This is a genomic window from Citricoccus sp. NPDC055426, assembly GCF_040677445.1.
GTDB lineage: Bacteria > Actinomycetota > Actinomycetes > Actinomycetales > Micrococcaceae > Citricoccus.
Genome location: NZ_JBFARZ010000003.1, coordinates 301,714 through 414,088, shown reverse-complemented (window position 1 = coordinate 414,088; position 112,375 = coordinate 301,714). Strand labels below are relative to the sequence as shown.

The window sequence follows — 112,375 nt, the reverse complement described above, 5'->3', positions numbered from 1 at the left end:
TCCACGAAAAGTGGGTCGGTTTGGGAGATGACATCCGCAGTCGGTGCGTTCGATTCGCTCTCCTGGGCGTATCTGACCGTGAGGTCACCTGTGACACCGCGAAGGACCTCCACCTCGATGTCTGGATAGACCTCGTTGAAGCCTGCGACGACGGCATCATTGCGTTCAGGCGAATTGCCCGAATACCAGTAGACGATTCCGCCGGCCTCACCGGACGAGTTGGCATCGCTGCCAGTAGAGCAAGCCGACAGCGCGCCTACCAGCGAAAGCGCAACTGCAGTAGTGGTGAAAGTTCTGAACGCTGTCCTCATCATGTCCTCACAGCTCTAGTTGTCCTTCTCGGTAGTCCCCAGCTGTTCGCGAGCGGAGAATCCCAAGCTAGCAGATGATATGATCAGTATCACATATTACGGTGGTACTGGATTAGGCCATGCGATTTAGCATCCGCCGCCAGGCAGGAAAACTTGCCACTCACTGAGGAGTCACAGATGAAACGATCACTACAGAGTGCGGTGCTAGTCGCTGTCGCGATTGGCCTCGCCGGGACGATGTCGGCTTGTTCGCCGGGAAATGCGAGCGGGCCGGTTGCGGAAGGCGCCTCAGGCACAGTCGTCTGGTACAGCTCGCACAATCCCACTCAGAACGAAGCCGTGGTCACTGCCTTCCAAGAAGCGAACCCGGATATCCACGTTGAGGTTCTTCGTTTGGTCACCGGCGAGTTGGCCACCAGGTATGGCCAGGAGCGAGCGTCTGGTCAGGCGAGCGCCGACCTCGTGACACTTTCAGATCCGGTATTCGTGGAGAGCGGCGCCGATGAGGGCTGGTGGGACACGGACGTCCCGACGGCTGAAGGCTGGCCAGAAGATCAGTATGCCGATGGGGTGGCGACCATCGGATATCTGCCACTCCTCTTGGGCTACAACACGGACTCGTTGGGTTCAGCGGAGGCGCCGCAGGAGTGGAAAGACCTGACCGATCCGAAGTATCGAGGACGCTTGATCATGCCGGATGTGCGCAATGACCCTGCGTATCTCTCACTGATGCAACTCTGGACGCAGGAGTACGGCGACGATTTCTTGAGCGGGATCGCCGCTCAGGACCCACAATTCGTGTCCAGCGTCGTGCCCGGAAACGAGTCACTGGGGGCCGGAAGCGGCGACGTGTTGGCACCGAACGCTGTCCCCTCGGCAACGACGATGATCGACGCGGGTGCACCCATCGAGCTCCTTCAGCCGGAGCCGACGACGGGCATCGAGTACTACACCATGATCACCTCGAACGCCGAGAATCCCGCGGCTGCTGCGACGCTCTACGAATTCCTGACTTCAAAGGAGGGGCAGCAGGCATACAACGGGGCCGTGGGGGCATCCCCTCGGGAGGACGTTGAGGGCACGGCGTCGTTGCCTGAGGACTACGTCCAACTCCGGGATCTTCTTCCTGCGGCCAATGACAGACGAGACGAAATCGTCGGGTTGCTCGGAATCCAGTAACCGGACGTGCTCACCCAGCGAAACGCACTGACACCGCGAAAGTAGGAACGATGACAAGCGAAACGATTTCCACCCCTCGGACCTTGTTTACCAATCTCACCATCAACGGCGCATCCGTTCCGGGCGAGGGAGAAGTCATCCGGGTCGTGAACCCGGCGACGGGGGAACCGATCGGCGAGGTGGCGGGCGCTACCGAAGCGCAGACTGAGTCCGCCATTGCCGCAGCGAGGGAGGCCTTCGACGACGGACGGTGGTCTGGTCTTCCTCCTGCAACGCGTGCCACTGCCATCGGCAAGCTTGCGGACTTGCTCGAACAGAGCGACGCTCTACTCGATGTGCTGGTCTCAGAGGTCGGCACGCCGATCTCGACGGCCCGTATGATTCAAATCGGCCAGCCGGTGGCCACCTTGCGCTACTACTCGGAGTTGGCGGGGAGCGACTTCTCGGAAGCGTTGGATCCCGCCCCCTTGCTGGACGGGATCAGCATCGTGGACCACGTTCCCGTCGGTGTGGTCGCTGCGATCTCCGCATACAATTTCCCGCTGACTCTGGCAATGTGGAAGCTCGGACCCGCGCTTGCCGCTGGCTGCAGCGTGGTATTGGTGTCGTCGCCGAAGACGCCGCTTGCCACGCTGGAGTTTGGTCGACTCATCGCTGAAGCAGGGATCCCCGACGGCGTCATCAACGTTCTGGCTGGGGGAGCGGAGGTCAGCACATTGCTGACTACGCACCCGTCGATTGACAAGGTCGGCTTCACCGGGTCTGCGACCGTGGGCCGGCTCGTCATGGGACAGGCTGCGACATCGCTCAAGGACGTCGTCCTCGAGCTCGGGGGCAAGTCACCCGCAATCATTCTTCCAGGAACCCATCTGGAAGACGTCGTGGCTCCACTGATTCAGCGCACGAGCCGTAACACCGGGCAGGCCTGCGCTGCTCCGACGCGCTACCTCGTGCACGAAAATGACTTCGCAGAGTTCGAACGACTGGCGAAGGAGTCTGTCGCCGAGATCACCATCGGAGACCCATTCGACGAAGACACCTTGGTGGGCCCTCTGATCCGTGACGAGCATCGAGCCAACGTCGCGGGCATGGTCGACCGGGCGATCGCATCGGGCGGTCGACTCCTTGCACAAGGGGACCTTCCCGAGGGAGGGGTGGGGTACTTCTTCCCCGTCACGATTCTGGCCGATCTGGCCCAAGACGCAGAGATCGTGCAGGAGGAGGTCTTTGGCCCGGTTGCCGTGGTGTCCAGCTACCGAACCGTCGACGAAGCCGTCGAGTTGGCCAATGACAGTCAGTACGGCCTACAGGGATACGTCTTCGGTGCGGACGTCGTCGAGGCGACCGCTGTGGGCCGACGCCTGCGCGTCGGGACTGTCGTGATCAATGGAGGCGGTGGCGGCGCTCGAGTCGATGCCCCCTTCGGAGGGTTCAAGCAAAGCGGTGTCGGTCGCGAGCTGGGCCGTTGGGGACTCGAAGCGTATTTCGAGCCCCGGCACGTCCAAATCGCCACGCGCGCCCCTCGCAAAGCCAATTGATCCACGAACAAAGGAATGGGCATGACCACTGCCGCCAGAATTGTTGTCCAAGAGAACGTCGGTGAACCGTTCGAGATCGTTGACGTTGAGCTACCGGACCCCTCGGGACACGAGGTCCTTGTCAGAATCAAGAGCACCGGAGTCTGCCAGAGTCAGATCTTCTGGTCCACCCAGCCGCATGCCGAACCGATGCTCTTCGGGCACGAAGCGCTCGGGGTCGTCGACAGTGTCGGCGCGAACGTCACTTGGGTGACGCCTGGTCAGGCAGTTCTGGTGACCTGGATCCCGAGGGATGACGAGCGTGTGCCCGAAATCGGAACCGTTGTTCTGCCAGATGGCCGAACGGCAACCGCGCCCAACATCTACACCTGGGGGACCCACGTGATCGTCGACGAACTGTACGTAGTCGCGGTCAACGACTCGGCTGACCGCGACGTTTCGGCGGTCGTCGCATGCGCCGTCTTGACCGGCGCCGGTGCGGTGAAGCGGACAGCGGCCATCGAATCCGGCAGCACGGTGGCGGTGATCGGCCTCGGTGGAGTTGGGCTTTCAGCTGTCGTGGCGGCAAGAGAAGTGGGCGCCAGCCAGGTGATCGCCGTTGACTTGAGCGACGAGAAGCTTGAATTCGCAGAACGATTCGGCGCGACGACCGGGATCAACGGACGGACCGAGGACGTCGTGGCACGCATCCTGGAACTCACCGGGGGCGTCGACTATGTCATCGATTGCGTCACCAACGACCATACTGTCGAGCAGGGTCTGAGCTCGCTGCGCAAGGGCAAGGTGGGCGTGAATCGCGGAGGGTCTCACGTGCTCGTGGGCATTCCGGAGAAGCCGCTCACCATCAGCACGCGGCCAATGCTGCTGGGCGAATTCGATCTCATCGGGACCCTCGGTGGCTCCAGCCTCCAGGCGGACGTGCATGAATATCTCGACTGGGCAGCGGGTGGCACGCTCGATCTCGAAACCATGATCACGAATCGGTACACGTTCGAGGACGTCGTCGAAGCGATGGACGATCTCAACTCGGGCAAGGTGCTCGGCCGGTCCATTCTCGTCCTGGACGACTGAACTCTTCATTGAAACGGAAACGCGACGGCTCCCACGAAGTGTTCGTGGGAGCCGTCGCGTTGTTTGGTGTGGCTTTAGCCGTAAGAGATGACTGATCGGATGACTTTGCCTTCAGCCATGGCATCGAGACCCTCATTGACCTCGTCCAGGCCGATGACGTTCGAGACCATCGCTCCGAGGTCGATATCGCCCCGTTCGGCGAAATCGATAATGCGCTGAAACTCGACAGGCACTTGGGAGGAGCCATAGAGGCTGCCATAGAGCCGCTTCTCCTCGAGGATCATCTCGTGGATGGGAAGCGTGACCTGGGCCGCCTTGATGCCGACGGCCACGACAATGCCGCGACGGCGGACCATTTCGTAGCCCTTGACCACGTTCTCGGCGAAACCGGTGACCTCCAGTGCGAAATCGGCGCCGCGACCTGCGGTGAGGGCCTTGACCTCCGCGACCGTGTCGACGCTGTCTGCGACGAGGACCGTATGAGTTGCGCCGTTCTTGATCGCGTAGTCGAGTTTGCTCTGTACCGTGTCGATGGCGATGATCATGCTTGCACCGGCTATGCGAGCACCTTGAATGGCCGATTGTCCGACTCCGCCGCAGCCGATGACTGCGACTGTGGATCCGGTTCTGATGCCCGCGGTGTTGACCGCCGCGCCGAAGCCAGTGGTGACTCCGCAACCGACAAGTGCGAGTTGCTCGAACGGTAGGTCTGACTCGACTTTCACGACGTACTGGCGGGGGACGTTCGCCGCCTCGCCGAAAGTCCCCAGGTCCGCATCAAGCATGGTGCCATCGGCGCGCCGGTACCTCTTCTGCCGCAGGATCGTCCGTGCGGGACCACCTCCCCATTCGCATTGAGGGTTCTGTCCGCGCAGGCAGTAGAAACAATTGCCGCACGACGAGCGGAACGACATGATGACCTTGTCGCCGACCTTGAGGTCGTCAATTCCGGAGCCGACCGCCTCGACGACGCCGGCACCTTCGTGACCGAGTAGGTGCGGGGGGATATCGAGATTCCTGGACTTGTGCAGGTCTGTGCCGCAGATGCCACTGGCCTTGTAGCGCACGAGGACATTGCCGGGCCCTGGTGTCTCATCCATCTCAAGCTCTTCGACGGTCAGGGGCTTGTCCTTCGCCTCGAAGACCGCTCCACGTATTTTCACGTTCTAGTACCTCCGTGAGTAGTTAAATGAGTGAGACGCTGCCCACTGTTCGTCACTCCGTATTACGAGACTACCATGATACTGTTTAGTGATTGTGAGTTCCGTCGCAGTTGATCAAGTAGCGAACCAAGGGAGGCGTTCCGCGTGGCATGGAGCCGAAGAGGGAATCTGAAGTTGAGAATGTTGGCTGGAGTCGCAGTCTCGGCAGGGCTGATCGCATCCATCGCTGGATGCGCGTCCGGCGGTGCTGAAGGGGAGGGGCCCTCGGGCACTGTCGTCTGGTACAGCTCCAAGGCTCCCGATTACAACGATGCGCTGATCGAGGCATTCAATGAGCAGTATCCGGATGTCAACGTCGAGGTCATGCGAGCCATTACCGGCGACATCACGGTCCGGTACTCTTCCGAGCGATCGGCTGGCGCGGCCACTGCGGATGTCGTCACCCAGAGCGATTCGGCCTTCCTTGCCGAGGGACAGGACCAGGGCTGGTGGAAGACGGATTCCGAGATTGACGAGGGGTATCCGGAAGAGGCCTATGACGATGGCGTATTGGTGGCTTCCTACCACGAGATGATGCTTGGTCACAGCACGCAGGCGTTCCCGGAAAGCCTCGGTTCTTGGGAAGACCTCCTGAAGCCGGAGTTGAAGGGCCGGCTTGTTCTGGTCGATCCGCGCGGTGAGCCGGGGTACCTCGCGTGGTATCAGGTTCTGGCCGAGGAGTACGGCGAGGACTTCCTGTCCGACTTGGCAGCCCAGGAACCGCGTTTCGTGACGAGCGCGGTGCCTGGGGGCGAGACGGTGAGTTCCGGCGGAGCCGACGTGTTGGCGCCAGTGGCGCTGTCTTCCATCAATGCCCTGATGGAATCCGGTGCGCCGCTGGCGATCGAGCCGTTCGCTCCCAGTACGACCATCGAGGTCTATACGGTGGTGAGCAACGAGGCACAGAATCCTGAGGGCTCGGCCGCGTTCTTCGAGTTCCTGTCCTCGAAGGAGGGGCAGGAAGCCTTCAACGGCGAGGTGACTTCGTCAGCTCGAACGGACGTCGAAGGGCCTCCGGCGCTGTCCGAGGGCCTTGTTCCGCTGGGCGATGTTCTGCCGAGGGCGCAGGAAAACCGTGACGAGATCGTCGGCACCTTGGGCCTCGAGTAGACACTCCTCGGTGCTGGTGGAGTGAGATGGCCCAGTAAGCCGGAGCGGACCGCAATGGCGGGCGTCCGCAGGGTCGGCCCACCCGCAACGCGCGCGGGCCGACCCTGCGGAGGTCAGGAGTCCTGGCGGAGGTTGTTCCCGGCCGTCTCGCCGCCGTCGATCGCGATGGAGGCGCCCGAGACGAACCGCGACTCATCCGAGGCCAGGTAGAGCACCAGCGAGCTGATCTCCTCGACCTGCGCCGCCCTCCCGGCCGGCACCTGCCCGAAGCCGCGCTTGAGCCCGGCGGTCAGCGGCGTCTCCACGGAGCCGGGGTGGATGGAGTTCACCCGGAGCCCATCGGGGCCGAAGTCCAGGGCGGAGGTCTTCGTCAGCCCCTGCACGCCCCACTTCGCCGCCGAGTACGCCGCGCGGTTCTTGAACCCGACCAGCCCGGCGATCGAGGAGACGTTGATGATCGAGGAGCTCTGCTGCTTCCGCAGTTCCGGCACGGCCGCCTTCATCCCCAGGAACGTGCCGGTCAGGTCGATGTCCAAGGTCCGCGTCCAGTCCTCCACAGAGGCCTCCTCCACGGTGCCGGGCGTGTAGATGCCCGCGTTGTTGACCAGCACATCCAGCTTCCCGAACTCCCGTACCGTCTGCCCGACGGCGGCCGTCCAGGCCTCGAGGTCCGTCACGTTGAGCGGGGTGAAGGCGGCGGCCGCACGGCCTTCGGCCGTGTTGATCTCCTCCGCCAGGGCGGCGCCGGTCTCCTCCTGCAGGTCACCGATCATGACGCAGGCCCCCGCGGCGGCGAGGGCGCGGGCGTGGGAGGCGCCCATGCCCTGGGCGGCTCCGGAGATCAGGGCGACCTTGCCGGCGGCGCGGCCGGCTGGTGGGGTGGAATTCTCGTTCATGGCCGTCACGCTAGGACCTCGGCCGACCGGACGGATCCACCTGTTCCGTTGAACGGTATGATCGGCGTCACTCTCATAGACGTCTCGAAAGGCAGTCCCGTGGCCAACTCGCCCTCCGGGGAATCCGTGATCCACCGCGTGGTGCGCATCCTCTCCGCCTTCGGTGACGATGCCCCGGCACTGCACCTGCGGGAGCTCGCGCGGACGGTCGGGCTGCCGGTCTCCACGGTGCACCGACTGGTGGCCGAGTTGGAGCTCGAGGGGTTGCTGGTGCGAGACGACTCCGGCCGGCTGCGCCACGGCCACCGGATGTGGGAGATGGCCTCGCGGGGATCACGGGCCTCGTCTCTGCGGGAGGCCGCCCTGCCGCCCATGGAGGACCTGCTCAACCACACCGGCAACCATGTCTCCCTCGGCGTCCTGGAGGGCACCGACGTGCTCTACCTGGAGCGGCTCGCCGCAGACGACGCCACCATCAACATCACCAAGATCGCCGGCCGGTTGCCGGTCCACGGCTGCTCGGCCGGACTCGTGTTCATGGCCTACGCGCCGGAGGAGCAGCAGGAGTTGTTCCTGCGCCGGCGGCTGGAGCAGCTCACCCCGGACACCATTACGGACTCGGAGCAGTTGCGCGGGGTCCTCGCCGACATCCGCCGCAACGGCTACGTCTCCATGGCGGGCATCATTGTGGAGGAGTCCAGCGGGATCTCGGTGCCGATCCTGGTGGAGGACCAGCGCGCCGTGGGGGCGCTCACCGTGATCGTGCCTCGCGGCGAGGAGCATCTGGCCGTCACCATCCCGCAGCTGCAGTTCGCCGCCCGGGCCATCACCCGCCGTCTCGGCTACGAGCCATCCGCCCGCGGCATGCAGCGTCGCAGCGAGCCCCGCCCCCGCTGATCCTCCGCCGCCTGCTTTGAGTCGAGTTCGGGTGGGTGTTGGGCCCCAACACCCACGCGAACTCAACTCTCCCGCTGGAACTGCGCACCCCCGTGATGATCGGCGTGATGACGGCCTCGGCGATGATGGAGGCCGAGGAGGAGTAACCACCGGGCACCGGCCTCACTACGCTGGACCCATGGACAACCACCCCGAGGTGCGCGCGGCCCCCATGCCCCGCCGCATCCTCGCGGCCCTCGCCCTCGCGGGCACCGCGATCAGTCTCTCCGGCTGCACGCCGGCTCCGGCCCCATCGCAGTCACCGAGCGGGGCCGGGGCCGGCTCGGAGGGGACGGCCGGCTCCGGTGCGCCGCCTACGGAACCGGACGCGGCCGGCGTCGTGGTGGTGTCCTCGGGGCTGGAGGCGCCATGGTCCGTGGCCTTCCACGGCGAGGTGCCGCTGGTCAGCGAGCGGGACTGTGCCCGCATCCTCGAGCTCGACGAGGCCGGCGCCGCTCGGGAGATCATCACCGTTCAGGACGCCGCGCCACGGGGCGAGGGCGGTCTGCTGGGGATCGCCGTCCACGATGACCACCTCTACGCCTACCTCACCGCCGAGGGCGAGAACCGGATCGACCGGATTCCCCTGAGCGGCGAACCCGGCGCCCTGGCCCTCGGGGAGCCGGAGACGATCCTGGCGGGGATTCCGGCCGCCGGCAACCACAACGGGGGTCGGATCGCCTTCGGTCCGGACGGGATGCTCTACGCCACCACCGGTGATGCCGGCCGGGCTGAGAACGCTCAGGACCTCGACTTGCTAGCCGGGAAGATCCTGCGGCTGACGCCGGAAGGAGGGGTGCCTGCGGGCAACCCCTTCGAGGGCTCCCCGGTCTACAGCTACGGGCACCGCAACCCTCAGGGCCTGGCCTGGGATGAGAACGGCACGCTGTACGCCAGCGAGTTCGGGCAGAACACCTGGGACGAGCTCAACATCATCGAGGCCGGCGCCAACTACGGCTGGCCTGAGGTGGAGGGCATCGCCGGGCAGGAGGGTTTCGTGGATCCGGTGCAGCAGTGGGCGCCGGCCGAGGCGAGTCCCAGCGGGATCGCGGTTCTCGGAGGTGCCGTGTACATCGCCAACCTGCGCGGCGAGGTGCTGCGCCAGGTTCCCCTGGGCTCGCTCGGCGAGTCCACCGAGCACTGGGCCGGCGAGTACGGGCGCCTGCGCGACGCCACCGAGGCCCCCGATGGCTCACTGTGGGTGCTGACAAACAACACCGACGGCCGCGGCGATCCCGGCCCCGAGGACGATCGGATCCTCCGCCTGGAACCCGGGTCCTGAGCCCTGTGCAGCCACCGCAGCCTGCACCCGCGGGCTGGCCCCGCGGGCTTTCCGCGAAGGCCCGGTGGCTAGAGCCATCCTCTGGCCGTCAGCCAGGAAGCGCACAGCGCGGTCCAGCTCTCCGGCTCGCCCGCTCCGACGGCCAGCCCGAGCCCGTGCTCCCCTTCGGGGAACACATGCAGGGCATGGGACACCGCCTGGTCCGCCAGAGCCTGAGCCAGGAGATAGGAGTGCCGCACGGACACCGAGGGATCGTCGGCGGTATGCCAGAGGAAGAACGGCGGGGCCTCCGGGGTGACCAGCTGTTCCAGAGACGTGGCCGCGATCTCCACCGCGCCGGGTGCCTCCCCCAGCAGCTCGCGCCGGGAGCCTGAATGGGCATCGATCTCCATCGACACCAGCGGATAGCAGAGGATGGCAGCGTCCACGCGGTCGGGCCCCGTGCCCGTCAGGGCGGCCTGGCCGGCCACATGACCGCCCGCCGAGAACCCCATCAGGGCCACGCGCCGGGCCCCGCTGGCACGGATCCGGGCCACCTCGGCCCGGACCGCGTCCACCGGACCAGGGTGCCGGGTGTGGATCGGATACCGGAAGACGCTGGCGGACAGCCCGAGCTGGCGAAGCCAGGCGACGGCCGGGCCGCCGTCGTTCTCCGCGTAGCCGACATAGCCACCTCCCGGACACACGATGACATGGTCCGGATGCGTGGGGGTCGGAGGTTCTGTCGGCAGGGGGGATGGGCTGGAGGCCGAGGAGGACTGCGGTGTGTTCACGAGCACATTCTCTCAGGAAGTGCGCCGACTGGGCCTGGGGTCAGGCCGTGAACGTGGAGGCGTCGATCACGAAGCGGTAGCGCACGTCCGAGGCCAGCACCCGCTCCCAGGCCTCGTTGATCTGGTTGGCGCCGATGACCTCGACCTCCGCTGCGATGCCGTGCACGGCGCAGAAGTCCAGCATCTCCTGGGTCTCGGCGATCCCACCGATCATGGAGCCGGCGTAGGAGCGCCGCCCGCCCAGCAGGGAGCCGACGTTCAGGCTCATCGGCTCGGCCGGGGCGCCCACGTTCACCAGGGCCCCGTTGACGGCCAGCAGGCCCAGGAACGCGTCTACGTCCACCGGGCGCTGACCGTGTTGATGATCAGGTCCAGGCTCCGGGACAGGGTCTTGAAGGTCTCCGGGTCGCTCGTGGCGTAGTAGTGGTCCGCGCCGAGGCGCTCGCCGTCCTCCTGCTTGCGCAGGGATTGGGAGAGCACGGTGACCTCGGCGCCCATGGCGTGGGCGATCTTCACGGCCATGTGCCCCAGCCCGCCGAAGCCGACCACGCCGACGCGCTTGCCCGGCCCGGCGCCCCAGCGCTTGAGCGGGGAGTAGGTGGTGATCCCGGCGCACAGCAGCGGGGCGGAGGACTCGAAGGGGATGGCCTCGGGGATGCGCAGCACGAAGTCGGCATCCACCACGATCCCGGTGGCGTAGCCGCCCTGGGTGATCGTGCCGTCCCGGTCCTTGGCGCCATAGGTGCCCACGGCGCCGTTCAGGCAGTACTGCTCGTCCCCGTTGGCGCAGTTGGTGCAGTCGCCGCAGGAGTTCACCAGGCAGCCGACGCCGGCCCGGTCGCCCACCCGGTGGGTGGTCACCTCGGAGCCGACCTCCGCCACGATCCCGGCGATCTCATGGCCGACGGTCAGCGGGTAGGGCTGCGGGCCCCAGTCGCCGCGGATGGTGTGGATGTCCGAGTGGCAGATGCCGGACCAGTGGATGTCGATCCGCACGTCATGCGGGCCGACGGGGCGCCGCTCGATGGTCCCGGGGGTCATCGGGTCGGTAGCGTTCGCGGCGATGTAGGCGGGAACAGCAGTCATCAGAGTCCTTTGCACTGTCGGTACGGATGGACGTGGCCGCAACGGGGATCGCCCGCCGCTGCCACCGGACCAGTCAACCATCCCGTCTGGCGGATGCCGTGACGGGGCATCATGGACAGCAGCACCCCGACCGAGCCCGACCACCGGCAAGGAGCCCCATGAAGACCGTTCCCCTCGGCACCACCGAGACCCGAGTGCCCAACGTGATCGCCGGAATGATGCGGATCGCGGACAAGACCGACGAGCAGATCCGTGCGCTCTACACCGCCGCCCGAGAGGCCGGGATCGACTTCTTCGACCACGCCGACCTCTACGGCTTCAACCACCCCGGCGGCTACCACCACTGCGAACGCCGCTTCGCCGAGGCGCTGAACCTCGGCGGCGCCGAGCGGGAACAGATCACGCTGCAGACCAAGACCGGGATCGTGGACGGGGAGACCTGGCACTACGACTCCTCCTACGAGCACATCATGTCCTCGGTGGAGCAGTCCCTGCGGGCTCTGCGCACGGACTACCTCGACGTGTTGCTGCTGCACCGCCCGGACGCCCTCGTGGAGCCCGAGGAGGTGGCCCGCGCCTTCGACGCGCTCGAGGCCGCCGGAACGGTCCGGGCCTTCGGCGCCTCCAACCACACGCCGCGGCAGATCGAGCTGCTGAAGAGCGCCGTCCGCCAGCCGCTGGTGGCCAACCAGGTCCAGCTCTCGCTCACGCACTCCACGATCGTGGCCCAGGGGATCGCCTCGAACATGGCGGGCCAGGACGATGCGCTGGTGCGGGACGGCGGTGGCCTGGTGGACTACTGCCGGGCCCACGGCATCACGCTCCAGGCCTACTCGACCATCCAGTCTGGTGACGGCTCGGGGGTGTTTCTGGGCTCCCCGGACCACCCGGAACTCAACGCCGAGCTGGACCGGCTGGCCGCCAGGTACGGGGTCCCCCCCATCGCGATCGCCACCGCGTGGATCACCCGCCACCCCGCCGGCATGCAGGTGGTCCTCGGCACCACGACCCCGCAGCGGGTCACGGACGCCGCCGCCGGCTCCGACCTCCGGCTCACCCGGGCCGAGTGGTACGGGCTGATCCAGGCCGCCGGGCACCACGTGCCCTAATTTTGGCGCGAGGAGTCCGTCCCGTCCTGGCGCAGAGCACCGGTCCCTTCGTCGGCCCCGCCCCGGGCCTCGATCAGGCGGCCGTAGCCGTCCTGGTAGGTCGGGTGCACCAGGGTGTCCAGCAGATCCAGCAACAGGGTGCCGTCCAGGACCGTGCCCGTGGCCTCCTCCGGCTCCAGCGGCGGTGGTGGTGACATCCCGAGCCGCTCTGCGATGAAGGTGACCACCTCGCCCAGCGGTGCGGGGGACTGGTCCACCGCGTGAAGCAGGCCGGGCGGTTGCTCCGCCAGGAGCAGGGCGTGCAGGGTGCGGACCAGGTCGTCCTCGTGGATGCGGTTGGTGCGGCGGGCGTACTGCACCGGGGTGCTCTGGCGGACCTTGCGCAGCAGCATCTCCCGTCCCGGGCCGTAGATCCCGGCCGGGCGGAGGATGTGCGCGCCGAGGAGATCCGCGGCCAGCCGCTCGCCCTCGAGCAGGACCTCGGCCCGCGGACCCGCCGGGGCCGGTTCGTCCCGCTCGGTGAGGGGCCGGCCGCCGGTGTGGCCGCCCAGGACGCGCGTGGAGGAGACGAGTACCACGCGGTCTGGAACATGCGGCAGCGCCGCGGCGAGGTTCCGCAGGGCGGCGAGGTAGCCGTCGTCGTGCCCCTGCCCGGGGCCGGGCGTCGGACCGGAGACCGGACCGCCGGGAGGCAAGGTGATGACCATGGCGTCCACGGCCGGCAGCTCTGCTCGCACGGGCTCGTGCAGGTCCACGGCCAGCGCGGTGAAAGGCGCAGGCAACCCGGCCGGCTGCCGACGCAGGGCGAACACCTGCCCGCCGTCTGCGGCCAGCCGCTGACCGAGCCGGGTGCCCAGCGCGCCGCAGCCCACGAGCAGGGTGCGTTCCGGGATGTCTCGCCAAGAGGTGGTCATCCCGACATCCTATTCGTGCTCCCCGCCCCCCGGACCCGGCGTCCTGATGAAAGGATGAAAGCGTTCGATTCAATGGAGCGTCCGTGAAAACCATCACCTACACGGCCCCGAAGCTGCTGCGCACCTGGGCGGACACGGCTGTGCTCAGCCAGCCGCTGAAGCGCACGAACGGTTCGGCGTTGATGACCCGGATGGTGGCCTCCGCATTGGAGGCCAGGGTGCGGGTATGGACCATCACCCCGGTGGAGGACCTGGTGACCAACGACGACGGCGCGGTCACCGGAGCGGTCATCGGCGGGGCGCGCGGGTCGAGCTCAGGCACGGCTCGGTGTGGTGCCGGCCGGAGACAGTATTAAAAGACCTGGTCTGCAACAAACAGTGGACGAGGAGCTGGTGTACGCCTGGACCGTGGGCGATGAGAAGCTCATGCGCAAGTACGGCATCGGCCACGATCGACCGGTTCAACCGCGACGCCCCGCTGACCTCCAGATTGAATGATTCGGTACTCACCCAGATGACCGCCCGGCAGCCGACGAGCCGGTTGGGCATCCCCGAGGAGGTCGCCGAGTTCATCTGCTTCCTGGCCTCCGATGCCGCCAGCTTCGTCACCGGCGCCGCATGGTCCGTGGATGGCGGGTACGAGGCACAGTAATTCGGCCCGTTCTTAGCTCCTGTTACGGTTCGATCATTCGGGATGCGCTCGCTATTGGTATCCCGCAATTCGATGCCGATAACGAGAAAGGTCGTTCCAGTGGATCCGGTCGGCGACGGCGCGCTTTCGGAAATGCCTGTGGGGATCTACGAGACCTTGCTGACCGATGAGTTGGCCAGCCGGCTGAACGATTCTGAGAGCATGCGGTACGAGACGGCTGACGTTGATGACGGGGAGGAACCGCACCAGCTAACGACCCACCTCACCGGAGTCATCAGGCACGCCTTGGAATCGAAAAAGGGTGCTTCTGATCGCGTAGAGCTGGCTCGAAAACTCATCGCAGTCCTGGGCGATGATTACCTCGCTTCGGCTCCTCAGGCTGAGACGGCCCTGGCGACTCTGACCGAAATCCGTGCTTCGGGTGGACCAGTTTCTGTCCCTTTCCACCGTCCGGAATCGCCACTTTCTGCAGCGGCGCTCCTGACCAACTCGTCCCACGAACCGAGCTTGGGCGCTGAGCTGCGTGCCGAGCTGGACTCCGCCGACCGGGTGGATCTGCTCTGCGCCTTCGTCAAGTGGCATGGCTTGCGCGTCTTGGAAGAACAGCTCGCAGAGCTGAAGCGCCGCCAGGTGCCATTCCGGGTCATCACCACGACCTATGTCGGCGCCACCGAGCGTCGTGCGCTTGACCGTATCGTGCGGGACTTCGGTGGCGAGGTCCACATCAGCTATGAGACGACGTCGACCCGACTCCATGCGAAAGCGTGGATGTTCCACCGCAACAGCGGATTCAGCACGGCCTACGTGGGTTCGTCGAACCTCTCCAAGTCTGCGTTGCTTGATGGCTTGGAATGGAACGTCCGGCTGTCGTCCGTAACTACGCCCGAGCTGATCAGAAAGTTCGAGGCGACCTTCGAGAGCTACTGGCAGGATCCAGCCTTCGAACCGTATGACCCAGAAACGGACGCTGCACGGCTGGACCGGGAAATCAGCAACGGGTCGTTTAGCAGTGAAGGCAAGCCCGTCGATCTGTCTGGCCTCGACGTGCGCCCGTATCCGCACCAGACACTCATCCTTGAGGACCTACAGGCCGAGCGGACAGTCCACGGTCGGCATCGGAATCTAGTTGTTGCCGCTACGGGCACCGGCAAGACCGTGGTGGCTGGCTTGGACTACAGAAACCTCGTCACCGAGCACAAGAAGGATCTGCGGCTGCTGTTTGTCGCCCATCGCAAAGAGATTCTCGAACAGGCCATGAGCACCTATCGAAACATTCTGGGTGACGGGTCTTTCGGTGAACTTTTCGTCGACGGCCAACGTCCGATCCGGTGGAACCACGTCTTCGCAAGCGTCCAGTCACTGGCTTCAATGGGTCTCGACTCGATCGGACCAGACCACTTCGATGTTGTCGTGATCGATGAGTTCCATCATGCCGAAGCGGCGACGTATCGACGGATCTTGGAACACTTCCAGCCCGCGGAGTTGCTGGGCCTTACTGCGACACCGGAGCGGTCCGACGGCGTCAACGTCAAGGCATTCTTCGACAACCGGATCGCGTCAGAGTTGAGGCTGTGGGACGCACTAGACTCCGACATCCTGGTCCCATTCCACTACTTCGGGGTGGCCGATGAAGTGGACGTGTCCGGCATCTCTTGGCGTGCGGGAAAGTACGACATCGGGGAGCTGGAGAACCTCTATACCGGCAACGAGGCCCGCGCCAGACTGGTCGCCAAACAACTGGTGGACAAGTCTTCTTCTCTCGACGACGTCAAAGCCTTAGGTTTCTGCGTTTCGGTCAGACATGCCCAGTTCATGGCCGAACGGTTCAACATCGCAAACATCCCGTCAGCTGTCGTTACTGGGGAGACGCCACGTGAGGCACGCCGTGCGTCCCTCGAAGCCTTACGCAGTGGTGCGATCAAGTGCATCTTCACCGTCGATGTCTTTAATGAAGGTCTGGACATTCCCCAGGTGAACACCGTCCTGTTCCTGCGTCCGACCCAGAGCGCGACGATCTTCCTACAACAACTCGGACGTGGGCTGCGCAGATCCTTTGGCAAGGACGTCCTGACCGTCCTGGACTTCATCGGCATGCAGCGCAAGGAGTTCAGGTTCGACCAGAAGCTCCGCGCCCTCACTGGATCCGGGCGCAAGCGACTGATCGACGACGTTGAGAACGACTTCCCATTTCTCCCGGCCGGCTCCCAGATCGTTTTGGATGCCGTGGCCAAGGACGTTGTGATCAACAACGTCAAGGGCCAGATCGCCATGAACGCGAATCAGCTGGCCCAGGACATCCGAGAGCACGCAGGTGAGCGGTCCATCTGGGAGTTCCGCCTGAATCAGTACTTGGATGAGGCAGGCCGGAGCCTGTCTGATGTGTACCGGGCAGGAAAGAGCGGGCGCTCGTGGACGACCCTGAAGATGCGCGCTGACCGTGCCGAGCCCAAGGCTGAATGGCCGCCAGTCGAGCTACATCAAGTCCTTCGTGCATCATCGCTGATCCATGTTGACGACCAGGAGCGTGCCGAGACGTACTTGCGCTTGCTACAAGAAGACGTTGCGATGGATTCTCTGACTGTTCGGGAACGTCAGTTCGCCGAGATGCTCTACTTCACAGCGATCTACGAGAAGGGCCGGTTCGAATCCCTTGACGACGCTTATCGTTGGGTTCGGACGCAGTCAAAGTTCGTCCGGGAGGTTCAGGAGGTTTTTGAACACACCCTCTCGGCGACGCGAACGAACCCCAGTGAGACGGCCCTAGGTCGTGCGACTCCGCTTCTTGCTCATGCGCACTACCGGCGCGAGGAAATCCTGCCAGCGCTCGGGATCCGTACTTTCGAAAAGTCACCTGACATGGCCCACGTGTCCGGAGTCGCATGGTCTGAAGAATTTTCGACGGACGCGCTGCTCATCAACCTGAAGAAGTCAGAGCGCGACTTCTCGCCCACCACGATGTACCGCGACTACGCTATCAGCCGCGACCTGTTCCACTGGGAAAGCCAGAACAGCACCCGGGCATCGTCAGTCGCGGGCAGTCGCTACGTGACCAAGCTGACGAATGGTACGAACACGATGCTGTTCGTTCGTGAGGCCCCCAACAATGAGATCGGCACTGCGCCATTCGTCTGCCTCGGAACTGCGGATCTGGACTCGTGGCAAGGCGAGCGCCCAATGCAGATAACTTGGAAACTGCACCGCGACATGCCAGTCGAGGTACTCCGAACCGCCGGTGCGGTCGCCTGACCATGGGGACGGAATCGGCGGCAAAGGCATTGGCAGGGGGAAGCAAGTCAAGATCGAGACGGGAGCGACTGAACCGCTTTGGTTGCTGGGATCAGTCAACCTTGATGTGCCGAGGACGCCGACGCGCCCACCACAATTCCCGCGCCGTTCCTGTGCTGGTCACCGCATGATCCGTTCCGTCTCTTAGGTTTCTCGGTATCCCCGCCACGCCACGTGGCCCACCACACCTGGAGCGTCCATCATGCGTCTATCCCTCCCCGCCACCGGCGCCCTTGCCGCCGCAGCCCTCGCCCTGACCGGGTCGATCGCTGGCGTTTCTGCACCCGCCGCCCAACCGGCGAAGGAGGCGCCCGGCGTCGAGGCCCAGCAGCGGACCGGAGGGAACCAGAAGCTGACCCCGGAAGCGGAGCTGTTCCAGGCCACCACCCGGTCCACTGCGTGGGAGCTGGTGGAGAAGCTGTCCCTGGACTTCGAGACCTACCACCCGCAGGGCATGACCGTGGTGGGGGAGCGGATCTACCTCTCCAGCGTGGAGATCATCGAACCCACGGTGAAGTACGAGGAGCCGGTCGACGGCATGGACCGGACGGCCGGCGTCGGGAAGGGGCACGTCTTCGTACTGACCCGTGAGGGCGAGCTGATCAAGGACATCGAGCTGGGGGAGGGGGACGTGTACCACCCGGGCGGCGTGGACTTCGATGGCGAGAAGCTCTGGGTCCCGGTGGCCGAGTACCGTCCGGACAGCGCCTCGATCGTTTACACCATCGACCCCGAGACCCTTGAGGTCACCGAGCAGTTCCGGCACGACGACCACATCGGCGGCGTGGTCCGCGATCAGCAGACCGGCCAGATCCACGGGGTCAGCTGGGGCTCGCGCGACTTCTTCGCCTGGAACCAGCACGGGAAGCTCAAGGACGAGACCCTGAACCCGAGCCACTTCTTCGACTACCAGGACTGCGACTACTCCGGCGGCCGGACCCAGCTCTGTTACGGCATCACGAACCTCAGCAACGACGCCGGCCAGTCATTCGAGCTCGGCGGCATCGCCCTGACCGACCTGCGCACCCACGAGATCCTCCACGAGGTGCCCGTCCCCATGGTCTCCACGGCCGGCCACACGATCACCCGCAACCCAGCCGCACTCGAGGCCGAAGGCGATGTCCTGCGGCTCTTCGCCGCCCCGGACGACGGCGAAGAGGTCGCCGGGACCGAGCTGTTTGTCTACGAGGCGGCGCCCCTGAGTCTCTGGCCTTGAACGCCCGGCCCCGGCACCCACGGTGCCGGGGCCGTTCTCGCCTCCGGCAGGTGCGAGCTTCTGACCGCCCGTCTGGCCCGTAATGACGAGCCCGTGGCCGGCAGGAGGAAGGCAAGGTGACCCGCTGTTCGATGGCGACATGGCAGGAAGCGTTGCACTTGGTGACCTGCCCTACACTGGCCCGTGGACACGGGGTGCGCCGGCTGGCGCTGAGATAACACCCGTGGAACCTGATCTAGCTCGTACTAGCGAAGGGATGTCCGCGTGACTTCTTCTTGCCCTACCCAGCATTCCTCTGTTCCCCGCGTGCTCTCGATCGCCGGGACCGATCCGAGCGGAGGTGCCGGCACCGCCGCGGACCTCAAGTCGATCACGGCGGCCGGCGGCTACGGCATGAGCGTGGTGACCACCCTCGTCGCCCAGAACACCCACGGCGTGCGGGACCTCCACGTCCCACCCACCGACTTCCTCACCGCACAACTCAACGCCGTCAGCGATGACGTCACCCTGGATGCCGTGAAGACCGGCATGCTCGGCACCGTGGACATCATCGCCACCGTCACCGCCTGGCTGGACGAGAACCCACCGAACTTCCTCGTGGTGGACCCCGTCATGGTCGCCACCAGCGGGCACCGCCTCCTGCAGCCCGAGGCCGAGCAGGCCATGGTCTCCTTCTGCCGCCGCGCCACCGTGGTCACCCCGAACATCGATGAGCTTGCCGTCCTCACCGGCCAGCCCCGCGCGGCCACCGAGGACCAGGCCCTCGAGCAGGCCGCCGCCTGGTCGGCCGAGACCGGCGTGGCCGTCGTAGTCAAGACCGGCCACCTGGACGGCACCCGGGTCACCAACACTTGGGTCGGCCCGGACGGCACCCGTATCCCTGCGCCCTCCACCCGCGTGGACACCACCAGCACCCACGGGACCGGCTGCTCCCTGTCCTCCGCCCTGGCCACCCGCCTCGGCCGCGGGGACACCCCGGAGGCCGCCTTGACCTGGGCCACCGGGTGGCTGCACGAGGCCATTCTCCACGGTGCCGCCCTGCAGGTCGGCTCCGGGCACGGGCCTGTGGACCACGCCCACCGGTCCCGCCGGTTGCAGGCCGCCGGCTCGGCCAACCCCTGGTTGAGGCACGACGCCGTCCCCGCAGTTCTCGAGGCACCGCAGGACCTGGGTGCCCCGAGGGATCCCCGGGCCCAACGGAACCGGACGCTCATGACCGAGGCGCCGGCCGCCGTCGCGCAGGCCGTGGCTGCCACCGTTGCGCCCGCCGGCCCCTGGACCGCCGCGCTGTGGGAGGCCGGCGCGGAGACCACGGCTGCCATCGGCGCCTCGGCCTTCGTCCGCGCCCTGGTGGACGGCAGCCTGTCCGAGGCCGACTTCACGTTCTACCTGGCCCAGGACGCGCTCTACCTGAACCGCTACGCCCGCTCCCTGGCCGCCCTCGCCGCGCGCTCCTCCAGCACCGAGTCGCAACTGTTCTGGTCCCAGGCCTCCACCGGCGCCATCACCGAGGAGGCCGAACTGCATAGGTCGTGGATGGCCACTCGGCCCGAGGCCGCCCGCACCGCCGCCAGCCCGGTGACCAGCGTCTACACCGACTTCCTGCTCGCCACCACGCTTGGCGAGGACCGGGCCGTGGGGGCGGCTGCGGTGCTGCCGTGTTTCTGGCTCTACGCACAAGTAGGCGGCGGGATCCCGGACATCCCGGCGGGCCATCCCTATGCCGCCTGGCTGGACACCTACCGGGACCCCGGCTTCGTCACCGCGGTGCAGGGCGCCCTGGAGCAGGTGGAGCTCGAACTCGCCGACGCCAGTCCATCCGTGCGGGCCGCCGCAGCGCGGGCCTACTTGACCGCCTGTCGGCACGAGCTCGAGTTCTTCGAACAGGCCACGCGGCTCGAGCCGGAGGCGCCAACACCGGCACAGGCCTCACAGCACGCAGCCTCCGTGGCGGCCCTGGCCGGAGCAACCCGATGACCGCCGCCGCCCAGGGACTCTCAAACGGCCTCACCCCACAACGGTCCCCACAACATCCCCCGCAGCAGTCCGGCGTCGCGGCAATGCCGCCCGAAGGCAAGGCCGCCCTGCGCGCCGGAGTGGTGGGCAACTGGATCGACAACATCCACGTCTTCCTGCCCGTGACCGCCCTGGCACCGGCCATGCTCGTGCTCGCCGGCCCGGCCGCCACCGCGTCCACGGGGGCGCTGATCATCGTGGCGATGCTCTTCGGCCGGCCGGTCGGCGGGATCGTGTTCGGGCGGATCTCCGACCGTCTGGGGCGCACCCGCACCACCCGCATCGCGATCGCCGGGACCGCCGTCTGCGCGCTGGCCATCGCCGCCATGCCCACCCACGAGTTGCTCGGTGCCGGGACGGTGGCATTGATCCTGGCGTTGCGGTTCCTCGGCGGCATCTTCGTGGCCGGCGAGTACTCCGCTGCCATCCCGCTGGCCATGGAATGGTCCACCGGGAAGCGCCGCGGTCTCATGAGCGGGCTGATCCTGTCGATGGCCCCGTGGGCGCAGGCCACCATCGCGTTCTCGGTGGCCGGACTGCTCGCGCTGATCGGCCCGGAGCACTACGCCGCCTGGGGCTGGCGCCTGCTGTTCGTCCTCGGTGCGGCCCTCTCCCTCGGCATGTTCGTGTACTACCGTCGCCAGGTGGCCGACGCCCCCGTGTTCCACCGCTCCCGGGACGCCGCAGCCAACTCCTCCGCCGCCCCCAACGCGACCAGCACCTCCGGCGAGCCGGCCGCGGCAGGCGGGCGGCCGGCGTCGGGCCTGGGATCGCTGCTCACCGGCCGGTGGGCGAAGGCCTTCTGGCAGGTCTTCCTGCTCATGACCGGGCTCTGGCTACTGACCTACAGCACGGTGCTGCTGCTGACCGAGCGCCTGAGCACGGACTCGGCGCTGGATCCGGCGGCCGTCCCGGTGGTCATCGGCCTGGCCTCGGTGGCCCAGGCGATCGTGATGGCCGTGGCCGGTCACCTCTCCACGTTCACCGGCCGGCGCCGGCTGTTCGTGCTTTGGGGCCTGGTGGCGGCCCTGGCCGGGCCGGTGGTGTGGTGGCTCGCCGTCACCACCTCCGCCTTCCTGCTGGCCGCCGTGTTCGCCGCGGTGCTGCAGGTCATCACGGTCTCCGCCTACGGGCCGGTGTCGGCCTACCTCTCCGAGCGCTTCCCCACCGAGGTCCGCTCCACCGGCTACGGCATGGGCTACAGCCTGTCCCTGGTGGTGCCGGCGCTCTACCCGTTCTACCTGCCGTTGATCGAACCGGCGCTGGGCCGTCACGGCTCGGTCATGGTGCTCGTCGGCCTCGGGGGGCTGCTGCTGGCCCTCGGCGGCGCGCTCGGGCCCCGGCTCGCCCCGAGGGACCTGGTGGATGATCTGGACGCCGTGGCCGCGGGGGTGGTCCGGTGACCGGCCCGGCACCCGGGCGCGCGCAGAGCGATCCGGACCTGGCCGCCGTCGCGCCGGTGATCCGTGCGGCGCGCGAGCGTGCGCCGTTGGTGCACTGCCTCACCGCCACCGTCTCCATGGGGATCGTGGCGGACGGGCTGCTCGCCGCCGGCGCCCGCCCCATGATGACCGAGACCCTGGCCGAGGCCCCCGTGGTGACCACCGTGGCCGACGCGCTCGCGGTCAACCTCGGCACCCTGAGCACGGACGCGATGGACGGGATCCCCGCCACCGTGGCCGCCGCCGTGCGCGACGGCCGCCCCTGGGTGCTCGACCCCACCGCGATCGGTCTGGCCCCCGTGCGCACGCCCCTGGCCCGGCGGTTGCTGGACTCTCATCCGGAGGTGGTGCGGGGCAATGCTTCGGAGGTGCTCGCGCTCGTGGGAGCCGGCGCTGGCGGGCGTGGGGCGGACTCGGTGGCTGCGCCGGCGGCGGCCGAGGCCGCGGCCCGTGAGGTGGCGCGCAGGACCGGGGGAGCCGTCGCCGTCTCGGGGGCAACGGACCTGGTGCTCGACGCCGGCCGGCAGGCTTTGGTCGCGCGCGGCACCTCGCTCTTGACCCGGGTCACCGGCACGGGGTGCCTGCTCGGGGCGCTGACCGCGGCGTGCTGCGCGGTGGAGGTGGATCCATTCCGTGCGGCGCTGGCCGCGACCACGTGGCTGGACCTGGCCGGGGAGCTCGCCGCGGAGCGGGCCGCGGGGCCGGGGAGCTTCCGGGTGGAGCTCCTGGACGCGTTGGACGCCGTGGGGCAGATGGTGGAGAACGGGTTGGGGCAGTGAACGCCGGTGCTCGTCAGTCGGGGCCGCTGGACCTGCGCTGCTACCTCGTGACCTCTGGGACCGGGCGGCGCACCGTGGAGGTGGCGGCCGCCGCGGCGGGAGCCGGGGCCGGCGTCGTGCAGGTGCGGGCCAAGGGCGCGACCGCGACCGAGCTGCTCGAGCTGACGTGTGCCGTGGCCGAGGCCGTGCGCGCCGCGAACCCGACCGCGCGGGTGCTGGTGGATGACCGGGCCGACGTGGCTTGGGCGGCGCGGTCGCGGGGCGCCGCGGTGCATGGGGTACACCTGGGGCAGGACGACCTGCCCGTGGCGGACGCGCGGGAACTGCTGGGGCCGGACGCGATCATCGGGCTGACCACCGGCACCCTGGAGTTGGTCCGCGCGGCGGAGGAGCTGCGCGGGGCGCTCGACTACATCGGCGCCGGGCCGTTCCGGCTGACCCCGACGAAGGATTCCGGGCGGCCACCGCTGGGGGTGTCTGGTTACGGTCCGCTGGTGGCGGCGACGAGGCTGCCGGTCGTCGCGATCGGGGACGTCACCGTCGCGGATGCCGCCGCGCTCGCGGGGACGGGCGTGGCCGGCGTCGTGATGGTCCGGGCGCTGATGGAGGCGGCGGATCCGGGGGCTGTGGTGCGGGAGGTCCTGACGGGGTTCTCGGGTCCTTGAGTTCAGAGTCGTCATCATGATTCGACGGCCAGCATCCAACCCCGCGTTTTGAGGGCAGAAGTTGCAGGTAGTTCTGCCCCAGCCCAGCCCAGCCCAGCACAGATCAGTCAGAGGCAGCGCCCACCGGTTATCACGTCCCCGGGCGGAGCTACCTTCGGGGGACCGCGTTCGGATCGGACCGACCGGACCCTCGCCGAGCCACACCGAAGGAAGGCCCTCCATGACCGTCCCACCAGAACTCCCGGACCACGCCACCCTGATGGGGATGCGGCGGGAGGGACGAACACTGTTGGAGATCGCCGACGCCCTCGACGTGACCCCCTCCGAGGTCTGGCGCCAGCTGACCGACGGTGCGCAGGGCGCGCAGCAGGACACGCAGGCCTCCGCCGGGAGCGCTGCCGGAGATCCTCGCTCCGTCGAGGAGATGACCGGGTGGGACATCGACGCCCGTCACCGGAACACCGGGGCCATGCGGAGGTTGATGACGTTCAACCGGATGCAGCAATGCCTTGAGGTGAAGGAGTCGCACCGCCGGGATCTGCTGGACTGGGTCCAGGGGATGAACGGTGTCGGCGTGGTCCTCGACTACCATCCCGAGGCCTCGCCGAACGATGCCTGCCGGACCGGTGGGTTCTACTTCCGCAGGAGGGAGGCGGGGGACGAGTACTTCTTCCGCCGGCATGGTTAGGCGCCTTGCGGTCTCGATACACTCCACCCATGTCTCCGCAGACCTTCATCCCTGCCGACTTCGATCCGCCGGTCCTGCTGGTCACTGACCGATTCCGCCTGGAACCGCTGGGCCCGCAGCACAATGAGGCCGACCTGGCGGCGTGGATGTCCAGCGTGGAGCACATCCGGTCCACGCCCGGATACCCGGACGGCAACTGGCCGCCACCGGAGGGGTATCCGCTGGAGCGGAACCTCGAGGACCTGAACCGGCACGCCGCCGACTTCGAGGCCCGCAGGGGATTCACCTTCACGGTGCTGAGCCCCGGCGAAGGGGACGTGATCGGCTGCGTCTACCTCTACCCGCCCGAGAAGGAGGGGTACGACGTCACCGTCCAGTCCTGGGTGCGGGCCAGCCACGCCGGCCTGGACGGTCCCCTGGCCGACGCGCTCGTGGAGTGGATCGCCGAGGACTGGCCCTGGGAGCGGCTGGACCGCTGCGGGCGGTGAGGACGGCCGCAGCGGCACTCCGCTGCTGCTGGAGCTAGGCCGGCTGGGATGCCTCCACGCTGGCCCGGCGGCGATACAGGGGGCAGACCGGGATGGCGTAGCGGCACAGCAGCGCGCCGACCACGGCGGCTGAGCCCACCACGCCCACGATCGGTCCGGCAGGCGACGGCAGTTCCTGGACGAGCACGAAGACGCCCATCGCCAGGACGAAGAACCCGAAGCCCTCACGCAGCGCGTTCTCGGGGATGATCCCGGTGAGCTTCGCGCCGATCAGCGAACCGGCGATCGCGGCGGCGGTCACCCCGGCCACGAGCCCCCAGTCCAACTGGACGCTCGTCAGGTAGCCACCCAGCCCGGCGAAGGACTTCATGGAGATGACCACCAGGGAGGTCCCGACGGCGGCCGGCATGGACAGTCCGCCCAGCAGCACCAGCGCGGGCACCACCAGGAACCCACCGCCGGCACCCACGAGACCGGTCACCAGGCCCACGACGAGCCCCTCGATGACGACCTTGACGACGGGCAGCCTCGTGGCCTCATCCGCACCGGCGGCGACCGAGTCCTTGCGGCCGCGGATCATGGCTGCCGCGGTGGCGACCATCATCAGCGCGAAGGCGATCATCAGGAGGGTGCCCGGGACGTGCCCGCCGAGCAGGCCGCCGCCGAAAGCGCCGGCCATGCTGGCACCACCGAAGACCAGGCCGGTGCGCCATTTCACCCGGGCCCTGCGGGCGTGGGAGACGACACTGACGATCGAGGTGGTGCCCACCACGAACAGCGAGGCGGCGATCGCCTCCCGGGCAGGCAGACCCGCCACGTAGGTCAGGATCGGGACGGTGAGGATCGACCCCCCGCCGCCCAGCAGGCCGAGGGAGACCCCGATCAGCACCGAGAGCGCGAGGGTGACGATGAGCGTGGCCGTCACGGCAGTTGTTGGATCGCGGACCGGGAGGTGGGCTCGGATGCGGTCTTGTTCCACGGCATCCTCGACAGGACATTGCCCATGGCGCACGTGTTGGTGGCGGCGGAGAACGTCAGTCCGGCGCCGATGGCGCCGGCCACCACGCTGACCTTGGGGGAGATGAGCCTGCCGCCCAGCATCCCGGCCAGCACGAGGGAACCTGCGGCCATGCGGACCTGGCGCTCCAGGGACCAGCGCCCGGCGCCGCGGACGACGTCACCGCCGGCAGCCTCGAAGGCCGGCACACCGCCAGTGAGGACCATCGCGTTCTCCAGGCCGGCGGTGTTCAGCCGCGTGCGGGCCTGTCCTGCGCGGACACCGGACTGGCAGACCAGCACCACGTGGCGGTCCAGGCGCTCGGCCACCTCATCGGCGTGCTCCGACAGCAGCGGCAACGGGACGTTGTAGGAGCCTTTGATGTGCATGCCCTCGAACTCCGCGGCGGAGCGGACGTCCAGCACGATCAGGTCATCGTGGCCCTCCATCCGCTCGCGCAGGGTGTGGGGGTCGATGTCGGTCAGGGCGGGGGCCGTGAGGGTCAAGGGGAATCCCTTCCGTTCGGTGGATATGTCTCCACGAGTCTGACAGATACCCCCACGGGTATGCAACACACCCCCGGGGGTATAGAATGGCGGTCGACGCCGATTCCCCTGACCCCTAAGGAAATCCCATGGAACTCAATCCCACCGAACTCAAGCCCACCATCAACCGCCTCAAACGAGCCCAGGGGCAGCTGGCCGCGGTGACGCGGATGCTGGAGGAGGGGCGGGACTGCAAGGACGTGGTCACCCAACTCGCCGCCGTCTCCAAGGCGCTGGACCGGGCCGGCTTCGCCATCATTGCCACCGGCCTGGAGCAGTGCCTGACCAAGGAGGACGGCTCTATGGACAAGGCTGACATGGAGAAGCTTTTCCTCTCCCTGGCCTGACCCTCCGAGTCCCCGGATCGACGCCAAGGGCGCCCCGCGACAGCGGGGCGCCCTTTCTCTGTTTTGTCACCGTCTGGTCATCGCGCTGACCCGCGAGGGGTCAGGCGGTCGCCGGCTCCTGAGTCTCCGCGGAGGTCTCCGGCTGGACGCCGTTACGTCCGGCCCACGCCGACCAGGAGTTGTAGCTGCCGTCGAGCTCCACGACCTCATGCCCGGCCCGGCGCAGGGTGCTGGCGGCCACCGAGTTGCGCACCCCGGACTGGCAGTAGGTCACGATGGTTCCCTCGGCGGGTAGCTGGTCCTGGTGCCACAGGACGCGGCCGGCGTTCAACTGGCGCGAGCCGGGGATGTGGCCGTCGGTGTGCTCGGTCTTGTTGCGCACGTCCAGGATCAGCGCGGCGTCGAAGTCCTCGAGCTGCTCCGGCTGGATGACCCGGGGTGTGGTGGTCGGCAGGCCCTCGAGGCCTGTGACGTAGCCCTTGACCTGGTCGATGCCCACGCGCACCAGGTGGTCCCAGAACTCCTGGGCCTGCTCCTGATCCTGCGCCAGCAGCACCAGCGGGCGGTCATCCGCCTCCGGGTCGTAGGCCCAGCCGCCGTAGGTGGCCATCTTGTCCTGGTTGGGGATGCTGATCGAACCGGTCACGGTCCCGGCATGGACCTCGTCCACCGGGCGGGTATCCACGAAGGTGATCCGATCCTGCTCCAGGTCGCGGGCGACGTCCTCGAGGGACAGCTCCTGAAGTGGCGCGCGATCACCCATCACGGCCGGGCCATCGCGGTTCTCGCGCTTCATGCGGCCGAAATAGGCATGGGCGTCCGGCTGGCCCTCCAGCAGTTCGTCGATGAACCCCTGTTCGTCGTCCTCGGCGAGATACTTGCCCCACCAGGAGTACAGGCGCTCGTAGCCGACGGTGGAGGATGGGATGGCACCCAGGGCCTTGCCGCAGGCCGAGCCCGCGCCGTGGGCCGGGTGCACCTGGACGTGATCCGGCAGTGTCAGGAACCTCTCCTTCAGGCTGCGGAACAGGTCCTTTGCGCCGTCGAAGCGCGTGTCAACCCCTCCGGCGGCCTCGTCCAGCAGGTCCGGGCGGCCCAGGTCCCCGGCGAAGACGAAGTCGCCGGTGAGCATGTACCCCGGCGCGTCGCTGAAGGCCCCGTCGGTGACCAGGAAGGACAGGTGCTCGGGCGTGTGGCCCGGGGTGTGCACCGCCTGGATGGTGATGTTGCCGACCGGGATGGACTCGCCGTCGTTCAACAGGTTGGCCTCGAACCCGTAGGACCAGTCCGGGCCGCCCTCGCCGGAGACGTAGAGCTCGGCGCCGGTCTTCGCGGCCAGCTCGCGCGTGCCGGAGAGGTAGTCGGCATGGATATGGGTCTCGGTGACCACCGTGATGGTCATGCCGTGCTTGGCGGCGAGCTCCAGGTAAGGGGTGAGGTCGCGGCGGGCATCCACTACGACAGCCGTCCCGTTGGCCTGGCAGCCGATGAAGTAGCTGGCCTGGGCGAGGTCCTCGTCATAGATCCGTTCAAGCAGCATAGGGTCTCCTCCGATGGGTTCAAGATACCCCCACGGGTATCTGTTGCTGGCTCGACCCTAATACGACGGGGGGTATCACGCAAGGTCATGTACGATGGTCGACAAATACCCCCATGGGTATAGAGCAATGGAGTCGGAGGGTCGATGTCGGCCACTGCGGACCATGAGACCGAACCATCAAGGAGTGCAAAATGTGCCAGGCGGCAACGTGCAGGAAATGCGGCAAGACCACCTGGGCCGGCTGCGGCAACCATGTGGACCAGGTGATGCGGAACGTCCCGGTGGCCAATCGGTGCTCGTGCGATCAGAAGGCCTCTGCCGGAGTGGGTGGCGGCGCATCGTCGGACACCGGCTCCGGCTGGCTGGGCCGACTCTTCGGACGCTGAGTCTCCCGTGGCGGACGCCAGACCTCCTGCCTATGCCTGTTCCCTGAGGCGCTCCACCTGCCGTTGCAACGTCCGGTTGCGGGCCTCGAGCTCCAGGACCAGGCGGATGCCGGCCAGATTCAGGCCCTCGGACAGTAGTTCGCCGATGCGGCGGAGCACGGTGACGTCCCGGGTGCTGTAGAGGCGGGTGCCGCCGGCCGTGCGGTCCGGTTCCAGTAGGCCGCGACTCTCGTATTGGCGGAGGTTCTGCTGCCCCATGCCCACCATTTTCGCTGTCACCGAGATGCTGTAGACGCCCTCGCTGTCCTTCTGTGCCGCCACTCCGACCCTCCTCGGTCCGTCCATGAATTCACCCTCGAACCGCCCTTGCGCGATCTGCGTTCCTGGGTTATATAAATATGTGCCAGCCAGTTGAGATCTTCCCCACTGGCCAGCATAGGTGAAACCGACCATCTGTGAGGAGTGAGCAATCATGCTGATGCGTACCGATCCCTTCCGCGACCTTGACCGACTCGCCGAGCAGGTGCTGGGCACCCGGTCCCGGCCGGCGGCCATGCCCCTGGAGGCCTGGCGCGACGGAGACCAGTTCATCATCGCGTTCGACTTGCCCGGCGTCGAGGCGGACTCGATCGACCTCGGCATCGAGGGTAACGCGCTGACCGTCCGGGCCGAGCGGAAGCAGCAGGCCCCCGAGGGTGCGGAGATGCTGGCGGCCGAGCAGCCGAGGGGCCTCTTCAGTCGCCAGGTCATCCTCGGTGAGCGGCTGGACACCAGCGCGATCTCGGCGGGTTACGAGGCGGGCGTCCTGACCGTGCGGATCCCCGTTGCGGAGCACGCCAAGCCACGGCGCATCCAGGTGGAGTCCACCGGCGAGCAGAAGCAGCTCGTGGAGTCCGCCGCCTAGGGACATCGAGTGCCCAGTGTCATCGAGGCGGGGCTCCGGATGCCGTTCCGGGGCCCCGCCCGGGCCTCAGCCCCGAGTTCCCGGGAGTCTGGGTGCCCGTGACCGTGACGAGGTACCGGAGTCGAGGAGACCGGCATGAGTTCATGGCGACCGTACAACCATTCCCTGTTGCCCGCCTTCCACGAGCGGTTCGAGGAACGCTGGGGTGAGGGCACCGCCCCGTTCCTCGATCCCGAGGTGCTGGAGCCACCGATGCCCCGCGCGCAGTGGATCAACGCCGACACCGGTGCTGCCGTGGCGGTGGTGCCGATGTGGGCGGACGATTCCGAGCACCGGTCCTTCGGGGTGTTCTACCTGCCCCCGAACGGGGACATCTGGATCCTGCATCCCGGCGTGACGCAGTACACCGAGCCCGCGAGCGGGGTGGACAGGGAGCGGGTGACGTTGCGCAACCAAGCGTTCACCAAAGCCGTCCGCCACGCGGAGGAGTTCATCTTCGGCCTGCGGATCTGAGCGGGCCCGACCTGCTGGCCGCCGAGCAGGCCGTCACCGCGGCGCTCGCCGCCCTGGGGTCGTGAGCACGACGTGCCGATCGCCGCGGCGCGGGAGGCGATCGGGCCGGCGTCGTAGGGGTGGATGCACTGCGCCGGTGCCCGACCATGGACTCCACGTCAGGTGCCGGTGAACAATGAAACCGTGCCTCTCCGAAGGAGACGTGGTCGAGACCCGCTGGGGCGACCACAACGGCGGGGCATCCAACCCCTATCTTCCAAAGCACGTGATGACGATGATCACCGACCACGACGCCTACATCGCCGCGGCGCCGGAGGCCTTCCGGCCCTCGCTGGAGCGGTTGCGCTCGATCCTGGCCCGCACCCTGCCGGACGCCGAGGAGATGGTGGCCTACAACATGCCCGGATTCGCGATCGGGTCGACAGTCGTGGCGAGCTATGCGGCGTTCAGCAGGCAGTGCGGGTTGTATGTCCTCGCCAGCGCGATAGCCGACCATGCCGAGGGGATCGCGGCGGCCGGCCTCAAGGCCACCAAGACCGGCGTCACCTTCACGCCGCGCAGGCCGATCCCGGATGACCTCGTTGAACGGTTGGTGCGGTCATCGCGGCAGGACGCCGGGGCCTGACGGCTCAGGCTCCGTCAGGCTGAAGAGCAGCACAGGGCATCAACATCTAGTTGACAACGGTTTGTTGGTGATGGGACTGTAGGGACCATGGCGCCCGCCCTCCCCGACGAGTTCGCCGAACCGAACGACGCCGACGCCACGCGCCGACGGCTGCTGGATTCCGGTGCCGACGAGCTCCCGCGGTTCCCGTGGCAGCACGCCAAGGCCCCGGTCGATGACCAGACCCTGCTCCGCTATGCGCTGTGGCGCGCGAACGCCTCGGTCGGTGAGGCCGACCACGAGGAACTGCGAGCAGCCCTGCGACTGGTGGAGTCGGCGCGGTCCGACCTCGACGCCCTGGAGGCCGGGTTGCTGCTCGTCGCCCGAGCGGAAGGTCTGACCTGGCCGGACATCGGCCGGCAGCTCGGGGTGGGATCGCCCCAGGCTGCCCAGCAGCGGTTCCAGCGGGTTTCCAGCCGCGCAGAGACTCGTGGCGATGACGATCCGGGCCGGGCGACGGTGCGGCAGGCATGAGCACACCCCCTACCCCGGCCGGCGTGCCCGGCCTTCCCGGCGACACCGGCCCCTCCAGCCCAGAGCTCATCGTCCTCCACGCCGTCCGCCTGGCCGGCTTTGCCGACACGGCTGCCGTCACCGAACGCTCCGTCCTGGACGCGAGCACCATCGAGAGGCACCTCATCGAGCTCGCCCGCGGGGGCCTCGTGGACCGCATGTCCTTCGGCGGAACGGGAGGCTGGATCCTCACGGACGCCGGCACGGGACGGGTCACCGCCCTCTTGGCCGAGGAGCGCGCCAGTGCCGGTGCCCACGCCGTCCTGAAGTCGACGGCCGCCGGCTTCGAGGACCTCAACGGCCGCCTCGTCCGCACCCTGACGCAGTGGCAGCTCGGCACTCCGACGGACCGGGCGGAGCTGCGCGAGGACACCTTGGCCGAGCTCACCGACCTGGCCGACTCCCTGGAGAGCCTCCTCGCCGACCTCATCATCCGGCTGCCACGGTTCGCCCGCTACCCGCGCCAGTTCACCGCCGCCGCGCGGAAGGCGCGCGCGGGCCAGGAGGAGTGGGTGGCCGGCGTCGGGCTCCTGTCCTGCCACACCGTCTGGGCCGAACTCCACCAGGACCTGCTCTCCAGCCTCGGCCGCCGCCGCGGTCACCCGGGCAGCTCGGGCCCGGGTGCGGACGGGAGGTGACCGGGGCCGGCCGAACGCTCTACCTCGTGCGCCACGGGGAGGCCGACGCACTGGGCCAGCTGACCGAGACCGGCCGCGAGCAGTCCCGGCTGATCGGCCGGCGGCTCGCGCGGGTGCCCTTGGACGCGGTCTGGCATTCCCCGCTGCCCCGGGCCGCCGCCAGTGCGTCGATCCTCGCCGGCGAGCTGGGCGCGCAGCCGCCGCGCGTCCTGGTGGATGCGGCGCCCGAGCTCGTGGATCACGTCCCCCATGTTCCGACGCCGGAGGAGCTGTCCCCCTCTGGGACCGGTTTTTTCGACGGCTACGGCCGCGCCGAGGCCCAGGCCGGTCGCCGGTCGGCGGAGGTGCTCGTGGAGCGGTTCGGCCGGGCGAACGCACGGCACCAACGCCCCACGCACGAGGTGCTCGTCACCCACGCCTACCCCAGCGCCTGGCTGGTGCGGGAGGCCCTCGGCGCGCCGCCGGCCCGGTGGCTGTCCCTGGCCGGGATCGCCAACGCCGCCCTGACCGTGATCGAGCACCACGCCGGCGAACCCTCGGGCGTGGTGATGCTCAACGATCTCTCTCACCTGCCCGAGCAGTTGCGGTGGACGGGTTTCGCCGGCGGGCGGCGGCCGTGAGCGCGGTGGACCTCGCCGCGGCCGCGGACGCCGGTGAGTACGGCGGCAAGGCCGCGCCCCTGGCCGCGTTGATCCGCGCCGGGTTCGCCGTGCCGGCCGGCTTCGTCATCCCGGCGTCCACCTACCGGCAGGCGGCGGACACGCTCGGTCTGGACGGCCTCACAGACCCCGCAGAGGCACGACGCCGGCTCCTCACCTCCACGCTGCCCGCTGCAGTTCGCACGGTGGTCCGGGAGGGACTGGGGGAGCTGTTCTCCGGTGGAGTGAAGGGCGCCGTGGCCGTGCGATCCTCCGCGGTGGGCGAGGACGGCGCCGTGGCCTCGGGGGCCGGACAGCACGAGAGTGTCCTGGGCGTGCGGGGTGAGCAGGAGGTGCGCCGGGCGGTCCTGCGGTGCTGGGCCTCCCTGTGGTCAGAGCGGGCTGTGGCCTACCGGTCGCGCGGTGGCGGCGGTGCAGGTGTTGGCGCTGCTGCCGGTGACTCGACGGGCGGGATGGCCGTGCTGGTCCAACGCTTCGTGGCGGCCGAGGTCTCCGGGGTGATGTTCACCGGAGGCGACGCTGAGGCTCCCACGGCGACTCCGGTGCCGACCCTGATCGAGGCGGCCCCGGGCGCGGGCGAGGCCGTGGTGTCCGGGCGGATCACTCCCGAGTCCTGGCGGGTGGACGTCTCGGGCATTCTCGAGCACCGGGCCGGGGTGGAGGGCGAGCGGTGCCTGACCGACGCCCAGGTGCTGCACCTGCATGCCTTCGGACAGCAGGTGTCCACGGTGCTGGGCGGGCCCCGCGACATCGAATGGTCCATCGCCGCCGGTGAGGTCTGGATCCTCCAGGCCCGGCCCGTCACGGCACCGGTGCAGGACCCCGGGAGGGGGCCGGCCGGCGTCGGGCAGGGGTTGAGGGGGGTGCCGGCCAGCGGCAGGAGGGCCACCGGCCGGGCCCGCGTGGTGCGCGCCCCCGGTGATTTCCGCTCCTTCCGACCCGGCGACGTGCTGGTGTGCCGCGAGATGGACCCGGCCTGGACGCCGCTGTTCACGGTTGCCGCTGCGGTCGTGACCGAGACCGGCGGGGTACTTTCCCACGCGGCCATCGTGGCGCGCGAGGTCGGGATCCCCGCCGTGCTCGCGGTGCCGGACGCCTGCGGGGTGCTGGCCGACGGGCCGGAGGTCACGGTGGACGGGGACCGCGGGGCCGTCGCACGACGGATGGAGGACCCGGGTCAAAGGTCCGGCCTGTGACCTCTCATCCGGCCGGGCGGGGCGCCTCCCGCCATGGCTCTGGCTGTGGCCGTGGCAGTGTCGGAGAGGGAAGTCCGCCTACCGCCGCAGGATCTTGCGGGCCAGGAGGTTGCCCATGGCCTGGATCAGCTGGACCACGATCACGATGATCACGAGGGCGGCCCAGGTGACGACCGGGTCGAACTGGCGGTAGCCGTAGGCGACGGCGTAGTTGCCCAGGCCTTCGCCGCCGATGATGCCGGCCACGGCGGACATGTCGATCAGGGCGATGACCGCGAAGGTGTAGCCCAGGATCAGGGGGCCGAAGGCCTCGGGCAGGATCACGGTACGGATGATGCGCCAGGGGCCGGCGCCCATGGCCCGGGCGGCCTCGATCACGCCGGGGTCCACGGCCATCAGGTTCTGCTCCACCAGCCGCGCGATGAAGAAGGTGGCGGCGATCGAGATGCCGAACACCACGGCGTCCGAGCCGATGCCGGTGCCCACTACCTGCCGCGCCAACGGTTGGATGGCGGCGATGAAGATGATGAACGGCACGGGGCGGAACGTGTTGACGATGACGTTCAGGACCCAGAAGATGACCGGTTGCTGCATGATCCCGCCCTTGCGGGTCACGTATAGCGCGGTGCCCACGATGGTCCCGGCGATCCCGCCGAAGACCAGCGAGAGCACCACGATCCACATCATGATGCCGGTCTGCTCCAGCAGTGTCGGCATCAGGTCCACGACCTGCTCGGTGATGCTCATGCGGCCACCTCCTGCACCGTGACGCCCTCGCCGATGGAGGCCAGCGCCGTCTGGACGGCCGCATCCTCACCGCGCACGGCGATGGTCAGCAGCCCGTAGACGCGGCCCTGGATCGAGTCCACGCCGCCATAGACCAGGTTGAAGTCGACGCCGGCCCGGGCCAGCGCGCCGAACACGCGCGCCTCGGAGGCGCCGGAGTCCGTGAACGAAATCGTGAAGAAGCGTCCCTCGTGCTTCGCACGCAACTCCGTGAGCTCGTCACCGGAGGGCAGGTTCCGCACCACGGTGCGCACGAATCGCTGCGCCGTGGCGGTCTGCGGACTCGTGAAGACGTCGTAGGTCTGCCCGGACTCCACCACGCGGCCGCGCTCCATCACGGCCACCTTGGTGGCGATCCGCGCGATGACCTCCATCTCGTGCGTGATGACCACGATCGTCACGCCGAGCTCCCGGTTGACCTTGGCCAACAGGTCCAGGACCTCGTCCGTGGTCTCCGGGTCCAGGGCCGAGGTGGCCTCGTCTGCCAGCAGGATCTCCGGGTTCGCGGCCAGCGCCCGGGCGATACCCACGCGCTGCTGCTGCCCACCGGAGAGCTGCTCAGGATAGTTGTCCGCCTTGTCCGCGAGCCCCACGAAGTCCAGCAGCTCCAGGGCGCGTGCCCTGCGCTTCGCCTTGTCCCAGCCGGCCACCTCGAGGGGGTACTCCACATTGCGGCGCACCGAGCGTGAGTTCAGCAGGTTGAACCGCTGGAAGATCATCCCGATGCCGGTGCGCAGTTCGCGCTGCCGGGCGGCGGAGAGTCGGGTGATGTCCGTGCCGTCGATCTCGATGGACCCGGCCGACGCCGGCTCCAGCGCGTTCACGAGGCGCACCAGGGTCGACTTGCCGGCACCGGAGTACCCGATGATGCCGAACACGTCACCGCGTTCGATCTCGAGGGAGACGCTGTCGACGGCGACCACCGGCTCCCCGCCGCGCTTGGCGGGCGGGTACTGCTTGGTGACGTCTCGCAGGGCGATGTGGGGCATGCGGGGTGGGTGTCCTTCCGTCGGCGCCGACCGGCGGCCGACCGCGCGTGGTGCGCGGCCGGCGTCGTGCCTTATTCTCCGGTGCTGCGAATGGCCTCTTCGGTGTCTGACAAGGAGGTCTGCAGCTCCTCCAGGGTGGTGTCCACGAACACGGCGGTGCCGCCGGCGGACTCCTGGACCCCGGCCTGGACGTCCTCGTTGCTCTGGTAGATCTCCACCATCTTTGCCAGCACCTCGCTGTCCGCGTTCTCCTGGGTGGTGGCGAAGATGTTGATGTACGGGAAGGAGGCCGGATCGGCCGGGTCGTCCTCGAACAGCACGTCCTCGGCGCTCAGGCCGGCGTTGTTGAGGAAGTCGTTGTTGATGACGGCCCCGTCCACGTCCGGCAGGGAGTTCGGGATGGCGGCGGCGTCCAGGGCGGAGACGGTGACCTTGGATTCCTCCTCGATCACGTCCTCCAAGGTGGAGGCCGCGTTGCCGCCGTCCTGCAGGGTGATCAGGCCGGCCGCCTGCAGCACCAGCAGACCGCGGGCCTGGTTCACGGTGTCGTTGGGGACGATCACCTGGCCGCCATCCGGGATCTGCTCCAGGGAGTCATGCTTGGTGGAGTACAGGCCCAGCGGGTAGATGACCGTGGCACCGATGACCTGCAGGTCATCCTCCGCTGCCACGTTGTAGTCCGCCAGGTACTGGATGTGCTGGAACTGGTTGACGTCCAGCTCGCCCTCGGACAGGGCCGGGTTCGGCTGCGTGTATTCGGTGAAGTCCACGATGTCCAGGGCGATGCCCTCGGCCTCCACGGCTTCCTCGTAGGTGGTCCAGTAGGGCTCGGAGGCGCCCACCACCCCGAGCTGGACCGGGTTGTCCTCGCTGCCCAGTTCGGCGTCCGACCCGCCGCCGCCGCAGGCGGACAGGGCCAGCGCGCCGGCGAGGGCCAGGGCGGAGAGGGAGAGTGCGCGGGTACGGATCATGGGTGGGGCTCCTGTTGTCAAGGGGGTGGTGACCGGTTAAGCGTAGTTTTACGCGCGCTCATGCCGTCATACGCCGACATACAGGATAGTTCACGCGGCTGGGAGGCCAGGGCCACGGCGATCCTGCCCGGCCACAGTGATGATCACTGTGGCCGGGCAGGATGGGTGTGGGCGGGCAACCGGTCCGTGACCACTCAGCCCTGGTCCACCACCAATTCCTGGTAGCGGTAGAGCAGGGTGGCGGACTCGGCGCGGGTGATGTGCTGGCCCGGCCGGTAGGAGCCGTCGCTGTAGCCCACGGAGATGCCCTCCGATGCCATCCAGGTGATCGCCTGGTAGTGGGAGTCGGTGGTCTCGACGTCCGAGAACTCGGTGTCCTCCGGACCCTGGTGCTCCGGGTCCACGGCGCGGTAGAGGAAGGTGGCGAACTCCCCGCGCGTCACGGGCCGCTTGGGCTTGAACTCCCCGTCCGCGTAACCGTGGGTGATCTCTGCCCTGGCGGCCCAGCTGATGGGTTCGAAGAACGTCGAGTCCTCGGGGACATCCGGGAACGGGGCGTCAGTGGGCTCCATGAACGACGGGTCCAGGTAGCGGTACAGGAAGGCCAGCGACTCCCCGCGGGAGATGTCCCGGTCCTTGCCGAAGGAACCGTCCGCGTAGCCCTGCGTGATGCCCTGCAGCTGCAGCCATCGGACCGGTGCGTAGTACCGCGAGCCGGGCTCGTTGTCCGTGAAGTCGGCCGGGGGCTGCTCGGTCCGGGCGGTCACGCACTCGAAGGAGGCCGCGTCGTCCGCGGAGCCGGATCCCCGGTACTCGGGCCAGGCCGGGTACTGGCACATCGGCCGGGTCCGGTCGGTGTCCGCGTTGGCGTCGAACGCCGTCAGCGTCCCCGGCGCCTCGCCGTCCTCGACCCATGAGGTGAGCACCCCGAGGCCGTCCCAGGTGGCGTTGAACGGGCCGAAGCCGTGACCCAGGCCCGGCACCTTGTAGTAGCGGGCGCTGTCCGCCAACTCGTCGCCGAGCTGTTCAAGCTGCTGCTCCCAGTAGGCGTCCGAGTTGTGGGGACTGATGAAGTCGTCGGCGGTGCCGTGCGTCATCAGCAGCTTGCCGCCGCGCTCGAAGAAGGGCTCGAGGCTGACATCGGAGACGTCCGTGATGGCGGCGAGCTCCTGGATCCGGTCCTCCCACTCGGTGGGGTCGAACTCCATGGCGTCATAGTCCGGGTCCTGCGTGATGAGGTACTTCACGTTGGTGGCGCCCACGCTGTAGAGCAGGCCTTCGGAACCGGAGAGGGGGTTGGAGGGCTGGGGCTCAGCTCCGAAGGTGGAGCGCTCCCAGAGGGCGCCCTCCAGGATCGGCCACGGCCCGAACTCCGTCTGCCCCGCGATCTCGACGCCGGGGGAGTAGGACGAGGCGATGGTGTCGATGGCCGCCAGTTGTGCAGGCGCCAGGCAGGCGTCCTCCTCGACGGCGCCGGCCTCGCAGCCCAGCAGCTCGGCGACCTTCTCGAGGGTCAGCACGTCGTTGCAGCCGGAGACGTTGGAGATGACCCCGTCCACCACGCCGTCCAGCTCCACGGTGTCGCATACCTCGTAGACGGTGTCCGTCAGCAACTTGGTGTCCGCGGGGCTGAGCCAGGCGGCGCCGTCCTCGGCGTAGACGGCCTTTCCGGCGTTGAGCGAGGCCAGGTGCAGCATCATGACGTTGTAGGCCGGGTAGTTGGCCACCACGCCCTCGTAGTCGTCCGGGTACCGGGCCGCGGCGTCCAGGGCCTCGTGCCCGCCCTGCGAGCCGCCGATGAAGTAGGCGTGGTCCGGGGCCTGCCCGTAGTGGGTCTCGGCGAGGACCTCGGAGACGTCGTGGGCCTTCTTGATGGACCACAGCCCGTAGTCCTTGAGGGACTCCTCGTTCAGCGCGAAGGTGGCGTCGAAGCCGGCGCTGGACTCGTGACCGCCGTCCGAGCCGAGGGTCACGTACCCCTGCGCCAGCGGCGTCGCGAGGTCGTGCGGCTGCAGGTTGTGGCGGCCGGTGCCGGTGATCAGGGTCCCGTTGAACGCGCCACCGCCGTACTGCAGCGAATCGCCGTTCCACTCCGCCGGGAGGTTCACCTGGAACGTCACCCCCGGCGCCTCCGGGTCCACCGGCAGGGTCTTGCCGATGACCTTGCAGTACGAGCCGTCGGTCTCATCCGTGACCTGTTCGGCGGTGCTGACCACGGCGCCGGAGGTCGGCACCCCGATCTTCCCCGCGCCGATCTCCAGACCGGCCAGGTCGGCGCAGTCCGTCCCCGTGAGTCCGCCGGCCGTTGCCGTGAGGACGGCGGGCCCGACGCCGGCCACTCCGGGCGTCTGCCCCGGCCCGGCTGCCTGGGCCGGTCCCGTGAGCCCCGCCGTCAGCAGTGATGCCGCCGCGAGTGTGCCGGCCCATCGGAGGGCGGCCTTCGTGAATCCTGACATGCTGAATCCTCCCGAGGTGCGGGATCCAGCGCTGACGTCCGGCGGTGCTGTGGGTGGTGCCCCGCCCTCGGCTGGCTGCAGAGCCCAACGAGTGATGCGCGGTCAGCAGCTGAGAGTTGAACCGGGTGTGGGGTGGACCAGGGTGGTGGGTGCCGACCGTCTACCGCCATATCTTTGAGCGGGCGTGATCGAAGTGTCAAGGGTCACAGCGCGTCCAGGCAGCGCGCCCCGGCGGTCCCTACCGACGTCCCTCGCCCCGCACCGGGATCACCGCGGCGATCCCGGCCGCCACCAGGGCCGCGCCGGCCCCGCACAGCAACGCCACCAGGAAACCGGTGTGCGTGGGCACCGGCACGCCGCCCACCTGCTGGGTCATCGCCCCGAGCAGGGCACCGATGACGGCGGCAGAGGTGGTGGTGCCGAGGGAGCGCATCAGCGCGTTGAGGCCGTTGGCGGAGGCCTTCTCCGTGGCCGGCACCGCGCTCATGATGAGGGCGGGCATGGCCCCGTAGGCGAAGCCGATGCCGCAGCCGACCACGGCCACCGCACCGCACAGCAGCACCAGGGTCCACAGGATCATGGTGCCGTCGGCCGGCCCCGGGGCACGGTTTCCGAGGGTGGCCAGCACCAGGGCGGTGGCCCCGTAGCCGGCGGCGATGACCGCGCCGGCCAGCGTCAGAGTCGTCTTCGGGCCCCGGCGGTAGCTGATCCGGGCACCCATGCCGGAGACTGCCATCATCCCCAGGCCCATCGGCGCCATCCACAGCCCCATCTGGATCATGGTCTGACCGAGCCCATGGCCGAGGTCTACGGGCAGCTGCATGACCTGCGGGATGATCAGGTTCATCGCGTACATCGTGAAACCGAAGAGGATCGTGGTGAGGTTGGTCAGCAGCACGACGGGCCGGATGCTGGTCCGCAGGTCCACCAGCGGCGCCGGACGGCGCCACTCGTAGGCGCCCCAGGCCACCAGCACTGCGGCGGCCGCCCAAAGGCTGCTCACGGTCAGGACACTGCCCCACCCCCATTCGGCGCCCTTCGAGATGCCCAGCAGCAGGGCCGTCAGCCCGATGGCCAGCCCGATGGTGCCGACCACGTCGAAGCCGGCCGGTTTCCGGGCCCTGCCGGCCTTCCCGCCCGAATCGGCCCGGCCCGCTGTCTCGACCCGGGCTGCGGGGCGGAGCGCGGGGATGACCACCACGATGGCGACGGCCGTGGCCACGGCGATGGCCGCCGTCGCCCAGAAGAGCACGCGCCAACTGGCGAACTGGGCGATCGCCGCCGCCATCGGGATGCCCAGGGCGCCGCCGATGCCCATGGACGAGCTCATCAGGGCGATGGCCGAGCCGGCCTTCTTCGGGGGCAGCACGTCGTGGATCAGGGAGATGCCCAGCGGGATCATGCCGGTGCCCAGGCCCTGGAGGCCGCGGCCGAGGATCATCACCGGAACGTCCGTGGCGAGGGCGCAGACCACGGAGCCGAGGATGAACGGGGAGACGGCCACCAGCATCATCCGCTTCTTGCCGTACAGGTCGGCCAGCCGGCCCATCACGGGCGTGCTCACCGCACCGACGAGCAGCGTCACGGTGATGACCCAGGAGGCCGTGGCCACGTCCGTGCCGAAGATGACGGGCAGCTCCCCGAGGATCGGGACCACCAGCGTCTGCGCCAGGGACACCACGATGCCCGTCGCGGCGAGGACGGCCACGAGCAGCCGGGGGCTCACGGTCGGGGCGGCCGCCGCCGGTGCGGCAGCGGCCGGTGAGGCGGCCGGGGGCGGCGAGGCGGGGGCAGTGCTGGACTGCGACTCTGAGGGTGGCACCTGTGCATGCTACCCAGCGGTGCCCGGCCCGGGGACCGGACGTTCCTGGCCCGGATGCGTTGTGCGGGCAGAAGTTGTGGTGCGAGCCGGGGCTCGTCAGGCCGTGGACCAGACAGCCAGCTCGTTGCCGCCCGGGTCCGTGAAGTGGAACCGCCGGCCACCGGGGAAGTCGTAGGGCTCGCGGGTGACCCGCCCACCGGCCGAGCGCACCGCGGCGACGGTGGCCTCGAGGTCCTCGGAATAGAGGATCACCAGCGGCGTGCCGGATCCCGCCGTGGCGTGCGGGGTGAGACCGCCGGCCTCACCGTCTCCGTCCGGGGAGCGGATCCCGGCGTAGTCCGGGCCGTAGTCGTTGAAGGACCAGCCGAACGCCTCGCGGTAGAAGGCCGTGGACGTCTCCAGGTCCGGCGCGGCGAGCTCGACGTAGTCGATCGCGTGGTGTGTGGGTGCCATGGGGGAATGGTAGGGGCGGCCGGGCGCCGGGGCGAGGGGCCGGCGTCGGGCCGGATGACCGTGCCGTGCGCCACAATGGGGCCATGACGACGGATGATCCCCGCTTGCCCGAACCCTTTGAACTCCACGTCCCCGAGCCCGAGCTGGAGGACCTGGCCTTGCGGTTGTCCCGGGCGCGGCTGCCGGATCCGGCGCCGGGTGAGCCGTGGGCCCACGGGACCGACGTCGGCTGGCTGGCCGAGCTGCTCGGGTACTGGCGGGAGGGCTTCGACTGGCGGGCGCAGGAGGCCGCCCTGAACGCCTTCCCGCAGTTCCGCAGCGAGCTGCACGGCATTCCCCTGCACTTCCTGCACGTGCCCGGGAAGGGACCCGAGCCGATGCCGCTGCTGCTCAGCCACGGCTGGCCGGGCTCGGTGTTCGAATTCCTGGACCTCATCCCGCGGCTGACCGACCCCGCGCGGTTCGGCGGGGACCCGGCGGACGCGTTCACCGTGGTGGCGCCCTCCCTGCCCGGCTACGGGCTGTCCTTCCGCCCCGGGCAGGACCGGCTGGCCGTCCCCGAGATCGCCGACCTCTTCGCCGAGCTGATGACCCAGGTGCTGGGCTACGAGCGGTTCGCCGCGCAGGGCGGCGACTGGGGTGCGCACATCTCCACGAGTCTGGGGGTGCGGCACCCGGAGAAGCTGGCCGGCGTGCACGTGAACTTCATGGCGATCTCCCCGGGGGCGGTTCCCGTGGAGGGTGCCACCGCCGAGGAGCTGGACTACCGGGAGGCGTCCACCCAGTGGCGTTCCCTCGAGGGCGCCTACGGCCAGATCCAGGGCACCAAGCCGCAGACGCTCGCGGCCGCCCTGATGGACAGCCCGGCGGGCCTCGCCGCGTGGATCGGGGAGAAGTTCCACGCCTGGACGGACCACGGCGGGGACGTCTTCGAGGCCGTGGACCGGGACCGGATGCTGGCGAACATCAGCCTGTACTGGTTCACCGGGGCCATCGCCTCCTCCTTCCGCCCCTACTACGACCAGGTGCACGGGATCGGGCCGCTGGACGGCGGGGCCACCGTGGATGTGCCCACCGGCTACGCGGCCTTCCCCGCGGAGATCCGGCTGCCGCCGCGCTCGCTGGTGGAACGCTTCTACCCGGACATCCGCCGCTGGAGTGAGATGCCGCGGGGCGGGCACTTCGCGGCCCTCGAGCAGCCCGAGGCGCTGGCGCGGGAGATCACGGAGTTCTGCCGCGGCCTGCGCTGACGGCACCCTCGTGCGTTTTCAGGGCGATCCCACGGGTGGGATCGCCCTGAAAGTGATGGGGTCAGGCGTGCCGGCTGGGCAGTGACTCGGCGATGGTCCTGGCGGCCAGGTGCAGCTGGGGAACCCGCCGGGTCAGGTCCGCGGCCGTGACGGTGCTGATCGGGGCGCTGAGGGCGATGGACTCGGAAGCCGCCCATCCCTTCGGGGTGGGGATGGGCACCGCAACGGACACGACGCCGATTTCGCGCTCGTCGGACGAGAGTGAGTAGCCGTCCCCGCCGAGGGTCAGCCGCTCTTTGAGCCGGTCCAGAGTCAGGTCCCCAGCCTCATGGCGCAGGGTGACCGAGGCCGCGAGAACGCTGGCCAGTTCGCCGTCTGGCAGGTCCCTGATCAGCGCCTTGCCGCCGGCGCCGACGGTCAGGGGGAGACGCCGACCCTGGGGTAACTCATAGCCGAGCTCGGCGGAGCCGATGGACCGCTCGATCAGGACGCGTTCGAACCCCAGTCGGCTGTACAGCGACGCCGTTACCTCGGTGTCAGCCGCCAGACGCTGCAGGACGGGCCTGCAGACTCGCGGCAGGGGATCCGTCTCCAGATAGGAACGAGCCGCCGGCAAGGCGCCCGGGCCCACGCTGTAGGACTTGTCGGACTGGTTGACCAGGCCGGATCCGCACAGCACCCGCAGGATGCGCAACGCGGTGGGAGAACTCATGCCGCAGTCCTCGGCTATCACCTTCAGCCGACGGGGCCCGTCGTAGCGCTGAAGCTGCTCCAACACCTGGATGGCGCGGGACAGCGACCGCATCGGATTCGATGCTGCGGAATCGGCCATGGAGTTCCTCCTCTGGATCACTTTCATCCTACTCAACGACTTTGATGGTGCCCGTCGTGGCGTGGGCTGTCGCCGGCGACGCAGACCCATTTCGCGGCATGTACTTGACGTTTGTGATCCACCTCATGCAGACTCCACTCTGAACAAAAGACTTCCATGCATTGGAAGAAGATTGCATAGTACGCAATATGGACCGTCTAAGGGGCACTGCATGACCATCGACAACCACCCTCGGGTCGCACCGGAACTGCTCGACCGGTTCCGTCGGCTGCCCGCCGCCAACGTCGGCGATGCCATGGGGCGACTGAACGTGGCCAGCTCGGCCATCCGTCCGGCGTGGCCCGGCGCCCGCATCGCCGCCCCGGCCTTCACCGTGGCGGTGCCGGCCGGGGACAACCTGGGCATCCAGGAGGCCCTGAAGGCAGCCCTTCCCGGGGACGTGATCGTGGTCGGCGCCGCCGGGTACACAGATCGTGCCCTCCTCGGCGAGCTGATCGGCGAGCGCGCCATCAACGCCGGCCTGGCCGGGTTCGTGGTGGACGGCGCAGTCAGGGACGCGGAAGACCTCGGGCAGATCGGGATGCCGGTCTTCTCCCGCGGGATCACGCCGGCCGGTCCCTATCACCACGGCCCCTACCGGATGTCCGTGCCGGTCGCCTGCGGCGGCGTGGCCGTCAGCCCCGGGGACATCGTGGTGGCTGACTCCGACGGAGTCGTCTTCGTCCCCGCCGCCGAGGCGGAACAGATTGCGGAGGCCGCCGAAGCGGTCTTCGTCGATGAGGCCGGGCGCCGCGAGCGCATCCTGGCCCAGCGCACCACCGAGAACTGAGGAAACCACCCATGAAGATCGCCATTATCGGCCTCGGTGAGGCCGGCACCATCTATGGATCCGCCCTTGCGGACTTCGGGCATGACGTGACGGGATTCGACCCTGTCATCACGAAGGTCCCGCAGGGCATCCGCCTGTCGTCGAGTGGTGCGGAGGCCGCTGCCGACGCAGACGCCGTACTCGTGTTGACCGGTGCACGCGGTGCCGCTGCCGTCGCCGAGGAGGTGCTTCCGGCCCTGCCGGACCATGCCGTCTACGCGGACCTGACGTCCGCATCCCCGTCCCTGAAGCGTGATCTCGGTGGCAGGGCCGGTGCAGTACGGTTCACAGATGTCGCCATCCTGGGTGCGGTCGTGGCCAAACGGGAATCCACGCCGCTGATGGCCAGCGGCAAGGGGGCGGAGGCGTTCGCCGAACTGCTCTCGCCGATCGGCGCCCCGGTGGAGGTGGTCCCCGGCGGGCCGGGCGCGGCCATGGAACACAAGCTGGTCAGGAGTGTCTTCATGAAGGGGCTGGCATCGGTGGTCATCGAGGCCGTGCAGGCCGGCCGGGCTGCCGGGCTCGAGCCGTGGATCCGTGAACAGATCGCCCGCCAGCTGGCTGGCGACGGCCAGGCCACGATCGACCGGTTCCTGAGCGGCACCGTCAAGCATGCCACCCGTCGTTCGCAGGAGATGCGTGACGTGGCCGCCTTCTTGGAGACACTGGGGGTACCCCACGAGATGACCGAGGCCTCGGCTCTCTCCATGGAGGAGATCCTGCGCCGCGGCGAGCGTGCAGAGGGAGCCGGGTCATGATCGGTATCTGGGCACTGCTCGTCTATCTGGCGGTGATCATCGTGATGGTCACCGCGCTCAAGCGCAATGTCGGTGAGGCGATGATCGTCGGCTTCGTGGTGGCGGTGGCCTTCAACGGGACGCAGGCGCTGGCCCATGGCTGGACGGCGCTCTACGATGCCCTGACTGATGAGATCGTCTATGCCACGGTTCTCTTCGTGCTCATGGGTTATCTGTTGGAGCGAGTCGGTGTCATGGAACGGATGATCAACCTTCTGGACTCGGTCCTCGGCGGCATCAAGGGCGGCCCGGCCTACGTCTCCACCGTCGCCTCCGCCGGATTGGGGTCGATCGTGCACAATCAGGCCGCCATCGCCGCCACCGTGGGTTCCGTGACCATCCCCTGGATGGACCGCTCCAAGATCGACCGCACCACCTCGGCCGCCATCGTGGCAGGAAATGCCGGCATGGGGATCACCTTCCCCTTCAGCGCCTCCATGTTCGTCCTGGTCGGCTCAGGCGCGGTCGGCTTCACACTGGAGATCGAGGAACTGTTCATCCCGCTGCTCATCGGCGGGCTCTGGTGTGTGCTCCACCGCCTGATCGTGACGGCCATCCAGGTCCATCGCAGCGGGGCCGTGGCCACCGACCGGGCGAACCGGGCGAAGTTCGGCGAGGCCTTCCGGAAGGGGTGGGCGACACTGTTGCTGTTCCCCGCCGTGGCCCTGCCGATGGTGATCACCAGCGGCCCGGTCAAGACCGCGATCAGTGGCTATGTGGACGTGGAGGACATCACCGACCAGGTGAGCGTGATCTTCTGGCTGCCCATCGTCCTGATCGTCGTCGGGTCGGTGCTCGGCCGGAAGAACCTGCCCCGCGGCCTGCGGCAGTGGCGGGACTTCCTGGTGGACGCGACTCCACGACTCGGGATCGTCGGCATCACGGTGCTCTTCGCCTTCGCCGGTGCCAATGCCCTGGCCACCACGGGACTGCCCGAGCAGCTCGCCGGGGTCCTGGAGGGCATGGACCTGCCCGTCTGGCTGCTGGCCCTGGTCATCGGCCTGATCGTCATCGCCGTGGCCGCGCCATTGTCTTCCACAGCCACCATGGCGGCCGTCGGCACGGTGTCCGTCGCGGCACTCGTGGCGGCCGGGGTCCCGGCGACGACGGCGGCCACCGCAGTCCTCATCTTCTCCTCCTGTGAGGCGGCGGTACCGCCAGGCGGCGCACCGCTGTATGTTTCGACCGGCATCGCCGGCGTCAACCCGCTCTACACCTTCCCGAAGATGCTCGTCTACTACGCGCTGCCGCTGCTGGCCATCGGCGTGCTGGTGGCCTCGGGCTTCCTGCCCATCTAGGAATCGACATGACCATCAAACGCGTAATGAATCCGATCTTCGTGGTTTCCATCTCCGTGGCAGTCCTGGGTGGGCTGCTGCTGGTCGCCTCGCAGGCCCTGGGCATGATCACCGGTCAGGTGGCGCTGCTCGAGGTGTTCAACGGCTGGTTCAAGACGGTGCTGTGCATCGCCGCCTCCATCGCCTCCATCGCCGTGTACTTCACCCTGTACGCGCGGCCCGGATCCGATACCGGCACTGACGCTGGCGGACAAGGTTCCGGGGAGGCCCGATGACCAGCCGGCACGCGGATCCCCACGTGACGGGCTGGCCCACCCGTGCCGAACTCCTCCAGCGATCCGATGGCGGGGAACCGGGCACCTCGTGGGGCATCTTCCCCGACCCGTGGCGAGGTGCGCCGTCCTTCGCCGATGCGCCGGAGAACGTCCTGGCGGCCACCCGGGTGGTCCGCCGGGGCGAGGCCTTCGGGCTGGACTACCCCGCGGACGCCTTCGTCCCGGGAATGTCCCGCACGCGAGGGGCACCTGAACACACGATCTTTGCCAACCACCCGGCCCACCGGGACGACTACCTCGACGGGTTCTACCTCCAGGGGTCCTCCCAGATTGACGGGTTGCGGCATCGACGGTCCGACGACGTGGGCTTCTACGCCGGTGTCCCGGACGAACGGGTGAGGGCCGGCACTCCAGACCTCGGGGTCCAGGTCTGGGCCGAGACCCCGATCGTGACGCGTGGGATCCTGCTCGACCTGCAGGGGGTCCGGGCCGCCCAAGGTCGGGACATCGATCACCCGGGCGGCGAACAGCTGCCCTTCGCGTTGATCGAACAGGCACTGGCCGCCCAGGACGTCACGCTGCGGACCGGTGACGCCGTCATGCTGCACACCGGTTGGGCTGAATGGTTCCTGGGACTGTCCGCGGACGGCAAACACCGGCAGCAGGAAAGCCGTCGCGCCACCGGCATGGCCCAGTCCGCCGAGTTCGTCGATTGGGCCTGGGACAGCGGCGTGAGCCTGGTGGCCGCTGACAACTTCGCGGTCGAATGCCTGCCGGTGGCGAACTCCTCGCCGTTCACCGGCAGCGCTCCGAATGACAAGGGCATGATGCACCAGGAGTTGTTGGCCAAGCTGGGCATCCCGCTGGGTGAACTGTGGCAGCTCGGGCCCATTGCCGCGCGGATGCGGGAGCACGCCCAGTGGGAGTGCCTCCTGACGGTGAAGCCCCTCAACGTGGTGGGGGCCACCGGATCACCGGCCAACGCCACGGCAATCCTGTAGGAGCCCCTCGGAAGCTGTCCCGGACAGCCCTGCCAGCATCACAGCGATCCCGCCGCGCCACAGCAATTTTCACTGTGGCGCGGCAGGATCGTTGAGGTTCAGGGGCGGTGGCCGCGGCCTGCGCTGACGGCACCCTGGTGCGTTTTCAGGGCGATCCCACGGGTGGGATCGCCCTGAAAGTGATGGGGGTCAGGCGTTGACGTCGACGACGGTGCGCCCGCGGGTGCGGCCGGCCAGGATCTGCTCGGCGTAGGGGATGGTGTCCTCCAGGCCGATCGTGGTGGTCATGGCGTCGAGCTGGTCGAGGTCCAGCTCCTGCGCCAGCGCGGTCCAGGCCCGCTCGCGCAGGGGCCGGGGGGCGTAGACGGAGTTCGCGCCGGTCAGGGTGACCCCGCGCAGGATGAAGGGGGTGACGGTGGTGGGCAGGTCCATGCCCTGGGCCAGCCCGCACGCGGAGACGGTGCCGCCGTACTGTACCTGCGCCAGGACGTTGGCCAGGGTGGTGCTGCCGGCCACGTCGATCGCCCCGGCCCACCGCTCGGACTGCAGCGGCTTGCCGAGTTCCTCGGAGAGCTCGTGGCGGTCGAGCAGTTCCGCCGCACCGAGCCCGCGCAGGTAGTCGCCCTCCTCCTCGACGCGTCCGGTGGAGGCCACCACCCGGTAGCCGCGTCCGGCCAGCAGGGACACCGCCACGGAGCCCACCCCGCCGGCGGCGCCGGTCACCAGCACGTCCCCGGACTCGGGGGTCACGCCGGCATCGGCGAGCTGCAGCACGGAGATCATGGCCGTGAACCCGGCGGTGCCGAGGGCGGCTGCGCGTTTCGGGCTGAGGGCCTCGGGCAGCCTGACGAGCGCCGCCGGGCTGACCTTCGCCCGGGTGGCGAAGCCGCCGTTCAGGGACTCGCCGATGCCGTCCCCGTTCAACACCACGGTGTCCCCGGCTGCCCAGTCCGGGTCCTCGGAGGCGGTGACGGTACCGACGATGTCGATGCCCGGGATGATGGGCCAGGACTGCAGGATCCCGCGCCCGCCGCCGGTGATGGCCATGCCGTCCTTGTAGTTGTAGCTGGAGTACAGCACGTCCAGCTCCACGGTGCCGGCCTGGCCGACGCCCACCAGCATCTCGTCCTCCGCCAGCTCCTTGACCTGTGCCTCGGCACCCTGGGACTCCACGATCACTGCGCGCATGCGTCCTCCTTCGTCTGATGTCTTCGTCGGGTTCGGATGAGTGTTGTCGCCACGGCCCACGCTACGGGCCTGCCGCCCGCTCCGCACCCCTGGCGACCTCCACGAACTCGGCCGCCACGCCGCCGTCGGGCAACCGGTCCCGCCAGACCGCCTGGAGGGTCCGGCCGAGCCGCCGCCCGCGCGTCGGGACCTCGATCAGCTGGCCGGCGCGCAGGTAGCCCGCGACCGCGAGCCGGGACAGCACCGCCGGCCCGATGCCCTCCACCACCGCCTGGCAGATGGCGGAGTTGCTGTTGAGCTCCACCAACGGGGCGGGGCGGTGGTCGTCCACGAGCCGGTCGAGGAAGGCGCGCGTGCCCGAGCCCTCCTCCCGCTCCACCAGCGCCGTGACGGCGAGTTCGGCCGGTTCCAACGGCTCGTGACGCCGCGCCCACGGGTGTCCGGGCCCGGCCACCACCACGAGCTGGTCCGTGAACACCGTGAGGTGCTGCAGGCCCGCGGGCAGGTCGGGCGTCTCCACGAAGCCCAGCGCCACATCCCCGCCGGCCACCGCCTCGATCACCTGCGCCGAGTTCATCACCGTCAGCCGCGTGGCCACGCCCGGCCGCCGCGCGCGGAAGGCCCCGATCCACCCCGGCAGCAGGTGCTCCGCAATGGTCATGCTCGAGCCGATCGCCAGCTCCTGGTGCCCGCGGTGCGCCAGCGCGTCCGCACCGGCCGCCAGCCGGTCCACCGCCTCCAGCGCCTCGCGCGCCCACTCGACGGTCAGCACGCCCTCCGGTGTCAGCGTGGACCCCCGCGTGGAGCGGCGCAGCAGTGTGTAGCCGAGCCGCCGCTCGAGCGTGGCCAGGGACCGCGAGGCGTTCGACTGCGCGATCCCCGCCGCCCGCGCCGAGGCGCTCAGACTTCCGTGGTCGGCGGTGCCGACGAGCAACCGCAGCATGGTCAGATTCAGCCAAGAGTCGATCGGCGGCAGGGGAGAGGCGGCGGAAGGCATATCAGCATCATATGACCGCGATGGTCTACCAGGGGCTACTGCCGGCCGGCGGGAGCTGGAATCGTCGTGGGGTGACTTCTCCCCAGACCGCCGGCGGCGCCCGGCCTGGCGCGCTCCCGCCCGGTGACGCGCCGGGAGCCCGCCCGCCGCAGGGTGGACTACGCGACCGGGTCTTCCCGGCCTTCCCGACGACGGCCCTGCCCGGTCTGGCGGTCTGCTTCGGTGCCGCGGTGCTCGCCTGGGGCGCCGGGATGCTGCTGCCGGGCGTGAGCCCGCTGCTCGTGGCGATCCTCGCCGGGGCGCTGTGGCGGAACCTGGCCCCCGTGCCGGCACGGCTCGCCCCGGGCGTGGCGCTCTCCGGCAGGAGGCTGCTGCGCGTGGGCATCGTGCTGCTCGGCCTGCAGGTCTCCCTGGGCGCGGTGCTGGACCTCGGTGCGGGGGTGCTGGCCGTGGTGGCGCTCTCGGTGACGGTGACCTTCCTGGCCACCCTGTGGCTGGGGCGCCTGCTGAAGGTCTCGATGGCGCTGCGGATGCTGATCGCCGCCGGGTTCTCCATCTGCGGAGCGTCCGCGGTGGCCGGTGCCGACGGGGTGGTGAAGGCCCGGCAGCAGGAGGTGGCCACGGCCATCACGCTGGTGGTGCTGTTCGGCACCCTGATGATCCCGCTCGTGCCCTTCCTCGGTGGACTGCTGGGCCTGCCGGAGGAGACGCTGGGGATCTGGATCGGGGCCTCCACTCACGAGGTCGCCCAGGTGGTGGCCGCCGGCGGGGCCGTGGGCGGCGGGGCGCTCGCGGTGGCGGTGACCGTCAAGCTGGCCCGGGTGCTCACGCTGGCGCCGATCATGGCCGGGCTCTCGATCTACCTGCGGCGGCGTGAGGGCCGTCGAGAGGGTACGGACGAGGGCGGGACGAGGCAGGTGCGGCGACCACCCCTGGTCCCGCTGTTCGTGCTGGGGTTCATCGCGATGATGGCCCTGCGGACCACGGGCCTGCTGCCCGAGCCCGTGCTGGCCGGCACCCAGATCCTGCAGACCCTGCTGCTCTCGGCGGCGATGTTCGCCCTCGGGCTCGGCGTGCACGTCAGGAGCCTGCTGCGGGTGGGCTTCCGGCCGGTGCTGCTCGGGGCGGCGTCCACCGTCGTCATCCTGGCGACCTCGCTGGGAGGGATCGCGGTGCTGGGGCTGTAGGGGCCGGCGTCGTGCCCCCGCCCGTGTCCCCGTGGCGTGGCGGTCAGTAGTTCTGCGGCGGGTCCGAGGCGGGGAAGGAGGCCTGGCCCCAGTCATCCGCCCGGGCGTCGTCCGAGTCGTGCTGGACCTGCGCCTTCGTGGCGTCGGCGACCAGCCTGTTGGCCACCTCGGCGTCGTTCGTGGTCACCGTCTTCGTGACCGTGATGGTCTCCGAGGTGGTTCCCGGGGTGTTCTTCGGATCGCTCATGGCAACTCCTCTCGAGTGCTTCGATACTGCTTCCATCATGGTCCCGGCGGGCGCTCAGTGCACGGGTTGCCCGCCGCCGCTGGGGGTCGAGGTGCCGCACCGGGGTAACGGGCCGGCGTCGGGATTCTAGTCCCGGTGCTGCACCGGAAGCCGGTCTCGGTGGTAGGTGATGTCCGTGTAGCCGTGCGGGGCGGGCTGGCCGTCCTCGCCGAGGGAGACGAAGACGATCCGCTCGATGGTCAGGATGACCTGGCGGGTGATCATGTTGCGGACCTCGGCGCGCATGGTCAGCGAGGTGCGCCCGAAGTGGGTGGCCTTCAGGCCCATCTCGATCATGTCCCCCTGGCGGGCCGAGGAGACGAAGTTGATCTCCGAGATCAGCTTGGTCACGCTGCGGTGGTTGCCGAGCTGGATGATGGCGTAGATGGCGGCCTGCTCGTCGATCCAGCGCAGCAGCGAGCCGCCGAACAGGGTGCCGTTGGCGTTGAGGTCCTCGGGTTTGACCCACTTGCGGGTGTGGAAGCTGACGCCGTCCCCGGCCGGGTCGACGGTCCCGTCCGGGCCTACGGTGGGCAGGGCTGCGGTGCGGTCCGCGGGCTGTTCGGTGGTCATGGATCGAGACTAGTCCCGAGTGTGACAGCTGGCACTCGACATACCTATGGGCATAGGTATATGGTGTGGAGTGAACCACTTGTGGTGCGGATCACCGTCCGGAGTAGCTGTCGGCGAGCCGCTGCCGTACAGAATCGTGTCAGCTACTAGTCAGTATCCCCGGCAGTACACCCCCAGAAAGGAACGTTTCGATGACCGAAACCGTTGCAAACACCAAGTCGCTGCAGGACGTGCTGGATGCGTCCGGCAACGTGGTCGACCACCTGCGCAACTCCCAGATCGGCGCCTACATCTACCCCGTGGTGGCCCCGGAGTTCTCCAACTGGCGCTCTGAGCAGCGCGCCTGGCGTGACTCCGCCGTGCTGTTCGACCAGTCGCACCACATGGACAACCTGATCCTGCGTGGCCCGGATGCCATCAAGTTGATCTCGGACACCGCCATCAACTCCGTGGCCAAGTTCCCCGTGAACAAGGCCAAGCAGTACGTTCCGACCACCCCGGCCGGCCACGTCATCGGCGACGGCATCCTCTTCCGCCAGGAAGAGGAGGAGTACGTGTACGTGGGCCGCGCCCCCGTCACCAACTGGATGCTCTTCCAGGCCCAGCGCGGTGACTACAAGAACCTCGAGATCGTCGAGGACCGCCGCTCCCCGTCCCGCCCCATGGGCAAGCCGGTGCACCGCGAGTACTACCGCTTCCAGATCCAGGGCCCGCGCGCCTGGGAGATCATCGAGAAGCTGCACGGCGGCAAGCTGGAGCAGCTGGGCTTCTTCAACATGTCCTGGATGAACATCGACGGCACCCAGGTCCGCACCCTGCGTCACGGCATGTCCGGCGCCCCCGGTCTGGAGATCTGGGGCCCCTACGCCGACTACGACCGCATCCGCGACGTCATCCTGGCCGCCGGTGCCGAGTTCGGCATGCTCGCTGTGGGCTCCCGTGCTTACCCCTCCAACACCCTGGAGTCCGGCTGGATCCCGTCCCCGCTGCCGGCGATCTACACCGGTGACGGCATGATGGCCGAGTACCGCCAGTGGCTGGGCGCCGATTCCTACGAGGCCAACAACGCCGTGGCCGGTTCCTTCGTCTCCGACAACATCGAGGACTACTACCTCAACCCCTGGGAGCTGGGCTACGGCAACTTCGTGAAGTTCGACCACGACTTCATCGGCCGTGAGGCCCTGGAGAAGATCGATCCGGCCGCCCAGCGCAAGAAGGTCACCCTGGCCTGGGATCCGGAGGACATCAAGCGCATCCAGTCCTCGCTGTACGACACGGAGGGCACCCCCTTCAAGTACTTCGACCTGCCGCTGGCCAACTACGGCTCCTCCAACTACGACGCCGTGGTGGACGCCGACGGCAACGTGGTCGGCATGTCCATGTTCACCGGCTACTCCGCCAATGAGAAGCGCGCGCTGTCCCTGGCCACCATCAACGCGGACGTCCCCGAGGGCGCCGAGCTGAAGGTCATCTGGGGCGAGCCGGACGGTGGCACGAAGAAGACCACCGTGGAGCCGCACGTCCAGACCGAGGTCTCCGCCACGGTCTCCCCGGTGCCGTTCTCCGCGGTCGCCCGCGAGTCCTACCAGGGCGGCTGGCGCACCGGCTACAAGGGCTGATCACCCGGTAGCTCCGGTTCCCGGCCCCGCCGGGGTAAACCCTGAAGCACGACGTCGGCGCCCCACCTTTCCGAGGTGGGGCGCCGACGTCGTTGTGGTGGGGTATGCCGATCCTCCGGGCCCCGCCCTCGGGCTGGGCCCGGGGGAGTGGATCAGGCCGGGACGGCGGAGAGCTGGCCGTCGACCATCTCGACCACGCGGTCGCAGTGCTCCAGGACGTCATGGTCATGGGTGACCATCACGCCGGCGATCCCGCGCTCGTGGCACTGGCGGGCCAGCAGCGCCACGATGTCCTGACTGCGGCGGCGGTCCAGCGACGCCGTCGGCTCGTCCACCAGCAGCAGCCCGGGCTCGTTGACCAGGGCGCGGGCGATGCCCACCCGCTGGCGCTCGCCGCCGGAGAGCTGGCCGGGGCGGTGGCCGGCCCGGTGGCCCATGTCCACCGCGGCCAGCAGTGGCGCCGGGTCGAAGGAACGTGACCGTCCACGGTGATGGGCGATCCGGTGTGCCAGGCGCAGCTGGTCGGCGGCGTTCAGGGCCGGGACGAGGTTGCCGGACTGGAAGACGAAGCCCAGGTTGCGGCGCCGGAAGGCGGCCAGCCGCCCCTGTCCACGCAGCCCGGACAGATCCTGGCCCAGCACCTCCACCGTCCCGGAGGTGGGCGCTGCCAGGGCGCCGGCCACGGCCAGCAGGGAGGACTTGCCGGCACCCGAGGGGCCGATCACGGCCAGGAACTCGCCGGGGGCCACGCTGAGCGTGACGTGGTCGAGGGCGCGGATCTCCTCGCCGCCGTCGCCGAGCTCCAGGGTGACGTCCCGCAGGTCTAGGCCGAGGGGCCCGGGGTGGACTGCGCCCGCGCGGTTCGACGCGGCATCGAGGTGGTGGGCGGTGGCGCTCATCGGTTGCCTCCCAGGGCAGTGATCGGTTCGATACGGGTCACTCGCAGCACGGCCACGGCAGCGCCGACCAGTCCCAGCAGGATGGTCAGGGCCGAGGCGACGGCGATGGGCTGGGCCTCGAGGGCGAAGGGCATGCCATCGGGCATCAGCGAGCCGAGCCCGAGGCCGGCCGCGACGCCGAGGGCGGTGAAGGAGACCAGCAGGATGGAGGCCTGGGCCAGGCCATCGCGCAGCAGGTACCCGGCCGAGGCGCCCATGGCCCGCAGCACGGCCAGCTCGTGGCTGCGCTGGATGGTCCAGACGGTGAAGAAGGCACCGACCACCAGGGCGCCGATGGCGTACAGGAAGACCTGGATCATGCTCAGGGTCATGGTCTCGGCCTGGTAGCCGGGGGAGGCGTTGAAGGACTCCTCCAGGGCCATGGTGGTGGTGGTGGCCTCCGCGTCCCCAGCGGCGAACGCCTCCGGGTCCCCGGCGGTCAGGGCCGAGCCCTCGGCGCCCTGCAGGGCGATGACCGAGGCCTGGTCGAAGTCCAGGGCGGCCAGCTGCTCCTGGGTGGGGGCGGCGCCGTCCGGGGCCTGGCCGGCGGCGATCAGCTGCCAGGTGGCCAGCGGCAGGTAGGCGATGTTCACGTGGCCGAACGTGGCCTGGCCGTCGGTGAAGCCGACGACCTCCAACTCCGTGTTGATCCGGTCCAAGGTGATCACGGTGCCCAGCTCGATGCCCTCACCCTGCAGGCTCTGGGAGACGACGAGGCCTGCGGCTCCGTCCAACGCCTCGCCCTCCGCCGGTTCGGGAGCCAGGAAACCCTGCGGATCCACGCCGAACAGGGTCAGGTCCACCTGCTCGCCCCGGTCGGTGACGGCGTTCATGATGGAGGAGCCCATGAGCTCCGCTTCCGCCACGTCAGGCTGGTCCTGCCAGGCGGCGAGCTGGTCCGCGTCCACGACGGACCGGGAGAAGGCGTTGTCGGTCTTGGTGCCCTCATCGAAGGCGAAGGCCGAGACGGGAAGGGACTTCAGGCCGGAGACGCCGTCATTGACCAGTCCGGAGGATAAGCCGGACAACAAGACCATGAGGATGGCGATGAGGCCGATCACCAGGCCCATCAGGCTGAAGCGCCCGCGGGCGAAGGTGAGTTCACGCAGTGCGAGGAACATGGGAGAGTGGATCTTTCGGTCAAGTATTCGACAGGGTGTCGAGAAGATTTCGACAGCGTGTCATGAAAGCGGTTCCGATCGCAACTTCACGGAACCTGGACTCGGGTGCCGACGTGACCGCTCCGCCCGTCTTTCAGGCGGTGGTTCCCCTGCCGCCGTGCTCGCGCACCATTGGGCCCAGGACGGTCTCCAGGTGCCGCAGGGCCGCTGCGAGATCCTGACCGGATTCCAGCAGCAGTGTGGCGCCGTGGACCACGGCGTTGACCAGTTCGGCCACCGCTGCCGGGGATTCCACCTGGAGGCGTTCCAGCGTCTGCACGAGGGGTTCCTGGACCTCCCGGTGCATGCGCGTGGCCTGTTCGTCGAGTTCCTCGCCCGGGGCCAGGGCGGCCAGGGCGCTGCCCACCGCGTGGGCCCCCTCGGCCACGAGTGAGACATTCGCCACGGCATAGGCCATGAGTCGATCCGCCTCGGTGGGGGCCTGCTCCATGGCCGTGGAGATGCGCCGGGTCCAGCGCGGGTAGACGTCCCGGACCATGGCCTGGAGCAATTCCTGCTTGGACGCGAAGTACTGGTAGATGCTGGTGCGGGCCAGTCCGGCGCGCTGGGCGACCTGGGACAGGCTGGGGGCCTCGCCGGTCTCGGTCAGCAACTCGTGGGCGGCATCCAGCAGGGCGCGCTCCCGGGCGGCGCGATGCTCCGCGAGGGTGGACTTGCTGATGCGTGGCATGAGACCACAGCCTACTCCGGAGCCAGTAGGAGGCGCCTGCCGCCAGCCCGGCTGCGGAGAATTGTCCCGACAGCCTGTCGGGATCACATAGACTGGCTGACCATGGACTTTCTGCACTCCGCTGCTCTCTTCCTGCACATCCTCGGCGCCTCCGCCCTCGCGGGCGGTTGGTTGGCCACCTTCCGCCGGCCCACGGTCTCCTCGTGGCAGCACGCGGGGGCGTGGGTGCAGCTGGTCTCCGGCGTGCTGCTGGTCGGTCTGCTGGAGATGGATGACAGCGCCGGCCCGGTCAACCACGTCAAGATCGCCGTCAAGCTCGTGATCCTCATCGGGATCCTGGTGGCGGCCATCCTGGGTCGCCGCCGCGTCCGCCGTGACGAGCCCGTCCCCACCGGCATCGCCCATGCCGTGGGCGGACTCACCCTGGTCAACATCGCCCTCGCCGTCTTCTGGTGAGCGAAGGCGGACGGGGCCCGGGCAGGCCTAGCCGGACTGGGGCCCCACCATCCGCCCACCGCTGTTGAGCTGTAGCGCGCACTGCACCTGGCGGTCGCCCTCGGACCAGGACCCCTCGGACGGGGTGTACATGGTGTAGCCGAACTCGGACTCCTCCGGCGTGGCTCCGGTGAAGGCCAGGAACTGCTGCCGGCACCCCGCATCGGCCAGCTCGTGCACCGTGTCAGTCCCCGGCCAGGCCGGCTCGTCCAGCTGGAACAGCGCGTACATCTGGAGATCGTGGGCCACCTCGCAGGGCACCACAGCCACCTCGTAGAGCCCGTCCTCCTCTGGACGGTCGTAGCATTGGCCGGGGGAGAGCTGGAAGATGCTGGTGTTCTCTGCCGGTACCGCCGGCGTGGGCGTCGAGGCCCCCACCGTCTCCTCTCCGGTTCCAGGACCGCCGCAGGCGGTGAGGATCAGCGCGAGGCTGAGGGCCGCCGTCGTGATCCGTGCCGGTCGGCGGGCAGAAGAAAAGGCGGCGCGCATGCCCCTCATCCTAAGAGGTGCCTACGCGCCGCCTTCCCCTGCCGGAGTGATCAGTGCTTGGCCTGGAAGTTCTGGATCCACTCGGCCGTGGCCTTCATGCCGCCGAAGGTGTAAAAGTGCAGCTTGACGTCGCCGTGGGCCTCGGTCAGGCCGGCGTCGAGGTCGTTGATCATCTTGTCCGGACCGGCGGTGCCGAGCAGGTTGGTGATCGAGAAGCCGTACTTCTTGGCGATGCCGGCCGAGGTGGAGACGCCGAAGCGGGAGGCGAAGGTCAGCAGGCGCTTGATGCCGGCCGGGCCGGGGACGCCGATGCGGATCGGCAGGTCGATGCCGCGGCGGCGGACCTCCTCGATCCAGGTGAAGACCGGGTCCACGTCGAAGCCGAACTGCGTCAGGATGGTGCCGTTCAGGCCCTGCTCCTTGAGCGAGGCGGCCTTGCCCTCGAGGGCCTCCCACAGCTGGGCGTCGGTGATGTCCGGGTGGCCCTCCGGGTAGCCGGCGATCGAGACGTCGGTGATGCCGTAGTCCTTGAGCAGACCGGTACGGATCATGTCCAGCGAGGAGGCGTAGGGGCCCATCGGCTCGGAGGGGTCCCCGCCCACGGCGAAGGCGTGCGTGGTGCCCACGGTGTCCCGCACCGCGGTCAGGTACTCCTCGAGCTCGGCCTGCGAGGAGATGCGGCGGGCGGAGATGTGCGGGACGGGCGTGTAGCCGAGCTCCTTGGCGGCGCTGGAGGCCTTGATGCGCATCCCGAGGTCCTCGTTGCCCAGGAACGTGACGTTGATGCGGGTGCCGGCCGGGATGAACGCGGCGGCGTCGCGCAGGTCGTTGATGTCCTTGTCCTTGCCGGTCATCTCCAGCGAGGGCTCGGTGATGACGGAGGGGCGTCCGGTGTTCGGGGTGATCATGGTGGTCCTTCGGAAGGCGGGTGCCGGCGGGGAGTCAGGCGCCCGACGCCGGCCGGGCTGGCTTGGCCGCTGCGTGACCGGGCCGTGGTGGTCCCGGTCACGCTGCGTTGAGCCGAGCCTAATATAACTATGCCCATAGGTATAGAGCCCCTCGGCGCAAAGACTCTTCTATGTCTGTTAAACCGCGATCGGGGTCGGGGTTGAGGCGTTGAGGATTCGGTAGACGCGGCGGGCCAGGTAGCGTTTGACGCAGCGGCGGATCTCCTTCTTGGTCTTGTCCTGGCCGGCTCGTTTCTCCACGTAGGCCCGGGTTTCTGGGTCGTGGGTCATCCGGGAGAGCGAGGCCATGTGCAGGGCGCTGTTCAGGGCCCGGTCACCGCCGCGGTTCAGCCGGTGTCTGACCGTGTTCCCGGAAGAGGCTGGGATGGGGTTCACCCCGGCCAGAGACGCGAACGCCGCCTCGCTACGCACTCGGCCGTGGTGGGACCAGGAAGCCAGGCACTGGGCGGCGGTGATGGCCTGGAAGCCCTTCTCGGCCAGCAGGGGTGCGGCTTCGCTGGCCTTGACCAGCTCGTCGATGCGCCGCTCGTTGTCTTTGAGTTGGCCGTCCAGATCCAGGATGTGCCGAGCCAGACGGACCGCCTCGGCGCGGGCGATGGCCAGGGAGAGTTCTTCCTGGCGTTCGCGCCACCGGCTCACCTCGGAGATCTGGGTGCCGGTGAGGGACTTGCGGGCGTCGATCCCGAGGTCGTTGCTGCGGGCCAGGGCGTTGAGGGCGTTGACCGCTCGGGTGCGGTCCTTGGTCATCGCCTCCCGTGCGGTGATCAGGATCCGCACGCCCTGGCGGAGCCCGTCCCCGGTGCGGGGCCGACGCAGCTTGTGCTCCGGTAGGGGCAGGGTGGCGGCGGCGATCTGGTGGACATCGAGCGCATCGGACTTGCCGACCCCGTGGCGGTTCTTGGCGTCCATGCGGGGGGCCTCGGCCACCGGGTAGCCGTGGCCGGCCACCACACCGGCCAGGATTGCCCCGTAGGAGCCGGTGCCCTCGATCACCCACAGGGTGTCGGCATCGGCCTCGGTATGTCGGGCGACCCAGGTGAGAGCCCGGTTGATCCCCGCCGCCGTGGTGGGGAAGGCGCGGGTGGCCAGTAGGGCCCCGGTGGCTGGGGCCAGGATGGCGTAGACGTGTTTGCGGGCGTGGGTGTCGACGCCCACGACAAATGGGCGTGAATGCGCGACGATGGACATGGCGGTCATGACACCTTTCCGACGTGATGGATCTGTGTGCGGCCGTCACCGGCCGGTACCAGTCCGGGGTAGGAATCACATCGGAACAGCACTGTGACGAGTCACGCTCCCGAATACGGGGATGGACAAACTTCTGATCAAGCTACCGAGGTGGGCCGGACGGGTACCGGCCGTTCAACCCGAAGTCAGGACAGATCTTTGCCAAGGCAACCCAACGGTGCCAGTGACGACGAGAGTCACGAAACAACGAGTCGACGGCCGGTACCCAGCCTGCCAGCCAGTCCCAGACCAGCCACAACCAGACTCACAGTGACATCGCCCCCACCGTTGTGACTTGGATTCGTCACTCTGTGCCCGCCGGGATCGGGAGGCGAGGCCCGTGCGGAAGTCCCCGGCCGGCGTCGTGCGTTGGATTCAGGATCCGGCGTTGCGGGCGGCGTTGGGGGCCATCCAGCCCATGCGGAAGGAGACGAGCCGGAAGGTGAAGACGGCCAGCATCACCAGGGCCGCAGTCAGCCAGTTGAAGACGTCCAGGGTCCACAGCAGCGAGCTCAGCCCCGCGCCGAACAGGGCGGGCACGGCGTAGAGGCCGTGCCGGTTGAAGATCTCCGGGACCTCGTTGGCGACCACGTCCCGCAGCAGACCGCCGACCACCCCGGTGGCCATGCCCAGCAGGATGGCCATGATCGGCTCGATCCCGGCCGCCAGTGCGGTGCGGGTGCCGGTGACGCAGAACAGGGCCAGGCCGGCGGCGTCGAAGACGAGCAGCGTGCGGCGCAGCCGGCCCTGGGTGACGAGGCGGAAGTACACCAGCCCCGCAGCCAGCGCCGGGGGGATCAGGTACAGCGGGTTGGCGAAGGCGTTGGGGACGTCCTCGTTGATGATGAGGTCCCGCACCACGCCACCGCCCAGCCCGGCCAGGAACGCGAGGAAGAGGGAGCCGACCAGGTCGAACTGCCGCCTGGCGGCCAGCAGGGACCCCGAGACGGCGAAGAAGAAGACACCGAGCAGGTCCAGCACCAACAGGAGCGTCTCAAGGTACGCCGGTGTCTCGCCGGGATCGAGCATCGGTGCTCCTCCTGCTGTGGGTGCGGGCCGCCGGGCACAGGGTGACTCAGAGCCGTCACAACGGTGGGGGTGGGGTCACCCTGTGCCCGAGGGGGTGGGGTCAGTGCAGGTGCGCCAGTTCCTCGGCCAGTCCGATGTAGGAGGCGGGGGTGAGCGCGGTGAGGCGGGCTTCGGCGTCGGGCTCCAGGCCCAGGCCGGCGACGAACTCGCGCATCCGCTCCCCGTCCACGCGGTGTCCGCGGGTGAGCTCCTTCAGGCGCTCGTAGGGGTTGTCCATCCCCTCCACGCCGGCGATGGCCTGGGCGCGCATCACGGTCTGTACGGCCTCGCCGAGCACCTCCCAGTTGTGGTCCAGGTCCTCGGCCAGCACGGGCTCGGCGACCTTGAGCTGGGCCATGCCCTTGGTGACGTTGGACAGCGCGAGCACCGAGTGGCCCAGCCCCACGCCGATGTTGCGCTGGGAGGTGGAGTCGGTGAGGTCACGCTGCCAGCGTGACTCCACGAGGGTGGCGCCGAGCGAGTCCAACAGGGCGTTGGACAGTTCCAGGTTGGACTCGGCGTTCTCGAAGCGGATCGGGTTCACCTTGTGCGGCATGGTGGAGGAGCCCGTGGCGCCGGCCACCGGGATCTGCGCGAAGTAGCCGATCGAGATGTAGCTCCACACGTCCACGCAGAAGCCGTGCAGGATGCGGTTGAAGCGCGCGATGTCCGCGTACAGCTCCGCCTGCCAGTCGTGCGACTCGATCTGCGTGGTCAGCGGGTTCCAGGTCAACCCCAGGTGCTCCACGAAGATGCGGGACACATCCGGCCAGCTGGCGCCGGGCACGGCGGCCAGGTGTGCGGCGTAGGTGCCCGTGGCGCCGTTGATCTTGCCCAGGTACTCCTGGCCCTCGATCCGCGTGAGCTGGCGCTCGAGGCGGAAGACGAACACCGCCATCTCCTTGCCCAGCGTGGTGGGGGTGGCCGGCTGGCCGTGGGTGCGGGAGAGCATGGGGGTGGCGGCCGCGGCGGTGGCCATCTCCCGCAGGGTCCCGACGGCGGCCCGCGCGGCCGGCAGCCACACCTCGCCGATCGCGTCCCGCACGCCCACGGCATAGCTCAGGTTGTTGATGTCCTCGGAGGTGCAGGCGAAGTGCACCAGCGGGGTGAGATGCTCCAGACCCAGCCCCGGCAGCCGGCGGCCGATGTAGTACTCCACGGCCTTGACGTCGTGGACGGTCTCCTTCTCGATCGCGCCGAGCTCGGCGATGCCCTCGGAGCCGAAGTCGGTGACGATGGCGCGCAGTCCCGCCTCCTGCTCGGCCGTCAGCGGGGACAGCCCCGGGAGGACCTCGTGGTGGGCGAGGTGGATGAACCACTCGACCTCCACGTGCAGGCGGTTGCGGTTCAGCGCCGCCTCGGAGAGATGGTCCGTCAGCGGCGCCACCGCCGAGCGGTACCGGCCGTCGAGCGGGCCCAGCGGGATGCCGGCGTCGGCCAGGGACTGGCGGGCCGGCGTCGCGCCCTGTGGGGTGGCGGGGGCCGGGGAGGCGGCGGGCGAGGTGGACGGCTGCGGCGCGGAGGACTCAGGCATGCGGCCCATTCTGTCACCGACGACGCAGCATGCCGCCATGGTTGCGGCCGTGAGGCGTCCACCGCCGCTCAGCCACCGGAAGCGACCAGACCGGTGCCGTTCTGGGAGATCCCCCTCTGCCACGGCAGCAGGAGGGGCTCGAGGGCGCGGAAGAGCAGGCTGACCACGAGTCCGAGCAGCCCGACCAACACCAGCCCCGCGTACATCTCGTCGACGGCGAACTGCTGGCCGGCCCGGTGGATCATCGAACCCAGGCCGGAGTCCGAACCGACGAACTCCGCGGCGATCAGCGTGATCAGGCACGTGGCGAGTCCCAGCCGCAGCCCGTTGAACAGCTGCGGGGCGATCGCTGGGAACAGGAACCGCGTGAAGTACCGGTGACCGGTGGCTCCGAAGTTCCGCCCGGCCTCGATCAGCTCGGGGCTGACATTGCGCACGCTGCCGCGCGTGCTGATGATGATCTGGAAGAACCCGGTGGCGAAGGCCGTCAGGATGAACGCGACCTCACCGCGCCCCACGATGATGATGAATAGCGGGAGGATCGCGATCTTCGGCAGGGGGTAGAGCGTGTCGGTGATCGGCCGGGTGAGCCACTCGATGAGGCGCCAGTGCCCGGACGCGATGCCCAGGCCGACTCCGGCGACGGCGGCCAGCGCGAACGCGAAACCGAGCCGGCGCAGCGTCGTGAGCAGGTCGCTGCCGAGTCGGCCGTTGACCAGCTCCTCGACGGTGGTGACGGCGATATCGCCCAGGGGGATGAAGAACCGCGGATCCAGGACCTCTGTCCGGGTCAGGACCTCCCAGAGGACGACCAGGAGGATGGGGATGGCCCAGGTCTGTCCCAGGGTGCGCAGGGTTCCCGTCATGATGCCTTCTCCGTATCAGCACGCCAGGGCAGGAGCCGGTCGGCGATGGCGTCGAAACCGACCGAGCTGAGCAGGCCGAGGACGGCGATGCACAACAGGGCCACGTACATGTCGGTCACGCGGAGGATCTGCCAGTTCGACCACAGGAACCGGCCCAGCCCGTCCTGGGCGCCGACCATCTCGATGGCGATCACGGCGATGAGGGAGAACCCGAGGGAGATCCGGATGCCCGTCACGATCGAGGGGAGCGAGCCGGGGAGGATGACGCGGAGGAAGTACCGAGTCCCCCGGGCACCGTAGTTGCGGGCCACCTCCAGATAGATGGGGTCGATGCTGCGGACCCCCGCGATCGTGTACAGCACCATGACGACCAGGGGTGTGACCAAGGCGGTCATCAGGAAGGCCGCCTCGGTGCGCCCGAGGATGAAGGTGAGGAACGGCAGGAAGAGCACCCCGGGGATCGGGTAGACGAACGCCAGCACCGTGGTCGTCCCCCGCTCGGTCCACCGCGAGACGGTCACGGCGATGCCTATGACCACGCCGAGGGCAACGGCCGCGAGGATCGTGATGAGGACCCGCAGCACGGTGATCCCGATGTCGGCGGCGAGGCCGTCCTCGGCGTCGAAGATGATGGAGGAGCGGGCGAAGATGGTCGTCGGCGGCGGGAAGAAGGTCGGCCGGAGCACCTCGGTGCGGCTCAGCAGCTCCCACGCCGCGAGGATGAGCACCGGACCGCTCAGCAGGACCGACTTCCCCCGCAGTGTCCGCCACGTCACGGACCCTCCAAGGCCATCGCCGCCTGGACCTCGTCCCGCAGGTGCTCCCAGATGCCCTGGGACAGGGCGGCGAACTCCTTGGTACCGCGCAGCTCCGGTCCCCGGGACAGCGGGAAGTCCAGCTCGATGACCTCCCGGATGCGGCCGGGCCGTGCCGACATCAGCACCACGCGGTCGGAGAGGAAGACCGCCTCGTCGATCGCGTGGGTGATGTACAGGACAGTCGGCTGGGACTGTTGCCGCAACTCCAGGATCTGTTCCTGCAGCAGGGTCCTGGTCTGGGCGTCCAGTGCCCCCAGCGGCTCGTCCATCAGCAGGATCTCGGAGTCCTGGGCCAGGGCCCGGGCGATCCCGACCCTCTGCTTCATGCCACCGGAGAGCTGGTGCGGATAGAAGTCGCCGAACCGGGCGAGGCCGAGCCGGCCGAGCTGCTCGTCGGCGATCTCGGTCGCCTCGCGCTTGGAGACCTTCCGGTTGCGCGGACCGAACATGACGTTGTCCCGCACCGAGAGCCAGGGGAACAGCGCATGCTCCTGGAAGACCATCGCGGTCTTGGGGCGGCCCGGACGGGAGGAGCGGATCTCGACCGTGCCGCTGCTGGGCTCGTGCAGGCCGGCGACAAGCCGCAACAGCGTGGACTTCCCACACCCGGAGGGTCCGACGATGGAGACGAACTCCCCCTCGCCAACCTCCAGGGACACGTCCTCGAGGGCGGTGACCTCCCGGGACCCGGAGGAGAATGTCTTCGAGACGCCCTCGAGGTGGACCTTGACACTGTCAGACATCGTCTAGCCTCCGAGGACGGAGTCACGCCACTGGAAGTCCCAGATCTCCTCTTCAGGGATGATCTCGTCATAGTTGAGGGAACCCTGCTCCATGAAGAACTCCTGATAGCGCTGCACCTGGTCGAGGTCGACGCTCAAGTCCGCCTTGATGTGGTGCTGGCGGGAGGCTGCGATGACCTCGGGGTCTGCCCCGGTGTACTCCTCCACGAAGCCGAGCATCTCCTCGGTGTCCCAGCCGTTCTCGGCCAGATCGGCCGCGGCCAGCGAGTAGGCCTCCATGAAGCCCTCGGCCAGTTCCGGGTTCTGCGTGGCCCAGTCGGTGTTGTAGATGATGCCGGTGAAGGGCATGGGCTCGGTGTCCGGGGTCTCCCAGGGGCGGTATCCCGAGCCGGTCTCCTCGGCCTGCGTGGGGAACGGCTCGGAGAGGATGCCGCCGGCGATCCCGCCGTTGGCCAAGGCGGGGATCTGGTCCGGGAAGGGGATGTGCTCCAGGTTGACCTCTGACATCGACAGGCCGACGTCCTCGAGGGCGAACCCGAGGAGCGCCTCGGTGACGACACCGGGGGCGTTGGCCGCGAAGGACTCGCCACTGAGGTGTGACATGTCCTCGGCGAGCTCGGCTGCCTCTTCGGTGCTGCCGGCGTGCTCGGCGGAGATGATGAAATAGTCCTCGATGTAGCCGGCGTGCATCGGGGCGACATAGCTGACGGGCAGACCCTCGTCGAAGGCGTTGTAGGCGGCGGAGCCGATACCGGCGAAGCCGACGTCGTACTGGCCCGTGGCGGTCCCGGTGAGTGACTCGTTTCCGCTGTTCACCTGGATCATCTCGACCTCGATGCCCGCTTCCTCGGCGTATTTCTCCGCCGTGGCGAACAGCGGCAGGGAAGACCCCGTGGCGAGGTATCCGATGCGGACGACGCCGCCGGACTCGGCGGCCCCGTCGCCTTCCGGCGCTGTGCCGGACGGGTCGGCGGTCTCGCCGCCACAGGCGCTGAGGACCAGCGCCGCTGATGCGGCCAGGGCCAGGATTCCATAGCGGGTGAGACGGGGTGCGGTGAAATCAGTCATGACGGGACTCCCTCGGTGCGAAGACTGGGATGGTGGGGATATGGGGTGGATGGTGCGGATCTGGTGCGGATCTGGTGCGAGGTCCGGAGGCGCTGCCCGGATGATTCAGGTCGGCATGGTTCCCTGCCCTCCCGCGCCGGTGAAGTCGTGACCCATCTCCATGAGCCAGGAGGGCCGTCCGGAGATCTTGGCGTCGATGACCAGCGGCCGGTCACGCGGGGAGTCGAGCCATTCGGTGACCCCGGCCAGGTCGTCCAGTGAGCGGACGGTGAGGGCGTCACAGCCGTACCCTCGGGCGATGGCGGCGATATCCGTCTCCGGGAACCGGATGATCTCCTGGTCCCGGAGGGTGGACCCGGGGAAGAGGTGCACCTCGGCACCGTAGGCATCATCGTTGTAGACCACGATGAGCATCCCGAGCCTGAACCGGACCGCGGTGTCCAGCTCGGCGGCGGCCATCAGCAGCGAGCCGTCGCCCACGCCGAGGACGGAGAGGCGGTCGGGCCGGGCGATGGCCGCTCCGATGCTGCTGGCCAGGCCGAGGCCGATAGATTGGAAGGAGAGGGGCAGGCAGTAGCCCTGCTCGTCCGGCACCCGGAGGTGGGCGCCCGGGTAGGCATTGACGTTGCCGCCGTCCACCGAGACCACCCGCTCCATCGGGATGAGGGCGTCGAGGGCGTTGGTCAGGGCGGCCGGGTCCACGAACCCGGGCTCGTCCACCGGCTCGACGGGCTGGTCCTTCCAGTACCGGGCACGCTCGACCCGCTCGCGGACTTCCGGTGTCCGGTACCCGGTGCGGCGGCCGGTGCCGCCCAGCGTGTCCCGGACGGCACGGGCGACGACGGCCGCGTCACCGAGCACTCCGAGGTCCACGAGCCGGTGCCGTCCGATCGCCTCCGGGCGGTCGTCGACCTGCGCGATCCTCGCGTGTTCCGTCAACGTCCCGCCGCGGGTCGTCCAGTCGTTCAGGGCCGCCCCGAACGCGACGATCAGGTCGGCCTCGCGCACCAGGGCGGCCGCCTCCTCGGTGGCGAATCCGCCCATGATGTCCAGTGCCCACTCGTCACCCTCGAAGATGCCCCGCCCGCCACCGGAGGCGATCAGCAGGGCGCCGGCCTCTCCGGCCAGCGCGCGGAGTTCGCCCTTGGCGTCCTTGGCGCCCCGGCCGCCCAGGATGACGGGCCGGTCGGCTGAGGCCAGCAGGCTGGCCAGGTCTTCCACCGCCGACTGAGCCGGCTGGAGCGCGGGGTGTTCGAGGACCGTCACCGTCCGTGGACCCGGAAGTTCCACGATTTCCTCCTGCAGGTCGACAGGCATGGAGAGCACCACGGTCTGGCGATCGTGCCGGGCCACGTTGAAGGCTCGCGCGGCGTCGGCGGCAGCGGTGGCGGCCGAGTGGATGCGCAGGGGCACAGCCCCGGTGGCGGCTACCAGTGCGTCCTGGTCGACGTGGAAGTTGGAGGTCACGTCACCGACGGCGGTGTCCGCGGTCAGGACGAGGAGCGGCGTATGGCACTTGGCCGCCTCGGTGATCCCGGTGAGTGCGTTGGTGAGTCCACACCCCTGGTGCAGGCTGACGAGACCCACCTCGCCGGTGATGCGCGAATACGCGTCCGCCATGCAGGCCGCACCCATCTCATGGCGCGCGGCGTGGAAGGAGGCCCCGTGTTCGAGGAGCGCGTTCGTCACGCGGAAGTTCCCGCTACCGATGACCCCGAACACTGTTCGGGCGCCGAGGCCCGCGAGTACTCGGCCTATGACTTCGTGAACCCGGACCGTCTGCGACATCGATTTCCCGCTTACTTGTGCCGATGAGTGACCCGACCATATGTTTAGCTATGATCCGTCGTCAAGGTTATGAAAGCGACCTCAGATATCAGTCACATAAATAATGAAGGCAGGGCTGTTTCGCTCGACCTGAACCTTCTCCACACCTTCACCGTGGTGTACAGGATGCGGAGTATCACCGCCGCCGCTGAGAGCCTGGGGATCTCCCAGCCGGCCGTGAGTCATGCCCTGAAACGCCTCCGGCATCATTTCGGGGACGAGCTCTTCGTGCGGTCCCGCACCGGGGTCCAGCCCACCCACCTAGCGACCCGGATCTACGAGGAGCTGGGTGGCCCGATCGCCCGGATCGTGTCCGTGGCTGCGGAGCGGACCACCTTCGACCCGGGGCATTCCACCCGGCGTTTCCGCATCGCGCTGACGGATCTGGGCGAGGCGGCCCTGCTGCCGAGGATTCTGGCCGTGATGGAGGTGACCGGCCCGGGGATCCGCGTCGAGGTGGTGCGCCTGGACATCGCGACCGTCGCAGCCGAGATCCTCTCCGGAGATCTTGATGCCGCTATCTCCAGCTCACGGGTGGCCGGGCCCGCGACCGCCGAGGTTCTCTTCGAGGACCGGTACGGCTGCCTGGTGCCCGGGGACTTCGCCGAGGACCGGGGCGCGGTCCGGCTGGAGGACCTGCGCCGGCTGCGCGAGGTTAGGGTCGGCTCGTCCGCCGGGCACCAGGCGATCACCGATGTACTGGCAAGTGTGGGTCCCGACGTGTTCGCGGACGTCCCCCACGTCGAGGTCCAGGGTTTCACCTCACTGCCGAAGTTGGTTGCCCAGTGCGGCTTCGCGGCAATCGTGCCCATCAATGCCTTCCGCCAGCTCGCGCACGCCGACGACGTGAAGGTCCTGGAGCTGCCCTTCACCTCACCGTCGACCCAGGTCTGGCTCAGCTCGCAACGCACCGGGCGGGGCCGGGAGTCCTACGCGCAAGCCTGGTTCCTAGACGCCGTGCGTGAGGCCCTGCAGGCTACCTGACTGCGGGACATGGACGGTGACACGCAGGCCCCTGACAGCGTTCTCTGATAGACCAGCATCAGGGCGTCATCCCCGACGCCGCCACGTCCGCTGAGGAGAGAGAATCATGACTGCGTCTGCAGAGACCACCACCGCCACCTTCGCCGGGCAGCCGGTGGACACCCAGTTCATCGCCGGTGCGTGGCGCGAGGGCCGCTCGGAGCGGGTGAATACGGATACCAATCCCTTCGATGACTCGGTGGTGGCCCAGATCCGCCAGGCCTCGGCCGAGGACCTGGACGAGGCCTACCGGGCTGCTGAGGCCGCTCAGCCGGAGTGGGCGGCGACCGCTCCGTCCGAGCGGGCGAGGATCATCCGCCGCGCCGGGGACCTCCTGGAGGAGCGCCGCGAGGAGATCGTGTCCTGGCTGGTCAAGGAGGGCGGGGCGACGCAGATCAAGGCCAACGCCGAGGTCTCCCTGGCGGTGGGCATCACCACCGAGGCCGCCTCCTTCCCGACCCGCGTGCACGGCACCATCCATCCCTCGAACACCCCGAACCGGGAGATGCGGGTCTACCGCAAACCGGTGGGCGTGGTCGGGGTGATCAGCCCCTGGAACTTCCCGCTGCACCTGTCCCAGCGTTCAGTCGCCCCGGCGCTGGCCCTGGGCAACGCCGTGGTCATCAAGCCGGCCTCGGACACCCCGGTGACCGGCGGGCTGCTGATCGCGAGGATCTTCGAGGAGGCCGGCCTGCCCGCGGGCGTGCTGTCCGTCGTCGTGGGTGCTGGTTCCGAGATCGGGGACGCGTTCGTGGCGCACCCGGTGCCCCGGCTGATCTCCTTCACCGGGTCCACCCCGGTGGGCCAGAACGTGGGCAAGATCGCCACCGGCGGGGAGCACCTGAAGAAGGTGTCCCTGGAGCTGGGTGGCAACGCACCCCTCGTGGTGTTGGACGATGCGGACATCGATGCCGCCGTGGGGCAGGCCGTGCCGGGTACCTTCCTGCACTCAGGCCAGATCTGCATGTCCGTGAACCGGATCATCGTCCAGGCCCCGGTCTACGACGAGTTCGTGGAGAAGTTCACCAGTGCCGCCCAGTCCGTGCCGTTCGGGGACCCGAGCGGTGAGGGCACCCTGGTGGGCCCGGTGGTCAACGACTCCCAGCTCGAGGGACTGAAGCAGAAGATCGCCGGGGCGAAGGAGGCCGGGGCACGGGTGGCCGTCGGTGGGGAGATCACCGGACGGGTGGTCCCACCGCACGTGTTCGCCGATGTCGCCCCGGAGATGGAGATTGCCCGTGAGGAGATCTTCGGGCCCATGGTCGCGATCCTCAAGGCCGATGACGAGGCCCACGCCCTGCAATTGGCCAACGACCACGTCTACGGGCTGTCCTCAGCGGTGTTCACCCAGGACCTGGACCGCGGGGTGCGGTTCGCCCAGCAGGTCAAGGCCGGGATGACCTTCGTCAATGAGATGACCGTCCAGGACGAGGCTCACGTGGCCTTCGGCGGGGAGCGCAACTCCGGGCTGGGCCGGTTCAACGGCGAATGGGCCATCGAGGAGTTCACCACCGCCCACACCATCGGCGTCACCCGAATCTGACGGCCCGGCGCGGCCCGGCGCGGCCCGGCGCGGCCCGGCGCGGCCCGGCGCGGCCCGGCGCGGCCCGGCGCGGCCCGGCGCGGCGCGGCGCGACCGGGTGCGCAGGGCGAGGGCGCAGGCGAAGCAGACGGCCAGTTCCACCGCGATGACGGCCAGCATGAGGCCCGCGCCCGTGTCGATCAGCGGGCCGGCGGCCGTGGAGGCGGTGGCGCCGCCTTCGGTGCCGGAGGCGGCGGATGCCCCGTGGTGGTGGGCGGCTACGGGGAACCCAGTCAGTAGCCAGACATGCAGCAGGGCCATGGCGACGGCCATGGACCACAGGTGGCGCAATGACCTGGTGTCCTGGCAGCCGCTGGCCCGACGCGCCGGATGGCCCCCGGTGAGGGTACCGGGGCCGAGCAGACCCCGGAGCACGCCGAGCGCGCATCCCAGGCACCACAGGACCATGGCGGTCATCAGCCCCGTCAGGACCACCCTGTGCGGATGGCTGAAGAGCATCACGGCGTGCAGGGGCGCCGAGGCGAGTGCCAGCAGGGCCGCCGCCCAGGCAGCACCGGCCGCCTTCCAGGGCGCCGTCAGCGGGACCCGGACCGCCCGCGCCGCGGTGACCGGGCCGCCGTCGTGCCCCGTGCCGGTGGAAGCGAGGGACGCAGTGGACGCGGTGGTGCCCCGGGCGGCCTCGGGTGCCCGGGGTGCCACCGGCACCGGTTCAGTGGCAGCTGCAGCCACCATGCCCGTCCTGACTGTCCCGGCTGTCCTGACTGTCCCGGCCGGAATCAGTCGGCGCAGCGCAATGGCCCTGCACCGGTGCCGGGACGTCCAGCACCGGCGAGCGGTCGAAGAAGCCCTCGGGGCGCAGCCGGAAGCCGACGCTGTCCACCGGCATGATCGGCCAGTCCTCGGGGCGGGGGAAGTGGGTGAGGCCGAAGGTGTGCCAGAGGACCAGGTCCTCGCCGTCCACGTTCCTGTCGGCCGCGGTCCACTCCGGCAGCCCGGCGCCGCCGGAGTGCTGGTTGGGGAAGTCTCCGGTGGGGTACCTCTCCTCCTCCTGGTAGGGGGTGACCCACAGGGCCTTGGAGGCGAAGGTGGCCCGCCGTTGGATCGAGGAGTCCTCGGCGGCCAGCAGGGTCGGCAGGCCTTCCGGGTGGAGCTTGTAGGCCACGGGGTGTCCCAACCGGTTCGTGGACTCGGTGCTGGAGACCACCCAGGTGCGGTTGGCGCCCTGGTCGGCGTCGCGCTGGGCCTGGGACTCCGTGGCCAGCACGGTCCGGCGCCGGGTGAAGGCGTTGCCGCGGGGGTTGTCCTCCGAGACGGGAAGGCGCACGGCGTCCTCCTCCTCGACGCGGCACTTGCCGCCGTCCAGGGCGAAGTCGAGCCGGGCGGAGAACAGGTGCTGGTGGTAGGGCGCGCCCAGGCCCGGGGCCATCTCGGAGGCATAGTCGCTCGGCCCGTCCGGCAGGGCGGAGGTGAACACGATCCCGGTGGCCTTGGCCTCGAACTCGATCGTGCCGTCCAGGTACAGGTACCAGTAGAACCCGTAGTCGTAGTTGCCCACCGTGGTGAAGAACGAGATGACCAGGCGGCGGTTGCGCCGCGTGTAGGCGATGCCGGACCACAGGTCGGTGTGCTTGGAGAGGATGGACCAGTCCTCCTCGTGCATGCAGATGCCGTTGGCGATCTGGCGGGGTTCGCCGGTGTTGTTCGCCACCCAGGGTGAGAGGTAGGTGATCTCGCCCAGGCAGTCGCAGCCCAGCTCCAGCGAGTTGGCCCACTGCCCGACCAGGTACTCGCCGGTGTCGAAGTAGTTCTGCCAGGACCGCACGGGGGAGGGATCGCCGTAGGGGACCACCATCTCGGCGATCGCGGCGCGGTCCAGGATCCGCCGGGTACGCTCGCCGTCCCGGAAGGAGACGTTGCGCAGCACCACGCCCTCGCGCATGTCGAAGCCGATGTCCAGGGACCACTTCTCCCACTCGACGTGGTTGCCGTGGCTGACGGTAAAGGACGGGCCCTCCGGCTGGGTGATGGAGATGGGCTTCTGGGTGGTGCGCTCCGGGCCGGTCAGCTCGGGGTCGGTGTAGTTGCCGTGCTCGGCCGGCACCGGCATCACGCCCAGGTCGATGACCTGGTCCACGGTGCCGTTGGAGACGTCCACGTAGCCGACCAGCCCGTCGATCGGGTGGGCCCAGGCCGAGTCCGTCTCGTGCTGCTGGTGGAAGGCCAGGCCGCGCAGGATCCGCCGTCCCTGTTCCTCCGGGTACTCGAAGACGCCCGCGGACAACGGCGCCACGCGCACCTCCTCGACCGGTATCCCGCGCTTGGCCAGGGCCGCCAGCCACCGTTCGTCGCCCGCCAGCACCGTCTCGACCACCTCGAACTCCTCCTCCAGCACGGGCAGTTCGCCCGTGGCGGCGGTGTCCAGCTCGGCGCTGGACTCGACCCGGCGGTGGGTGGCGGAGACGATCGCCTCGTGGGAGCGGCCCCCGTCGGTGTCCAGGAGGAACACCCGGAAACGGCGGTCGACGCCGGCCCCCGCCCCGTCAGCAGCACCCGCCCCGTCAGCGGCCCCCGCCCCGTCAGCTGCCTCGGCGCCGTGGCCGCGGGCCGGCTCGAGCAGGCCGAGGTAGGCGATGCGCATCGACTCTGGGAAGAGCCCGGCGTCGGCCAGGACCTCGCGGACGGTGGTGATCTCCTCGGGGGTCTGCAGGGCCTCGGCCCGCTGGGAGATCTCCGCGGCCTCGGTGGTGTCAATCGCGGTCATGACCGGTCCTTTCCTGGGGGTGGGCACGTGGTCGGGCGGGGTCTCGGGATCGAGAACGGTGACCCACGTCACGTTTTATGTCTACAAGCGTAGAGAATAGGTCCGGACCGGCATGGTGGCAAGGGCCCGGCGGCATCTTCTCGGGCGGCATGCCCTCGCGCGGTGGCAGACTGGAGGCGGTAGCCGAGCGCGGCGGAAGGAGGAGAGGGTGCCCAAGGTGGTGGACCGCCGGCAGCGCCGGCTGGAACTGGTCGAGGCGACCTGGCGCATCATCGCCCGGCGCGGCATCTCGTCCGCCACCATGCGCCAGATCGCCGCGGAGGCCGGCTTCGCCAACGGTGCGCTGAAGCCCTACTTCTCCAGCAAGGCTGAGTTGATCGAGGCCACCTACGCCTTCGTGTTCGACCGCACCAACCGCCGCGTCGACGTAGCCGCCGAGGGGCTCGAGGGGCTGGCTGCCCTGGAGGCCTTCAGCCGCGAGGTGCTGCCCTTGGACGAGGATCGGCTGGACGAGGCCCGCGTGGTGATCTCCTTCTGGCAGGAGGCCGCGCATGACCCTCGGGCGGCCGAGTTGAACAACACCTCCATGGCCGAGTGGCGCCGCTCCATGGCCACGTGGATGGGGCAGGCGCGCGAGGCCGGCCGGCTGGACCCCGCCGTGGACATCCCCGCCGCCTGTGACGTGCTGCTCAACTTCATGCTGGGCGCCCAGATCTCCGCGGTCATGGACCCGGGCACGACGACGGCCGGGGACCTCCGGCGCCAGCTGGACTCCCAGCTGGGCCGGCTGCGCGCCAGCGGCTGACCCCCGTCTGAGGATCCTGCCTCGCTATCTGCGGTCTCGACCGGCGTGTCTCTACACATAGCGCGGCCGTGATGGGAGGGGTGGAAGGTTGTTTTCCTCCCGCTGGAGAAGAAACCGTGACGAACCGTGGCCCGCCGCCTAAAGTGGTGGCGAACGTGACCCGCGCCACATCATCCCCCCTCTTGGCGTCGGGTCGGCGTCTCAAGGGAGGAACCCATGTACCACCAGGATGCCGCCACGGACTTCGGCCGGTGGCGCGAACTCGTCTCCGGTTCGTTCGTGCCGCTCGAGGTCGAGCAGACCGGGCCGGGCCCGTTCCGCGGGCACCTGTCCGGCCGGCACCTGCAGGAGCTGGCCATCATGCAGGTCAGCGCCGGGGCGCACGCCGTGGTCCGCACCCCGGAACTGATCCGCCCAGCAACTGGTGCCCGGCCGGCGTCGGGACACTACAAGCTGAACCTCCAGGTCAGCGGCTACGGACTGCTGGTGCAGGACGGCCGCGAGACCGTGCTGTCCCCCGGGGACCTGGCGATCTATGACACGGAACGGCCGTACTCGCTGGCCTTCGAGGAGGAGTTCAGCACGCTCGTGCTGATGTTCCCACGCCAGCTCACGGGCCTGTCCGCCGAGGACATCGGGGAGATGACGGCCACCACCATGGGCGCGGGTCACCGGCTCGGGCAGGCCGTGGTGCCGTTCATCACCCAGATCGGCGCCATGCTGCCCACCCTGGACGGGCCGATCGGCCACCGCCTGGCCCTCAACGTCGTCGACCTGCTCTCCACCGTGCTGGCCGACGAGTTGTACTCGCGCCACGACGCCGACGGCACCCAGCAGAACCGGCTGCTGCGCCGGATCCACCACTTCATCGAGTCACAGCTGGCCAATCCGGATCTCGATCCGGACCTGGTGGCCGCCGCGCACTACCTGTCCACGCGGTCCTTGCACCAACTGTTCGCAACCACCGATCACACGGTGGCGCGCTGGATCCGGGTGCGCCGGCTCGAGCAGTGCCGCCGGGACCTGCTGGACCCCCTGCACCACGACCTCCCCGTCGGGGCGATCGGGGCGCGCTGGGGGCTGCCCGACCCGGCGCACTTCTCCCGTGTCTTCCGCGCCGAGTTCGGACGATCCCCGGCCCAGTACCGGAGCCTGCACCGCTGAGGGCGGCCCGGAAGAGGCCACCGGGCCCTGCGCTGATCGTCAAGGGCCGTGCCCGCAGGGCCAAGCCGCCACGCACCCCAGTCGGGCAGGGTGGTCAGCAATCCTCACCGACCCCCTGCCGACCCCCCCGGCGGAGGCGGACCCCCGGCCCGGCCTTCGCAGCCGGCCACGTACTCAGGAGGCGACGATGTCACAACCCACCACCACCCGGAGCACCTCCCGGGACACCTCCCGGGGCACTTCTCGGGGCACCGCCGACCGCTCCGACCGGCCTGCACTGGCCGAGAACGGACGCCTGGGCGCACGCCGGATCGGCATCCCCGCGCTGGTGTTCATGATCATCGCCGCCTCCGCGCCCCTGACGGTGGTGGCGGGCGGGGTGCCCAGCAACTTCGCGGTCACCTCGCTCGTAGGCATTCCGCTGTCCTTCATCGTGCTCGGCGTCGTCCTGGTGTTGTTCGCGATCGGCTACGCGGCGATGAGCCGGCATGTGCACAACGCCGGGGCGTTCTACGCCTACATCGCCAAGGGCCTGGGCAAGCCCGCCGGGGTGGGGGCCTCACTGGTGGCCGTGGTCGCCTACAACGCCATGCAGATCGGGATCGCCGGGATGTTCGGCTTCGTCTTCTCCTCCTTCCTGGAGGGGATGTTCGGCATCGCGCTGTCCTGGTGGGTCTGTGCCCTCATCGCCTGGGTCGCCGTGGGACTGATGGGCATCACCCGCGTTGACCTCTCGGCGAAGGTCCTCGGCATCGTGGTGGCCCTCGAGTTCATCGTCGTGATCATCTTCGACGCCATGTCCCTCGGAGCCGCGCCGGAGGGCATCACGGCCGACGGCTTCCTGCCGGAACAGCTCTTCGCCACCGGTGTGGGCGCCGCACTGGCCTTCTCCATCGCCGCCTTCATGGGGTTCGAGTCCGGGGCCATCTACAACGAGGAGGTCAAGGACCCGCGGCGGACCGCCGGCATCGCCACACTGATCGCCATCTGCATCATCGCCCTGTTCTACGCGTTCTCCTCCTGGGCCATGGTGGTGGGCGAAGGCGCCTCGAACGTGGTGGCCCGCTCCCAGGAGTTCGGCCCCGATCTGATGTTCGTCTTCTTCGCCGAGAACGCCAGCGGCTGGTTCGTGACCCTGGCCAACCTGATGTTCCTCACCAGCCTCTTCGCCGCACTGCTGGCCTTCCACAACATCGTGGCCCGCTACTTCTTCGCCCTCGGACGGGAGCGGGTCCTGCCCGGAGTCCTAGCGAGGACCGGCGCCCGCTCCGGTGCGCCGGTGGCCGGGTCCCTGGCCCAGTCGGCCCTGGCCCTGGTGGTCATCCTGGTGTTCGCCGTGGTCGGTGCCGGCTCCGGCGACCCGCTGTTCCCGGTGCTGACGCTGTTCACCTGGCTGACCAACATGGGCGCCTTCGGCCTGGTGCTGCTGATGGCCCTGACCTCGCTGGCCGTCCTCGGCTTCCTGCGTCGGTTCACCGCCGACTACGGAGTGTGGACCCGGATCATCGCCCCGGGGCTGGCCGCCCTCGGGCTCATCGTCCTGTTCATGCTGATCGTCGCGAACTTCAACGTGCTGATCGGCCTGGAGGGTGACAGCGTCCTGTCCTGGCTGCTTCCGGCCATCGTGCTGGTCCCGGGCCTGCTTGGCACCGTCTGGGCCTGGTGGCTCCGCTCCGAACGGCCGGAGACCTACCGTGGGATCGGCGCCGGTGGTGCACTGGACTGACCGCCACCTCGACCCCAGACATCCCTGACACCCGTCACCGCTCACGAAAGGAACACCATGACCACCGAATCCACCACCACCGAGGCCATCGCCGGACTGACCACCGTGAAGGACCTGATGGCCGCGATCGAGGCGCCGGAGGGGCAGGGGGTGGAGATGATGGACCCGGCCACCGGCAAGCTCGTCGGACGGGCCCCGCAGCGCACGGAGGCCGACCTGGACGAGGCGGTGGCCACCGCGCGGGAGGCACAGCGCAGCTGGGCCGCACGGTCCCACGCCGAGCGTTCCGAACTGTTGAACCGGGCCGCAGACGCGGTGGAGGCTTCGGCGGAGGCGCTGGCCGCACTGCTGTCCCGGGAGCAGGGCAAGCCGCTCAACGGCCCGAACGCCCGGTTCGAGGTCGGTGCCTGTGCAGCGTGGCTGCGCGCCAACGCCGGGTTCCAGATCGAGCCGGAGGTCCTGGTGGACGATGAGTCCGGCAAGGCCGTCATCGACTACGTGCCCGTCGGCGTGGTCGGGGCGATCGGGCCGTGGAACTGGCCGATGATGATCTCGATCTGGCAGATCGCCCCGTCGCTGCGGATGGGCAATGCTGTGGTGCTCAAGCCCAGCGAGTACACCCCGCTGTCCGTGCTGGCCCTGGGGGCGGTGCTGAACCAGGTGCTGCCCGCGGGGCTGATCCAGGTGCTGGCCGGCCCGGGTGAGCTCGGGGCGGCGCTGACCGCCCATGCCGGCGTCGACAAGCTGATGTTCACCGGCTCCACGAAGACCGGCCAGGCGATCATGCGTTCGGCGGCGGACACCCTGAAGCGGCTGACCCTGGAACTCGGCGGCAATGACGCCGGGATCGTGCTGCCGGACGCCGATCCGGAGGCGATCGCCGAGGACGTGTTCTGGGGTGCGTTCATCAACACGGGCCAGACCTGTGCGGCGCTGAAGCGGCTGTACGTGCACGAGTCGCAGTACGAGGCGATGTGCGAGGCGCTGGTGGGCGTGGCCCAGAAGATGCCGATGGGCGTGGGACTCGAGGAGGAGAACGTGCTCGGCCCGCTGCAGAACAAGCAGCAGTTCGACATCGTCGCCGGCCTGGTGGAGGACGCCCGCAACGGCGGGGCACGGATCCTGATGGGCGGAGACCCGGTACCGGACCAGCCGGGCTACTTCTACCCCACGACCCTCGTGGCGGAGATCGACAATGACAACCGGCTGGTCTCCCAGGAGCAGTTCGGCCCGGTGCTGCCGATCGTGAAGTACACCGACCTGGACCAGGCCATCGCCTGGGCCAACGGACTCGACGTGGGCCTGGGTTCCTCGGTCTGGGGCACGGACCTGGACGAGGCCCGCGCCGTGGCCGCACGCCTGGCGGCCGGCACCACCTGGATCAACAAGCACGGCGCCGTGGACCCGCGGGTTCCCTTCGGCGGGGTGAAGAACTCCGGCTACGGGCTGGAGTTCGGCGTCGAGGGCCTGAAGTCCGTGGCGTTGCCCAAGGTCACCAGCTGGTGAGCTGAGCCGCCATCAGTTGTGGGGTTCGGTGGGCGTGGACGCCCCACGTACCCCTACCGGATCCCGCAACTGATGGTGCCCGGCCGCCGTCGGGCACAGGGTGACCCAGCCCCGTCACAAAGGTGGGGGCTGGGTCACTTTGTGCCTGGGAGGCGTGGCTGGGAGGGGTGGCTACCGCTTGCGGTACAGCGCCTTGCGTTGGAAGCGGGGCTCCGAGGTGACCAGGGCGCCGAGGGACCGGAAGATGCCCTCGTCCACGGTGCCCAGGATGGTGGTGGTGTGCACGTCGCAGCCGGAGAGGTTCTGCAGCTCGTCCAGGGCCCGCCGCGCGTTCTCGTCCGAGGCCGCGGACACCGAGAGCGCGATCAGCACCTCGTCCGTGTGCAGCCGCGGGTTCTTCGAGCCCAGGTGCTCGGTCTTCAGCGTCTGGATCGGCTCGATCGAGGCGGGGGAGAGCAGGTGCACCTCGTCGTCGAGGCCCGCCAGCTCCTTCAGCGCGTTGAGCAGCATCGCGGCCGAGCAGCCCAACAGGTCCGAGGTCTTGCCGGTGACGATGCTCCCGTCCGCCAGCTCGATCGCGGAGCCCGGCTCCCCGGTGCGCTTCTCCACGGCCAGGGCGGGGGCGACGACGGCCCGGTCGCCCGGGGTGCAGCCGGCCCGGGACATGATCATCGCCACGCGCTCTGAGACATCCGCCTCGGCGTCGTTGATCCGCTCGTCCACGAGGGCCTTGTAGTACCGGCGCACGATCTCCTGGCGAGCGGCCTCGCGGCACACCCCGTCATCCACCATGCAACTGCCGGCCAGGTTCACGCCCATGTCCGTGGGGGAGCGGTAGGGCGAGGAACCGGTGAGCTGCTCCAGCAGGGCAGTGAGCAGGGGGAAGACCTCCACGTCCCGGTTGTAACTGGTGACCTGCTCCCCGTAGGCGGCCAGGTGGAAGGGGTCGATCAGGTTGATGTCGTCCAGGTCCGCGGTGGCCGCCTCGTAGGCGAGGTTCACGGGGTGGTCCAGCGGCAGGTTCCAGATGGGGAACGTCTCGAACTTCGCGTAGCCGGAGGAGATGCCGCGGGCGTGGTCGTGGTACACCTGCGAGAGGCACGTGGCGAGCTTGCCCGAACCGGGCCCCGGGGCCGTGACGACCACGACGTCCCGGGTGGTCTCGGCGTACTCGTTCAGCCCGAAGCCCTCCGCCGAGACGATCCGCCGGGTGTCCTGCGGATAACCCGGGATCACCCGGTGGCGGGCCACGGTCAGGCCCAGCCGCTCCAGGCGCTCGGCGAAGGCCAGCGCCACCTGGTTGGAGTCCTCGAGCTGGGTCAGCACCACGTGCTGCACCAGGAAGCCGCGCTCGCGGAACACGTCCACGAGGCGCAACACGTCCTCCTCGTAGGGGATGCCCAGGTCCGCCCGGACCTTCTGCCGCTCCAGGTCCTTGGCGTTGAGGCAGATCAGGATCTCGAGCTCGTCCTTGATCCGCTCGAGCATGGCGATCTTGTTGTCCGGCGTGAAGCCCGGCATCACGCGGGAGGCGTGGTGGTCGTCGAAGAGCTTGCCGCCCATCTCCAGGTACAGCTTGCCGCCGATCTGCTGGCGGCGCTCCTCGATGTGACGGGACTGCAACTCCACGTAGCGGTCTCGGTCGAATCCCAGGGGGCGGGCGGGAGCGGGGCGGGCAGACGAGACGGTCACCGGAACCACGCTAGCACCGGCAGCCCGCCGTGGCCCGGCGGCTATCCCACCCGTGGCCGGTCGATCGCCAGGACCTCGCCCAGGGTGCCCCACTCGTTCCGGCCCAGGCGGGTCAGCGGGTCCAGCTTCTGCGCGAGCGGCAGGGTCCGGCCGCGGGCGTCCGTGCCCAGCGTGTCCGTGTCCACCGCCACGTGGACCACCCGCCCGAGCACCATGAAGTTGCCGCCCACGGGCAGGATGCTCTCCAGCACGCACTCCATCACGGCGGGGGAGCCGGCCACCCGGGGAGGGGCGACGGCGGCCGAGGGCTCGGCCTCGATCCCGGCGGCCCCGAACTCGCTCACCTCGGAGGCGTAGGGCGCGGAGGTCTGGTTGGCCGCCTCGAACTGCGGCCGGGAGACGAGTGAGACCGTGAACTGGCCGGTGGCCTCGACGTTGTTCAGGGTGTCCTTGCGCGTGGTCGAGGAGAACATCACGATCGGCGGCTCCTCGGAGACCATCGTGAAGAACGAGTGCGGGGCCAGGTTCGCGGTGCCGGCGGCGTCCACCGAGCCGACCCAGGCGATCGGCCGCGGGATGAGGATCGACTTCACGAGCAGGGTGGTCTCCCGATCGCCGAGGGCGGCGGGATCGAACTCGGTGCGCGAGGTGCTCGGGGTGCTCGAGGCGTTCGGGGTGCTCATGGGGACAGTCTGGCAGGGGCCGGCCCGGCTCCTCCACAACGGACCGATTGCTCTGGGCTTATCCCCAATAGCCCCTGACGCCCGACCACGGGCGCACCGCGGTCCCTAGCGTGGTTTCGGACGGAGCGTGGAGGGACGGGAGGACGGGCATGACAGAACCCAGTGGAGCCATGGCAGCGGCCCACGCACTGGTGGGAGGGGCCTTGCCCCTGCCGGGCCAGATCCTCCAGCCGGAGGTGCTGTGCCCCGCCGTGGGGATGGCGGTGGACCTGGTGGCCGGGGATGAGCAGCTGCTCCGCGTGCTGGAGGCGGCCGTGGTGCAGCTGCACCAGGTGGTCGAGGAACTGCGGCTGGTCGGCTCGGGTACCCGGGGCGTGGCCGAGTCGGTCCACGGGCTGACGGCCATGGACTGGCGCTCACCGGCGGGAGAGGCCTTCGCGGAGCGGAGACAACGCCTGCGGGTACGAGCAGCAGACCTGGCGGAGGTGGCCGAGGAGTCCGCTGCCTTGGCCCGGATGTCGATCGGCGAGCTGCAGCAGCAGATCGCCCGGCTCCGGGAGACACTCACGGCGGCCAAGGCGGCGGTGGCCACCGCCGCCACCCTGGGGGTGTGCTGAGGTGGCCGGCCCCGGGGTTGGCCCGGTGCCCGCCGGGGTGGGGCGACCGGGGTTGCTGGAGGGCCTCGAGGCCCGGGGCCGGTATGCATCGCCCGGGGAGCCGCCGTCGTTCTCGGTCCGCGGCGGGCCGGGGTCCATCCACGCCAACCTGGACGAGCTCGAGCGGGGCAGCCTGCTCCTGACGGGTGCCACGGACGAGGCCGCGGCCCTGTCCCTCCGGGCCGCCGGCTGGGGATCGCTGATATCCGTGGCTGCGGCCCACACCGTGACGGGAAGGGTGCTCCCCGGCCGGACTGCCGAGCTGTCCGCCGGGTTGATGGCCGTCAGCGCCGAGGCCAGCGTGCTCGCTGTGGCGGTGCGGACCGCGGCCCGGACGTACCGGGAGGCGGAGACGGCAGCCCGACGGCGCATGGAGGAGCTGTTGGGCCCAGTGGCCTTCGTCGGCGCCCTGGGGTTGGGGCTGAGCGGCCAGCCGCTGCCACTGCCCCTCACGGAGCTGGCCCTCCAGGCCACCCCCGAGGTCTTGGCCGGGGTCCTCGGGCTGATGGCACCGGGCCTCGGACGGGGGTTCCTGATCGCCTCGGAGGTGGCAGGCCGCGCTGCCCGGGACGAGGGCGCCACGGGCGCACTGTCCGGGCCGGAACAGCTGTATCCGCTGGTCACGGCGCTGGGTCGGGCCACCGGCCTGGTGCAGATCGGTCCGGTGCGTCTCAAGGGGGCGCTACCGCCCGCCGACCAGTGGGATCAGACGTGGGCGCCCGAGGGTGAGGGGAGCATCTCCAACGTCATGTCCCACCTGGACCTGGCCCGTGGAGCCGCCCCCGGGTCCATCCAGATCACGAGGTTCACCCCGGACGGCCCGGGGACGTCCGGGACGGTGTGGCTCGTCTCCCTCCCCGGGACCCAGACCGGGGACTACCGGGACGCGAGCGGCTGGTCGACCAATCCCTGGGACGTCGGCGGCAACGCCGAGGCCATGGCCCTGGACTCCCAGCACGTGTCCGCCGCCGTGGGCGCGGCCCTCCGGGCGGCCGGGGCGGGGCAGGACGACGCGCTGGTGCTCACCGGGTACAGCCAGGGGGGCCTCCACGCCGCACGGATTGCCGCCGATGAACGGATCGCCGAGACCTACGACGTGCAAGGCCTGTTCACGATCGGCTCACCGACCGGTGAGATCAGGGTGCCGGCCACGGTCGAGGCGGGACATCTGGAGCATGACGAGGACTTCCCCGCCGCCCTGGACGGACGGGCCAATCCGCAGGCCGCGAATCGCGCCACCATCACCGTCAGCGGCTACGACGAATCCCTGTACCCCGAGGGGAAGGACCTGATGTCCGGACATTCCTTCGATAACTACGGGTTCCACGCGGCTCTGTTGGACCAGGACCCGGACGTGGCGCGTCAGGCCCCGGCCATCGAGCACATCGCGGCGCTGACGGCCGGCGGCGGGGTGACCCGGAGCGTGCAGTTCGAGCGGATCCGCCCCGGCAACCCCCGGCACCCGTTCGGTGCCGGATCGAGCAGCTCCTTCGCCACGCACCCGGACGGTCGTCGTGCCGGGACCGGGGTGCGGCCCGGGGTGCTGCACGGTGTCGGGGCGAGGGCCCCTTGAGTCTCGCGGCGTCGGCTCCTGCGGCGACCTCCTGGAGGTCAGTCCCTGCTGGAGCGGTTCAGGCCGAACACGCCGTTGGCGACCATCGAGACCACCGAGACGATGACGGCCGCGAAGACCGCCGTCCACCAGAAGGCATCCACGGTCAGCTGCATCGGCAGGTAGGAGGTCAGCCACACGGTCAGCATGAGCATGCCGGCGTTGATGATGACGGTGAACAGGCCCAGCGTCAGACAGGTCAGCGGCAGGGCGAGCAGCGAGATGATCGGCTTGACCACCGCATTGACCGCCCCGAACACCAGCCCGATGACCAGGAAGGCGATCACGGCGTTCAGCGTGGCATCGCCGGTGTCAGCGATCGTGCCGGAGGGGATCACGTCCATGCCGGGCAGGATCAGGGTGGCCACCCAGAGTGCCAGCCCGTTGACGATGACGCGGAGCAGGAATTTGACCATGGTCCATGGTGCCACGCCGTACCCTTGACCACGGCACTGCGAGCATCGGGCACCGCGCGGAGCCAGGAGGGGACACGGATGGTCGGGGGACTTTCGCGCCGGGTGCGGGGCCGCGCCGGCGCGCTCGCGCTCGCCGCCACGCTGGCGCTCACGCTGGTGGTCCCGGCGGCTTCATTCGCCAGCACGACGCCGGCCCCTTCGCTCGCCAGCACCGCCTCGTCCGCCGGCACGACGCCGGCCCCCTCGCCCGCCAGCACCGCCTCGTCCGCCGGCACGACGCCCGCCCCCGTCTACCCGACCGCGACGGACGGCCCCTCCCAGCAGCGGAAGCCCTACGTGGCGCCGGAGGACGAGGACACCCTGAGCCCCGGGAACTTCATGGCCGCGGACGGTCGGGTCGTCCCCGGGATCGGATGGCTGACGGAGAGCCTCGACCAGGCAGTGCTGTGGAAGCTGCGTCCCCGAGTGGACCAGCAGCGGCTCATCCACGTGGCGCGGGGCCTGCCCCTGGGCGGCCGCAAGATCATGCTCACCGTGGATGAGGCGGAGCCCGGGGCCACCGGCCAGCAGATGCGTCAGGACGCCGAGGCCACGGCCGATGCGATGGTCACCGAGTACCGCGAGGGGATGCCCCTCGAGCACTGGACACCTGGCTCTGAGACCCGCCCGCGGCTGGACCCGGGATGGGTCATGCTCACCGTGATGGTGCCGCCGTCGGAGCCCGATCGGGACCCCGCCACTGACGCCGGCACCGCCCCCGTCGTCGTGCTCGAGCTGGGACAGGGCGTGACCCTGGCGGCGGAGGACTCCGCGGCCCTGATCGAGGGGGCCGGCCGGGAGGCCCTGGGCGAGGGCGACCTGACGGACGGACTCGAGGAGCTGGTGCGGGCCGCGGTGGCACAGACCAGCCCGCCGCCGGACGGGGCGGGGGTGTCCTGGACCTCGCTGACCCAGGGCCGCGCGGTCCTGTGGGCCGTGCTGGTGGCCGGCCTGGCCGCCGTCGCCGTGGTGCCCCGCGTGCTCGCCTCCAGGCGACGGCGGCGCGAGGTGAGCGCCCACGCGGCACGGCCGGGGTGGTATCCGGACACGGACGCTGACCCGGCCCTGCGGCTGCGGCGGATCGTGGAGGCCATCGGGTTGGCGCTGGATTCCCCGGGCGCCCGGGCCCTGCCCTCCGCCGACCCGGCGCTCGCGGCCCTTGTGGAGCACACCCTCGAACTCGACCGGGTGGCGCCGCGCAGCCGGCAGGGCCGGACCGCCCCGGGCTGGCAGGCGGGGCGCGGCGTCCTGCAGGCACGGGTGCAGGACGCCCAGCAGCTGCTCGCCCGCCTGGTGGCCGAGGGTGACGGCGCCCGGCGCCCGGTCCGCTTCCCGGCCGAGGTCCGGCAGGTCGTGGCCGAGGGCCGCGCCCAGACGGCCCGCGTCCAGACGTCCGGGAGGGCGTCCCGATGAAACCGGGGAGAAGCGTCCTGGCGTGGCTGGCGGCCCGCCGCCGCTCGTGGCAGTTCGGGGCCGCCGCAGCGCTGCTCGCGGTGGCCGCCGTGCTCACCGGCTGGTGGGGTGCGGCCACCCTGAGCGCCCTGCCGCGGCACCAGGTCGAGATCACCGTGGAGGAGGGGCTGCCGTGGAGCATCAGCCCGGAGGCGGTGGAGCTCCTCGCGGCCCAGGACCCGGTCCCGTCCTGGAAGCCGTTGACCCTGCACGTCACCGGGGACTACTTCACCTACGGCGAGAAACGGGCGGAGGGCACCGAGGACCTGCCGGCGGATGTCGTCCTCTCCGTCCATGCCGACGAGCGGCACGGACTGGACCGCAGCGGCCGGGAGGACATCGGGGTCATCGCCCGCCCTGACGCCCCCGGGCAGTGGCGGGGCCGGGGCTCCCTGGGGCGGGAGGTCGAGTCCGTCTACCTGGACAACCTGGCCGCCGGTCGGGGGCCTTCCGCCGTGCTCGCCGCGGCCCAGGCGGCCGGCAGCGGGCTCTACAGCGGCCCCCCGCGCATCCCCGCCGTGTGGATCGGCGCCTGCCTGGGCCTGGGGGCGCTGGCCCTGGCCGCCGGCGTGCTGTGGCTGCGGGCCCGGCGCCGCGAGGCCGAGGTGCGCCGCGCCTTCCAGCAGGGCCAGGCGGACCTGGCCCGCGTGCTGCTGGCCGGTGAGGCCCTGGACGTGGTGACGCTGACCCTTCCCGCAGGCGCCCGCACCTCCTCGTTCCGGGCCCTGCGGCGCAGCGTGGACGAGGGGGCCGAGGCCCTCGTGCGGGACCAGGTGGCCCTGGCACGGAACCTGCAGTCCACGGCCCACCGGGACTGGGCAGCCGCAGCGCAACAGGTCCCGGACTTCCGGAGGCGGGCACAGGCCCTGGTGGACCAGCTGAACGCGGTGGTGGACTCTGCCGAGGTGCTCGGCCGGTCCGCCGGTGGCCAGCGGGTGCTGGACCGGGTTCTCGCACCGCTCGTAACGGGCTCCCGTCAGTTGATCGCCCGGCTGCGGACGGCGCCGGCCGGGGCGGTGGCGGCCGGCCACCAGGAGGACCTGGAGCAGGCGCTGACGGCCCTGCTGACCCTCGTCCAGGACCACCGGGAAGGGCCCGACGCCGGCCCGGACCGTCATGCGGCCGGGCTCACCGACCGCACCCGGTCCCGGTGGCGCTCGGCCGAACGCCGGCTCGGAGCGGCCGCTCAGGCCATCCGGGCCGACCTCGAACGCTTCCCCCTCGGGCACGGCGTCGCCGACGACTGGGCGCGCCGGCCCGAGGACTCCGGCCTTCAGGAGTTGCGCGGCGGACTCGGGCTCGGGGACGAACCGGCCGCGGTCGCGGAGTTGGCGCGGGCCCAGGCCACCGCCCGCGCCCTGCTGGGGGACCTCGACGGGGTGGACCGTCCTCTCGACGGAGGCACCGCCCGGCGCGAGCGAGGCCGGGAACCCGCCCGGCCGACGTCGGGCCAGCCTGCCGGCAGGGCCAGCGGGAAGAACCCCGGGAAGACCCCGGTCCGCGGGCCCGGCGGCCCGCGGAAGGACCCCGATTCCACCGCGTTCGCCGGCGGACTGCTGCGGCGGGGCGGCCGGCAGGGGACCCGCGGCGTGCGCCTGAGCCTGTCCGGGTGGGCGCTGGTGACGATCCTCGCCGTCGGAGCCACCCAACCGCTCGCTGCCGCGTGGGCCGACCGGGCGATCCCGGACCCGGTCTTCGGACTGGAGGGCTCGGAGGCCATCCGCAGCCTGGTGATCGACGGCCCGGACCTCGGGCTGTCACCCGAGCGGATCGTGGACCAGGTGGACGGCAGGTTCCCGGCGCAGCTGGACGTGGTGGTGGCCGTGCGCGCCGCCGAATCGTATGTGACCGCGCAGCCGAGCAACCCGGAGGACCCCGTGGAGGAGGCCTTCGACCCCACCGGGGTCCAGGTCAGCCCCCGTTCCGTCCTGGACGGCCTGGAGCGGATGCGGCAGGAGTTCCCCGAACGGACCGATCCGGAGACCGGGGAGCTGTGGCCCGACCAGGTCATCATCCCCGTCCTGGTGTGGGCCAGCGGGGATCGCGGCGTGCAGGGGGCCATGCTGGGATCGGCGCTGCCGGTGGGTGCCGTGTCCACCACGGCGTCCGCGCTGGGCCGGGCCTTCCTGGAGGATCCCGGGGCACTGGACGGGGAGGTGGCCGCCCGTCTCGTGGACGCCGGTAGGGACCTGCAGCTCTCCGATGTGGCCCTGGCGGCCGCCGGGCAGCAGGGGTCCGGCACGAACGCGCTGCGTACCTCCGGCCAGGAGGCGGACCTGGACGAGGGATCGCTGGCGATCCTGCTCACCCTCAGCCTGACCGCCCTGGCCCTGACCCTGGTCTCCGCCCTGGAGTCGCTGCTGTCCCTGGCGTGGGGGCTGCAGGGACTGGGTGGACTGAGTCGGGCCGGAGCCCGGCTGCGCGCCGTCCGCCGTGAACTCTCCGGGCTCCTGCTGGACCTGGACGACTCGCGGCTGGCCGGCGTCGCGGTCCTCGGGGCCGGACCGGCCGGCTCACCGCAGGAGGCCGAGCAACGCCTCTACGAGCGGTCCCTGGACGCGGCCTGGCGCCAGGCGCGGTCGCTGGGCAACATGACGCTCGGCCAACGGATCCGCGGGGCGGCCGAACCGGGGCTCAGCCGGCTTGAACGGGCCACGGCGCTGCTGCGGGACCGGGACGCGGACGTGGCCGAGCGCGCCGACCGGGTGCTGGACCTGACCCGGCGTTTCTGACGGGTTCCGGGGCCGGCCGCGGCCTGCGGCGTTAGGCTGGTGAGTCATGAACGAGCCGCACCCCCTCCGTCCCCGTCCGGTCCTCGCCCAACTCCCGGCCTACGCCGCGGGTCAGCCCGCGGCGGCGGTGGACGGACTCGTCTCCTACAAGCTCTCCTCCAACGAGAACCCCTACGGCCCGGTCCCCGCGGTGCGGGCCGTGCTGGCGGAGTTCACGGACTTCTGCCGCTACCCGGACCCGCTGTCCACCGCCCTGCGGGAGCGGCTCGGGGCGCACCTGGACATCTCGCCGCAGGACATCGTCACGGGGGCCGGCTCGCTCGGGGCGCTGACCCAGATCATCACGACCTTCGCCGGCACCGGCCCGGACGGGACCGCCGACGAGGTCATCTACGCCTGGCGCTCCTTCGAGGCCTACCCGATCATCGTGCGCGCGGCCGGGGCCCGGGACATCCAGGTGCCCCTCACGGCCGACTTCCGCCACGATCTGGACGCCATGGCCGCGGCCATCACCGAGCGCACCCGCGTGATCATCCTCTGCACGCCCAACAACCCCACCGGCCCGGCACTGACCGGGGCGGAGGTGGAGTCGTTCCTGACGAAGGTCCCGCAGGACGTGCTGGTGGTCCTGGACGAGGCGTACACGGAGTTCATCACCCAGCCGGACGCCGTCGACGCCCTGGCGGTGTACCGCCGGCATGGCAACGTGGTGGTGCTGCGGACCTTCTCCAAGGCCCACGGCCTGGCCAACCTGCGCGTGGGCTACTCCGTCTCGCATCCGCACATCACCCAGTACCTGCGCGTGCTGGCCACCCCGTTCGCCGTGTCCTCCGTGGCCGAGCGCGCCGCGATCGCCTCCCTCGACCACCTGGACGAGGTCACCGAGCGGGTGGGACGGGTCGTGGCCGAACGCGAACGGGTCATGGCCGGCCTGAAGCAACTGGGCTGGGACGTGCCGGACTCACAGGGCAACCTCGTCTGGCTGCCCCTCGGGGACCGCGCGCCGGAGTTCGTGGAGGCCGCCTCCCGCCAGGCGCTCGCCGTGCGCGGCTTCGGCACGGAGGGCGTCCGCGTGACCATCGGCGAGGTAGAGGCCAACACCCGTTTCCTGCAGCTCTGCGCCGACTTCCCGCCGAAGCCCTGACCGTCCCCCGCCCTGCCGTGGGTGGTCAACCGGTGCGGGGGTTGTCGGGTTGATCGCCACGGCATCTGACCACTCACGGCAACTGACCACCCACGTGAAACGACCAGCCACCACGGAGCGGTGCACGGAGCAAAGAACCGGCGCGTTGGCATCGGCACGACTAGTCTGGATCCGGACCGTCGCCCGATGCGCCGGGAGAGAAGGAGTTCCACGTGAGTGAACCGCAGCAGCCGAGCCAGGCGACCACGCTGCCGGCCGGAGCCGTCCAGCTGCTGGATGCCGAGGGCACCCTGCACCAGGACGCACGGTTCACGCCCTACCTGGCAGACCTCGACCACGCCACCCTGCAGCGGATGTACCGGCTGATGGCCACCGAACGCCGCCTCGATGCCGAGGGCACCTCCCTCCAGCGCCAGGGGCAACTGGCCCTGTGGGTCCCCGCGATCGGGCAGGAGGGCGCGCAGGCCGGAGCCCTGGCCGCCCTGCGGGAGGAGGACTGGATCTTCCCGACCTACCGCGAGCACCTCTTCGCCCTCGGCCGGGGCGTCAGCCCCGGCCAGCTGTTCGAGCTGTTCCGGGGCGTCTCCCACGCCGGCTGGACCGCCGAGGACCACCGCGTCCAGCCCTACACGCTCGTGCTCGCCGCCCAGACCCTGCACGCCACCGGCTACGCCTGGGGCATCCAGCGGGACCAGGCCGGCTGGGACGCGGACCGCGTGCGGCGCGAGGGCCAGGTGGCGCTGGCCTGCTACGGGGACGGCGCCTCCTCAGAGGGGGACGTCCACGAGTCCATGGTGTTCGCGGCCAGCTACGACCTGCCCGTGGTGTTCTTCTGCCAGAACAACCAGTGGGCCATCTCCGTGCCCGCCACCACCCAGACGCGCGTCCCCCTGGCTCAGCGCGCCGCGGGCTACGGCTTCGAGGGCATCACGGTGGACGGCAACGACCCCCTGGCCATGTACGCCGTGACCGCCTGGGCCGCCGAGCAGGCCCGCACCGGCTCCGGCCCGGTCCTGGTGGAGGCCCACACCTTCCGGGTGGGCGCGCACACCACCGCCGACGACCCCACCAAGTACCGGACGCGGGAGGTCGAGACGGACTGGGCCGGTCTGGATCCACTGGTCCGCCTGGAGACCTACCTCCGGGCCACCGGCGCCGCCGGTCAGGACCCGGACGCGTTCTTCGCGTCGGTGGCCGCCGAGGGCGAGGAACTGGCCGCCGCGAGCCGCGAGGCCGTGCTGTCCATGACGGCCCAGACGGGCGTCAGCCTGGACGAGGTCTTCGACACCGTCTACGCCGAGCCGCACCCGCTGGTGGCCGAGGAGAAGGCCTGGCACCACGAGTGGCAGGCCGGCTTCGCCGATGTTCCCGACGCCGGCCCCGCCGGTTCCGCAGACCAGGCCGGTTCCGCAGACCAGGGAGGCCGCGCGTGAGCACCGAGACGCTGACCATCGCCAAGGCCGTCAACCGGGCCCTGGCAGACGAGCTCGCGCAGGACGAGAAGGTCCTGCTGATGGGCGAGGACATCGGCTCGCTCGGTGGCGTGTACCGCGTGACCGAGGGGCTCAAGGCCACCTACGGCGCCGGCCGGGTGGTGGACTCCCCACTGGCCGAGTCCGGCATCATCGGCACCTCGATCGGCCTGGCGCTGCGCGGCTACCGCCCCGTGGCGGAGATCCAGTTCGACGGCTTCGTCTTCCCCGGCTTCAACCAGATCACCACGCAGCTGGCCAAGTTGCGTGCCCGCACCCGCGGGGCCGCCACCGTCCCCGTGACCATCCGGATCCCCTACGGCGGGGGCATCGGCTCGATCGAGCACCATTCGGAGTCGCCCGAGGCCCTGTTCGCACACACCCCCGGGCTGCGGATCATCACGCCGTCCAACGCGCACGACGCGTACTGGATGACGCGTCAGGGCATCCAGTCGGCGGACCCGGTCATCATCTTCGAGCCCAAGCGCCGCTACTTCCTGCGCGGTGAGGTCGACCCCTCCGCGGGCGGCCACGGCGGCCTCGGCGCCTTCCATGCCCAGGTGGTGCGCCCCGGCACGGACGCCACCGTGGTGGCCTACGGCCCGCTCGTCCCGGTGGCGCTGGCCGCCGCGAACGCCGCAGCCGAGGACGGCCGCTCGATCGAGGTCGTGGACCTGCGCTCGCTCTCGCCCATCGACTTCGACACCCTGCAGGCCTCGCTGGAGAAGACCGGACGCATGGTCGTCGCCCACGAGGCCCCGACCTTCGGCGGGCTCGGCGGGGAGATCGCCGCCCGGCTGTCCGAGCGGTCGTTCCTGCACCTCGAGGCCCCGATCATCCGCGTGGGCGGCTTCCACCTGCCCTACCCGCCATCCCGGGTGGAGGAGCAGTACCTGCCGGACCTGGACCGTATCCTCGACGCCGTGGACCGCACGTTCGCCTACTGAGCGCCTACTGAACGCCTACTGACTGCCGGGAGGCACCCCATGGAGATCTTCACCCTGCCAGACGTCGGCGAGGGCCTGACCGAGGCCGAAATCACCGAATGGAAGGTGGCGGTCGGGGACACGGTCGCCGTCAATGACATCCTCTGCGAGATCGAGACCGCCAAGTCCCTCGTCGAGTTGCCCAGCCCCTACGCCGGCACCGTCGCCGAGCTGATGGCCCCCGCCGGGGAGACCATCGAGGTGGGCGCTCCCATCATCGGCATCTCCACGTCCGCCTCAGAGGCCCCCCGCCACAGCGATCCTGCCGAGCCATCCTCATCACCAGCAGGGCTCGGCACGAACGCCGTGGCTGCAGACCCGGCGCATGCTGCAGTCCCGGCGGAGACGGGATACAGCCTCCCCGACGAGCGCGGGACGGACGAGGTGGGCATCGGTGAGGAGGCCCCCGTGCCGGCCGACGGCGGCGATTCCGTCCACAGCTCCGGCGGCGCCGCTGACATTGCAGGCTACAGTTCCGGCGCCGCGCTGACCGGTTCCGGGCCGAAGGCCGACGCGGCCACTCGCCGCCCTCGCAAGCGGTCCTCCGCGCCTGCTTTCCAAGCCTCCCAAGCCTCCCAGGCCGGCCCGGCGGGCTCGGTGGGCCCGAAGCCCGCTGCGGCCCCGCAGCCGCCGGTGCCCTCCGGCCAGACCGCCGTCGCGCCCTCGTGGAGCCCGCGGCTGCGCGAGGAGCCCGCCGCAGCGCAACCGACCCCGGCCCAGCCTGCTGCTCCGGCCCAATCCTCCCCGGCCCAGCCCACAGCCCCGGCGACGCGCGGGAGGAAGCTGCCGGCCGCCGTCGGGCAGCTGATGGCCGCCGGGCGCGAACGCCAGACCGAGGTGGCGGGACTGTTCGAGCGGGTCCTGGCCAAGCCGCCGGTGCGGCGGATCGCCAAGGAACTCGGCGTGGACCTGACGAAGGTGCGCGCCACCGGCCAGTTCGGCGAGGTGACGCGCACGGACGTGGAGGACTACCTGGCCGAGCGGGAGACGAACATCGACACCTCGGCCTCCTTCTGGATGCCGGACCGCGGGGACAACGACGCGCGGACCGAGCGGATCCGGGTCAAGGGCGTGCGCAAGGCGACGGCCGCCGCGGTGTCCGAGTCGTACCGGGACGCCCCGCACGTCTCGATCTTCGTGGACGTGGACGCCTCCCGGACCATGGAGTTCGTGAAGCGGCTGAAGACCTCGCGCGAATTCGAGGGCGTCAAGGTCACGCCCCTGCTCATCCTGGCCAAGGCCGTCATCTGGGCGGCGGCGCGCAACCCGCACGTCAACGCCTCGTGGACGGACGAGGAGATCCTGGTCAAGCACTACATGAACCTCGGGATCGCGGCCGCCACCCCGCGCGGGCTGCTGGTGCCGAACGTGAAGAACGCCAACGAGCTCTCCCTGCGGCAGCTGGCCGAGGCCCTCGGCACCCTGGCCAGGCGGGCGAAGGACGGCAAGACGCAGCCGGCGGAGATGGCGGACGGCACCATCTCCATCACCAACATCGGGGCCCTGGGGATCGACACCGGCACGCCGATCATCAACCGCGGCGAGGTGGCGATCGTGGCCTTCGGGACCATCCGGCAGAAGCCGTGGGTGGTCTCCGGGGAGGTCATCCCCCGCTGGATCACCACCCTGGGCGGCTCCTTCGACCACCGCGTGGTGGACGGGGACCTCTCCGCCCGCTTCATGGCGGACGTCGCGGCGATCATGGAGGAGCCGGCACTGCTGCTGGAGTAGCCCCCTCCCGCTTTCGGGGCAATCCCACTTTGAGGGCAATCCCACTTTGAGGGCAATCCCACTTTGAGGGCAATCCCACGCGTGGGATCGCCCCGAAAGTGGGATTGCCCTCAAAACGGTGGTGGGGGCTACTCGCCGTCCGCGAAGCTGTGCGCCAGCACCCAGGACGGGAAGTCGGCGATCTTCGCGTCGATGAGGATCGGCCGATCGCGCGGACCGTCCAGCCAGTCCCGCACGGCGGACAGGTCGGACTCCTGGCGCACGGTCACGGCGGCACAGCCGAAGCCGGCGGCGATCGCCGCGATGTCCGTCGGCGGGAACTGGACTGTGCCCAGCTGATCCGTCTCGTGCACGAAGTGGTGCACCTCGGCACCGTAGGCGGCGTCGTTGTAGACCACCACCATCAGCGGCATCCTCAGCCGCACGGCGGTCTCCAGCTCCACCAGGGACATCAGCAGCCCGCCGTCGCCCACGCCGGCGATGGCGATCCGGTCCGGGGAGGCCAGCTGGGCGCCGATCGCGCTGGACAGGGCCAGTCCGATCGACTGGAACGCCAGCGGCACACAGTACCCGGTGTTGTCCGGCACCCGGAAGTGCATGGCCGGGTAGGCGTTGAAGTTGCCGCCGTCCGGTACCACCACGCGCTCCATCGGCACCATCTCGTCCAGCCGGTTGGTCAGCAGCCGCGGGTCGATCCGCCCGCTGTCCGCCTCGCCGGTCACCACGGGCTCTGAGACGTCCTCGTAGGCCTGGTCGCGCCAGTGCAGGGACTCGGCCACCCGCGCGCGGGTCTCCTCCGTCCGGTAGCCGGTTCGCGCGCCCCCGGAACCCAGCCGCGAGGCCAGGGCGAGGTCCACCGCGGCGGCGGTCAGGCCGGCGTCGCCCAGGATGGTCAGGTCCACCGGATAGTGGAGGCCGAACGCGCGCGGGGTGTCATCCACCTGGATGACGGTCTTGCCGCGCAGCAGCGTGCCGTCCCGGGTGGTCCACCGGTTCAGGGCGGCGCCGAAGACCAGCAGCACATCGGCTTCGGCCACCAGCTCGGCGGCGCCGTCCGTGGAGAAGCCGCCCATCACGTCGAGGTGCCACGGGTCCTGGTGGAACAGGCCGCGGCCCACCGCCGAGGTCGTCAGCAGCGCACCGGCCCGTTCGGCCAGCTCCCGGATGGGCCCGACGCCGGCCGCGGCACCTCGGCCGCCCACGATCACCGGGCGCTCGGCGCCGGCCAACAGCTCGGCGATGCGCTCCGCCGCCTCCGGCGAGGCCCCGGCCGGGGTGGGGGCAACGGGCGGGTCCACCTGATCCACGAGGGCACGCTGCTCCTCGGGGACGGTGCCCTCCTGCACGTCCAGCGGCATGGAGAGCACCACGGTGCGGCGGTCGTTGACGGCACGGGTCACGGCACGGATGGTGTCCGCCACCGCTGAGGCGGGGGAGTGGAGCCGCTCGGCCACCGCCCCCATGCCCTCCACGACCTGGTCCTGGTCGATGTAGAAGTTGGAGCCGTACTGCCCGCCGGGGGTGTCCCCGGAGATCACGAGTACGGGGGTGCGGGACTTGGCGGCCTCCCCGATCCCGGTCAGCGCGTTGGACAGGCCGCAGCCCTGGTGGACGGTGACCACGGAGAGCCGGCCGGTGGCGCGGGAGTAGGCGTCCGCCATGCAGGCGGCGCCCATCTCATGCCGGGACGCGGTGAACGGGATCCCCTGGGGGCGCTCGGCGGTCGGGGCGATCAGGGCGTTGGTGGCCCGGAAGTTCCCGGAGCCGACCACGCCGAACACGTGGGCGGCGCCCATGCGGGCGATGATGCGGCCGACGGCCTCGCTGACCGTCATCGGTGCGGTGGCCGCGGTCTGGGTGGTGGACTGAAGCGTCTGGGCGGTCACGGGGTCTCCTCCGGCAGCAGGGCGTCCAGGTCTGGGGCGTCGTCGATCACGCCGTACTTCACGGCGGCCTCACCCAGGGCAGTCATGGCCTCCCGGGAGAAGTCGGCCTTGAAGCGCGGCAGGGTGATGCGGTCGAGGATCTCGGGGTCCATCTCGGTGTACTCGCCGATGACCTCGCGGACCACCTCCGGGTTCTCCTGGCTGAACTCCATCGACTTGCGCATGGCGCGGGTGAAGGCCTCCACGTCCTCCGGGCGCTGCTCGATGGTCTCCTCCGAGGTGAAGTAGCCGCCGATGTCCAGGTCCGGGTGCGCCTCGGCGTAGGGCCAGGAGACGGCCTTCAGGCCGGCGTCGAGGGACCGGGTCAGGTAGGGCTCCAGCACCAGGGCGGCCTCGACCTGGCCGTTCTGCACGGCCGCCGCGGCGTCGCCGAAGGCCAGCTCGATGAAGTCCATGTCGGCCCCGTCGCCGCCGTCGTTGTCCACGGCCAGGCGGATGGAGGTGTCACCGATGTTCATGAGGTTGTTTGAGGAGGCAGTGTTCCCCTGCAGGTCCGCGGAGGTCTCGAGCTCGGAGTCCTCCAGGGCGATGACGGCCGCGAAGTCCTTGCCCTCCTCGCCCGTGGTGGTGGTCCCGTTGGCCACGTACCTCAGCGGCAGGCCCTGGTCCCGGGCCACCATCAGGGAGACGGTGTTGCCGAAGGCGAAGTCGTAGTCGCCGGCGACCACGCCCGGCACGGCGATGGCGCCACCGGAGGTGTTGACGATCTCGACATCGAGCCCCTCGTCCTCGAAGAAGCCCTCCTTCACGCCCACGTGGATCGGGGCGACGTCCCCGATGGGGATGGCGCCGACGGTGATGGAGGTCAGCTCACCGGAGGCCGCCTCGGAACCGGTGCCGGCCGACGTCGTGTCCTCCTCGCTGCCGGAGGGGGAGCCGGAGCCGCAGGCGGCCAGGCCGAGGGACAGTGCGAGGACGCCGGCTCCCATGGCGAGGCGGCGGGACGTCCGCAGGCGGTGAAGCGGTGCGGGTTTCAGTGATGGGGTGCTCATGATGGCACCGTATGAGGAAAATCACCTCCGGTCCAATGATCATTCCGCTCGTCCTGCATAGACGTGGTCTATAGATCGCGGAGCAGGTCCACCACCCACGGGACGAACCAGGAGGTGGCGGCGGTGGGTGCGCGGGGGGCCGCGTAGGCGTGGACCGTGACGTCCGTGTCCTCGAAGGGTAGGGGCCATTCCTGGATGTCCCAGGTGCGGAGCCAGGCGGGCAGCAGGATCTGCGGGACGAAGGCCAACAGGTCGGTTCCCGAGACTAGGGCCGGGATGGTCGAGAACGTGGAGACCGCCACGGAGCCCTCGGCGGGGGCCGGCATCCGTGACTCCACGAGGGTGTGCCCCGTGGAGCCGCGGATCACCACCCGGGCGGCGCGGGAGAGCTCCTCGGCGGTCGGCGCCCGGGGCCCCAGCCGGCCGGTCCGGGCCATGCAGACGTAGCGGTCGCGGCGCAGGGGAAGGGCCTGGACGTCGCCGGCCGGCGGGGTGGAGGCGATGGCGAGGTCGAGGGCGCCGCTGACCAGGTCGGCGGCCGCGGTGTTGGTGTCCAGGGGGACGACGTCCAGGCTGCACCGTGGCGCGGCGGCCGCCAGGGCGGGGACGAGGGCCGGCAGGAAGACGAGTTGGCCGAGGTCGGTGAGGGCGATCCGGAAGGTGGTGGTGGCCCGTTCCGGGGTGAAGTCGGCGAGCCCGGCCACGGCTGCGTCGGCCGCCGCCGGCAGGGTGGCCACCTCGGCGTAGAGCTGCTGGGCGGCGCGGGTGGGCGTGACGCCGCGGCCCGAGCGGGCGAAGAGCTCGTCCCCCGTGGCTCGGCGCAGGCGGTTGACCGCGTGCGTGATGGACGGCTGGGTGAGGTTGAGGCGTTCGGCCGCCGCCGTGAGCGTGCCCTCCTCCATCACGGCCACGAACACCCGGATGAGGTTCAGGTCCAGCATGGCGCCTCCTTCCGCTCGTCCATGGCTGGGCCGTCCATGGTCCGCCCGTCCATAGGCCGGCCATCGACGGGGTGCATGGTACCCATCAATCAATTGAGGGATATAATCGTTGACGTCTTGAACTAAACCGGATCCCTGTCTAGGCTGGCCATAGCCTGTGGGTCGGGTCACAATATTGTTGACGAAAATGTCAGCATAGCCGTCCCCTACCGACCACCCCCTGTCGCGAGCGGAGCACCTCGATCGATGACTGAACCTGTACCGTCCACCGGCGCGCCGGGCCCCAGCGGCCCGGGCGGGTCCGGAGACCCCCACCGCGACGCGGAGATCGAGCGCCTGCATCGGCTCGAGGCTTCCAGCGGTTCTGACCGTCGCCGTGGAGACACCCGGCGGCATACCGATGCGGCCACCGTGGCGGGCCTGGATATCGGCACCCGGCCGGATCCTGCGGCCCCGCCGACCTCGTATGCCCAGACCGGGGTGACCGGGCGGCCGACGTCGTCCGGTCCGTCCCGGGCTCGGCGCAAGCCGCGCCGGAACTGGGGCACCAAGTCCTTGGGCCTGGTGGGCCTGTTGGGCTTCTTGGTGATCTGGGAGCTGTTGCCGCGCACCGGGATCGTGAACGGGACGTTCCTGCCGCCGGCCTCGGCGGCGATCGCGGATTTGTTCCGCAACTTCGGGCTGACCGCGTTCTGGGAGGCGGTCGGTGACACCATGTGGCAGTGGCTGCTGGGCATGCTGATCGCCTGCACCGCCGCGGCGGTGTTGGGCTTCGTGATCGGGTCCTCCACGTTCCTGCGTCGGTTCACGAACTCGACCATCGAGTTCATGCGTCCGGTCCCGTCGGTGGCGTTGATCCCGCTGGCGGTGCTGCTGTTCGGTGTGGAGATCGAGTCGGCCCTGTTGCTGATCGTCTACGCCTCCTTCTGGCAGGTGCTGATCCAGGTGCTGTACGGGGTGGCTGATGTGGACAACGTGGCCATGAATACCGCCCGGTCCTACGGGCTGGGTCCGGTGGCGCGGTTGCGTTACGTCATCTTCCCCACGGCGCTGCCGTACCTGATGACCGGTGTGCGCCTGGCCTCTGCCGTGGCGTTGATCCTGGCCATCACCGCCCAGTTGATCATCGGCAACCCGGGTCTGGGTGCTGAGATCGCCAAGGCCCAGTCCGGTGGTTCCTATGTGGCGATGTACGCCCTGATCCTGGCGACCGGCCTGTTGGGCGTCATCATCAACCTGGTCATGCGCATGATCGAGCGTCGGGTGCTGTCCTGGCATTCCTCGGTCCGAACGGAGGTCGCCAAGTGAGCGCCACAGCTGCTGTTTCCGCCCCGAAGACGCCGTCCGGCCAGGCGGGTCCGAAGAAGCCGAGCCCTGCCGCCAAGCGCACCTGGGGCGTGGTCAAGGGGTTCTTCTTCATCGCCGCGTTGCCGGTGATCCTGGTGTTGATCTGGTATTTCTCTACCGCGTTCGGAGAGAAGAACTTCTTCGTGCCCACCCCGGCGCTGTTGTTCGAGACGTTCTTCGACACCTGGACCCAGGACCGGCTGACCACGGACGTCTTCCCCTCCCTGACCCGGCTGGCCTGGGGTATCGCCGGCTCGGTGATCATCGGGATCGTCGGGGGCCTGCTGATCGGCTCCGTGCGGTGGCTGCGGGCGTTGACCGAGCCCACCCTGGAGTTCTTCCGGGCCATCCCGCCGACCGTGCTGATCCCCGTGCTGATGCTGCTGATCGGTATCGGTGACGACATGAAGATCGCGGTGATCATCTCCGGGGCGGTCTGGCCGATCCTGTTGAACACCATCGAGGGCGTTCGGTCCATGGACGAGGTCCTGTCCGACACCACCCATACCTACGGGATCAAGGGCTTCAACCGGGTCCGCTACCTGATCCTGCCCTCGGCGATGCCGCAGATCATGGCCGGTATCCGCCAGTCCCTGTCGATCGCGCTGATCCTGATGGTGATCTCCGAGATGTTCGCCGCCTCCTCCGGGCTGGGCTTCACGATCGTGCAGTTCCAGCGCTCCTTCGCGATCCCGGAGATGTGGTCCGGCATCGTGCTGCTGGGCATCATCGGCGTGATCTTGTCCTTCATCTTCCAGCTCATCGAGCGCAGCGTGCTGCGTTGGTACCACGGGCTGAGGGAGATCGAGAATGCTGCCTGACCCTTCCGAGAACGTCATCCCCACCGAAAAGGAAGCCACCATGACTTCTGAACAGTCCTCCACCGCCTCCGCGGAAGGCACCGTCGTCTCCCAGGGCGGCGTGGCCGAGACCCCGGACGGTCGCATCACCGTCGGCAAGACCCTGCCGGACGGCGAGGCCATGCTGGCCGTGCGCAACATGAAGAAGGTGTACCACACCGACGGCGGCGACATCGAGGCCGTCCGCAACCTCACCTTCGACCTGCCCCAGGGCCAGCTGGCCTGCCTGGTCGGGCCCTCGGGCTCGGGCAAGACCACCCTGCTCAAGTGCATCGCCGGGCTGCTGGAGCCCACCTCCGGAGAGGTGCTGCTGCACGGCAAGAAGGTCACCGGCCCGCCGAAGTCCATGGCCGTGGTCTTCCAGGAGTACGGCCGCTCCCTGTTCCCCTGGATGCGGGTGCGGGACAACGTCGAGCTGCCGTTGAAGAACGCCGGCATGGACAAGGCCAAGCGGGATGAGCTCGTGGACAACGCGCTGGAGGCCGTGGGCCTGGCACACGTGCCCAAGTCCTACCCCTGGCAGCTCTCCGGCGGCATGCAGCAGCGCGTGGCCATCGCCCGCGCCGTGGCCTACCAGCCGCAGGTGCTGCTCATGGACGAGCCCTTCGCCGCCGTGGACGCCCAGACCCGCGCCGACCTCGAGGACCTGGTCCGGGATGTCTGGAAGAAGCTCGGGGTCTCCATCCTGTTCGTCACCCACGACATCGACGAGTCCGTCTACCTCGGTGAGCGCGTCATCATCCTGTCCTCCTCACCCACCGTGATCCAGGAGGACCTGCTGATCGACCTGCCCGCCGAGCGCGACCAGCTCGAGACCCGCTCCTCCAAGCGGTTCGCCGAACTGCGCCACCACGTCTACGAGCAGATCCAGCTCGCCAAGAAGGGCTTCCGCCCCGAGGACGCCCTCGCCAAGTAACCCAGCACCACCCCCCCCCCGCTTTGCGGGCGATCCCACTGTGAGGGCAATCCCGCTGTGAGGGCGATTTCACTGTGAGGGCGATCCCACGGCGTGGGATCGCCCTCACAGTGCTCTTCGGGGGCAGGAGGATGGGGGCGGCCGGGCGTGTCATCCACAGGTGGGGGGTCGGCGGGCGCGGCGTGCGCGCACGTCCCGCCAAGCTGGCAGCATGTCACGACGACGGCCACTCCCCGAATTCTTCCGGCACGCCCCCTTCAGCCGGTCCCGGGCGATGGCAGACCAGCTGCCATCGAGCCGACTCCAGTGCCCAGACGTCGAACATCTCGGCTACGGCCTCTACCGGGACCGTTCGGCCCCGGCGCTTACGTGGGCGGACATCGGCCTGGAGGAACCACCGCACGGCAGGGATCCCGGCTTCCTGCGCGCACTGCTGGAGTCCACCGAGGGGATCCTGTCCCACCAGTCGGCGGCACACCTGTACGGGATCCCCCTGCCGCCATGGCTGGCGGGCGGGCCTGAGGACGGAGTCGACGAGGACGACGCTCGGTGGAAGGTGCAGATCACCGGTCCCGGGATGCACCTACGCAGCCGCCGCGAGGGAGTCGCCGGGCACCGACGAAAGCTGGCCGCAGGTGATGTCGTCGTCCGACACGGCCTGACCTGCACCTCGCCGGAACGGACGTGGCTGGACCTTGCGGCCCTGTTCCGGGCGGGGCAGGAGGAGCATTTGGTCGTGGCCGGTGACCATCTGGTCAAGCATCCGTGGGTGGATGGCGGCCGCCGGGAGTCGATCACCACGCCGGACCAGTTGCGGGCTGCGCTGTGCCAGGCCGGGCGGTTCAAAGGGGTCCGATTGGCCCGCGCGGCATTGCCCCTCGTCCGGGTGGGTGCGGACTCCCCGAGCGAGACCACCGTGAGGCTACGGCTGGTGGACGCAGGTCTGCCCGAACCGGAACTGCAGGTGCACGCCACCGACCTGGCCTCGGACCCCTATCCGGCGGACCTGGGCTATCGAGAGGCCAGGATCGCCCTGCAGTACGACGGCAGGCACCATCATGACCCTGAGCAGCAGGCCATCGACGCCCGCCGGGATGCCTGGTTCGCCCGTCACGGCTGGGTAGTCATCCGGATCACCGCCGAGGATCTCCGGGACGACCTGCGGGACGTCATCGGGCAGATCAAGGTCCATCTGGTCCGCCTGGCCGCCTGACAGATCCAGATGTCCACCCGGCCCGGCCCTGCTGGCCATCTACAAGAGGCTCGCGCAGCCGGTCCTCGCGTCCCGTGGGATTGCCCTCAAAGCGAAGGGGCCACCTGCCTGGGCGGGGATGAGCCCCCCCCGCCACCCCCCCCCGACCCCGTGGGATCGCCCTCAAAACGTGGGGAGGGGTGGGTGGGTAGGCTCTGAGCATGGCGGAGGGCAACCCGACGGACACGACCCTGGACCGGCTCATTCGGATCCTGGGTGCCTTTGACGCGGACCGGCAGACGCTCTCGGTCTCCGCCCTGGCGCGCCGCGCCGGCATCCCCCTGCCGTCCGCCTACCGCTGGGTGGACCGGCTCGCCGCGGCCGGGCTGCTGGAGCGGACGGAGGGCGGCGCCGTCGGCCTGGGGATGAAGCTCTGGGAGCTGGCCTCCCGTTCCAGCCCCGGCACCTCCCTGCGCCGGGCCGCCATGCCCTACATGGATGACGTGCAGGCCGTGCTGCGCCAGCACACGCAGATCGCCGTGCTGGACGATGCCGGTGTGCTCGTCCTCGAGCGGCTCTCCGCCCGCGGGGCGGTGCCCAACCAGGCGACCATCGCCGGACGGATGCCCACCTTCACCACCTCGCTCGGGCTCGTGCTGCTGGCCTTCGCGCGCCGCCACGTCACGGAGTCCTTCCTGGCCGCCCACGCCGCGGAGCTCGGCGCCCCCATCCCGTCCCCGGGACACGAGGGCAGCGCCCGCGGCGTGGTGAACCCCACCGAGACGGAGCTGCGGCAGCAACTGGCGGAGATCCGCCGCCAGGGCTGGGCGGCCGTGGACGGCCAGGTGGACTCCGAGGTCACCGGGGTGGCCGTCCCGGTGTTCTCGCCCGAGGGCCAGGCGATCGCGGCCCTCGGCGTGGTGGTGCCGCGGTCCTCGGAGTTTCGCCCCGGGCTGGCCCCGATGCTCCTCGCCGCGGCCCGGGGCATCAGCCGCGTGCTGAGTCCGCGGGATGCCATGCCGGCGGCGGACGCGGTCTTTCCCCAGCACCCGCCGGTCACCCTTCCGGGGCCCCGGGCGTGACCTGCCTCGCGCCCATCATTCTCACTGAGTGAGAATGGCTGCCGTGTTCGGCTGTACGCTCCATCACACTGGTGGGGAGACGGAACCCTGCGCGGCGCGGGCCGCAGCGCCGGCCACGCCCCGGTGCCAGCCTCGCGCCAGCTGCGGCGCCGGCCGCGGCGTCGGCCACCACGCCGACGACACCGGCCACCGCGCCGGCCCGGCGCAGGCTTCCGGCAATGCACCCCGGCGCAACGAAGGAGTTGGAATGGCAGATCACGCAGACACGCCACTGGTCACCCGCACGAAGGTCGGCATCGTCGGAGGCGGCCCCGCCGGGCTGTTGCTCTCCCACCTGCTGTCGAAGCAGGGCATCGAGAACGTCGTCATCGAGTCCCGCGACCACGACACCATCAAGAACACCCACCGCGCCGGCATCCTCGAGCAGCAGGCAGTGAGGATGCTGACCGAGTCCGGGGTGGACGGCCGGGTCCTCACCGTCGGGGATGAGCACGAGGGCATCGACCTGCGGTTCAAGGGCGAGTCGCACCCGTTGAACTTCCCCGAGCTCGTGGACGCCACGGTCACCCTGTACGCCCAGAACGAGGTCTTCGTGGACCTGGCGGCCGCCCGGGAGCGGGACGGCGGCGACGTCCGCTACGAGTCCGAGGTCATCGAGGTGGCGGACCTGAAGACGGACACTCCCGTCATCCGCTACAAGGATGTCTCCGCCGGTGCCGACCCGGAGGCCGTGTACGAGATCCAGTGCGACTACCTCATCGGTGCCGACGGGTCCCGTTCCTTCTGCCGCCGCGCTGTCGGGACGGAGCAGGGCCACCAGGACTACAAGATCGAGTACCCCTTCGCCTGGTTCGGCATCCTGACCGAGGCCCCCAAGTCCTCCCCGGAGCTGATCTACGCGAACTCCCCGCACGGCTTCGCGCTGATCTCCCAGCGTTCCGAGACGGTCCAGCGCATGTACTTCCAGTGCGACCCGGGCGAGAAGGTCGAGGACTGGTCGGACGACCGCATCTGGTCCGAGCTGCAGAAGCGCGTGGACGGCCCGGACGGCTTCCAGCTCAAGACCGGCCCGATCTTCGACAAGACCGTGCTGGGCTTCCGCTCCTTCGTGCGTGAGCCGATGAGCCACGGCAACATGTTCCTGGCCGGGGACGCCGCGCACACCGTCCCGCCGACCGGGGCCAAGGGCCTCAACCTGGCCTTCGCGGACGTCAAGGTGCTCTTCGAGGCCCTTGACTCCTACTACGCCACCGGCTCCCGCGAGCTGCTGGACGGCTACGCCGAGACCGCCCTGAAGCGCGTCTGGAAGGCCCAGAACTTCTCCTACTGGATGACCTCCATGCTGCACACCCGCGCGGACGCCAACCCCTTCGAGACCAAGCGTGCCCTCGGCGAGCTCGAGACCGTCACCTCCTCCCGGTTCGGCCAGCAGTACCTGGCCGAGTCGTACACGGGCTGGCCGCACGCCTGAACGGCACCTGCCTGGAAGATGCCCGCCGCCGGCCCCTCGCCGGCGCCGGCAGGTGACCGGCCGCCGTCGGGCCGGGTCTGAACCCGAGGCCCCACCGATCCACCCCCGCCAGTACCCCAACCCGTACCCCAACCAGCACCCCAACCACCAGTAGAAAGGAGCAGCCCGTGAGCAACGAGAACACCGGTCCCGTCGTCGAGGACGACGAGACGTTCGACAACAGCCACGTGCTCGACCCCGCCGCGACGCAGGACTCCCAGGAGACCATCAGCGCGGAGATGAAGGCGATCCACGACTCGGCCTCCGGGGAGACCCAGCCGCGCGTGAACTTCCCCCCGTACCGCAGCTCGCTGCTGCGCCACCCCACCAAGGACATGCACCACGCCGACCCGGAGACCATCGAGCTGTGGTCCCCGGCCTTCGGCCACCGCGACGTCCACACGCTGGAGTCGGACCTGACCCTGCAGGGCAACGCCGAGCCGATCGGCGAGCGCATCAAGGTGCGCGGGCGGGTGCTGGACGGCGCGGGCCGTGCGGTCCGCAACCAGCTCGTGGAGATCTGGCAGGCCAACGCCGCCGGTCGCTACGTGCACAAGCGCGACCAGCACCCGGCGCCCCTGGACCCGAACTTCACCGGGATCGGCCGCACGATCACCGATGACCAGGGCTTCTACGAGTTCACCACCATCAAGCCGGCGCCGTACCCGTGGAAGAACCACCACAACGCCTGGCGCCCGGCCCACATCCACTTCTCGCTGTTCGGGACCGACTTCACGCAGCGCATGATCACCCAGATGTACTTCCCGGGCGATCCGCTGTTCAGCCTGGACCCGATCTACCAGTCGATCACGGACCAGAAGGCCCGCGACCGCCTGGTGGCGACCTACGACCACAGCGTGTCCGAGCACGAGTGGAACACGGGCTACTACTGGGACATCGTCCTGACCGGCAGCAACCGCACCCTGATGGAGGCCGATACCGATGCGCATTGAGAAGACCCAGCTTGAATCGGCACGGACGGGCGGCGAGCAGCTCGTGCCCACCCCGGGCCAGACCATCGGCCCGTTCTTCGGCTACGCCTCCGGGTACGAGAACGTGCACATCCCCTTCCTGGACGGCCAGCACCTGGTGAACCCGGCGAGCCCGAAGGCCGTGCGCCTGACCGGCACCGTCTACGACGGCTCCGGGGCACCGATCCCGGACGCCATGGTGGAGATCTGGCAGGCGGACGAGAACGGGCAGATCGTCCAGGAGACCGGCTCGCTGGTCCGCGACGGCTGGACCTTCACCGGCTGGGGCCGCGCCTGCGCGGACAACGTGGGCACCTACACGTTCTCCACCGTGAACCCCGGACCCACGGAGGAGGGCAAGGCGCCCTTCATCCACGTGGTGGTCTTCGCCCGCGGGCTGATGAACAAGCTCCACACGCGCGTCTACCTGCCGGAGGACACCGCCGCCCTGGAGCAGGACGCCCTGCTGTCCTCCCTGGACGCGGACCGCCGTCAGACCCTGGTCGCCGAGCGGGAGGCGGACGGCACCCTGCGGTTCGACATCCGCCTGCAGGGCGAGGGCGAGACCGTGTTCCTCGAGTTCCCGGGCATCGAGTACCCGCAGCACGACTGAGTCCCGGCTCTCTGAAGCACCAACGGTGGCCCGGCCGGCCCCCCGCTCCGTGACGGAATACGGACGCACGGGGGCCGCCGGGCCATCGGTGCGGATAGCCTAGATGTCAATCATCCCGACCCCAGGAGCGCACCCCCCGATGCCCACGTCCGAGCCAGAGTCCGAGTCGACCTCGCAGAGTTCCGCGGCCGGGCCGGCCGCGCTGGCCTCGCTGACATCGCTGGCCCAGGAGGCCGACGTCGGCCTGCTGGACCCCCTGCCCGCCGGCACCCGGGCGGCGGTGCAGTCCTCGGACGGCGCCTACCTACGCCACCTGCTGAGGATCGAGGCGCAGTGGACCTCCGTGCTGGCGGACCACGGCATCACCACCCGAGAGCACGCCGAGGCCGCCGCCGCGGCGGCCGACCCGGCCGAGTACGACCTGCTGTCCCTGGCCCACGCCGGCCAGGACGGCGGCAACCCCCTCATCCCCGTCCTGAAGGCGATGCGCGCCAAGGTGTCCTCCCCGGGCGCCATCCACATCGGCGCCACGAGCCAGGACATCATGGACACCGCCATGATGCTGATGGCGACCGACGTCTCGGCGACCATCCTGAGCGACGTCCGCGCCGCCGTCGGGTCCCTGGCCGAGCTGGCCACCGAGCACCGTCAGACGCCCATGGTGGCCCGTTCCCTCGCCCAGCACTCCCTGCCCTCCACCTTCGGCCTGCGCGCCGCCGGCTGGCTGTCCGGGCTGGCGCAGGCCGGGCGCCGGCTCGAGGCCGCCACCGCCGAGCTGCCCGTCCAGTGGGGCGGGGCCGCGGGCACCATGGCCGCGCTGGCCGGCCGGCTGGATCGGGAGTCCCGCCAGGGCACGCTGGCCCCCGGGGTGGACGCCTTCACCCTCGTGGAGGACCTGGCCGCCCAGCTGGGCCTGGCCGCACCCGCCGGCCCGTGGCACACCAACCGGCTGCCCGTCACCGGAGTGGCCGCCGCGCTGGCAGACGTGGTCGCCGCCTGCGGCAAGATCGCCAATGACGTCCTGATCTCGGCCCGCATCGAGAACGGCGAGCTCGGCGAGCCCCTGGCCGCCGGCCGGGGCGGGTCCTCGGCCATGCCCCACAAGCAGAACCCCGTGCTGTCCGTGATGATCCACGCCGGCGCCCTGTCCGCACCCGGCTCCCTCGCCCAGGTGCTGACGGCCGCCGGGGCCGCCAACGAGGAACGACCGGACGGCGCCTGGCATGCCGAGTGGCCCGCCCTGCGCCAGCTGCTGCGCACCGCCGGGGGAGCCGCGGCCCGGACCGCCGAGCTGGTCGGCGGGCTGCGGGTCAACACGGAGAAGATGGCGGAGAACCTCAACCTGGTGGGCCCCCTGCTGGTCTCCGAGCGGCTGATGGCCGAGCTGGCCCCCGTCCTCGAGGAGCAGGCCGGCGGGGAGCCCGGCTCCGGCAAGGCCCGCCTGCAGCAGATCGTGGACCGGTCCCTCGCGGCCGGAGGCCGGGACGGCGGTGCTGGCGAAAGCGAGGCCGGCTTCCGCGCCCTGCTCCGCGCCGAGCTGCCCGCCTCCGTCACGGACGCGGAGCTGGACGGGCTGCTGGACCCCGCCCACTACACCGGCGAGGCCGTCAGGCTGGTGGACCGCATGGTGGCCGAGTACCGCGGCTTCGCCGATTCCTGACCCCGACTCCTGACCGCAGCCGATTCCTGACCCCCGCAGACCACGAACCCCAACCGACCACGCAGAATGGAGCACCACGTGAGCACACCCGAGATCACCGCGATCCGCCTCTCCGGCCAAGGCGAGGCCGGCCCGGACAAGGACGTCCTGTTCGTCGGCGCCGGCCTCGGCACGGGCGTCCAGGCCTTGTGGGCGGACGCCGCCGACGAGCTGGCCGACCGCTTCCAGGTCATCGGCTGGGACCTGCCCGGCCACGGCCAGTCCCCGGCCCACAACGAGCCCACGTCCATCGCCGACCTGGCCAACGCCGTCGCCGACCTGGTGCGGGCCCAGCATGCCGCCGGGACCATCCCGGCCGGCGCCAAGGTCTACTACGCCGGGGTCTCGGTCAACGGCGAGGTCGCCCTGCAGCTCGGCCTGGACCACGGCGAGCTGTTCGACGGCATCGCCGTGATCTGCTCCGCCGCCAAGATCGGCGACCCCGCCGCGTGGGCGGAACGGGCCGCCTACGTGGAGCAGGCCGGGACCCCCACCATGGTGGCCGGTTCCGCCGAGAAGTGGTTCGCCCAGGGCTTCATCGAGAAGCACCCCGAGCGCTCCACCCGCGTGCTGCACACCCTGCAGGAGGCCGACCGTTTCTCCTACGCCCGGCTGTGCGAGGCCCTGGCCGGCTTCGACGTGCGGGAGCGCCTGGGTGAGATCAGCACCCCGATCCTCGCGCTGAACGGCGCCCAGGACGCGGTCTGCCCGCCGGCCGACGGCGAGGCCATCGCGGCCGGCGTCGTCAACGGCACGGCCCGGGTGCTGGAGGGTGTGGCCCACCAGGCCCCCCTCGAGAAGCCCGAAGAGACCGCCACGATCCTCAAGGAGGCCTTCAGCGCATGAGCCAGCAGGATGAGCAGCAGAACCAGCGGCCGGTGGGCCACCAGATGGACCGCACCTCCCAGGAGGTCTACGACGCCGGCATGGCCGTGCGCCGCGAGGTCCTCGGTTCCGCCCACGTGGACCGCGCCGAAGCGAAGAAGGATGAGACCACCGAGGACTTCCAGAACCTCATCACGCGCTACGCCTGGGGCACCATCTGGACCCGCCCGGGCCTGGATCGCCGGATGCGCTCGGCCGTGACGATCTCCGCGATGGTGGCGGGGGGATACTGGGAGGAGGCCGCCATGCACATCCGGGCGGCCCTGCGCAACGGCCTGAGCCGGGATGAGATCAAGGAGATCCTGCTCCAGACCGCCGTCTATGCCTCCGTCCCCGCCGCCAACATCGCCTTCAAGCTCGCCCAGGAGGTCTTCGCCCAAGTGGACGAGGACCTGGCCGCCGGCAAAGAACTCTGAAAGGACCACCTATGAACTCCCTGACTGACGCCTACATCTACGACGCCGTCCGCACCCCCTTCGGCAAGGTCGGCGGGGCGCTGGCCAAGACCCGCCCGGACGACCTCGCCGCCCACGTGGTGGCCGAGTCCGTCAAGCGCGCCCCCGGACTGGCACAGGCCGGCACGGAGAGGATCGACGAGGTCGTCTTCGGCAACGCCAACGGTGCCGGCGAGGAGAACCGCAACGTGGCCCGCATGGCCACCCTGCTGGCCGGGCTGCCGACCTCCATCCCCGGCACCACCGTGAACCGGCTGTGCGGCTCCTCCCTGGACGCCGCGATCATCGCCTCCCGCCAGATCAACGTGGGCGAGGCGGACCTCATGCTGATCGGCGGCGTGGAGTCCATGTCCCGCGCCCCCTGGGTGCTGCCCAAGACCGAGCGCCCCTTCCCCATGCACAACCTCGAGCTGGCCAACACCACGCTCGGCTGGCGGCTGATCAACCGGAACATGCCCAAGGAGTGGACCGTCTCCCTCGGCGAGGCCACCGAGCAGCTGCGGGAGAAGTACGGCATCACCCGGGAGCGCATGGACGAGTTCGCCGCGAACTCCCACCAGCTCGCCGCGAAGGCCTGGGACGAGGGCAAGTATGACAACCTCACCGTGGCCGTGCCGGACGTGGACCTCACCCGGGACGAGACCATCCGCCCGGACTCCACCGCCGAGTCCCTGGGCGGGCTGCGCACCGTGTTCCGCAAGGAGAACGGCATGGTCACCGCCGGCAACTCCTCGCCCATGAACGACGGCGCCTCCGCCGCCTGGCTCGGCTCCGAGAAGGCCTCGGACGTGCTCGGCCTGCAGCCCCTGGCCCGCATCGCCGGCCGTGCCGCCGCCGCGAACGAGCCGCAGTACTTCGGCTACGCCCCCGTGGACGCCGTCAACCAGGCCATCGCCCGCGCCGGCATCACCTGGGATGACATCTCCGCCGTGGAGCTCAACGAGGCCTTCGCCGCCCAGTCGCTGGCCTGCACCGACGCCTGGGGCGTGGACACCTCCATCGTGAACACGTGGGGCGGCGCCATCGCCATCGGCCACCCGCTGGGGGCCTCCGGCGCCCGCGTGCTCGGCACCCTGGCCCGCCGCCTGGAGGAGTCCGGCGACCGCTGGGGCGTCGCCGCCCTGTGCATCGGCGTGGGCCAGGGCCTCGCCGTGGTGCTCGAGAACGTCAACGCCCGCGCCTGACCCCTCAGACGCAAAGTGACCTCACCCCCACCGAAGTGACGTGGTCTGGTCACTTTGCGCCCGTTCGGAACCGGCACGACGCCGGCCCGGCACCTTCCAGCGGAAGGCAGCCGGCCGGCGTCGTGGGCCAGGACCAGACCCAACAGAACAACCCGCCATATCCCCGTACACGAGGAGGAACGATGCTTGAGTTCGTGGACTCGGCCGCCCAGGCCGTCTCCCGGATCACCGACGGCGCCACGGTGCTGATCGGTGGATTCGGCAACGCCGGTCAGCCGATGGAACTGATCGACGCCCTGATGGATTCCGGCGCCACCGGCCTGACCGTGGTGAACAACAACGCCGGGCAGGCCGATGCCGGCCTGGCCCTGCTGATCAAGGAGCGGCGGGTGGCCAAGATCATCTGCTCGTTCCCGCGCCAGTCTGACTCCTGGCACTTCGACGAGGCCTACCGCGCCGGCGAGATCGAGCTGGAGCTCGTCCCGCAGGGCAACCTGGCCGAGCGCATGCGCGCCGCCGGGGCCGGCATCGGCGGCTTCTTCACCCCCACCGGTTACGGCACCGAGCTGGCCGAGGGCAAGGAGGTCCGCGAGATCGACGGCAAGCACTACGTGCTGGAGTCCCCGATCCGCGGCGACTTCGCCCTGATCAAGGCCTACGCGGCCGATCCCCACGGCAACCTGGTGTTCCGCAAGACCGCCCGCAACTTCGGTCCGGTGATGGCCACGGCCGCCGCGCACACCATCGTGCAGGTGGACGAGGTCCTGGACGAGCCGCTGAACCCGGAGCACGTGGTGACGCCGGGTATCTACGTGGACACCGTCGTGGGGATCCCCACCGGCTCCGGGGTCAAGGAGCGCGAGGAGCGTGAGGCCCTGGCCGCAGGGAAGCCCAAGCCCTGCCTGGCCACCAAGACCGCGGCCGAGCTGGCCGCCGAGAAGTGAGGAGCACGCAGATGACACAGAGCACCCAGAACCAGGCGTTCCGCAGCACCGACACCCCGCTGACCCAGGACGAGCTGGCCCAGGTGATCGCGGCGGACATCGAGCCGGGGTCCTTCGTGAACCTGGGCATCGGCCAGCCGACCACCGTGTCCAACTACCTCTCCCCGGAGAAGAAGGTCACGCTGCACACCGAGAACGGCATGCTCGGCTTCGGCCCGCAGGCCACCGGGGAGCAGATCGACGAGGACCTCATCAACGCCGGCAAGATCCCCGTCACGGAGCTGCCGGGATCGAGCTACTTCCACCACGCCGACTCCTTCGCCATGATGCGCGGCGGCCACCTGGACGTCTGCGTCCTCGGCGCCTACCAGGTCTCCGCGAAGGGTGACCTGGCGAACTGGTCCACCGGCAAGCCCGGTGCCATCCCCGCCGTGGGCGGCGCCATGGACCTGGCCATCGGGGCCAAGGACACCTACGTGATGATGGACCTCTTCACCAAGAAGGGCGACGTCAAGCTGCTGGCCGAGTGCACCTTCCCGCTGACCGGCGTGGGCTGCGTCTCCCGCATCTACTCGGACAAGGCCGTGCTGCTGCTCGACTCCTCCGGCGTGGTGAAGGTCCGTGAGCTGCACGGGATCTCCTTCGAGGAGCTGCAGGAGGCCCACTCAGGCGTGAGCTTCGAGAAGGTCTCCTGACCGTCTCTTTCACTTTCAGGGCGATCCCACGTTCGGGGCCATCCATCTTTGAGGGCGATCGTTCTTTGAGGGCGATCCCACCCCGTGGGATCGCCCTCAAAGCACCCCGGGAACGACGTCGGCCGCGCACCCAAAGGTGCGCGGCCGACGTCGTGCTGGGGGAGAGTTTTTCAGATTCCGGCAAAAGTTTGCTAAAGTAATCACGTTGAGTGCGGCCCTTCCGGGCCCGATGCCCTTGAGCGGCAGACCAACAGTTGCCGGTGTTGAGGCCGTGACGCGTGGGAATCGATGTCCGCGTCTGCAGTGCTTCCGCCGGTTTCGACGCGAACTGGAAACGGCCGAGGCGGCCGGAAGGGAAGTCATGTCTAGACAGCGCATTGCCATCATCGGAGCTGGACCGAGCGGTATCGCAGCCCTGCGGGCCTTCGAGTCGGCACAGCGGGCCGGGGCGAAGATCCCCGAGATCGTCGCCTACGAGAAGCAGGACGACTGGGGCGGGCAGTGGAACTACAACTGGCGCTCGGGCATCGACAAGTACGGGGAGCCCGTGCACTCCTCGATGTACCGGAACCTGTGGTCCAACGGCCCCAAGGAGGCCCTGGAGTTCGCCGAGTACACCTTCGACGAGCACTTCGGCCGGCCGATCTCCTCCTACCCGCCGCGCGAGGCCCTGTGGGACTACATCGACGGGCGGGTCCGGAAGTCGAGCGTGAAGGACAAGGTCCAGTTCTCGACGGCGGTCCGCTGGGTCGACTACGACCGGGACCAGGACACGTTCACCGTGACGGTGGAGAACCTGAAGTCCAACAAGACCACCTCCTCCGAGTTCGACCGGGTCATCGTGGCGACCGGCCACTTCTCCTACCCGAACGTCCCGGACTTCAAGGGCATCGAGACCTTCCCCGGCACCCTGCACCATGCCCACGACTTCCGTGGTGCCGAGAAGCTCGCCGACAAGCGCGTGCTGTTGATCGGCGCCTCCTATTCCGCCGAGGACATCGGCGTGCAGGCCTTCAAGATGGGGGCCCGCTCGGTGACCATGTCCTACCGCACCGGGCCCATGGGGTACGACTGGCCCGAGGGCATGGAGGAGCTGCCGCTCGTGGACCACTTCGACGGTGAGACGGTGCGCTTCACCAACGGCGAGACCCGGGAGTTCGACGCCGTGATCCTGTGCACCGGTTACCTGCACAAGTACCCGTTCCTGTCCTCTGACCTGGCCCTGCACTCCCGCAACAACATCTACCCCGCCGGCCTGTACCGGGGCGTGGTCTGGCAGAAGAACCCGAAGGTCTACTACCTGGGCGCCCAGGACCAGTGGTTCACGTTCAACATGTTCGACGCCCAGGCCTGGTACGTGCGTGACCTCATCCTGGGGCGGGCCAACCTGCCGTCCGCCGAGCAGCGAGCCGCCCACCTGAAGTCCTGGCGTACCCGCTTCCAGGAGCTCGACGGCGACGCCGACGACGTGCGCTTCCAGGCGGACTACATCCGGGACCTCATCGAGGCCACGGACTACCCGATGTTCGACCTCGACGAGGTGGTGCGGATCTTCCTGGCCTGGAAGGACGACAAGAAGAAGAACATCCTGACCTACCGGGACAAGCCCTACCGCTCCGTCCTGACCGGCACCATGGCCGCCGAGCACCACACCACGTGGCTGCAGGAGCTGGACGATTCACTGGAGCGCTACCTCTCCACCCCGGAGAAGTCCCCGGTCGAGGGGGTCGTGGACGGTCCCGGGCCCGTGGCGCAAGCAGCCCCCGGTTCCTGAACCGGCACGCTGAGCGGCGCCCCGCCCGGACATCAGGGGCGCGCCTACGACGACGGGCGGGGGCCCCCCCCCCGGGGGGGGGGGGCCGGGGGGGGGGGGGGGGGCCCGGGGGCGGGGGGGGGCGCCCGCCCCCGGGCGCGTGGTGG

Annotated in this window: 104 protein-coding genes, 1 pseudogene and 1 riboswitch (1 of these 106 cut by a window edge); of the genes and pseudogenes, 64 read left to right on the top strand and 41 right to left on the bottom strand. The window is 69.6% G+C overall.

The features are described from left to right. Positions 1–314 carry the beginning of an extracellular solute-binding protein gene (locus AB0K08_RS07695; RefSeq protein WP_363353046.1) on the bottom strand. It extends 688 nt beyond the left edge of the window, so the window shows 314 of its 1,002 coding nt (coding positions 1–314); its start codon is at positions 312–314; its stop codon lies beyond the left edge, outside the window. Positions 315–488: 174 nt separating this feature from the next. On the opposite strand from AB0K08_RS07695, the gene AB0K08_RS07690 reads away from it, so the two are divergent. Genes AB0K08_RS07690 through AB0K08_RS07680 form a run of 3 tightly spaced genes read left to right on the top strand, consistent with a single transcriptional unit; the run spans position 489 to position 4,099 of the window. Beyond that, positions 489–1,490, top strand: coding sequence for an extracellular solute-binding protein (locus AB0K08_RS07690; protein ID WP_363353044.1), 1,002 nt, complete (start codon positions 489–491; stop codon positions 1,488–1,490). A 50-nt stretch (positions 1,491–1,540) separates the two neighbouring features. Continuing rightward, positions 1,541–3,028 (top strand): aldehyde dehydrogenase family protein, encoded by a 1,488-nt coding sequence (locus AB0K08_RS07685; protein WP_363353042.1) that lies wholly within the window; start codon positions 1,541–1,543, stop codon positions 3,026–3,028. 21 nt (positions 3,029–3,049) lie between these two features. Continuing rightward, positions 3,050–4,099, top strand: a complete 1,050-nt coding sequence (locus AB0K08_RS07680) for a zinc-binding dehydrogenase (protein WP_363353040.1) — start codon at positions 3,050–3,052, stop codon at positions 4,097–4,099. A gap of 74 nt (positions 4,100–4,173) precedes the next feature. On the opposite strand, the gene AB0K08_RS07675 is transcribed toward AB0K08_RS07680, so the two are convergent. After that, positions 4,174–5,262, bottom strand: coding sequence for a zinc-binding dehydrogenase (locus AB0K08_RS07675; RefSeq protein WP_363353038.1), 1,089 nt, complete (start codon positions 5,260–5,262; stop codon positions 4,174–4,176). 144 nt (positions 5,263–5,406) lie between these two features. Here AB0K08_RS07675 and AB0K08_RS07670 point away from each other — a divergent pair, with 144 nt between their 5' ends. Then, a complete protein-coding gene (locus AB0K08_RS07670; RefSeq protein ID WP_363353036.1) occupies positions 5,407–6,411 on the top strand; it encodes an extracellular solute-binding protein in 1,005 nt (334 codons plus the stop codon). A 113-nt stretch (positions 6,412–6,524) separates the two neighbouring features. Here AB0K08_RS07670 and AB0K08_RS07665 read toward each other — a convergent pair whose 3' ends face one another. Then, a complete protein-coding gene (locus AB0K08_RS07665; protein WP_363353034.1) occupies positions 6,525–7,307 on the bottom strand; it encodes an SDR family oxidoreductase in 783 nt (260 codons plus the stop codon). 99 nt (positions 7,308–7,406) lie between these two features. Here AB0K08_RS07665 and AB0K08_RS07660 point away from each other — a divergent pair, with 99 nt between their 5' ends. After that, complete coding sequence (locus AB0K08_RS07660) at positions 7,407–8,204, top strand: IclR family transcriptional regulator (RefSeq protein WP_363353032.1); 798 nt, start codon at positions 7,407–7,409, stop codon at positions 8,202–8,204. A gap of 178 nt (positions 8,205–8,382) precedes the next feature. Beyond that, complete coding sequence (locus AB0K08_RS07655) at positions 8,383–9,525, top strand: PQQ-dependent sugar dehydrogenase (protein WP_363353030.1); 1,143 nt, start codon at positions 8,383–8,385, stop codon at positions 9,523–9,525. Positions 9,526–9,593: 68 nt separating this feature from the next. Here the strand turns inward: AB0K08_RS07655 and AB0K08_RS07650 are convergent, their stop codons facing one another. Then, positions 9,594–10,298, bottom strand: coding sequence for an alpha/beta hydrolase (locus tag AB0K08_RS07650; protein WP_363353028.1), 705 nt, complete (start codon positions 10,296–10,298; stop codon positions 9,594–9,596). Positions 10,299–10,338: 40 nt separating this feature from the next. Further along, positions 10,339–11,384, bottom strand: a pseudogene (locus AB0K08_RS07645) (NAD(P)-dependent alcohol dehydrogenase). A gap of 158 nt (positions 11,385–11,542) precedes the next feature. Here AB0K08_RS07645 and AB0K08_RS07640 point away from each other — a divergent pair. Beyond that, the gene (locus tag AB0K08_RS07640; protein WP_363353026.1) at positions 11,543–12,493 is read left to right on the top strand and encodes an aldo/keto reductase; all 951 of its coding nucleotides are present in this window, start codon (positions 11,543–11,545) and stop codon (positions 12,491–12,493) included. On the opposite strand, the gene AB0K08_RS07635 is transcribed toward AB0K08_RS07640, so the two are convergent. Next, positions 12,490–13,407, bottom strand: a complete 918-nt coding sequence (locus AB0K08_RS07635; protein WP_363353024.1) for an SDR family NAD(P)-dependent oxidoreductase — start codon at positions 13,405–13,407, stop codon at positions 12,490–12,492. The two genes, AB0K08_RS07640 and AB0K08_RS07635, sit on opposite strands and share 4 nt — an antisense overlap. Positions 13,408–13,490: 83 nt before the next feature. Between AB0K08_RS07635 and AB0K08_RS07630 the strand changes: the two genes are divergently transcribed. From AB0K08_RS07630 to AB0K08_RS07585, 10 genes are all read left to right on the top strand, one after another. Then, entirely contained in the window at positions 13,491–13,763 is a 273-nt protein-coding gene (locus tag AB0K08_RS07630) for an FAD-binding protein (RefSeq protein ID WP_363353022.1), read from the top strand. A 59-nt stretch (positions 13,764–13,822) separates the two neighbouring features. Further along, the gene (locus tag AB0K08_RS07625; RefSeq protein WP_363353020.1) at positions 13,823–14,059 is read left to right on the top strand and encodes an SDR family oxidoreductase; all 237 of its coding nucleotides are present in this window, start codon (positions 13,823–13,825) and stop codon (positions 14,057–14,059) included. Between the two features lie 132 nt (positions 14,060–14,191). Next, positions 14,192–17,305: a DUF3427 domain-containing protein gene (locus AB0K08_RS07620; RefSeq protein ID WP_363353122.1), complete on the top strand. Its 3,114-nt coding sequence runs from the start codon at positions 14,192–14,194 to the stop codon at positions 17,303–17,305. 241 nt (positions 17,306–17,546) lie between these two features. Further along, entirely contained in the window at positions 17,547–18,560 is a 1,014-nt protein-coding gene (locus AB0K08_RS07615) for a DUF6454 family protein (RefSeq protein WP_363353018.1), read from the top strand. Between the two features lie 180 nt (positions 18,561–18,740). Then, positions 18,741–18,834: riboswitch (TPP riboswitch) on the top strand. Next, positions 18,825–20,537 (top strand): bifunctional hydroxymethylpyrimidine kinase/phosphomethylpyrimidine kinase, encoded by a 1,713-nt coding sequence (locus tag AB0K08_RS07610; protein ID WP_363353016.1) that lies wholly within the window; start codon positions 18,825–18,827, stop codon positions 20,535–20,537. (Overlaps the previous riboswitch by 10 nt.) Next, entirely contained in the window at positions 20,534–21,979 is a 1,446-nt protein-coding gene (locus tag AB0K08_RS07605; protein ID WP_363353014.1) for an MFS transporter, read from the top strand. Before AB0K08_RS07610 ends, AB0K08_RS07605 begins: the two co-directional genes overlap by 4 nt. After that, complete coding sequence (gene thiM / locus AB0K08_RS07600) at positions 21,976–22,797, top strand: hydroxyethylthiazole kinase (RefSeq protein WP_363353012.1); 822 nt, start codon at positions 21,976–21,978, stop codon at positions 22,795–22,797. Before AB0K08_RS07605 ends, thiM begins: the two co-directional genes overlap by 4 nt. Next, on the top strand, positions 22,794–23,462 hold the full coding sequence (locus AB0K08_RS07595) for a thiamine phosphate synthase (RefSeq protein WP_363353010.1): 669 nt from the start codon (positions 22,794–22,796) through the stop codon (positions 23,460–23,462). The genes thiM and AB0K08_RS07595 overlap by 4 nt, the downstream gene beginning before the upstream one ends. 220 nt (positions 23,463–23,682) lie before the next feature. Continuing rightward, positions 23,683–24,150: a hypothetical protein gene (locus AB0K08_RS07590; RefSeq protein WP_363353008.1), complete on the top strand. Its 468-nt coding sequence runs from the start codon at positions 23,683–23,685 to the stop codon at positions 24,148–24,150. Between the two features lie 29 nt (positions 24,151–24,179). Then, the gene (locus AB0K08_RS07585) at positions 24,180–24,638 is read left to right on the top strand and encodes an N-acetyltransferase (RefSeq protein WP_363353006.1); all 459 of its coding nucleotides are present in this window, start codon (positions 24,180–24,182) and stop codon (positions 24,636–24,638) included. A gap of 34 nt (positions 24,639–24,672) precedes the next feature. Here AB0K08_RS07585 and AB0K08_RS07580 read toward each other — a convergent pair whose 3' ends face one another. Both AB0K08_RS07580 and AB0K08_RS07575 read right to left on the bottom strand, forming a co-directional pair. Continuing rightward, complete coding sequence (locus AB0K08_RS07580; protein ID WP_363353004.1) at positions 24,673–25,563, bottom strand: sulfite exporter TauE/SafE family protein; 891 nt, start codon at positions 25,561–25,563, stop codon at positions 24,673–24,675. Beyond that, positions 25,560–26,084 (bottom strand): rhodanese-like domain-containing protein, encoded by a 525-nt coding sequence (locus AB0K08_RS07575; RefSeq protein WP_363353120.1) that lies wholly within the window; start codon positions 26,082–26,084, stop codon positions 25,560–25,562. Before AB0K08_RS07575 ends, AB0K08_RS07580 begins: the two co-directional genes overlap by 4 nt. Positions 26,085–26,269: 185 nt before the next feature. On the opposite strand from AB0K08_RS07575, the gene AB0K08_RS07570 reads away from it, so the two are divergent. Then, a complete protein-coding gene (locus AB0K08_RS07570; protein ID WP_363353002.1) occupies positions 26,270–26,527 on the top strand; it encodes a metal-sensitive transcriptional regulator in 258 nt (85 codons plus the stop codon). 100 nt (positions 26,528–26,627) lie between these two features. On the opposite strand, the gene AB0K08_RS07565 is transcribed toward AB0K08_RS07570, so the two are convergent. Further along, positions 26,628–28,067: an MBL fold metallo-hydrolase gene (locus AB0K08_RS07565; RefSeq protein WP_363353000.1), complete on the bottom strand. Its 1,440-nt coding sequence runs from the start codon at positions 28,065–28,067 to the stop codon at positions 26,628–26,630. 191 nt (positions 28,068–28,258) lie between these two features. Here AB0K08_RS07565 and AB0K08_RS07560 point away from each other — a divergent pair, with 191 nt between their 5' ends. Then, positions 28,259–28,453 (top strand): hypothetical protein, encoded by a 195-nt coding sequence (locus tag AB0K08_RS07560; protein WP_363352997.1) that lies wholly within the window; start codon positions 28,259–28,261, stop codon positions 28,451–28,453. A 30-nt stretch (positions 28,454–28,483) separates the two neighbouring features. On the opposite strand, the gene AB0K08_RS07555 is transcribed toward AB0K08_RS07560, so the two are convergent. Continuing rightward, entirely contained in the window at positions 28,484–28,774 is a 291-nt protein-coding gene (locus AB0K08_RS07555; RefSeq protein ID WP_363352995.1) for a MerR family transcriptional regulator, read from the bottom strand. Between the two features lie 151 nt (positions 28,775–28,925). On the opposite strand from AB0K08_RS07555, the gene AB0K08_RS07550 reads away from it, so the two are divergent. The 7 genes from AB0K08_RS07550 (at position 28,926) to AB0K08_RS07520 (ending at position 33,540) form a co-directional block, all read left to right on the top strand. Beyond that, a complete protein-coding gene (locus AB0K08_RS07550; RefSeq protein ID WP_363352993.1) occupies positions 28,926–29,357 on the top strand; it encodes an Hsp20/alpha crystallin family protein in 432 nt (143 codons plus the stop codon). Positions 29,358–29,492: 135 nt separating this feature from the next. Next, positions 29,493–29,870 carry a hypothetical protein gene (locus AB0K08_RS07545; protein ID WP_363352992.1) on the top strand — a complete coding sequence of 126 codons (378 nt, stop codon included), beginning with the start codon at positions 29,493–29,495 and terminating at the stop codon, positions 29,868–29,870. Positions 29,871–30,072: 202 nt separating this feature from the next. Next, on the top strand, positions 30,073–30,495 hold the full coding sequence (locus AB0K08_RS07540; RefSeq protein ID WP_363352990.1) for a DUF1801 domain-containing protein: 423 nt from the start codon (positions 30,073–30,075) through the stop codon (positions 30,493–30,495). Positions 30,496–30,582: 87 nt separating this feature from the next. Beyond that, a complete protein-coding gene (locus tag AB0K08_RS07535) occupies positions 30,583–31,008 on the top strand; it encodes a hypothetical protein (RefSeq protein ID WP_363352988.1) in 426 nt (141 codons plus the stop codon). Beyond that, positions 31,005–31,685, top strand: a complete 681-nt coding sequence (locus AB0K08_RS07530; RefSeq protein WP_363352986.1) for a transcriptional regulator — start codon at positions 31,005–31,007, stop codon at positions 31,683–31,685. The genes AB0K08_RS07535 and AB0K08_RS07530 overlap by 4 nt, the downstream gene beginning before the upstream one ends. Next, positions 31,682–32,305, top strand: a complete 624-nt coding sequence (locus AB0K08_RS07525; RefSeq protein WP_363352985.1) for a histidine phosphatase family protein — start codon at positions 31,682–31,684, stop codon at positions 32,303–32,305. The genes AB0K08_RS07530 and AB0K08_RS07525 overlap by 4 nt, the downstream gene beginning before the upstream one ends. Then, the gene (locus tag AB0K08_RS07520) at positions 32,302–33,540 is read left to right on the top strand and encodes a PEP/pyruvate-binding domain-containing protein (protein ID WP_363352983.1); all 1,239 of its coding nucleotides are present in this window, start codon (positions 32,302–32,304) and stop codon (positions 33,538–33,540) included. Before AB0K08_RS07525 ends, AB0K08_RS07520 begins: the two co-directional genes overlap by 4 nt. Before the next feature lie 78 nt (positions 33,541–33,618). Here the strand turns inward: AB0K08_RS07520 and AB0K08_RS07515 are convergent, their stop codons facing one another. The 6 genes from AB0K08_RS07515 to AB0K08_RS07490 form a co-directional block, all read right to left on the bottom strand. Continuing rightward, complete coding sequence (locus AB0K08_RS07515; RefSeq protein ID WP_363352981.1) at positions 33,619–34,287, bottom strand: methionine ABC transporter permease; 669 nt, start codon at positions 34,285–34,287, stop codon at positions 33,619–33,621. Further along, on the bottom strand, positions 34,284–35,315 hold the full coding sequence (locus AB0K08_RS07510; RefSeq protein WP_363352979.1) for a methionine ABC transporter ATP-binding protein: 1,032 nt from the start codon (positions 35,313–35,315) through the stop codon (positions 34,284–34,286). Before AB0K08_RS07510 ends, AB0K08_RS07515 begins: the two co-directional genes overlap by 4 nt. A gap of 71 nt (positions 35,316–35,386) precedes the next feature. Then, the gene (locus AB0K08_RS07505; protein WP_363352977.1) at positions 35,387–36,286 is read right to left on the bottom strand and encodes a MetQ/NlpA family ABC transporter substrate-binding protein; all 900 of its coding nucleotides are present in this window, start codon (positions 36,284–36,286) and stop codon (positions 35,387–35,389) included. 194 nt (positions 36,287–36,480) lie between these two features. Beyond that, a complete protein-coding gene (locus AB0K08_RS07500) occupies positions 36,481–38,742 on the bottom strand; it encodes a tannase/feruloyl esterase family alpha/beta hydrolase (protein ID WP_363352975.1) in 2,262 nt (753 codons plus the stop codon). A 238-nt stretch (positions 38,743–38,980) separates the two neighbouring features. Further along, complete coding sequence (locus AB0K08_RS07495) at positions 38,981–40,564, bottom strand: MFS transporter (protein WP_363352973.1); 1,584 nt, start codon at positions 40,562–40,564, stop codon at positions 38,981–38,983. A gap of 96 nt (positions 40,565–40,660) precedes the next feature. After that, positions 40,661–41,017, bottom strand: coding sequence for a VOC family protein (locus tag AB0K08_RS07490; RefSeq protein ID WP_363352971.1), 357 nt, complete (start codon positions 41,015–41,017; stop codon positions 40,661–40,663). A gap of 83 nt (positions 41,018–41,100) precedes the next feature. Between AB0K08_RS07490 and AB0K08_RS07485 the strand changes: the two genes are divergently transcribed. Beyond that, positions 41,101–42,267, top strand: coding sequence for an epoxide hydrolase family protein (locus AB0K08_RS07485; RefSeq protein WP_363352969.1), 1,167 nt, complete (start codon positions 41,101–41,103; stop codon positions 42,265–42,267). A gap of 61 nt (positions 42,268–42,328) precedes the next feature. Here AB0K08_RS07485 and AB0K08_RS07480 read toward each other — a convergent pair whose 3' ends face one another. After that, positions 42,329–43,099 carry an IclR family transcriptional regulator gene (locus AB0K08_RS07480; RefSeq protein WP_363352967.1) on the bottom strand — a complete coding sequence of 257 codons (771 nt, stop codon included), beginning with the start codon at positions 43,097–43,099 and terminating at the stop codon, positions 42,329–42,331. Positions 43,100–43,310: 211 nt separating this feature from the next. Here AB0K08_RS07480 and AB0K08_RS07475 point away from each other — a divergent pair, with 211 nt between their 5' ends. From AB0K08_RS07475 to AB0K08_RS07455, 5 genes are read left to right on the top strand one after another with little or no spacing between them, the layout of a single operon-like run. Continuing rightward, complete coding sequence (locus AB0K08_RS07475; RefSeq protein WP_363352965.1) at positions 43,311–43,928, top strand: methyltransferase; 618 nt, start codon at positions 43,311–43,313, stop codon at positions 43,926–43,928. An 11-nt stretch (positions 43,929–43,939) separates the two neighbouring features. Next, entirely contained in the window at positions 43,940–44,725 is a 786-nt protein-coding gene (locus tag AB0K08_RS07470; RefSeq protein ID WP_363352963.1) for a DUF1932 domain-containing protein, read from the top strand. Beyond that, positions 44,722–46,062, top strand: a complete 1,341-nt coding sequence (locus tag AB0K08_RS07465; protein WP_363352961.1) for a TRAP transporter large permease subunit — start codon at positions 44,722–44,724, stop codon at positions 46,060–46,062. Before AB0K08_RS07470 ends, AB0K08_RS07465 begins: the two co-directional genes overlap by 4 nt. Positions 46,063–46,070: 8 nt before the next feature. Continuing rightward, positions 46,071–46,337 carry a hypothetical protein gene (locus AB0K08_RS07460; protein ID WP_363352959.1) on the top strand — a complete coding sequence of 89 codons (267 nt, stop codon included), beginning with the start codon at positions 46,071–46,073 and terminating at the stop codon, positions 46,335–46,337. Continuing rightward, positions 46,334–47,338: a cyclase family protein gene (locus tag AB0K08_RS07455; protein ID WP_363352957.1), complete on the top strand. Its 1,005-nt coding sequence runs from the start codon at positions 46,334–46,336 to the stop codon at positions 47,336–47,338. The genes AB0K08_RS07460 and AB0K08_RS07455 overlap by 4 nt, the downstream gene beginning before the upstream one ends. A gap of 189 nt (positions 47,339–47,527) precedes the next feature. On the opposite strand, the gene AB0K08_RS07450 is transcribed toward AB0K08_RS07455, so the two are convergent. Next, positions 47,528–48,526: an MDR family oxidoreductase gene (locus AB0K08_RS07450; RefSeq protein ID WP_363352955.1), complete on the bottom strand. Its 999-nt coding sequence runs from the start codon at positions 48,524–48,526 to the stop codon at positions 47,528–47,530. A gap of 61 nt (positions 48,527–48,587) precedes the next feature. Beyond that, positions 48,588–49,523, bottom strand: a complete 936-nt coding sequence (locus tag AB0K08_RS07445) for a LysR substrate-binding domain-containing protein (RefSeq protein WP_363352953.1) — start codon at positions 49,521–49,523, stop codon at positions 48,588–48,590. 71 nt (positions 49,524–49,594) lie between these two features. Between AB0K08_RS07445 and AB0K08_RS07440 the strand changes: the two genes are divergently transcribed. Further along, positions 49,595–50,710: a putative sulfate exporter family transporter gene (locus tag AB0K08_RS07440; protein WP_363352951.1), complete on the top strand. Its 1,116-nt coding sequence runs from the start codon at positions 49,595–49,597 to the stop codon at positions 50,708–50,710. Between the two features lie 43 nt (positions 50,711–50,753). Here AB0K08_RS07440 and AB0K08_RS07435 read toward each other — a convergent pair whose 3' ends face one another. Together AB0K08_RS07435 and AB0K08_RS07430 are read right to left on the bottom strand one after the other, a co-directional pair. Next, a complete protein-coding gene (locus AB0K08_RS07435) occupies positions 50,754–50,957 on the bottom strand; it encodes a hypothetical protein (RefSeq protein ID WP_363352949.1) in 204 nt (67 codons plus the stop codon). Positions 50,958–51,083: 126 nt separating this feature from the next. Continuing rightward, a complete protein-coding gene (locus AB0K08_RS07430) occupies positions 51,084–51,569 on the bottom strand; it encodes a hotdog domain-containing protein (RefSeq protein ID WP_363352947.1) in 486 nt (161 codons plus the stop codon). A 191-nt stretch (positions 51,570–51,760) separates the two neighbouring features. On the opposite strand from AB0K08_RS07430, the gene AB0K08_RS07425 reads away from it, so the two are divergent. Beyond that, the gene (locus AB0K08_RS07425) at positions 51,761–53,188 is read left to right on the top strand and encodes an aminomethyl transferase family protein (RefSeq protein WP_363352945.1); all 1,428 of its coding nucleotides are present in this window, start codon (positions 51,761–51,763) and stop codon (positions 53,186–53,188) included. Between the two features lie 152 nt (positions 53,189–53,340). Here the strand turns inward: AB0K08_RS07425 and AB0K08_RS07420 are convergent, their stop codons facing one another. From AB0K08_RS07420 to AB0K08_RS07410, 3 genes are all read right to left on the bottom strand, one after another. Next, positions 53,341–54,087 carry an ABC transporter ATP-binding protein gene (locus AB0K08_RS07420; RefSeq protein ID WP_363352943.1) on the bottom strand — a complete coding sequence of 249 codons (747 nt, stop codon included), beginning with the start codon at positions 54,085–54,087 and terminating at the stop codon, positions 53,341–53,343. Next, a complete protein-coding gene (locus AB0K08_RS07415) occupies positions 54,084–55,247 on the bottom strand; it encodes an ABC transporter permease (RefSeq protein WP_363352941.1) in 1,164 nt (387 codons plus the stop codon). The genes AB0K08_RS07420 and AB0K08_RS07415 overlap by 4 nt, the downstream gene beginning before the upstream one ends. Positions 55,248–55,380: 133 nt before the next feature. Beyond that, the gene (locus AB0K08_RS07410) at positions 55,381–55,977 is read right to left on the bottom strand and encodes a TetR/AcrR family transcriptional regulator (protein ID WP_363352939.1); all 597 of its coding nucleotides are present in this window, start codon (positions 55,975–55,977) and stop codon (positions 55,381–55,383) included. A gap of 102 nt (positions 55,978–56,079) precedes the next feature. Between AB0K08_RS07410 and AB0K08_RS07405 the strand changes: the two genes are divergently transcribed. Continuing rightward, a complete protein-coding gene (locus AB0K08_RS07405; RefSeq protein ID WP_363352937.1) occupies positions 56,080–56,433 on the top strand; it encodes a hypothetical protein in 354 nt (117 codons plus the stop codon). A gap of 27 nt (positions 56,434–56,460) precedes the next feature. Here AB0K08_RS07405 and AB0K08_RS07400 read toward each other — a convergent pair whose 3' ends face one another. The 10 genes from AB0K08_RS07400 to AB0K08_RS07355 all read right to left on the bottom strand — a co-directional run bounded on the left by AB0K08_RS07400 (position 56,461) and on the right by AB0K08_RS07355 (position 67,041). Beyond that, the gene (locus tag AB0K08_RS07400; protein ID WP_363352935.1) at positions 56,461–56,961 is read right to left on the bottom strand and encodes a septum formation family protein; all 501 of its coding nucleotides are present in this window, start codon (positions 56,959–56,961) and stop codon (positions 56,461–56,463) included. 50 nt (positions 56,962–57,011) lie between these two features. Next, entirely contained in the window at positions 57,012–57,869 is an 858-nt protein-coding gene (locus AB0K08_RS07395; RefSeq protein WP_363352933.1) for a methylenetetrahydrofolate reductase, read from the bottom strand. A 177-nt stretch (positions 57,870–58,046) separates the two neighbouring features. Beyond that, positions 58,047–59,126 carry an IS110 family transposase gene (locus AB0K08_RS07390; protein ID WP_363352931.1) on the bottom strand — a complete coding sequence of 360 codons (1,080 nt, stop codon included), beginning with the start codon at positions 59,124–59,126 and terminating at the stop codon, positions 58,047–58,049. 405 nt (positions 59,127–59,531) lie between these two features. Beyond that, positions 59,532–60,185 (bottom strand): trimeric intracellular cation channel family protein, encoded by a 654-nt coding sequence (locus AB0K08_RS07385; RefSeq protein ID WP_363352929.1) that lies wholly within the window; start codon positions 60,183–60,185, stop codon positions 59,532–59,534. Between the two features lie 100 nt (positions 60,186–60,285). Continuing rightward, a complete protein-coding gene (gene purB / locus AB0K08_RS07380) occupies positions 60,286–61,758 on the bottom strand; it encodes an adenylosuccinate lyase (protein ID WP_363352927.1) in 1,473 nt (490 codons plus the stop codon). Between the two features lie 68 nt (positions 61,759–61,826). Further along, positions 61,827–62,624 carry an ABC transporter permease gene (locus AB0K08_RS07375; protein ID WP_363352925.1) on the bottom strand — a complete coding sequence of 266 codons (798 nt, stop codon included), beginning with the start codon at positions 62,622–62,624 and terminating at the stop codon, positions 61,827–61,829. Beyond that, positions 62,621–63,400 carry an ABC transporter permease gene (locus AB0K08_RS07370; protein WP_363352923.1) on the bottom strand — a complete coding sequence of 260 codons (780 nt, stop codon included), beginning with the start codon at positions 63,398–63,400 and terminating at the stop codon, positions 62,621–62,623. The genes AB0K08_RS07375 and AB0K08_RS07370 overlap by 4 nt, the downstream gene beginning before the upstream one ends. Next, positions 63,397–64,185, bottom strand: coding sequence for an ABC transporter ATP-binding protein (locus AB0K08_RS07365; protein WP_363352921.1), 789 nt, complete (start codon positions 64,183–64,185; stop codon positions 63,397–63,399). The genes AB0K08_RS07370 and AB0K08_RS07365 overlap by 4 nt, the downstream gene beginning before the upstream one ends. A 3-nt stretch (positions 64,186–64,188) precedes the next feature. Continuing rightward, positions 64,189–65,253 carry an ABC transporter substrate-binding protein gene (locus AB0K08_RS07360; protein WP_363352919.1) on the bottom strand — a complete coding sequence of 355 codons (1,065 nt, stop codon included), beginning with the start codon at positions 65,251–65,253 and terminating at the stop codon, positions 64,189–64,191. Positions 65,254–65,358: 105 nt separating this feature from the next. Further along, entirely contained in the window at positions 65,359–67,041 is a 1,683-nt protein-coding gene (locus AB0K08_RS07355; protein ID WP_363352917.1) for a thiamine pyrophosphate-binding protein, read from the bottom strand. A gap of 69 nt (positions 67,042–67,110) precedes the next feature. Here AB0K08_RS07355 and AB0K08_RS07350 point away from each other — a divergent pair, with 69 nt between their 5' ends. Continuing rightward, on the top strand, positions 67,111–68,064 hold the full coding sequence (locus AB0K08_RS07350) for a LysR family transcriptional regulator (protein ID WP_363352915.1): 954 nt from the start codon (positions 67,111–67,113) through the stop codon (positions 68,062–68,064). A 106-nt stretch (positions 68,065–68,170) separates the two neighbouring features. Then, positions 68,171–69,646, top strand: coding sequence for an aldehyde dehydrogenase family protein (locus AB0K08_RS07345; protein ID WP_363352913.1), 1,476 nt, complete (start codon positions 68,171–68,173; stop codon positions 69,644–69,646). 709 nt (positions 69,647–70,355) lie between these two features. Here the strand turns inward: AB0K08_RS07345 and AB0K08_RS07340 are convergent. Then, on the bottom strand, positions 70,356–72,407 hold the full coding sequence (locus tag AB0K08_RS07340) for a primary-amine oxidase (protein WP_363352911.1): 2,052 nt from the start codon (positions 72,405–72,407) through the stop codon (positions 70,356–70,358). Between the two features lie 208 nt (positions 72,408–72,615). On the opposite strand from AB0K08_RS07340, the gene AB0K08_RS07335 reads away from it, so the two are divergent. The 4 genes from AB0K08_RS07335 to AB0K08_RS07320 all read left to right on the top strand — a co-directional run bounded on the left by AB0K08_RS07335 (position 72,616) and on the right by AB0K08_RS07320 (position 77,608). Next, positions 72,616–73,212: a TetR/AcrR family transcriptional regulator gene (locus tag AB0K08_RS07335; RefSeq protein ID WP_363352910.1), complete on the top strand. Its 597-nt coding sequence runs from the start codon at positions 72,616–72,618 to the stop codon at positions 73,210–73,212. A gap of 216 nt (positions 73,213–73,428) precedes the next feature. After that, positions 73,429–74,376, top strand: coding sequence for a helix-turn-helix domain-containing protein (locus AB0K08_RS07330; RefSeq protein ID WP_363352908.1), 948 nt, complete (start codon positions 73,429–73,431; stop codon positions 74,374–74,376). 187 nt (positions 74,377–74,563) lie between these two features. Beyond that, positions 74,564–76,102, top strand: a complete 1,539-nt coding sequence (locus AB0K08_RS07325; protein ID WP_363352907.1) for an APC family permease — start codon at positions 74,564–74,566, stop codon at positions 76,100–76,102. 57 nt (positions 76,103–76,159) lie between these two features. Further along, on the top strand, positions 76,160–77,608 hold the full coding sequence (locus AB0K08_RS07320) for an aldehyde dehydrogenase family protein (RefSeq protein ID WP_363352905.1): 1,449 nt from the start codon (positions 76,160–76,162) through the stop codon (positions 77,606–77,608). A 171-nt stretch (positions 77,609–77,779) separates the two neighbouring features. Here the strand turns inward: AB0K08_RS07320 and AB0K08_RS07315 are convergent, their stop codons facing one another. Together AB0K08_RS07315 and AB0K08_RS07310 are read right to left on the bottom strand one after the other, a co-directional pair. Continuing rightward, the gene (locus AB0K08_RS07315; protein WP_363352903.1) at positions 77,780–79,300 is read right to left on the bottom strand and encodes a DUF1846 domain-containing protein; all 1,521 of its coding nucleotides are present in this window, start codon (positions 79,298–79,300) and stop codon (positions 77,780–77,782) included. A 41-nt stretch (positions 79,301–79,341) separates the two neighbouring features. Continuing rightward, positions 79,342–79,983 (bottom strand): flavin reductase family protein, encoded by a 642-nt coding sequence (locus tag AB0K08_RS07310; RefSeq protein ID WP_363352902.1) that lies wholly within the window; start codon positions 79,981–79,983, stop codon positions 79,342–79,344. A 149-nt stretch (positions 79,984–80,132) separates the two neighbouring features. Here AB0K08_RS07310 and AB0K08_RS07305 point away from each other — a divergent pair, with 149 nt between their 5' ends. Both AB0K08_RS07305 and AB0K08_RS07300 read left to right on the top strand, forming a co-directional pair. Beyond that, complete coding sequence (locus AB0K08_RS07305) at positions 80,133–80,600, top strand: hypothetical protein (RefSeq protein WP_363352900.1); 468 nt, start codon at positions 80,133–80,135, stop codon at positions 80,598–80,600. A gap of 25 nt (positions 80,601–80,625) precedes the next feature. Continuing rightward, the gene (locus tag AB0K08_RS07300; RefSeq protein ID WP_363352898.1) at positions 80,626–82,212 is read left to right on the top strand and encodes a hypothetical protein; all 1,587 of its coding nucleotides are present in this window, start codon (positions 80,626–80,628) and stop codon (positions 82,210–82,212) included. 38 nt (positions 82,213–82,250) lie between these two features. On the opposite strand, the gene AB0K08_RS07295 is transcribed toward AB0K08_RS07300, so the two are convergent. Continuing rightward, complete coding sequence (locus AB0K08_RS07295; protein ID WP_363353118.1) at positions 82,251–82,667, bottom strand: phage holin family protein; 417 nt, start codon at positions 82,665–82,667, stop codon at positions 82,251–82,253. 78 nt (positions 82,668–82,745) lie between these two features. Here AB0K08_RS07295 and AB0K08_RS07290 point away from each other — a divergent pair, with 78 nt between their 5' ends. From AB0K08_RS07290 to AB0K08_RS07265, 6 genes are all read left to right on the top strand, one after another. Next, positions 82,746–84,119 carry a hypothetical protein gene (locus tag AB0K08_RS07290; protein ID WP_363352896.1) on the top strand — a complete coding sequence of 458 codons (1,374 nt, stop codon included), beginning with the start codon at positions 82,746–82,748 and terminating at the stop codon, positions 84,117–84,119. Then, complete coding sequence (locus tag AB0K08_RS07285; RefSeq protein WP_363352894.1) at positions 84,116–86,890, top strand: hypothetical protein; 2,775 nt, start codon at positions 84,116–84,118, stop codon at positions 86,888–86,890. The genes AB0K08_RS07290 and AB0K08_RS07285 overlap by 4 nt, the downstream gene beginning before the upstream one ends. 46 nt (positions 86,891–86,936) lie before the next feature. Next, positions 86,937–88,034 carry a histidinol-phosphate transaminase gene (locus tag AB0K08_RS07280; protein WP_363352892.1) on the top strand — a complete coding sequence of 366 codons (1,098 nt, stop codon included), beginning with the start codon at positions 86,937–86,939 and terminating at the stop codon, positions 88,032–88,034. 212 nt (positions 88,035–88,246) lie between these two features. Continuing rightward, positions 88,247–89,467 (top strand): thiamine pyrophosphate-dependent enzyme, encoded by a 1,221-nt coding sequence (locus tag AB0K08_RS07275; protein WP_363352890.1) that lies wholly within the window; start codon positions 88,247–88,249, stop codon positions 89,465–89,467. Then, a complete protein-coding gene (locus AB0K08_RS07270) occupies positions 89,464–90,453 on the top strand; it encodes a transketolase C-terminal domain-containing protein (protein ID WP_363352888.1) in 990 nt (329 codons plus the stop codon). The genes AB0K08_RS07275 and AB0K08_RS07270 overlap by 4 nt, the downstream gene beginning before the upstream one ends. Positions 90,454–90,492: 39 nt before the next feature. Next, a complete protein-coding gene (locus AB0K08_RS07265) occupies positions 90,493–92,223 on the top strand; it encodes a dihydrolipoamide acetyltransferase family protein (protein ID WP_363352886.1) in 1,731 nt (576 codons plus the stop codon). 128 nt (positions 92,224–92,351) lie between these two features. Here the strand turns inward: AB0K08_RS07265 and AB0K08_RS07260 are convergent, their stop codons facing one another. The 3 genes from AB0K08_RS07260 to AB0K08_RS07250 form a co-directional block, all read right to left on the bottom strand. After that, complete coding sequence (locus tag AB0K08_RS07260; protein WP_363352884.1) at positions 92,352–94,109, bottom strand: thiamine pyrophosphate-binding protein; 1,758 nt, start codon at positions 94,107–94,109, stop codon at positions 92,352–92,354. Continuing rightward, a complete protein-coding gene (locus AB0K08_RS07255) occupies positions 94,106–95,161 on the bottom strand; it encodes an ABC transporter substrate-binding protein (RefSeq protein WP_363352882.1) in 1,056 nt (351 codons plus the stop codon). Before AB0K08_RS07255 ends, AB0K08_RS07260 begins: the two co-directional genes overlap by 4 nt. A gap of 68 nt (positions 95,162–95,229) precedes the next feature. Further along, on the bottom strand, positions 95,230–96,102 hold the full coding sequence (locus tag AB0K08_RS07250; RefSeq protein WP_363352880.1) for a LysR family transcriptional regulator: 873 nt from the start codon (positions 96,100–96,102) through the stop codon (positions 95,230–95,232). Between the two features lie 246 nt (positions 96,103–96,348). Between AB0K08_RS07250 and AB0K08_RS07245 the strand changes: the two genes are divergently transcribed. The 15 genes from AB0K08_RS07245 to AB0K08_RS07175 all read left to right on the top strand — a co-directional run bounded on the left by AB0K08_RS07245 (position 96,349) and on the right by AB0K08_RS07175 (position 112,229). Beyond that, positions 96,349–97,410 carry an ABC transporter permease gene (locus AB0K08_RS07245; protein ID WP_363352878.1) on the top strand — a complete coding sequence of 354 codons (1,062 nt, stop codon included), beginning with the start codon at positions 96,349–96,351 and terminating at the stop codon, positions 97,408–97,410. Positions 97,411–97,499: 89 nt separating this feature from the next. Beyond that, the gene (locus AB0K08_RS07240) at positions 97,500–98,270 is read left to right on the top strand and encodes an ABC transporter permease (RefSeq protein ID WP_363353116.1); all 771 of its coding nucleotides are present in this window, start codon (positions 97,500–97,502) and stop codon (positions 98,268–98,270) included. Between the two features lie 160 nt (positions 98,271–98,430). After that, positions 98,431–99,225 carry an ABC transporter ATP-binding protein gene (locus tag AB0K08_RS07235; protein WP_363353114.1) on the top strand — a complete coding sequence of 265 codons (795 nt, stop codon included), beginning with the start codon at positions 98,431–98,433 and terminating at the stop codon, positions 99,223–99,225. Between the two features lie 274 nt (positions 99,226–99,499). Beyond that, entirely contained in the window at positions 99,500–100,438 is a 939-nt protein-coding gene (locus AB0K08_RS07230) for a DUF559 domain-containing protein (RefSeq protein WP_363352876.1), read from the top strand. A 200-nt stretch (positions 100,439–100,638) separates the two neighbouring features. After that, positions 100,639–101,499: an IclR family transcriptional regulator gene (locus AB0K08_RS07225; RefSeq protein WP_363352874.1), complete on the top strand. Its 861-nt coding sequence runs from the start codon at positions 100,639–100,641 to the stop codon at positions 101,497–101,499. Between the two features lie 247 nt (positions 101,500–101,746). Then, positions 101,747–102,970 (top strand): 4-hydroxybenzoate 3-monooxygenase, encoded by a 1,224-nt coding sequence (locus tag AB0K08_RS07220; RefSeq protein WP_363352872.1) that lies wholly within the window; start codon positions 101,747–101,749, stop codon positions 102,968–102,970. A gap of 278 nt (positions 102,971–103,248) precedes the next feature. Next, the gene (gene pcaH, locus AB0K08_RS07215; RefSeq protein ID WP_363353112.1) at positions 103,249–103,962 is read left to right on the top strand and encodes a protocatechuate 3,4-dioxygenase subunit beta; all 714 of its coding nucleotides are present in this window, start codon (positions 103,249–103,251) and stop codon (positions 103,960–103,962) included. Beyond that, positions 103,952–104,593 (top strand): protocatechuate 3,4-dioxygenase subunit alpha, encoded by a 642-nt coding sequence (pcaG, locus tag AB0K08_RS07210; RefSeq protein WP_363352871.1) that lies wholly within the window; start codon positions 103,952–103,954, stop codon positions 104,591–104,593. Before pcaH ends, pcaG begins: the two co-directional genes overlap by 11 nt. A gap of 139 nt (positions 104,594–104,732) precedes the next feature. Next, the gene (locus AB0K08_RS07205; protein ID WP_363352869.1) at positions 104,733–106,253 is read left to right on the top strand and encodes a lyase family protein; all 1,521 of its coding nucleotides are present in this window, start codon (positions 104,733–104,735) and stop codon (positions 106,251–106,253) included. Positions 106,254–106,331: 78 nt separating this feature from the next. Further along, positions 106,332–107,138, top strand: coding sequence for an alpha/beta hydrolase (locus tag AB0K08_RS07200; RefSeq protein ID WP_363352867.1), 807 nt, complete (start codon positions 106,332–106,334; stop codon positions 107,136–107,138). Further along, positions 107,135–107,593: a 4-carboxymuconolactone decarboxylase gene (gene pcaC, locus AB0K08_RS07195; RefSeq protein ID WP_363352865.1), complete on the top strand. Its 459-nt coding sequence runs from the start codon at positions 107,135–107,137 to the stop codon at positions 107,591–107,593. Before AB0K08_RS07200 ends, pcaC begins: the two co-directional genes overlap by 4 nt. A gap of 20 nt (positions 107,594–107,613) precedes the next feature. Then, entirely contained in the window at positions 107,614–108,816 is a 1,203-nt protein-coding gene (locus tag AB0K08_RS07190) for a thiolase family protein (protein WP_363353111.1), read from the top strand. Between the two features lie 182 nt (positions 108,817–108,998). Beyond that, a complete protein-coding gene (locus AB0K08_RS07185; protein ID WP_363352863.1) occupies positions 108,999–109,760 on the top strand; it encodes a 3-oxoacid CoA-transferase subunit A in 762 nt (253 codons plus the stop codon). Between the two features lie 11 nt (positions 109,761–109,771). Beyond that, positions 109,772–110,455, top strand: a complete 684-nt coding sequence (locus AB0K08_RS07180; RefSeq protein ID WP_363352861.1) for a 3-oxoacid CoA-transferase subunit B — start codon at positions 109,772–109,774, stop codon at positions 110,453–110,455. A gap of 361 nt (positions 110,456–110,816) precedes the next feature. Continuing rightward, positions 110,817–112,229 (top strand): NAD(P)/FAD-dependent oxidoreductase, encoded by a 1,413-nt coding sequence (locus tag AB0K08_RS07175; RefSeq protein WP_363352859.1) that lies wholly within the window; start codon positions 110,817–110,819, stop codon positions 112,227–112,229. The last annotated feature ends 146 nt before the right edge of the window (positions 112,230–112,375 follow it).

What these genes read in the sequence shown, in the direction of transcription:
- AB0K08_RS07185 (WP_363352863.1), top strand. Translation starts at nt 108,999, where the DNA reads ATGCTTGAGTTCGTGGACTCGGCCGCCCAGGCCGTCTCCCGGATCACC.
- AB0K08_RS07310 (WP_363352902.1), bottom strand. Translation starts at nt 79,983, where the DNA reads ATGAGCACCCCGAACGCCTCGAGCACCCCGAGCACCTCGCGCACCGAG.
- AB0K08_RS07460 (WP_363352959.1), top strand. Translation starts at nt 46,071, where the DNA reads ATGACCATCAAACGCGTAATGAATCCGATCTTCGTGGTTTCCATCTCC.
- AB0K08_RS07280 (WP_363352892.1), top strand. Translation starts at nt 86,937, where the DNA reads ATGAACGAGCCGCACCCCCTCCGTCCCCGTCCGGTCCTCGCCCAACTC.
- AB0K08_RS07690 (WP_363353044.1), top strand. Translation starts at nt 489, where the DNA reads ATGAAACGATCACTACAGAGTGCGGTGCTAGTCGCTGTCGCGATTGGC.
- AB0K08_RS07640 (WP_363353026.1), top strand. Translation starts at nt 11,543, where the DNA reads ATGAAGACCGTTCCCCTCGGCACCACCGAGACCCGAGTGCCCAACGTG.
- AB0K08_RS07360 (WP_363352919.1), bottom strand. Translation starts at nt 65,253, where the DNA reads ATGACTGATTTCACCGCACCCCGTCTCACCCGCTATGGAATCCTGGCC.
- AB0K08_RS07585 (WP_363353006.1), top strand. Translation starts at nt 24,180, where the DNA reads ATGTCTCCGCAGACCTTCATCCCTGCCGACTTCGATCCGCCGGTCCTG.
- AB0K08_RS07455 (WP_363352957.1), top strand. Translation starts at nt 46,334, where the DNA reads ATGACCAGCCGGCACGCGGATCCCCACGTGACGGGCTGGCCCACCCGT.
- AB0K08_RS07295 (WP_363353118.1), bottom strand. Translation starts at nt 82,667, where the DNA reads ATGGTCAAATTCCTGCTCCGCGTCATCGTCAACGGGCTGGCACTCTGG.
- AB0K08_RS07385 (WP_363352929.1), bottom strand. Translation starts at nt 60,185, where the DNA reads ATGCTCGATCCCGGCGAGACACCGGCGTACCTTGAGACGCTCCTGTTG.
- AB0K08_RS07515 (WP_363352981.1), bottom strand. Translation starts at nt 34,287, where the DNA reads ATGAGCATCACCGAGCAGGTCGTGGACCTGATGCCGACACTGCTGGAG.
- AB0K08_RS07235 (WP_363353114.1), top strand. Translation starts at nt 98,431, where the DNA reads ATGCTGGCCGTGCGCAACATGAAGAAGGTGTACCACACCGACGGCGGC.
- AB0K08_RS07340 (WP_363352911.1), bottom strand. Translation starts at nt 72,407, where the DNA reads ATGACCGCGATTGACACCACCGAGGCCGCGGAGATCTCCCAGCGGGCC.
- AB0K08_RS07255 (WP_363352882.1), bottom strand. Translation starts at nt 95,161, where the DNA reads ATGAGCACCCCATCACTGAAACCCGCACCGCTTCACCGCCTGCGGACG.
- AB0K08_RS07180 (WP_363352861.1), top strand. Translation starts at nt 109,772, where the DNA reads ATGACACAGAGCACCCAGAACCAGGCGTTCCGCAGCACCGACACCCCG.
- AB0K08_RS07355 (WP_363352917.1), bottom strand. Translation starts at nt 67,041, where the DNA reads ATGTCGCAGACGGTCCGGGTTCACGAAGTCATAGGCCGAGTACTCGCG.
- AB0K08_RS07445 (WP_363352953.1), bottom strand. Translation starts at nt 49,523, where the DNA reads ATGCCTTCCGCCGCCTCTCCCCTGCCGCCGATCGACTCTTGGCTGAAT.
- AB0K08_RS07605 (WP_363353014.1), top strand. Translation starts at nt 20,534, where the DNA reads ATGACCGCCGCCGCCCAGGGACTCTCAAACGGCCTCACCCCACAACGG.
- AB0K08_RS07230 (WP_363352876.1), top strand. Translation starts at nt 99,500, where the DNA reads ATGGCAGACCAGCTGCCATCGAGCCGACTCCAGTGCCCAGACGTCGAA.
- AB0K08_RS07685 (WP_363353042.1), top strand. Translation starts at nt 1,541, where the DNA reads ATGACAAGCGAAACGATTTCCACCCCTCGGACCTTGTTTACCAATCTC.
- AB0K08_RS07330 (WP_363352908.1), top strand. Translation starts at nt 73,429, where the DNA reads ATGTACCACCAGGATGCCGCCACGGACTTCGGCCGGTGGCGCGAACTC.
- AB0K08_RS07470 (WP_363352963.1), top strand. Translation starts at nt 43,940, where the DNA reads ATGAAGATCGCCATTATCGGCCTCGGTGAGGCCGGCACCATCTATGGA.
- AB0K08_RS07615 (WP_363353018.1), top strand. Translation starts at nt 17,547, where the DNA reads ATGCGTCTATCCCTCCCCGCCACCGGCGCCCTTGCCGCCGCAGCCCTC.
- AB0K08_RS07225 (WP_363352874.1), top strand. Translation starts at nt 100,639, where the DNA reads ATGGCGGAGGGCAACCCGACGGACACGACCCTGGACCGGCTCATTCGG.
- AB0K08_RS07400 (WP_363352935.1), bottom strand. Translation starts at nt 56,961, where the DNA reads ATGCGCGCCGCCTTTTCTTCTGCCCGCCGACCGGCACGGATCACGACG.
- AB0K08_RS07625 (WP_363353020.1), top strand. Translation starts at nt 13,823, where the DNA reads ATGAGAAGCTCATGCGCAAGTACGGCATCGGCCACGATCGACCGGTTC.
- AB0K08_RS07290 (WP_363352896.1), top strand. Translation starts at nt 82,746, where the DNA reads ATGGTCGGGGGACTTTCGCGCCGGGTGCGGGGCCGCGCCGGCGCGCTC.
- AB0K08_RS07545 (WP_363352992.1), top strand. Translation starts at nt 29,493, where the DNA reads ATGAGTTCATGGCGACCGTACAACCATTCCCTGTTGCCCGCCTTCCAC.
- AB0K08_RS07350 (WP_363352915.1), top strand. Translation starts at nt 67,111, where the DNA reads ATGAAAGCGACCTCAGATATCAGTCACATAAATAATGAAGGCAGGGCT.
- AB0K08_RS07220 (WP_363352872.1), top strand. Translation starts at nt 101,747, where the DNA reads ATGGCAGATCACGCAGACACGCCACTGGTCACCCGCACGAAGGTCGGC.
- AB0K08_RS07325 (WP_363352907.1), top strand. Translation starts at nt 74,564, where the DNA reads ATGTCACAACCCACCACCACCCGGAGCACCTCCCGGGACACCTCCCGG.
- AB0K08_RS07345 (WP_363352913.1), top strand. Translation starts at nt 68,171, where the DNA reads ATGACTGCGTCTGCAGAGACCACCACCGCCACCTTCGCCGGGCAGCCG.
- pcaC (WP_363352865.1), top strand. Translation starts at nt 107,135, where the DNA reads ATGAGCCAGCAGGATGAGCAGCAGAACCAGCGGCCGGTGGGCCACCAG.
- AB0K08_RS07435 (WP_363352949.1), bottom strand. Translation starts at nt 50,957, where the DNA reads ATGAGCGATCCGAAGAACACCCCGGGAACCACCTCGGAGACCATCACG.
- AB0K08_RS07655 (WP_363353030.1), top strand. Translation starts at nt 8,383, where the DNA reads ATGGACAACCACCCCGAGGTGCGCGCGGCCCCCATGCCCCGCCGCATC.
- AB0K08_RS07410 (WP_363352939.1), bottom strand. Translation starts at nt 55,977, where the DNA reads ATGCCACGCATCAGCAAGTCCACCCTCGCGGAGCATCGCGCCGCCCGG.
- AB0K08_RS07560 (WP_363352997.1), top strand. Translation starts at nt 28,259, where the DNA reads ATGTGCCAGGCGGCAACGTGCAGGAAATGCGGCAAGACCACCTGGGCC.
- AB0K08_RS07475 (WP_363352965.1), top strand. Translation starts at nt 43,311, where the DNA reads ATGACCATCGACAACCACCCTCGGGTCGCACCGGAACTGCTCGACCGG.
- pcaG (WP_363352871.1), top strand. Translation starts at nt 103,952, where the DNA reads ATGCGCATTGAGAAGACCCAGCTTGAATCGGCACGGACGGGCGGCGAG.
- AB0K08_RS07450 (WP_363352955.1), bottom strand. Translation starts at nt 48,526, where the DNA reads ATGCGCGCAGTGATCGTGGAGTCCCAGGGTGCCGAGGCACAGGTCAAG.
- AB0K08_RS07575 (WP_363353120.1), bottom strand. Translation starts at nt 26,084, where the DNA reads ATGGAGGGCCACGATGACCTGATCGTGCTGGACGTCCGCTCCGCCGCG.
- AB0K08_RS07680 (WP_363353040.1), top strand. Translation starts at nt 3,050, where the DNA reads ATGACCACTGCCGCCAGAATTGTTGTCCAAGAGAACGTCGGTGAACCG.
- AB0K08_RS07320 (WP_363352905.1), top strand. Translation starts at nt 76,160, where the DNA reads ATGACCACCGAATCCACCACCACCGAGGCCATCGCCGGACTGACCACC.
- AB0K08_RS07285 (WP_363352894.1), top strand. Translation starts at nt 84,116, where the DNA reads ATGAAACCGGGGAGAAGCGTCCTGGCGTGGCTGGCGGCCCGCCGCCGC.
- AB0K08_RS07420 (WP_363352943.1), bottom strand. Translation starts at nt 54,087, where the DNA reads ATGAGCGCCACCGCCCACCACCTCGATGCCGCGTCGAACCGCGCGGGC.
- AB0K08_RS07175 (WP_363352859.1), top strand. Translation starts at nt 110,817, where the DNA reads ATGTCTAGACAGCGCATTGCCATCATCGGAGCTGGACCGAGCGGTATC.
- AB0K08_RS07510 (WP_363352979.1), bottom strand. Translation starts at nt 35,315, where the DNA reads ATGCCCCACATCGCCCTGCGAGACGTCACCAAGCAGTACCCGCCCGCC.
- AB0K08_RS07250 (WP_363352880.1), bottom strand. Translation starts at nt 96,102, where the DNA reads ATGCTGGACCTGAACCTCATCCGGGTGTTCGTGGCCGTGATGGAGGAG.
- AB0K08_RS07620 (WP_363353122.1), top strand. Translation starts at nt 14,192, where the DNA reads ATGCCTGTGGGGATCTACGAGACCTTGCTGACCGATGAGTTGGCCAGC.
- AB0K08_RS07490 (WP_363352971.1), bottom strand. Translation starts at nt 41,017, where the DNA reads ATGGCACCCACACACCACGCGATCGACTACGTCGAGCTCGCCGCGCCG.
- AB0K08_RS07430 (WP_363352947.1), bottom strand. Translation starts at nt 51,569, where the DNA reads ATGACCACCGAACAGCCCGCGGACCGCACCGCAGCCCTGCCCACCGTA.
- AB0K08_RS07570 (WP_363353002.1), top strand. Translation starts at nt 26,270, where the DNA reads ATGGAACTCAATCCCACCGAACTCAAGCCCACCATCAACCGCCTCAAA.
- AB0K08_RS07265 (WP_363352886.1), top strand. Translation starts at nt 90,493, where the DNA reads ATGGAGATCTTCACCCTGCCAGACGTCGGCGAGGGCCTGACCGAGGCC.
- AB0K08_RS07635 (WP_363353024.1), bottom strand. Translation starts at nt 13,407, where the DNA reads ATGACCACCTCTTGGCGAGACATCCCGGAACGCACCCTGCTCGTGGGC.
- AB0K08_RS07375 (WP_363352925.1), bottom strand. Translation starts at nt 62,624, where the DNA reads ATGACGGGAACCCTGCGCACCCTGGGACAGACCTGGGCCATCCCCATC.
- pcaH (WP_363353112.1), top strand. Translation starts at nt 103,249, where the DNA reads ATGAAGGCGATCCACGACTCGGCCTCCGGGGAGACCCAGCCGCGCGTG.
- AB0K08_RS07425 (WP_363352945.1), top strand. Translation starts at nt 51,761, where the DNA reads ATGACCGAAACCGTTGCAAACACCAAGTCGCTGCAGGACGTGCTGGAT.
- AB0K08_RS07500 (WP_363352975.1), bottom strand. Translation starts at nt 38,742, where the DNA reads ATGTCAGGATTCACGAAGGCCGCCCTCCGATGGGCCGGCACACTCGCG.
- AB0K08_RS07530 (WP_363352986.1), top strand. Translation starts at nt 31,005, where the DNA reads ATGAGCACACCCCCTACCCCGGCCGGCGTGCCCGGCCTTCCCGGCGAC.
- AB0K08_RS07480 (WP_363352967.1), bottom strand. Translation starts at nt 43,099, where the DNA reads ATGGCCGATTCCGCAGCATCGAATCCGATGCGGTCGCTGTCCCGCGCC.
- AB0K08_RS07365 (WP_363352921.1), bottom strand. Translation starts at nt 64,185, where the DNA reads ATGTCTGACAGTGTCAAGGTCCACCTCGAGGGCGTCTCGAAGACATTC.
- AB0K08_RS07590 (WP_363353008.1), top strand. Translation starts at nt 23,683, where the DNA reads ATGACCGTCCCACCAGAACTCCCGGACCACGCCACCCTGATGGGGATG.
- AB0K08_RS07245 (WP_363352878.1), top strand. Translation starts at nt 96,349, where the DNA reads ATGACTGAACCTGTACCGTCCACCGGCGCGCCGGGCCCCAGCGGCCCG.
- AB0K08_RS07205 (WP_363352869.1), top strand. Translation starts at nt 104,733, where the DNA reads ATGCCCACGTCCGAGCCAGAGTCCGAGTCGACCTCGCAGAGTTCCGCG.
- AB0K08_RS07535 (WP_363352988.1), top strand. Translation starts at nt 30,583, where the DNA reads ATGGCGCCCGCCCTCCCCGACGAGTTCGCCGAACCGAACGACGCCGAC.
- AB0K08_RS07465 (WP_363352961.1), top strand. Translation starts at nt 44,722, where the DNA reads ATGATCGGTATCTGGGCACTGCTCGTCTATCTGGCGGTGATCATCGTG.
- AB0K08_RS07665 (WP_363353034.1), bottom strand. Translation starts at nt 7,307, where the DNA reads ATGAACGAGAATTCCACCCCACCAGCCGGCCGCGCCGCCGGCAAGGTC.
- AB0K08_RS07390 (WP_363352931.1), bottom strand. Translation starts at nt 59,126, where the DNA reads ATGACCGCCATGTCCATCGTCGCGCATTCACGCCCATTTGTCGTGGGC.
- purB (WP_363352927.1), bottom strand. Translation starts at nt 61,758, where the DNA reads ATGCCTGAGTCCTCCGCGCCGCAGCCGTCCACCTCGCCCGCCGCCTCC.
- AB0K08_RS07485 (WP_363352969.1), top strand. Translation starts at nt 41,101, where the DNA reads ATGACGACGGATGATCCCCGCTTGCCCGAACCCTTTGAACTCCACGTC.
- AB0K08_RS07415 (WP_363352941.1), bottom strand. Translation starts at nt 55,247, where the DNA reads ATGTTCCTCGCACTGCGTGAACTCACCTTCGCCCGCGGGCGCTTCAGC.
- AB0K08_RS07305 (WP_363352900.1), top strand. Translation starts at nt 80,133, where the DNA reads ATGACAGAACCCAGTGGAGCCATGGCAGCGGCCCACGCACTGGTGGGA.
- AB0K08_RS07395 (WP_363352933.1), bottom strand. Translation starts at nt 57,869, where the DNA reads ATGATCACCCCGAACACCGGACGCCCCTCCGTCATCACCGAGCCCTCG.
- AB0K08_RS07550 (WP_363352993.1), top strand. Translation starts at nt 28,926, where the DNA reads ATGCTGATGCGTACCGATCCCTTCCGCGACCTTGACCGACTCGCCGAG.
- AB0K08_RS07565 (WP_363353000.1), bottom strand. Translation starts at nt 28,067, where the DNA reads ATGCTGCTTGAACGGATCTATGACGAGGACCTCGCCCAGGCCAGCTAC.
- AB0K08_RS07505 (WP_363352977.1), bottom strand. Translation starts at nt 36,286, where the DNA reads ATGATCCGTACCCGCGCACTCTCCCTCTCCGCCCTGGCCCTCGCCGGC.
- AB0K08_RS07405 (WP_363352937.1), top strand. Translation starts at nt 56,080, where the DNA reads ATGGACTTTCTGCACTCCGCTGCTCTCTTCCTGCACATCCTCGGCGCC.